This is a genomic window from Streptomyces sp. NPDC013187 (assembly GCF_042899705.1).
Classification (GTDB): Bacteria; Actinomycetota; Actinomycetes; order Streptomycetales; family Streptomycetaceae; genus Streptomyces; species Streptomyces hawaiiensis_A.
In genome coordinates, this window is record NZ_JBIBAF010000007.1 from 298,360 (window position 1) to 411,494 (window position 113,135).

Genomic DNA, 113,135 nt, shown 5'->3' on the forward strand with positions numbered 1-113,135 from the left:
CTGGGTGAAGGAGGTCAAGGAGGCCATGGAGCGCCTCAACATGGACCCCTCCTTCGCCGAGCGCAACGTCAACGAGGGCTTCTCCGGCGGTGAGAAGAAGCGCCACGAGATCCTCCAGCTGGAGCTCCTCAAGCCGAAGATGGCGATCCTCGACGAGACCGACTCCGGTCTGGACGTCGACGCCCTGCGCGTCGTGTCCGAGGGCGTGAACCGCGTCCGCGAGACGGGCGAGGTCGGCACCCTGCTGATCACGCACTACACGCGCATCCTGCGCTACATCAAGCCCGACTTCGTCCACGTGTTCTCCGCCGGCCGGATCGTCGAGTCCGGCGGCGCCGAGCTCGCCGACAAGCTGGAGAACGAGGGCTACGAGGCATACACGAAGGGTGGCGTATCCGCGTGACACTGCTGCCGGGCCTCCTCGACACCGAGGCGATCCGCAAGGACTTCCCCATCCTGGACCGCCAGGTCCACGAAGGCCGGAAGCTCGTGTACCTGGACAACGCGGCGACCAGCCAGAAGCCGCGCCAGGTGCTGGACGCCCTGAGCGAGTACTACGAGCGCTACAACGCCAACGTCCACCGCGGTGTGCATGTGCTCGCCGAGGAGGCCACGGCGCTGTACGAGGGCGCGCGCGACAAGGTCGCGGCGTTCATCAACGCGCCCTCGCGCGACGAGGTGATCTTCACCAAGAACGCCTCGGAGTCGCTCAACCTCGTGGCGAACATGCTGGGCTGGGCCGACGAGCCCTACCGCGTGGACTCCGAGACCGAGATCGTCATCACGGAGATGGAGCACCACTCCAACATCGTGCCGTGGCAGCTGCTCGCGCAGCGCACGGGCGCGAAGCTGAAGTGGTTCGGCCTGACCGACGACGGCCGCCTCGACCTGTCGAACATCGACCAGGTCATCACGGAGAAGACGAAGATCGTCTCCTTCGTGCTGGTCTCCAACATCCTCGGCACCCAGAACCCCGTCGAGGCGATCGTGCGCCGCGCCCAGGAGGTCGGTGCGCTGGTGTGCGTCGACGCCTCCCAGGCCGCGCCGCACATGCCGCTGGACGTGCAGGCGCTCCAGGCCGACTTCGTGGCCTTCACCGGCCACAAGATGTGCGGCCCGACCGGCATAGGCGTCCTCTGGGGCCGCCAGGAGCTGCTGGAGGACCTGCCTCCGTTCCTCGGCGGCGGCGAGATGATCGAGACGGTGTCGATGCACTCCTCGACGTACGCCCCGGCGCCGCACAAGTTCGAGGCGGGCACGCCCCCGATCGCCCAGGCGGTCGGTCTCGGCGCGGCGATCGACTACCTCGACTCGATCGGCATGGACAAGATCCTCGCCCACGAGCACGCGCTCACCGAGTACGCGGTCAAGCGGCTGCTGGAGGTCCCCGACCTGCGGATCATCGGCCCGACCACGGCCGAGGAGCGCGGCGCGGCGATCAGCTTCACCCTCGGCGACATCCACCCGCACGACGTGGGCCAGGTCCTCGACGAGCAGGGCATCGCGGTCCGGGTCGGCCACCACTGCGCGCGGCCGGTCTGCCTGCGCTACGGAATTCCTGCGACCACGCGAGCGTCGTTCTATCTGTACTCCACGCCGGCCGAGATCGACGCACTGGTCGACGGCCTGGAGCACGTACGGAACTTCTTCGGCTGAGGGGCGTGCTAGACGGTGAAACTGGACTCCATGTACCAGGAAGTCATCCTGGACCACTACAAGAACCCGCACGGGCGGGGCTTGCGGGATGGCGACGCCGAGGTGCACCACGTCAACCCGACGTGCGGTGACGAGATCACGCTGCGCGTGAAGTACGACGGCACCACGATCGAGGACGTCTCGTACGAGGGCCAGGGCTGTTCGATCAGCCAGGCGAGCGCGTCCGTACTGAACGACCTCCTCGTCGGCAAGGACCTCTCCGACGCGCGGAAGATCCAGGAGACCTTCCTGGAGCTGATGCAGTCCAAGGGGAAGCTCGAACCCGACGACGCGATGGAGGACATCCTGGAGGACGCGGTCGCGTTCGCCGGGGTGTCCAAGTACCCGGCCCGGGTGAAGTGCGCCCTGCTGAGCTGGATGGCCTGGAAGGACGCGACGGCCCAGGTGCTGGGCGGAGCCGACGCCGAGAAGGAGACGACGGCATGAGCGAGACCGTTGAGATGAAGCCGGCCTCGGAGGAAGAGGTCCGTGAGGCGCTGTACGACGTCGTCGACCCCGAACTGGGCATCGACGTCGTCAACCTCGGCCTGATCTACGGCATCCACATCGACGACGCGAACATCGCGACGCTCGACATGACCCTGACCTCGGCGGCCTGCCCGCTGACGGATGTCATCGAGGACCAGGCGAAGTCCGCCACGGACGGCCTCGTGAGCGAGCTGCGCATCAACTGGGTCTGGATGCCCCCGTGGGGCCCCGACAAGATCACGGACGACGGGCGCGAGCAGCTGCGGGCTCTCGGCTTCAACGTCTGAGATCCGCTGACGCGACTGAGGGCGGCACCCGGTGCGGGTGCCGCCCTCACGCATGCTCAGCGCAGCCCGGACACGATCTGGAACGAGGCGTCCGAGTAGTACTGGTGACTGTTCTCGAGGGGGTCCAGGCGGAGCTGGAAGTTGCGGTGGCGCAGGAAGCGGCCCGGGTAGTTGACCGACTCCAGCGTGAGCGTTCCGGACCGGGACCAGACGCGCGGGCAGAACGTGGCGTCCTGACGGAACAGGGACGAGCCGTCGTTGCGGTCGGCGACCAGGACGAAGCTGCGGTGGCGGAGGTAGCGGCCGTCCGCGGTGGTGAAGGAGTAGCAGGAGGAGTCGGAGAGGCCGGCGACGCGCTGGAAGGTGGCGTCCTCGCGCTGCTCGGAGCCCGAGCCGATCTGGTCGAGGCGCACATAGCCGTCGCGCACCCGCCAGTAGCGGTCGGGGAAGTTGACCGCGCGTATGGATATGCCGGTGACGGCCGGGGGCTTCGGGCGCTTCGACGGGGCCGTGGAGCCCTTCGGCGGCTTCGGGGCCTTCGGCTGGGGCTTCTTCGGGCTCGGTGAGGCCGTGGGAGCGCTGGTGCTGGGTGTGGGGGACGGCTCGGCGCGGTCCGCGCCGGGCTTCGCCGCGCCACTCTTGGAGGGAGTCGCGAAGGAGATCAGGCCGCCCGGGGCCGAACTGCTCAGTGTGTTCGGCTCGGCCGCCCGGTGACCCGGCTCCTTGGACTCGCTGTTCATCACGGTGACGGCTGTGACACACGCGGTGATCGTCGCCAGGGCCAGCGCACCCGCCAGCCAGAGCCGTCGTGTCCCCGGTGCCCGGGTGGTGTCCAGGGCCCAGCCGCTCTCCCAGGGGCGGTCCTGCGGCGGCCGGGACTTGTCTGCTGCCATGCGCTGTTCCTCCGGCGGGGCACCCTTGACGGCGGCGCAGTTGTGGTGACCCGGTGTTTGATCGGTGACACCGTAGTGGACGTCCGAGGCGCCTGTGACTCGTTTGTTGAGAGCGGTTTCTCTCCGTTGCGAGAGCGGTTTCCGCTCGTGATCAAGCTGCGTTGTGTACGGCCGTACAGATGGTTGTGTACGCTCGTACATATGGGATATCTGCTGCTGGCCGGGGCCATAGCCGCCGAAGTCGGTGCGACCACCGCCATGAAGTACAGCGACGGCTTCACCAGGCTCGGGCCGTCGCTGGTCACGGTCCTCGGGTACGTCGTCTCCTTCGCGCTGCTCGCGCAGACCCTCAAGACCGTCTCGGTCGGCACGGCCTACGCGATCTGGGCCGGGGTCGGCACCGCCGCCATCGCCACGATCGGGTTCGCGTTCCTGGGAGAGGGGATGACCGTCGCCAAGGCCGCCGGGATCGCGCTGATCATCGCCGGGGTCGTGGTGCTGAACCTGGGCGGAGCCCACTGATGGCCCGGCGCCACGACCCCGAGCGGCGGCAGCGGATCATCGACGCGGCGATCCGGGTCGTCGGGGCGAAAGGGATCGCCGGGCTGACCCACCGCAGTGCGGCCGCCGAGGCCGATGTGCCGCTCGGTTCGACGACGTACCACTTCAAGACCCTCGACGAGCTGCTGGTCGCCGCGTTGCGGCAGGCCAACGAGGGCTTCGCCAAGGTGATCGCCTCGCGCGGCGGCCTGGAGGGCCCCCGCATCGATCTGGCCGCCGCACTCGCCGCCTGGATGGGGGAGTGGCTCGCGGGCGACCGTGCCGGGGTGGAGCTGGAGTACGAGCTGTATCTGGCCGCCCTGCGCCGGCCAGCCCTGCGGCCCGTCGCCGCCGAGTGGGCCGCGGACGTCGCCGAGCTGCTGTCCCGGCGTACCGACCCCGTGACCGCCCGGGCGCTGGTGGCGGTCGTCGACGGCATCTGCCTCCAGGTCCTGCTGACGGGGGTGCCCTACGACGAGGAATACGCCCGGGAGATGCTGGGCCGGGTGCTGGCCGGGGGTCGGGGGTGACGCCGACGGGCCTTGGGGGAGGGTGTCCGTAAGGGCTGTCCGTGCTGCTGAAGGACGCTTTCGCCGAGCGGATACCGCCCGTCCCGTGAGACGCCCGCGCACGGGTTCGCATCGATCGGCGTCCGCCGGTTAGGTTGCCCTCATGACCGACACGACTGCTCCTCGCACCACCGGCGCCGTGGCCGCCGGCCTCGCCACGATCGCCGCCGACGGCACCGTTCTCGACACCTGGTTCCCCGCGCCCGAGCTGGCCGACCAGCCCGGCCCGTCCGGCACGGAGCGGCTGTCCGCGGAGCGTACCGCGGAGCTGCTCGGCGGTGGCGCGACCGCGGCGATCGGCCCGGACGCCCGCCGGGGCGTCGAGGTGGTCGCGGTCCGCACGGTCATCGCCTCGCTCGACGAGAAGCCGATCGACGCGCACGACGCCTACCTGCGCCTGCACCTGCTGTCCCACCGCCTGGTCAAGCCGCACGGCCAGAGCCTGGAGGGCATCTTCGGATTCCTCGCCAACGTCGCCTGGACCTCGCTCGGCCCGGTCGCCGTCGACGACCTCGAGAAGGTCCGGCTGAACGCCCGCGCCGAGGGCCTGCACCTGCAGGTGACCTCCGTCGACAAGTTCCCGCGCATGACGGACTACGTAGCGCCCAAGGGCGTCCGGATCGCCGACGCCGACCGGGTCCGCCTCGGCGCGCACCTCGCCGAGGGCACCACCGTCATGCACGAGGGCTTCGTCAACTTCAACGCCGGCACGCTCGGCACGTCGATGGTCGAGGGCCGCATCTCCGCCGGCGTCGTGATCGGCGACGGCTCGGACATCGGCGGCGGTGCCTCCACCATGGGCACCCTCTCCGGCGGCGGCAACGTCATCATCTCCATCGGCGAGCGCTGCCTGATCGGCGCCGAGGCGGGCGTGGGCATCGCGCTCGGCGACGAGTGCGTCGTCGAGGCCGGCCTCTACGTCACCGCAGGCACCCGCGTCACCATGCCCGACGGCCAGATCATCAAGGCCCGCGAGCTGTCCGGCGCCTCCAACATCCTCTTCCGCCGCAACTCGGTCACCGGCACCGTCGAGGCCCGGCCGAACAACGCGGTGTGGGGCGGACTGAACGAGATCCTGCACAGCCACAACTGACGGTCCCGGCACGATCCCGTAAGGATGACCCCGCGTGACCTCGCGGTGGTTTCGGCAGATGAACGGGTGGACGCAGTGTCCGATCAGACGCCGAACCGACGAAACGAGGACCGGGGCATGAGGAATGAGCGGGGGCGGGCCGTGGTGCGCGGGCTGGCCGGGGTGGTCGCGGCGCTGGCGGTGTGCTGGCTGCCGGCGGGGGCCGCGCACGCCGACGAGACCAACACCGGCTCGCACAACGGCCACCGGGTCGGTCTGATCAATGTCAACACCGGTCAGATCGACGACCCGGCGGAGGACGTGCTGGAGCACACGCTGCTGTTCGGTGACGGGTACGCCTGGAACTGACCGCGCAGAGCAGACGGGACGGCCCGTACCGCAGGTGACACCGCGGTACGGGCCGTGCCGTTCTCGTTTCCTGGTGAGCGGCGGCGAGAAGACCACCCGGCTCAGTGACTTCCGGTCGCCCGAGGACAACACCGAGGGGCGGTGCGAGCCGGTGCTCGCCGAGCGGTGATCATGTGCTGGTCAGGACGGCGTGGAGTGAGAGCAGTCCGTCGGCCGTCCGGCGGTCGGCCGGCTGAAGGGGGCTGCGGACCGGGCCTGCCGGGAGTGCCAGGGCGTTGAGAAGTGCCTTCGCCGTGACGGTGCCCGGCAGGCCCGCCGACATGATCGCCTCGATGAGGGGGGTGGCCTGCTGCTGGAGGCGGGCCGCCCGGGCCGTGTCGCCCGCGTCGAACGCGTCCAGGACCGCCCTCAGGTGGTCAGGGATCACGTTCGCGACCGTGCTGACGTAACCGGTGCCGCCCACGGCGTACAGCGCGAGATCGTGTTCGTCGCAGCCCGCGTAATACGCCAGGTCGGTCCTGGCCAGTACCTTCTGGGCGCCGAGGAAGTCGTGGGAGCAGTCCTTGACCGCGACGATCCTGGGGTGCTCGGCGAGGCGGAGGATCGTCTCCGGTTCGATGCGGGTGCCGGTGCGGACGGGGATGTCGTAGACCATGAGCGGGAGTGCGCAGGCGTCCGCGATCTCACGGAAATGGGCCTCGATCGCGTCCTGCGGGGGTCTGCTGTAGTACGGCGACACCACGAGCAGACCGTCCGCGCCCGCCTTCTCGGCCTCCCGGGCCAGTTCGGTCGTGTGCCGGGTGTCGGGGGTGCCGATGCCGGTGATGACCTTCGCGCGGTCGCCGACCGCCTCGCGGACGGCGGTGACGAGGGCCGACTTCTCGGCATCCGTGGTGGTGGGCGACTCGCCCGTCGTGCCGGAGAGGACCAGGCCGTCGCAGCCGTTCGCCACCAGGTGGGTGGCGAGGCGCTGGGCGCCGTCGAGGTCCAGGGCGCCCGACGGGGTGAAGGGGGTGATCATGGCGCAGAGGGTGCGGCCGAGGAGGGGTGCGGGAGGTGCGGGGGCTGCGGCGGGCGGTGTGGTCATGGGGGTAGTCTCGGCTGGGACTTCGTGTAGCTCCACTTAATTTCGCTACCAGCTATTTCTAAGCAATGCTTCAGAGTGGGGGGGATGGCGGGGGTGCTGAGCCGCCGACGGGCGGCCCGGAGTCGGCGGGGTAGCGGCGGGGTCGCCCGGGTACCCGGGTGTTCCTGACGTCGAGAGGAGGCACCGTGACCGGGACCATGGATCATCGGGCCGTGCACGACGAGCGCCGTTCCGTGGGTGAACTCGTCGGGCAGGCCACGGAGCAGCTCTCCACGCTCATGCGGCAGGAAGTGGCACTCGCCAAGGAGGAGCTCGCCGAGAAAGGGCGGCGTGCGGGGCGCGGCGGCGGGTTGCTCGGGGCGGCGGGTGCCGTCGCCTACGCCGGGCTGCTCGTGCTGTCCGGTGCGGGTGTCGCCGCGCTCTCCCTGGTGCTGCCCGTGTGGGCCGCGGCCCTGATCGTGACCGGGGTGCTGTTCGTGATCGCGGCCGTGCTGGCGGCGACCGGGCGGGCGCAGCTGCGGAAGGCCGCTCCGCCCACGCCCGAGCAGGCACTCGGCAGTGTCAGGGCGGACGTGGAGGAGATCAAGGAGAGGGCACATCGATGACGGACGCGACGGGTGGGGCGAAGGGCCCCGATGAGCTGCGGCGGCAGATCGAGCGGACCCGTACTGAACTCGGCAACACGGTGGAGGAGTTGGCCGGGAAGGCGGATGTGAAGGGGCGTGCGCGGGCGCGGGCCGCTGATCTGCGGGACAAGGCCGGGGCGATGACGGTGCAGTTGCGCAGCAGTGCCGCGCAGGCGGGGCACACCGTGCAGGATCGGGCGACTCATGCGGGGCCTCGTCCGGTGCGGACCGTCGTGCAGGCCGGGATGCGACATCCGAAGCCGGTACTGGTGGCCGGGGCGGCGGGGGCCGTGGTGGCCGTCGGGGTGCTGCGGTGGAGGCATGCGCACGGGCATCGCTGAGCCGTGTCCCGGGTCGGCGGGGGCGCGTGCGGTGCCTGAAGGTGAGGTGGGTGCGTGGGCGCTGCGGTGCCCCGTTTCCCCGGGGTTGCGGATCCAGTCGGCCCCGGCAGCGACGCCGCGTCGCCCCGTACCCGCTTGACCTCAAGCTTGGTCGAGGCTGAAAGGTGGGGTGTGTTCGCGACCGGCGCTACGACTGGAGTGTTCATGAGCCGTCGAACCGAGCAGCACCCCGACCCCACCGACCCTCGGATCGGTGCTCCCTTCTTCAGTACCTGGCGGGTCGGCACCCCCGAGCGGCAGCGGCAGACCGTGGAGGCCATCGGGCGGACCTGGGAGCGACGGCCCTGGCCGACCAGGGATCTGCTGGGCTATCACGTGTACGCGGGGCAGGACGGGTCCACGCTGATGCACTACTCGCAGTGGACCGGGGAGCAGGCGTACGAGTCCTTCGTCAAGGCTCACCGGCAGGAGCGCGTCGACGAGATCGACACCGCCGTGCCGGGGATCGAGCGGGTCGAACTCGGGCGGTACCAGCACTACCGGAGCCGTGAGCGCGCTGTGGGAGACAGGCGGGTGCCAGGCCTGATCGTGACCGTGCGAGTCGACTTCGAGGGCCGGGCGGAGGCACGTCGGGAGGAGTGGGTCGACCTTGTGCTGAAGGCCGTGGACGGCGATCCGCAGGGGCATGCCGGGCTGATGTCCGCGCACTTCCACCTCAGTACGGATGGTGGGCACGTGCTGAACTACGCGGAGTGGGAAAGCGCCGAGGCTTACGAGGGGGTCCTGGCGGCGCCCTCGACGGACTCCTGGGAGCGGGTGCGGACGTATCCGGGGTTGCAGGGCGTCACCGGCAGCCGGTACGAGCACGCTCTGGGGCTGGTGCCGGACTGATCGGTGCGCGTGGGGCCGGCCGGGCGGGATGCCCGGCCGGCCCCACGGGGTGTCACGGGCGGAAACGCAGGACCTGTGGGTCGTGGTCGCTGATCTGGTCGTTGAACTCCGCGTTGACGTGCACGCTGTCGTACTCGACGTCGCAGTCGCGGCGGATCGACGGGCTGATCAGGATCTGGTCGAGGACCTGGCTGTTGCCCTGATAGACGTACGAGTAACGCTCGCTGCGGGGAAGCGACTTGATCGCCGACCAGAGTTCGCCACGGCCCTCGAGGAGCTGCGCGGTCTTCGAGAACTCGAAGTCGTTGATGTCGCCCAGGGCGATGACGTCCGCGTTCTTCTGGGTGTCGAGGATGTCCTTGACGAAGGCGTTCACCAGGGTGGCCTGCCGGTGGCGCTGCGTCTCGGAGCTGCGGGACGGAGGCTGGTACTGGGCGGTCAGGCCCTGGTCGCCGCCCTTGGAGTTAAAGTGGTTGGCGATCACGAAGACCGAGCGGCCGCGGAAGACGAACTCGCCGGCCAGCGGCTTGCGGCTGTTCTTCCAGGCCTCGTCGGCAGGGGCGATACGGCCCGGGCTCAGCGTCAGGTGCGCCTTGCCGCGGATCTTCGTCACGCCGGTGGCCGTCGTGGCGTCGCCGCCCGCGCGGTCCGCGAAGGAGACCCGCTCCGGGTTGAACAGGAACGCCTGGCGGATGTTGCCGCCCGGCTCGCCGCCGTCGGTGTTGTCCACCGGGTCGATCGAGCGCCAGTCGTACTTCGGGCCGCCGGCCGCGACGATCGCGTCGATCAGCTTGGTCAGCGTCTGGTCGGCGGCGACCGTGCCGTCGTTCTTCGCGCCGTTGTTGTCCTGGATCTCCTCCAGGGACACGATGTCGGGCGACTTCAGGTTGTCCACGATCGCGGCGGCGTGGGCGGCGAACGTGTCGTCGGTCGGGTCGAGGTTCTCGACGTTGTAGGTGGCGACCGCGAGTTCGGAGGAGCGCTGCTTGCGGGTCGTCTCGCGCTCCAGGCCCGCGCTCTTCAGCGTGCCCAGCTCGCTCGCGACGAGCGTGTAACCGCCGAACTGGTTGTAGTCCAGGGGGCCCGCGGTGGTGCCCGTGAGGGTGTCGCCCACGTTCGCCTTGGGGAAGTCCGCCGTCGCACCGAGGGACTGGATCTGGAGGCGGCCGGTGTTCTGGTCGTCGTAGGAGCCGTAGACCGTGCCGCCGTGGCGGTTGCGGTTCTCGTGCGGCTTCACCGTCACCCAGAGCTCGGTGTACGGGTCGGTGGCACCGACGACGCGGGTGTCGGCGACCCGGACGGACATGCCCTCCAGCGCCTCGTAGTGGTCCAGGGCGTACTTCGCGGGCTGGAGCGGGAGCGCGTTGACCGAGCCGTTGGCGGCGGTGTCACCGGCGGGCGCGTAGGCGGCGGGGACCGAGCGCGAGGTGATGGCCGTTGCGGCGGGCAGCGCGTTGCCGCTGGAGACGACCGTGGTCGTCGGCTTGGTGATCTCCGTCACCGACTGGTTGCCGGAGGTCGCTCCGCCGGGGACGTACTCCGTGACCGTGCCGCTGACCGTGACGGAGTCACCGACGGCAACGCCCTTCGGGGCGGAGCTGGTGAAGACGAACACGCCCTCGCTGGTCGCCGAGTCGGCGTCCGGTGTCGGGTCCTGGATCCAGAAGCCGCGGGACGAGCCGTAGGTCCGGATGCCGGTGACGATTCCGGCCACGTCCGTGACCTGCTTCCCGGCGTACGGGGACATCCGGGTGCTGCCCTGGATGTCGTGAATGCGGACCGACTCCGCATGCGCGGGGCTGGTGAGGACGATCGTGGATGCCGCGGAACACGCGGCGGCGACGGTGAGCGCGGCGAGACGCGCGGACGACTTGCTCGGCAACGGGATTCCCTCCGGGGACGTGACAGGGCGCCGGGACGAGGGCGGAGACGTGGAATGGCTGACTGCCGCTACCTGTGGGGCGGATGCGGTGACGCGCGTAGAGCGCGGTGGACGGGTGGGCCTGGTGGGGCCGGCCCGGTGAACAAGTGTCCGCCGACTTCTACGCGCGTCAATCTCCAGCCTGTTCATGTCACTTGTCAAGGTTTCGGCCATGTACGGCGGCTGACGGGGAGATGAAGTGGGCGGCATGGGTGGAAATCCGTCTAGGCTGAGCGGTTGAGTCACCTGAGGCGCGCTAGGAGAAACAGCCGATGTCAGACCGCTCCCCCCTGCCGCCGGTGCGGCTGCACCCCGAGGCGGAGCTGGCGCGCGACGCGCTGTCCACGCCGTTGCTTTCCCGGGCCGCCCGGCTCGCCCGCTGGGCCGGGCCGGACACCCGCGTCGACGCCGGGGGAGGGCTCGTCGACGAGCAGCTGCCCGCGGCCGCGGAGGCGCTCGGGCTGAGCGGGGAGGACGCCGCCGCCGATGCCGGCGAGGCGTGGCGGGTCGCCGTCGACGCGGGGCTCGTCGAGGTCGTCGACGAGGAGCAGGGCACCGTGACGGCCGGCGCGGACCTGGCCCTGCTCACCGGCGGCTCGCCGCAGGACGTGCTCTCCGTGTGGCTCGCCGCGCTGGAGACCGTGCTCGCCGACGCGAGCGTGCCCGACCTGGACGGGCTCGTGGACGAGGAGGGCGAGGTCGACCTCTCCGCCCTCGACTGGGACCCCGAGGGCGAGGCCGAGTTCCTCGACGGCGTGCTCGGCAACCTCTATCTGCTGACCGCCGGCGAGGACGCGCCCGACGGCGCCCCGGTGCCGCTGCCGGCGCTGGCCGCCTCGGTGATCGTGCCCAGCGACATGGGCGAGCCCACCAACGACGTCCTGGAGCAGGTGTCCGACGCGATGATGCGGCTGGACGACCAGTTCCGGATGCTGGAGCCGGTGGGATTCGTCGCCTACCGGCCCCTGGACGAGGCGCTCATGGCCGACGCCGACGAGGAGCCCGCAGCGCCCGTCGACGACACCGACGTCTCCCGGTACGGCATGGTCCGGCTCACCCCGCTCGGGGTGTACGGCATGCGTGCGCGGCTGCTGGAGGCCGGGTTCGAGGCACCGGCCGTCGGGGACCTCGCGGACAAGGGGGCCGACGCGCTGCTCGACGGCACGGCGGAGTTCCCGCCCGGTGCCGCGCAGGCCGAGACCGAGCAGTGGCTCCAGCGGCGGGAATCGCCGGCCGCGGCACGGGAGTTGCTGGCGGCGGCCCGGGGCTCCGATGCCGGGGCGCCGTTGCGGCGGTTGCGGTGCCAGCAGGCCCTCTCGCTCGTCGGCGTCTCGGCCGAGCCCGCCTTGCGCGAGGTGCTCGACGATGCCGAGCTGGGCGGGCTCGCCCGGGTGTGGCTGACCGAGCACGGTGCGGTGGATGTGCCCGCGCCGTCCGAGGCGATGGTGTACTGGCTGACCATCGACACGGTGGCCGCGCAGCTGGCCGCGGAGGGGAACTCCGAGGAGCTGCGGGCGCTGGTGGAGGGGCTCGCGCGGCAGCACGGCGGGTTCTTCGACGCCGTGTGGCGGGTTGATCATCCGGCCACGGCCGATGTGCTGGAGGCCATGGGGCGGTTGCATCCCGACAAGAAGGTGGCGAAGGAAGCACGGAAGGCGGCGTTCAAGGCGCGATCGCAACAGGGGGGCTGATCCCGGTTCGCGGGTGCGGCGTCGTCTCGGCTTGTCGCGCAGTTCCCCGCGCCCCTGGGGTGTTGTTCAACCGGTGTTCACGGATGAGCGGGACGGTTTCGCCGAACGAGGTCCGCCACCTCCCACGGCATTCTCACCGTCACAGGAGACACCATGTCGCTCACCCGTAGGGACTTCGCCAGAAACTCCGCGATCACCGGTGCCGGTGTCGCGCTGGCGGGCAGTGTCGGCGCCCTCGCCACCGCGCCGAACGCCCTCGCGTCCGACGACACCGGCAGCGCGGGGGCCGAGGCGGCGGACGCCCGGCACGGAGTCGGCTACGGGCCGCTCGTCCCGGACCCCAGGGGCCTCCTCGCCCTGCCCGCCGGCTTCACGTACAAGATCATCACGTACAGCGGCAAGACCCGGCTGGAATCCGGCGAGTTCACGCCCTCCAACCACGACGGCACCGCCACCTTCGACGGCCCCCGCGGCACCACCCTGCTCGTCAACAACCACGAGCTGAAGGGGCCGCGCGCCAACTGGGAGCACCCGGTGCCGCTCACCGAGGGCCTCGTCTACGACCCGGCCGCGGCCGGCGGCTGCACGGTCGTCGAAGTACGCCCCGACGGACGCGTCGCCGAGTGGGTGGGCATCTCCGGCACCTCCACCAACTGCGCCGGCGGCCGCACCCCCTGGGGCACCTGGCTCACCTGCGAGGAGAACTCCGACAAGGCCGGCGTCAACGGCATGACCAAGGACCACGGCTACGTCTTCGAGGTCGACCCCTGCGACCGGCGCGCCAACCGTGCCCCCAAGCCGCTGAAGTTCTTCGGCCGCTACGACCACGAGGCCGTCGTCATCGACCCCAGGCGCGGCCACGCCTACCTCACCGAGGACGCCGCAGGACCCAACGGCCTCTTCTTCCGCTGGACCCCGCCCAAGGGCTTCGAGTACGGCCCCGGGAAGTTCCGGGGACTCGCCGACGACGCCGGTGTCCTCCAGGCGCCCAAGTGCTTCGACTCCGGCGGCACGTTCGTCGACGACCTGTCCCGCGCCACCAGGACCGGCACGGTCTACGGAGTCGACTGGGTCGACGTCCCCGACCGCGACGCCCGCACCACCCCGGTGCGCAAGCAGTTCACAGACGGCCAGGTCACCCGCGCCCGCAAACTGGAGGGCATGTGGTGGGGCGACGGCGGCGCCTACATCGTCTCCTCCTACGCCCGTGAGGAGAGCCCCGTCCAGCACGACGGCCAGGTCTGGTTCTACGACCCCAAGCGCCGCACCCTGACGCTCAAGGTCCTGCTCGGCGTGAACCCCGACCCGTCCAAGGACGGCGCCTTCGACGGCCCCGACAACATCACGGTCTCCCCGTACGGCGGCCTCGTCATCGCCGAGGACGGGGAAGGCGTGCAGCACCTGTTCGGCGCCACCGACAGTGGACGCACCTACCCGATCGCCCGCAACGAGCTGAACATCGGTACCGAAGAGGAGCCGGAGTACAGCGAGTTCACCGGAGTCACCTTCTCGCCCGACGGACGGACCCTCTACGCCAACATCCAGACCCCCGGCATCATGCTCGCCATCACCGGGCCCTGGAAGCGCCAGAAGCGGTCATAAATTCGCTCGCGATTCCCCAGTTGCGCCTCCTACAGTGAGATCACAACGTCACGCACCTCCCGGTGCGATGGCAGCGGCTACTTCTCTTCCAAAGAATCCGACGCCGCCGCCGACTTGATCTCGGGAGGCGCAGCATGTGGTGGGTGCCCGGTGCGAAGGCAACGGTTACTTCCTGGGATCAGAGGGTTGCGGGTTCGAGTCCCGTCAGCGACTTCGGGTCGCTGTAGCTCAAATGGGTAGAGCATCTGGATTAGTCCGTCGCCGACTTCTGTCCTCGGGCACCCACCTCTTTTCCTGCATGCAGCGCCTCCCTCGAAATGCGAATGAATTCGGGGGAATTCACCATGGCGCGATTCAATTCCAAGGCGGCCCGCGCACGTCCCGTCTCGCGCGTGACGTCCACCGGGCGTGTGCTGCGCACCTACGAGGGCGGCCGGGGCCATGAGCGGGACGCCCGCTCCGAGCTCTTCCTGCTTGCCCTGTCCCACTTCGTCTCCCAGCAGACCTTCTACGAGACCGGCACCGACCGAGACGACCGGTTCCAGCGACTCGTGCGCGAACTGGCCGTCACCGACCCGGAGTGGACGGCCGGCCTGCTCGGCTGGCTGCGTGGCGCGGGCAACCTGCGCACGGCCTCGGTCGTCGGAGCCGCCGAGTACGTCAAGGCCCGCCTGGACGCTGGCGCCACCGACGGCCCGTCCAACCGGCAGGTCGTCGCCTCCGTCCTGCAGCGGCCCGACGAGCCCGGCGAACTGCTCGCGTACTGGACCGCGATGTACGGCCGGAACGTGCCGAAGCCGGTCAAGCGTGGTGTCGCGGATGCCGTGCGCCGCCTGTACCACGGCAAGGCGCTGCTGAAGTACGACACCGCCTCCAAGGGCTACCGTTTCGGCGACATCCTCAACCTCGTGCACGCGGCCCCGGACCCGGACAAGCCGTGGCAGGGCGAGCTGTTCCGCTACGCCCTGGACCGCCGGCACCACCCGGACACCGCCGTGCCGCCCGCGTCGGACCACGTCCTCACCGCGCACCGCGAGCTGATGGCACTGCCCGTCGGGGAACGGCGGGCAGTCGTGACCGCCGAAGGCGGTGCCGAGCGGCTGGCCGGGGCCGGAATGACCTGGGAGGCGCTGGCGGGCTGGCTGCAGGGACCGATGGACAAGACGGCCTGGGAGGCCGTGATCCCGTCCATGGGCACCATGGCGCTCGTGCGGAACCTGCGGAACTTCGACGAGGCCGGTGTCTCGGACGAGGTGGCCGAGCGGGTCGCCGCGCGGATCAGCGATCCGGCGGAGGTCGCGCGCTCGCGGCAGTTCCCCTTCCGGTACCTCGCCGCGTACCAGAACGCGCCGTCGCTGCGCTGGTCGTACGCGCTGGAGCGGGCACTCGGCCACTCGCTGGCCAACGTGCCGGCGCTGCCCGGCCGGACGCTGGTGCTCGTCGACCGCTCCGGCTCGATGTTCTGGTCGAGGCTGTCCGACCGCTCGGAGCTCACCCGCGCCGACGCGGCGGCGATCTTCGGTACGGCCCTGGCCCTGCGAGCCGAGAGCGCCGACCTGGTCGAGTTCGGTTCGACGAGCGCCCGTGTGAAGTTCCGCCGGGGCGAGTCGGTGCTGAAGGTCCTCGACCGCTTCGGCGACCTGGGCGGCACCGACACCACGGAGGCGGTGCGCCGGCACTACAAGAAGCACGACCGGGTGCTGATCGTCACCGACGAGCAGTACACACACCACCACCGGGGCGACCCGACCGAGCAGATCCCGGCCGACGTGCCGGTCTACACCTGGAACCTCGGCGGGTACCGGGCGGGTCACGGACCGTCGGGCACCGGGAACAGGCACACCTTCGGAGGCCTCTCCGACGCGGCCTTCCGGATGGTTCCGCTGATCGAGGCCTCCCGGGACGCCGACTGGCCCTGGGTGGCCTGAGGGGCTGTGGCCCGCACCGCGTGGGGAGTGCTGGCCATTGCCCTGTGCGGGCCATCGTCCTGTGCGGGCCGTGGTCCACGGCGGGCCGCGGTCCACGGCGGGCCGCGGTCCAGCGGCGCTGAACGCGTACAGCGCGCTGTTCTGACCAACGGTCCGGCCATCGGTCCGGCAGCGTACGGGAATCTTCCGGCTCGCGGTCGGGTTGTCGCGCTCAACCGACACCCGTTGAGGAGCAGTCATGTCCGACGCGCCAGCCGTTCGCGAACTCCGCCTCGTGGTCACCGCCGAGGACTACGACGCCGCGCTGCACTTCTACCGGGACGTGCTGGGTCTGCCCGAGCGGGCGGCCTTCGCTTCGGAGGACGGGCGGGTCACGATCCTGGAGGACGGGCGGGCCACGCTGGAGCTGACCGATCCGAACCATGCCGCGTTCATCGACGAGGTCGAGGTGGGGCGGCGGGTCGCCGGGCACGTCCGGGTCGCCTTCCAGGTGGACGACTCCGTCGCCACGACGGCGAAGCTGGCCGCCGCCGGAGCGGAGGTCGTCGCCGAGCCGACGCGCACCCCCTGGAACTCCCTGAACTCCCGGCTCGAAGCGCCGGGCGCTCTCCAGCTGACGCTGTTCACCGAGCTCGGCGACTGACGGGGGTGGTGGATGGCGGGCCGGGGTGTTCGACCCGGCTGCGGCGGTGTTCTGGGGCGCCGTCGCCAGGTGGTGGGTCGGGGCCGTGCCGGGGGGCGTCCGGGCGGCCCTGCCGGGTCGGCCGGGGTGCCGGATACAGTGCTGAGCGTGCGGACGGACAATCAGCGTGCGGAGCCGAGTGCGGAGCGGCCCGACGGTGCCCGGCGCCGGGCCACGATCCATGACGTCGCCCGCCTGGCCGGGGTGTCACGCCAGACGGTCTCCCGGGCGGTCAACGACAAGGGTGAGATCGACCCCGGCACCAAGGAGCGGGTCCTGGAGGCGGCGCGGCTCCTGGACTACCGGCCGAGCCGGTTCGCGCGCGGACTCGTCCAGAAGGGCGCGGTGACGGCGGGCCTGGTCATCCCGGACCTGCGCAACCCCTTCTTCCCCGAGGTGGCCGCCGGGGTGCTGGAGGCGGCCGAACAGCGCGGCTGGCAGGTCGTCGTGTGGGACTCCCGGATCGACCAGGCCCGGGAGCGGGAGGCGCTCGACGTGCTCTCCCACCAAGCGGACGCCGTCGTCGGCTACTTCAAGGACCCGGACGACGTACTCACCCGGCACCTCGGGGGCGTACCGCTGGTGCTGCTGGAGCGCGGCCCGCAGCAGACCCGGTTCGCGGCCGTGGGCATCGACGCCGCAGCCGGTGTCCAGCAGGGCATGGATCATCTGTTCCACGCGGGACACCGGAGGATCGGCATGCTGGACGGGGGGCACGGCCCGAGCCCCCGCAGACAGGCCTTCCTCGAGCAGACCCGGCGGCTCGGCCTGCCCGTCGACGAGGGCTGGGTCGTGGTGTGCCCCGAGCACAGCGTGGCGGGCGGCGAGTCGGGCATGGAGCGGCTGCTGACCGCGCGGCCCGAGGTCACCGCGGTGTTCGGCTTCAACGACCTGATCGCGATCGGGGCGATGCGCACCGCCCGCCGCCGCGGCCGGAGCGTGCCGGACGACCTGGCCGTGCTGGGCTTCGACGGCCTCTCCCTGGGAGAGCTGGTGGACCCCGCCCTGACCACCCTGCACATCGACAAGCGGCGACTCGGGCGGCTTGCCGTGGAACAGGTGGCCCGGCTGCGCGCGGGCGAGGAGCCGCTGCGGGGCGCGGACGCGTGGGTGACACCCGAACTCGTGGTGCGCGACTCCGCCTGACCTCCTGCCCCCTGCCCGTCGGCGGTTCGGGGTCTTCGGCCGGCAGGGGAACCGGGCCGTTCTCGGTAAGGTGCGCGGAGAGTCCCCGGTGGTGAGGAGTGGTCGCGTGGCGCGGGTCAGGCCCATGCGGGCGGATGCCCGGCGCAACTACGAGCGGTTGCTGACGGTCGCCGTGGAGGCGTTCGCCGAGCACGGGGAGGGTGCCTCCCTCGACGACATCGCCAAGCGGGCCGGGGTCGGCTCCGGCACGCTGTATCGGCACTTCCCGACCCGGCAGGCGCTGCTGGAGGCCGCCTATCTGGACCGTATCGAGGCGATCGCGGCCCGGGCCGGTGTGCTCGCGGCGGAACTGCCGCCGGGCGAGGCGCTGACGGAGTGGCTGTACGAACTGGGTGCCGGGATGATCCGGATGCGGGGGCTGAAGGCGCTGCTGGGACCGGCCGTCACGGACTCCGGCAACCTCGTGACCACGGGGTGCGGCGACGCGGTCAAGGTCGCGGCCGGGCGGCTGGTCCGGGCGGCGCAGGAGGAGGGCACACTCCGGGCGGACGTCGAGCCGATCGATGTGCTGCGGCTGGCGCACGGCATGGCGACGGCGTCGGAACTGGCGGACGGGGAGGGCCGGCACCTCCGGCGCTACCTGACACTGCTGACGGAGGGGCTGGGGGCGGGGCGCCGCTGACGCGGTGCGCCGGACGCCCCCTGGTGAGGGGGCGTCCCCGGAGGCCGGTGCGGTGGGTCACAGGGCCTGTGCCGCCGGCTTCACCATGCCCCTCACCGTGCGGGACTTCACGAACTCGCCCATGGCCGTCATGTCCCACTCGCCGGAGAACTGGCGGATCAGCTTGGCCATCAGCACGCCCGTCTGCGGCTCGGCACTGGTGAGGTCGAAGCGGACCAGTTCCTCACCGGTCGTGCCGTCCAGGAGGCGGCAGTAGGCCTTGGCGACCTCGGTGAACTTCTGGCCGGAGAAGGAGTTGACCGTGAAGACCAGGCCGGTGACCTCCTGGGGCAGGCGGCCGAGGTCGACCATGATGGTCTCGTCGTCCCCGCCGCCCTCGCCCGTGAGGTTGTCGCCGGAGTGGCGGATCGCGCCGCCCACGATCTGCAGCTTGCCGAAGTAGCAGCTGTCGATGTGGTTGCGCTGCGGCCCGTAGGCGATGACCGAGGCGTCCAGGTCGATGTCCTTGCCGCGGTACGCGGGCTCCCAGCCGAGGCCCATCCTGACCTGGGAGAGCAGCGGGCGGCCGCCCTTGATCAGGGAGACCGTCTGGTTCTTCTGGAGGCTGACGCGGCCCTTGTCGAGGTTGATCTTCCCGGCGCCGGGCGCGGGCGGGGGAGGTGTGGCCGGGGTCGGGGGAGCGGCGGGCGCGGCGACCGGCGGGGCCACGGGCGGCTGCACCGGGGCGGGCGGCGGGGTCACCGTCTGGGGCGGGGTGGCGGCCGGCTCCTCCACCGTGACCCCGAAGTCCGTGGCGATGCCCGCGAGGCCGTTTGCGTATCCCTGGCCGACGGCGCGGGCCTTCCACTGGCCGTTGCGCTGGTAGACCTCCACGATCACCAGGGCCGTTTCGCTGCCGAGCTGCGGCGGGGTGAACGTGGCCAGGACGGTGCTGTCGTCCGCGTTGCGGATGGTGGCCGTCGGCTCGATGCCCTGGAAGGTCTGGCCCGCGGCGTCCGGGCTGGCCGTGACGACGATCTTCTCGATGCCGGGCGGGAGGGCCGCCGTGTCCACCACGATCGCGTCGGGCGCACTGCCGCCGCCCGAGCGGTACGTCACGCCGGGACCAGACGGCTGGTTGTAGAAGATGAAGTCGTCGTCGGAGCGCACCTTGCCGTCGGCGGTGAGCAGCAGGCCCGATACGTCGAGCCGCACCGGGGCGGCGACGTCCACCGTCACGCGGGCGGCGGACAGGGGGATGTTCGAGCCGGGGGTCATAGCTGTCATGCCGGGTGAACGAGCGAGGCGACTTTGCCGTTCCCTTACCCTGCGGCCAATCGGGTCAGCGGAGGTTGCGTGGGTGGTCGCGGGCGGTGCGTTCGTTGCCGCGCTTGTAGTTGCCGGTCCAGCGGGCCATGACGAGCTGAGGGTCGGAGGTCTCGACCTCGGCGAGGAACTGTGCGGCCCGGGGGCCGTTCAGGGTGGTGGCGGGGCGGCCGTGGTGGCTGATGCGGATCGTTCCGCCCGTGTGCTGCTCGTAGGTGAATCCATGAGGTCTCGGCATGCCGTGAGGGTACGAGGCGGGAGGCAGACGCCCCAGCGAATTTCGCCCGCCCCCGCCCACGGTGGTCCCTTCCCTACGGCACGACGACGATCTTCCGGCCCACTCCCGCAGCGAACTGCTCCAGCGCCTGCGGGTACCGCTCCAGCGGGATGCGGTCGCTGATGAAGACGTCCGGGTCGAGAACACCGCCCGCGAAGAGTTCCGCCGCCCGCTCGAAGCTGTGCAGCACCGCCATCGAACCCGTGATGGTGATCTCCTGGTTGTAGATGCGGTACGGGTCGATCGTCACGCGGGTCGCGTAGTCGGCCACGCCGAACTGCAGGAACGTGCCCGCCTTCGCCACCCGGTCCAGTCCGTCCTGGATCGCCGCCGCGTTGCCCGTGGCGTCGACGACCAGGTCCCAGCCCTGCGGACGGTCCAGTTCGTCGGCGGTCGCCGCCGACGCCGAGACGCCGAGGCGGCGGGCCGTCTCCAGCCGGGCCGGGTTCACGTCGACGACGTCCACGCTCGCCGCGCCCGTGCGCTTGGCCAGCTCCAGCATCATCAGGCCCATGGTGCCGGAGCCGTAGACCAGGACATGCGCGCCGAGGCGCGACCGGAGCACGTCGTAGCCGCGGACCGCGCACGAGAGCGGCTCCACGAGCGCCGCGTCGGCGGTGCGGACGTGCTCGGGGAGCTTCACGCAGTTCGCCACCGGGGCGACCGCGTACCGGGCCGCCCCTCCGGCCGTCGTCACGCCGATCGCCGCCCAGCGTTCGCAGAGGTTGTTGTGGCCGGTGCGGCAGTAGCGGCACTCGTAGCAGTAGAGGGACGGGTCGACGGCGACCCGGTCGCCCACCGCCACCTCCGTGACCTGCGTGCCGACCCCGACGACCTCGCCGGCGAACTCGTGCCCGGGCACGATCGGGAGCTGCGGGGCGAACTCGCCCTGGAGGATGTGCAGGTCCGTGCCGCACAGCCCGCAGGCGGCGACCTCGACGACGACCTCGCGCGGCCCTGGCGTCGGGTCCGGGACCTCGGCGACGACGGCCTTGCCCACGGACTCGATGACGGCGGCCTTCATTTCACGGCTCCCAACGACAGGCCCTGGACCAGCTTGTCCTGGGCGGCGAACCCCGCGGCGAGCACCGGCAGGGAGATGACGAGCGACGCGGCGCACACCTTCGCCAGGAACAGGCCCTGGCTGGTGATGAAGCCGGTCAGGAAGACGGGGGCGGTCTCGGCGACCACACCCGTGAGCACCCGGGCGAACAGCAGCTCGTTCCAGCTGAAGATGAAGCAGATCAGCGCCGTCGCGGCGATACCGGGGAGGGAGATCGGGGCGACCACGCGCGCGAGGATCGTGGGCAGCCGGGCCCCGTCCACCTTCGCCGCCTCGATCACCGCGACCGGGATCTCGGCGAGGAAGGACTGCATCATCCACACCGCGATCGGCAGGTTCATGGAGGTGTAGAGGACGACCAGCAGCCAGATGTTGTCGAGCATCCCGGCGTTCTTGGCGAACAGGTAGATCGGCAGCAGGCCCGCCACGGCCGGCAGCATCTTGGTGGAGAGGAAGAAGAACAGCACGTCCGTCCACTTGCGGACGCGGTTGATCGACAGCGCGTACGCCGCCGGGAAGGCCAGCAGCAGGACCAGCAGCGTCGAGGCCACGGACGCGACCGTGGAGTTGATCAGGGCCGGCCAGGGGCTCGCGCCGCCGCCCGCGCCGAAGAACTCGCGGTAGCCGTCCAGCGTGAGGGTGGCGGCGAAGGACGGCGGGTTGGTCGCCGCGTCGGACTCCGAGTGGAACGACGTCAGCGCCATCCAGGCGATGGGCAGGAAGAACACGATCCCGGCCAGCCAGGCCAGCAGGCCCATGCTGTTGCGGCGTACGACGCTCATGCGCGGGACACCTCCTCGCGGAACAGGGACGACACCACGCGCAGGGCGAAGGTCGCGATGACGATCGAGCCGATGACCACCAGCACGCCCGCGGCCGAGGCGAGGCCGTTCTCGTGAGCCTGGTAGAAGCTCTGGTAGACGGTGTAGGGGAGGTTGGCGGTGCCGAGGCCGCCGGACGTGATCGTGAAGACCGCGTCGAAGTTCTGGACGATGTAGATCGAGCCCAGCAGGGCGCCCAGTTCGAGGTAGCGGCGCAGGTGGGGGAGGGTCAGGTGGACGAAGACCTGCCAGTCGCTCGCGCCGTCCACCCGGGCCGCCTCGATCTGCTCGTGGTCGCGGCTCTGCAGGCCGGCGAGCAGGATCAGCATCATGAACGGCGTCCACTGCCAGACGAGCGACGCCTCGACCGCGAGCAGCGGGGTGCTGGAGATCCAGTCCGGCTGGGGCCCGCCCACATAGTGCAACAACCCATTGAACAGGCCGTATTCAGGGTTGTAGAGCACATGCTTCCAGAGCAGGGCCGCCGCGACCGGCACCACCAGGAACGGGGCGATCAGCAGCGTCCGCACGATGCCACGGCCGCGGAACCTCCGGTCCAGCAGCAGCGCCAGGGCGAGCCCCAGGACCAGGCTTGCCAGCACCACCGCCACCGTCAGCAGCACCGTCGTCCACACCGAGTGGCGCAGGTCGGGGTCGGTGAGGACCTCCTGGTAGTTGTCGACGCCGGTGAAGTGCCGGGCGTCGGGATAGAGGGAGTTCCAGTCGAAGAAGGAGATCACCAGTGTGGCCACGAAGGGCAGCTGGGTGACGACGATCATGAAGATCAGGGCGGGCAGCAGCGGGGCCCTGGTCGCCCAGGCGCGCAGCCGGGCGGAGGGGCGGCGGGCCGGGGCGGGTGTCCCGGGAGCGGCCACGGGGGCCGTTGTCGTGGCGGTCATCGTCCCTCGTACTCCTCGGAGATCTTCTCGGCGAGCGCCTGTGACTTCTTCAGGGCCGACTCGACGGACTGGCGTCCGGCGATGGCCGCGCTGATCTCCTGGGAGACCTTGGTGCCGAGGTCGGTGAACTCGGGGATGCCGACGAACTGGATGCCGGGGGCGGGCCGCGGCTGTACGCCGGGGTCGTTCGGCCGGGCCTTCTCGATGGCCTCCTTGGTCATCTCCTGGAAGGCGGCGGCCTCCTTGCGGTAGTCGGGGTTGGCGTACGTGGAGGCCCGCTTGCCGGCCGGGACGTTCGACCAGCCCACCTGGTCCCCGACCAGTTCCTCGTAGCCCTTGCCGGACGCCCAGGAGACGAACTTCCAGGCTTTGTCCGGGTTGCGGGAGGCCTTCTGGATGCCCCAGGCCCAGGTGTAGAGCCAGCCGGAGGACTCGGTCTTCTCGACGGGGGCGGGGGTGTAGCCGACCTTGCCCTTGACCGGGGAGCCGGCGGCCTCCAGGGAGCCGGCCGCGGAGGTGGCGTCGTACCACATGGCGACCTTGCCCTGGGTCATGTTGTTCAGGCACTCGGCGAACCCGGACTGGGCGGCTCCGGACTCGCCGTGCTCGCGCACCAGGTCGACGTAGAACCTCGTGGCCTTCTCGAAGGCGGGGGAGTCGAGTTGCGCCTTCCAGTCCTTGTCGAACCAGGTGCCGCCGAAGGTGTTGACGACCGTGGTGAGGGGGGCCATCACCTCGCCCCAGCCGGGCAGGCCGCGCAGGCAGATGCCCTTCATGCCGGGCTGGGCGCCGTCGGCCCGGGCCGCGAGGTCCGCCACCTGCTGCCAGGTGGGGTGCGCGGGCATCGTCAGGCCCTTCTTCTCGAACACGTCCTTGCGGTACATCAGGAACGACGACTCGCCGTAGAAGGGCTGGCCGTAGAGCTTGCCGTCGTCCGCGGTGAGGGACTGGCGCATCGGCTTCAGGACGTCCTGCTCGTCGTAGGCGGGGTCCTTGGCGAGATAGCCGTTCATCTCCCGCAGCCAGCCGTTGCGGGCGTAGATCGGTATCTCGTAGTTGGACAGCGTGGCGACGTCGTACTGGCCGGCCTGGTTGGCGAAGTCCTGGCTGATCTTGTCGCGGACGTCGTTCTCGGGCAGGACGGTGAAGTTGACCTTGATGCCCGTCTTCTCGGTGAAGTGGGCGCGGGTCAGCTTCTGCAGCTCGACCATCTGAGGGTTGTTGACCATCAGGACGTTGATGGCGTCGCCGCCGGATCCGGCCCCGCCCGCGCCGACCCAGCAGCCGGACAGCAGCGGGGCGAGCAGCGTCCCTGCGGCGGCCAGGGCGAGCGAGGCTCGCGGTGGCCGTCGTCGGCTCTGGGTTCGCATGGATCGCTCCTGGATGTATGGGGAGACAAGGGGCATCGCAGGGCGTGCGGGCGCCCTGGGGGAGGTGGGTGGACGTGCGATCAGACGCGGATGACCTGCGGTCCGAGCAGCGAGTAGCGGTGGGCCTCGGCGGCCGGCAGCAGGGTGCTCGTCACGATCGTCTCCAGCGTGCCGACCTCGGCGAACCGGCAGAAGCTGACCGCTCCGAACTTGGTGTGCACGCCCGCGAAGACCACGCGCCGGGCGGCCCGGATCGCCTGTGCCTTGACCTCGCTGACGGCCGGGTCGGGGGTGGTGAGGCCGTGTTCGCGGGAGATGCCGTTGGCGCCGATGAACGCCAGGTCGACGACGAAGCCGGACAGCATCTTGGTCGTCCAGTGGTCGACGGTGGCGAGGGTGCCGCGCCGCACTCGGCCGCCGAGCAGCAGTACGGAGACGTGCTCGGCCTCGGCGAGGGCGCCGGCGACCGGCAGGGACGCGGTGACCACGGTCAGCGGCCGGGTCCGGGGGAGCGCCTCGGCGATGAGCTGCGGGGTGTAGCCCTCGTCGACGAAGACGGTCTCGGCGTCGCCGAGCAGCTCGGCGGCGGCGGCCGCGACCCGGCGTTTCTCCGGGACGTGGCTCGTGGCGCGGAAGGCGAGCGTCGTCTCGAAGCCGGCGCTCTCCACGGGGTAGGCGCCGCCGTGGGTGCGGCGGAGCAGGCCGTGGTCCTCCAGGACGCGCAGGTCCCGCCGTACGGTCTCCTTGGCCACGCCCAGTTCGGTGGCGAGGGCGGTGACGTCGACCGAGCCGTCACGCCGTGCGGCCAGCACGATGTCGCGCTGCCGTTCTTCCGCGGTCCTGCTCATGGCCGTCACCCGCCTCCTGTCGTGCTGCCCGTTCGGGCCCTCGGTGGGCCTTGGGGGAAGTTCTACAGGGGGTGTTACGCGGTGGCCAGGTCTGTTGCGGGCGGGATCCTGCCCGGCTGTGCCCGTTCGGTCGGGCGGGTGTGCTCAGTGGCGGGGGGAGGCTGTGGGCGTCTGCGGGTGCGTTGTGGCTGGTCGCGCAGTTCCCCGCGCCCCTGAGGGCGCTTCCCCGCCGTCTCCGGGTCGTGCCCGGATGCCCGAGCGGGCGGGCCCGTTTGCTGCCCGCCCGCCCTGTTCGGCCTGTTCGGCCTCCGTCCGGTCAGTACGGCCAGACCGGCGGGTCCGTCACGAACTGGCCGCCCAGGTAGGCGTGGGCCTCGTTTCCGTCCTGCAGTTCGCCCTGTTCGGCGATGAGCTTCTCGGCGTACGGCTCGGAGTCGTCCTGCGGCTCGTAGCCGAGCGCCCGGGCGCTGGTGAGGTCCCACCACAGCCGGGTGTTGGCGGAGGAGCCGTGGACGACGGTGTGGCCGACGTGCTCGGCGGTCAGGGCCGCGTGGAAGAGGCGGGCGCCGTCGGCGGGGCTCATCCACACCGAGAGCATGCGCACGCTGGTCGGCTCGGGGAAGCAGGAGCCGATCCGCACCGAGACCGTCTCCAGGCCGTGCCTGTCCCAGTAGAGCTGCGCGAGGTCCTCGCCGAAGCACTTGGACAGGCCGTAGAAGGTGTCCGGGCGGCGCGGGGTGTCGATCGGGATGAGGGGGTCGTCGCCCTGGGGGCGCGGGGTGTAGCCGACGGCGTGGTTGGAGGAGGCGAAGACGATCCGGCCGACGCCCTCTTCGCGGGCGGCCTCGTACAGGTGGTAGGTGCCCTCGATGTTCGCCTTGAGGATCTTCTCGAAGGGGGCTTCCAGGGAGATGCCCGCGAGGTGGAGGATCGCGTCGACGCCCCGGACCGCCTCGCGCACGGCGTCCCGGTCGGCGAGGTCGGCGGTGATCGCGTCGGGCTCGCCCTCGATCGGGCGCAGGTCCAGCAGGCGCAGGTCGTAGCCGTAGGCCGGGAGCAGGTCCCGCATCAGGGTGCCGAGGCCGCCGGCGGCGCCGGTGAGCAGGACGGTGCGGGGAGCGGGCATCCTCGGATCTCCTTGATCGCCAACCGTGCTGATCGACAAACGTGCTGATCGCCCAGCGTGCACATGAGCGCACGGCATTCATATGCGTGGACACGCTAAGGAGGTGGGGCGGAGCCCGTCAAGTATGTCGCGGAGGGGGCGGATCCGCAGGTGCGTCACGGGTGTGCGCGCTTGACCGGCGGCGAGGCGGCGCCTTAGCGTGGAGTTGTTCAGAAATATAGACGTCAATCATGAATATGGAACCGGGAGAGCTTGTGACGCCAGCCCCTCTCGCCACACGACTCGACATCCCCAGCGGGCCGCTGTTCTTCCCGGTCACCGCCTACGGACCCGACGGCTCCGTGGACCTCGACACCTACCGCACGCACGTCCGGCGCGGGGTGGAGGCCGGAGCCGCCGCCGTGTTCGCCTGCTGCGGCACCGGCGAGTTCCACGCGCTGACGCCCGAGGAGTTCGAGGCCTGCGTCCGGGTCGCCGTCGAGGCCGCCGACGGGCGCGTGCCGGTCGTCGCGGGCGCCGGGTACGGCACCGCGCTCGCCGTGCGCTACGCCCGCCTCGCCGAGGCCGCCGGGGCCGACGGGCTGCTCGCCATGCCGCCCTACCTCGTCGTCGCCGGACAGGAGGGGCTGCTGCGGCACTACCGCGAAGTCGCCGCAGCGACCGCCCTGCCGGTCATCGTCTACCAGCGCGACAACGCCGTGTTCACCCCCGAGACGGTGGTCCGGCTCGCCCGCACGGACGGGATCATCGGCCTCAAGGACGGGCTCGGGGACCTCGACCTCATGCAGCGCGTCGTCAGCGCCGTCCGCTCCGAGGCCCCGGGCGACTTCCTCTACTTCAACGGCCTGCCGACCGCCGAGCAGACCCAGCTCGCCTACCGCGCCCTCGGCGTCACGCTCTACTCGTCCGCCGTGTTCTGCTTCGCGCCGGAGATCGCCCTCGCCTTCCACCAGGCCCTCAGGATCGGCGACGACGCCACCGTGGCGAAGCTGCTGGACGGCTTCTACCGCCCCTTCGTCGAACTGCGCGACCGCGGCCGCGGCTACGCGGTCGCGCTGGTCAAAGCAGGTGTACGGCTGCGCGGCCTCGACGTGGGGGAGGTGCGGCCACCACTGCACGAGCCGAGCGAGGATCATGTGAAGCAGCTCGCCGAAGTGATCGAGCGCGGCTACGCGTTGCTGGAGGAGACCAAGTGAAGGCGTCGACATTCGTCTACCCCTGGGATGTCAACGGGGACCCGGAGGCACCCGCCCGGATCGCCGCGCTCGGCGTGGAGCAGGTGACGCTCGCCGCGGCCTACCACTCCACGCGCGCCCTCACCCCCCGCCACCCCCGCCACCGCATCGTCACCGCCGAGCACGCCGCCGTGCTGTACCCGGCGGACGACCGCTGGGCCGGACGCGAGCTGCGCCCCTACGCGGCCGGCGCCTGGGCCCCCGGGGACGCCTTCGGTGAGGCCGCCACCGCCCTCGCCGGGGCGGGCCTCGAGGTGCACACCTGGGTCGTCCTCGCTCACAACTCCCGCCTGGGCGCCGAGCACCCGGACACCTCGGTCGTCAACGCCTACGGCGACCGCTATCCCTGGGCGCCGTGCATCGCGCAGCCCGCCACGCGCACCTACCTGACCGACCTGGCGGCCGAGGCGGCCGTCCGGCCCGGGGCGAGCGGCACCGAGCTGGAGTCCCTCGGCTGGTACGGGCTGGAGCATCTGCACGCCCACGACAAGACCGGCGGCGTCGGCCTCGGGGAGGCCGGGCAGTATCTGATGGCGCTGTGCTTCTGCCCGTCCTGCCGTGAGGGCTACGGCCGGCACGGCCTGGACGCCGACGAGCTGGCGGCCGCCGTACGGACCGCGCTGGAGCCGGTCTGGCAGGGGGCGCCCTCCGATGGGGGCTGGGCGGGCATCGAGAAGCTCCTCGGCGAGACGCTCGCCACCACCACGCGCGCGTACCGCGACGAGACCGCCCGCACCCTCCAGGAGCAGGCCGTCGCGGCGGTCAGGGCGGCGGCGCACGACGGCTTCCAGGTGCTCCTGCACGCGGATCCCGTGTCGTACCACGTCGGCGCCAACCCCGGGGTCGACCCGGCGCACATCCTGTCCGTGGCGGACGGTGTGGTCGTGCCGTGCGCGGGCGGCACCGGCACGCTGACGCCCTTCGCGCGCCAGGACCGCGAGGGGGCCGTCGTCGCCGCCAACTTCCCCGTCGTCTCGGGGATGGGCGGCAGCCCCGGCACCCTCGCCGCCGACGCCGCCGAGGCACGCCGGCTGGGCGCCACCGAATTGCGGCTGTACCACGCCGGGCTGGCGTCCGACGACGACCTGGCGGCCGTTGCGCGGGCACTGCGCACCCTGGAGGGATGAGGCGCCGGACTCGGAAAACGGCCGGGACGGCGGCGGCCCGCTCAGCGCGCCCTGGAGGGATGAGGCGCCGGACTCGGAAACGGCCGGGACGGCGGCCCGCTCAGCGCGCCCTGGAGGGATGAGGCGCCGGGCTCGGAAACGGCCGGGACGGCGGCCCGCTCAGCGCGCCCTGGAGGGATGAGGCGCCGGGCTCGGAAACGGCCGGGACGGCGGCGGCCCGCTCAGCGCGCCCGCTCGACGCGCCGCTCGTCCCACACCGGCTCGGAGGTTTCGCGCACCCGGCCGTCGGAACCGAACACCAGGTAACGGTCGAAGGACCGGGCGAACCAGCGGTCGTGCGTGACCGCCAGGACCGTCCCCTCGTAAGCCTCCAGCGCCGTCTGGAGGGCCTCGGCGCTCTCCAGATCGAGGTTGTCCGTCGGCTCGTCCAGCAGCAGCGCGGTGGACCCGGCGAGTTCGAGAAGCAGGATCTGCAAGCGCGCCTGCTGGCCTCCCGACAGGCGCTCGAAGCGCTGTTCGGCCTGCTGGGCCAGCCCGTACCGGCGCAGCACCGGCATGGCCCGCCGCGGTCCTGGGAGTGCTCACGCCACAGGATGTCCAGCAGTGTCTGTCCCAGCAGCTCGGGATGGGCGTGGGTCTGTGCGAAGTGGCCCGGGACGACCCGCGCGCCCAGTTTCCATTGCCCGGAGTGTGCCACCTCCTCACCCGCCAGCAGCCTCAGGAAGTGCGACTTCCCGGAGCCGTTGGAACCGAGGACCGCGACGCGCTCGCCGAAGAAGATCTCCAGGCCGAAGGGTTTCATCAGCCCGCTCAGCCCGAGGTCCGTGCAGGTGATCGCGCGCACCCCGGTGCGTCCGCCGCGCAGTCGCATCCGGATGTCCTGTTCCCGGGGCGGCTCGGGCGGCGGCCCGGCCTCCTCGAACTTGCGCAGCCGGGTCTGCGCGGCGGCGTACCGGGAGGCCATGTCATGACTCACCGACGCGGCCTGCTGAAGGGTGACCACCAGCTTCTTCAGCTGGGCGTGTTTCTCCGACCAGCGCCTGCGGAGCTCCTCGAAGCGGGCGAACCGCTCCCGGCGTGCCTCGTGGTAGGTGGCGAAGCCGCTGCCGTGCACCCACACGTCGGCGCCGCCCGCGGCCGGCTCCACGCTGACGATCTTCTCCGCGGCACGGGCGAGCAGTTCGCGGTCGTGGGAGATGAACAGCACGGTCTTGCGGGTCTGCCGGATCTGCTCCTCGAGCCACTGCTTGCCGGGCACGTCGAGGTAGTTGTCCGGCTCGTCGAGGAGCAGCACCTCGTCGTGCCCGCGGAAGAGGGCTTCCAGCACGAGCCGCTTCTGCTCCCCTCCCGAGAGGGTGCGTACCCGGCGCCACTGGGCCTTCTCGTACGGGACGCCGAGCGCGGCGGTGGTGCACATGTCCCACACCGTCTCCGCCTCGTAGCCCTGGACCTCGGCCCAGTCGGAGAGCGCCTGCGCGTACCGCATCTGCGCCGCCTCGTCGTCCGTCGTCATGATCGCGTGCTCGGCCTCGTCGACCGACTTCGCGGCCGCACGGATCCGCGGCGGCGCCACGGAGACCAGGAGGTCGCGCACGGTCGTCTCGTCCCGCACGCTTCCGACGAACTGCGGCATGACACCTAGCCCACCGCTGACCGTCAACGTGCCGCCGTGCGGGGCGAGTTCACCGGCGATCAGACGCAACAGCGTTGTTTTTCCGGCTCCGTTGGGGCCGACCAGCGCCATGGCCGAGCCCTCAGCGACCCGAAAGGACACGTCGCCGAGCAGAGCCCGTCCGTCCGGCAGGTAGTACTCGATATGTGAAACTTCCAGGTGCCCCATGGGCAGGCATTCTCACTGTCATTCCCCACTCATGGCAACTTCAACCGGGCCACTGCCCGTGCCGTCCGTTTCTGGTCACGGCCGGTGGGAGAATCGGCCATTCCGCTGCGACGATATTCACTGTCACAGACAGCGAATCCGGTCCTCGTCTAAGTTTCTTCGCACCGGGGTCTAGTTCTGACCCGGCGTCCAGTGACATTCGTGCCACGAGAAATGGGGAACCCATGGAGAAGACGCGGAAGGTCGAAAGCGCCAAGAATGCCGAACTGACCCCGAAGCCGGTGCAGGAGCAGGACCGGGTGAGCGCGCGGGAGAGCATCGAGCTGCGCATCACCGACCTGAGCAGCCCGGCGATGGTGGCGGGTCTCGCCCGCCGCTGCTGATCTCACCACCGGCCATCCGCCGCGGGGGGTTCCACTTCCCCGCGGCGGGTGCGCGGAGGTTGTCCGGTACTCGGTTCGGCTACTCGAGGAGCGTCGCGCATGGCACCCCTTTCGCCCACACCCCTGCGTGTGCTGGACGGTTCTGCCGTCACCACGCTGGAGGACCTCGACGGGCCGGTGGTCATCCGCGGCCTCCAGGACGAATGGCCGGCGCGAGAACTCTGGACCGTGCAACATTTTCGCGACCAGTACGGCGGACTCCGGGTCCCGGTGCGTGAATACCCGGCGGGCTCCGAATACGACTATACGATTGCCGACGGTGGGCTCGCCGAATTCCTGGAATACTGGGAGAAAAGCCCGGCGGACGGCTCCCTCGCCCGGGACCGGCGGTATCTCGCCGAATGGAATTTCGTTCGAGACTGCCCCGAACTCCTCGACGACTTCAGCGTTCCCGCCCTCTTCTCCGAGGACTGGATCGACCGGCTCCCGGAACAGGTTCGCTTCGGAAGAATGTGGATCTTCTTCGGTGAGCCCGGCTGCTCGACCGGACTGCACTGCGACACGTTCTCCACCAGTGCCTGGCTGGCCGTCCTCGACGGCAGCAAGGAACTGCGACTGGTGACCCCTGAGACGGGCAGGGCACTGCGGGCCGACGACAGCCTGTGGTCCGAGCGCACCCACGACGAGGTGCTGCGGAAATCCGCCGACCCCTTGTACGAGGTGACCCTGCGGGCCGGCGACACCCTCTACATTCCCGGCGACTGGTACCACGAGGTCCGCAACCCCGAACGCAACCTCATGCTCACCGCCAACTTCGTCGAGGAGCGCAAACTCCTGTCGTTCCTCGCGCAGTTCGAGACCCGTCTCGCCGAGCCGCTCTCCATCCTCCGGCAGGCGCGCAACGCCCGCATCCGCGGGTGGGCCGGCGGCGCCGGGCGGCACGACGAACTGGCGCGGCCGGAGTTCCGCGCCCGGCAGCTGGACTGGGTGCGCGGCATGACCAGCGAACTGCGCGAGTACGAGCGGGCCCTGCTGGACTGGGACGCCACGGACACCGGTGCGACGGAGGCGCCGAGCGGTGCCGGCTGAACTCGCCGCGTGCGTCACGGCGTTCGACTCCATGCCGGGCACGCTGGACCAGCCCGGCTGGTGCGACCACAGCGGGCTGCAACTCGCCGCCCTGACCACGCGTCCGCTCGTCGCCCCCGGGGCCCGCGGGCCCGAGCCGACGGGAGCCAGGTCGGTCGACAGTTCCGCCGACGGCCGCCGGCACGACTTCGCCCTCCGCCCCGGCGCCCGCTGGGCCGACGGGAGCCCGGTGACGGCCGACGACTACGCGCGGGCCCTGGACCAGGCGGCCGCCTCGGCCACCGTCACCGGCTACTGGCTGCGCCACGTCGAGCAGGTCAGCAGCCGGGGAGACCGTCTGCGCGTGCGGCTCGGGCAACCCGACCACGGCTTCCCCCTGCTGACCTCCCTCCCCGCACTCGCCCCCTACCGGACGCGTACCGACGGAGTCGGCCGGTACCGGATCGTGCGCACCGCGCCGCGCACGATCGTCCTCGACCGGACCCCGCACACCCCCGGCGGGCCTTCCCGCGTGGTGCTGCGCCGGGTCAAGAGTCCTGAACGCAACCTCGAGGGATTCGCGGCCGGGCGCCTCGACGTCACCTCCGACACCGCCTTCCCGCTGCACCGGGTCGCCGAGTTCGCCGGTCACCCGTCCCTGCGGGTGCGCCGGACCGGCATCGTCGTGGCGCTGTGTTTCGAGGGCGAACTGCTGCGACCGGAGGCCGAGCAGTACCGCCACACCATCCGCGACGCGCTCGCCGCCCCCGGTACCGCCGCCCTGCTGCCCGCCCCGCTGCTCCCCCAGCACGGTTTCCTGCCCGTACGGGACTTCGACCGAGCCTTCCGCGACGCCGCGCGGGGCACGGCCCCCACTCCCTTGCACTCGCCGAGGACCCCGGCCCGCGCCCACTACCGGCTCGCCTACGACACGTACTACCCGAACCGCGAACTCGCCCGCGCCGCCGCCCAGATGCTCGCGGCCGCAGGCATCCGGGCCGACCTCGTACCCGACCGTTACGAGAGCCGTTCCCGCACCGCCGACCTGCGGCTCAATCTCTTCCGGGGCCTGCGCTCCGACCCGCTCGGGGTGTACCGGGGTCTGGTCTTCCTGGAAGCGCTGCGAACCCATGACGCGCTCGAGTCCTACCTGAAGGTGCTGCAGGCCTACGACAGCGCCCCGCAGACGCCCGCCTCCCTGGACGCGACCGTGGCGGAACTGGACGGCATCCTCGCGCGCCACAGCCTCTGCGTCCCCCTGGCCGAAGTCCCGGGCATCTTCCTCGCCCGCCAGCCGAAGGCCCCCTGGGAGTGGTCATGACGAACCAGCCTGTGACCGGCGGACCGACGGCCGCCGGAGCCGAGGCCGGCCGAGCGGCGGCCCGCGCACCGCAGGACACCACGCAGCCGGCGCTGCGCCTGCGGTTTCCCGCCGGTGTCATGCTGCGCGCGGGCACGACCCTCGCCACCGGCGACACCGGGGAGCTCCTCGTGATCGGCGAGCGGGGCTTCAGCGTCGAAGGGGCCGACCGCGCGCTGCGCGAGTGGGCCGGACACCTCGCCGAAGGGCTGCGCTGGCCCGCCTCCGGCACGGTGCTCACCCCCGGGCAGGAAGCACTGCTGGCGGCGTTCGCCGCCCGCGACCTGCTCGTGCCGCTCCCGCGTACCGACACCACCGACGCGCACACCAAGCAGCGCCATTGGCTCGCGCACACCGGTACGGACCCCGACACGGCCCAGGAACGCATAGGCCGGCACCAGGCCGTCGTCGTGGGCTGCGGCGGCACCGGGGCGATCGTCGCCACCCACCTGTGCGCCATGGGAGTGCGCAGGCTGCTGCTGGTCGATCACGACGTGGTCGAAGTGACCAACTTCAACCGGCAGTTCACCTACCGGCAGGCCGACCTCGGCCGGCCCAAGACGGAGGCCCTGCGGGACTTCCTGCTGGAACGTCACCCGCAGGCGCGGATCGCCACCGCCGCGGTCTTCGCCGACGAGGACACGATCCCCGGCCTCGCCCCGTCCGGCCCCGGCGAGTGGACCCTGTTCTGCTGCGCGGACCGGCCGGTCGGCACCCTCGCCGCACTCCTGGCCGCGTTCGCCCGTGACCGGGGCGGATCGGTGCTCTTCGCGGCGGCGGGGCTCCACGAGGCCGCCGTGGGACCGCTGCTGAGGCCGGACGACACCACCGCCCACCGTGCCTTCGCCCAGGAGATGGAAGCCGTGGCCGCCGTGGCCCGGAGCGCGATCGCCGATCCGGTCATGAGCGCCTCGGTCGCCCCCGTGAACACCGTGACCGCGGCCTGGATGGCCGGTGAGTGGCTGAACGGCGTGATCCTGGAACGCCCCACGCGCTCCCTGAACGCCCGGTTCGTCGTGGACCTGGGGAACTCGTCGACGTATGAGGAGAGAACGTGGCGTTGAACAGCTCCCCGGCCGCGCGGGCCCTGACCTTGGAGGTCCGGCACCGGCGGGAGGACGGCCCGCTGTCGGAACGGGCGTGGCAGCTGCGTGAGGTCTTCGGAGTGGAGACCGCCGAGGAGACGGTGGCCCTCCAGCCGGTCACCGTCACGCCCCGCGGCATCACCCTGATCACCGGGTTCAGCGGCACCGGAAAGTCCAGCCTGCTGCGCGAACTGTGCCGCCGCACCGACGTGCGCACCGTCGCGGACCTGCCGCCGATCGGCCCCACGGACCGGGTCGTCGACCTCTTCGACAGCGACGTCGAGGACACCGTCTCCTGGCTCGGCAGGTTCGGCCTCGGCGAACCCCGGCTGATGATGTCCCGCCCGGAACACCTCTCCGACGGACAGCACCACCGGCTCACCCTGGCCCGCCTCGCCCACGGCGGACGCGGACTCATCGCGGTCGACGAGTTCTGCTCCAACCTCGACCGCACCACGGCCAAGGTCATCGCCCACAACTTCCAGCGGGCCTGCCGCTCCCTGGACATCGCCGCCGTCGTCGCCACCGCCCACGAGGATCTGCACGACTTCCTCTGCCCGGACGACCACATCCGCCTCGACTTCGACGGCACGATCGGCCGGACCACCGGCGCCCACCAGCCGGGCGAGCGCGTCGAGCGGTGGATCGAGGAGGAGTTCACCGAGAGCGCGGGGGACCGGGCCGACTACGAACGGCTGGCCGGCTACCACTACCGCGCCGAGGACGAGCGGTGGATCGACTGGGAGAACCTGGTCACCGAGGTGCGCACCGTCCGCGTCCGCGGACTGCTCGTCGCCGTCAAGGTGTTCTGCCGCCCCTTCCCCCGCGAGTTCGAGGCACTGCCCACGCTGCGCCGGATCAACGAGTCCGTCCTGTGTCAGGAGCGCGTCATCGTGCACCCCGCCTTCCGCGGGCTCTCCCTGAACGGGCGCATGTGGCCGGGCACGGAACCCGGCTCCGTACCGCGACAGCGCGTGCTCTTCGCGCAGTCGGCACTGGGCCGCCTCTTCCCCTTCCACCTCCGGGCCGGCTACCGACGGGTCGGGCACCCCTCGGAGACACCGGCCCAGGAGCAGCTCGACCTCGCCGAGGTGCTACGTCGTCACGATCCCGGCATCAACCCGAACTCCACGAAGGCCATCGCGGCCCTGCTGCGCGCCGCACCGGCCGACGCGCTGGCGGAGATCCGGGCCACGGCCGGAGCGGCCTTCGACCTCGCCACCCGGCGGCAGATCGTCTTCCTGGCGGGCCTGGCCGGCGCCGACGTACGGCAGGAGGACCTCGCGTTCGTGAGCCGGGCCTCCGCCGAAGCGGCGCGTGCAGCGGATCCGGACTCCCTGGCGGTGATGGTCGAAACGGCAACCCCTTACCGGATGGCGGGCTTCGTCCGCGAATGGGCCCCCGAGCACGGATGGCGCGTGGCAGCACATGGCAGCAGCGATGATCACACCGGCACCCTCGCGGTCGCACACCACTGACCCGGGCGGCGGTGCGCCCGGCGGCCACCCGGACCTGGTGGTCCTCGGCGAGCGACTGAGGGAGACGCAGGACAGGGCCGGGGTGCGGGTCGACTTCTTCGTCGAACGGGTGCGTGGCAGCGAGTGTTTCGTCCCCGACGGCGCGACCGCCACCGGGGAGCCCTACGAGCAGGCCGGCTTCGCCGTGCGGGTCCGGCATCGCGACGGCGAGGGGTACGTCGGCCTCAACAGCCTGTCCGGCGAAGCGTTCCGGCTCGGCCTGCGCGCCGCCGCCGACCGAGCCGGAGCCACGGGGTTCGGCACCGACGACCTGGCGGCCACGGTGCTGCGGGCCGCCCGCCATCTGGAGTCGCAGGGTTCCGGGACCGCCGGCGCGCCGTCGGCGGAGCTGCTGCGTGCCGCCCGCTCGGCGGCCGTGCGCGCCGCACCCGGCACCGACTCGGTGTCCGTCTCGTACTCCGGGGCCGACCGGGCGTTCCTCCGGCTCGGGCCCGGGCTCGCACACCTGGAGACGGCGCAGCGACGGCACCTGGTGTCCTGCCGTGCCGTCATCGACGGCGCGGGCGGCCCGGTGGTCGGATACCGCAAGGCCGGGGTCCGCGACCTCGGCGTCTGGGACTCCGGTCTGGACATCGTCCGGGTCGGGCGGGACGCGGGCCGTGCCGCCGCCGCCAAGACGACGGGCCGGCCGGTCGCCGAGCGGAACGTCACGCTCGTCATCGCCGCCGGAGCCAGCGGCGTACTCGTCCACGAACTCCTCGGGCACCCGCTGGAGGGCGATGTCGCCGCCCGCCGGCTGGCCGGGGTGGCCTGGCACGAGGGCGACCGGATCGGCCCGGCCGGGCTGCACCTGACCGACGACCCGGGGCTTGCCGGCGGCTGGGGCGGCTTCACCCACGACGACGAAGGCACCCCCGCCCGGCCGCAGCACCTGGTCCGGGAGGGCACGGTGACGGCCTTCCTCGACGCCGCCGGACGCCGGCGCAGGCAGTCCTTCCGGCACCCGCCTGCGACCCGCATGAGCAATGTGTACCTCGCACCGGGCCCGGACGACCCGGCCGCGCTGACGGCGTCCGTCGACCACGGCTTCCACGTCGCCCGGCTGGGCGGCGGACGCGTGCACGCGGACGGCACGTTCGCGTTCGGCGCGGTGGACGTCCGCCGTATCCGGCGCGGTGTGGTCGCCGAGCCGGTGTCCGACGCCGTCGTCACCGGACACGTGACGGCCGCTCTGGCCGCGATCCGCGGCCTCGGCGACGACTTCGCCATGGGGAGCCCGGCCGCCTGCGTCAAGTACGGCCAGGAGGTCCCCGTGGGAGACGGCGGACCCACGCTGCTCGTGACCGGCGTCGACATCGAGCCCGCCGGGCCCGAGTCCTGACGACCCCGCACGGCTGCGGCCGTCGAACGCCCACCCACCGCACCACCCAGTCGAGGAGACGACCAGGCACATGACCACGCCAGACATAGCCATCGTGGGCAACGGGGTCCTCGCCCTTTCCACCGCCCTCGAACTGACGCGCAGGGACGCCTCCCTCTCGGTCACCGTCATCGGGCCGCGGGACCGGGAGGGCGCGGCCACCCCGGCATCCGGCGCGATGCTCAACTGCTTCGCCGAGATCACCAAGTACACGCTGGCCTCCGATGCCTCGCGGGCCAAGTTCGAGATGTGCCGGGACTCCCTGGCACTATGGCCCGGCTGGCTCGACCTGGTCTGCGAGGTGTCGGGACACGACCGGCCGCACACCGTTTCCGGCACCGTCGTCATCGAGAACGCGGTCTCCGGTGACCTGGACTCCGAGAACTTCGACGCGATGCTGGACGCGGCCGCCAAGTACGGGGAGACGCACGAACTCATCAGCCCGCGCGGCATCGCGGGCCTGGACCCCACACCGACCGCCCGGCCCCTGAGGGCCCTGTTCCTCCCCGCGGAGAACGCGGTCGACAGCGGTGCGGTGTACGAGGCGCTCCGGGCGGCCCTGGTCGCGCGGGGGGTGCGCTTCGTCGACCAGCCCGTCGGCGCGCTCACCCGTGAGGGCGACCGGGTCACCGGTGCGACCCTCGCGGACGGTTCACACGTCTCGGCGGGCACGATCATGGTGGCCGCCGGAGCGTTCACGACCCCCCTGCTCGACACCGTGCTGGGCCCGCACGACGTCCAGCCCGTGTTCTCCGGCACCGGCATCGCGACCGTGACCCACCGGCTCGGCGCCGAACAGTTCGGCCATGTCGTGCGCACCGTCAACCGGGCCGGTTCCTGCGGACTGCACGCCGTTCCGTTCCCGGGCGGACGTGACTACGTCGGTGCGACCAACGTGGTCTTCGCGACCCCGCGCACCCGCCCCTCGGCCGGCCTCAGCCACTTCCTCCTGCAGTGCGCCATCGACCAGTTGAACAACGACTTCGCCTTCGCGCAGATCGACGAGTGGCGTGTGGGCAACCGCCCGGTCACCCTCGACACCTTCCCCCTGCTCGGCCCGGGCCCCTTGGACGGGCTGCACATCGCGACGGGAACCTACCGGGACGGATTCCACAACAGCCCGCTGATCGCCCGGATCATGGCCGACGGCATACTCGGCGGCACCTCGCGCTACGACCACCCCTTCCGCCCCGACCGCCGCCCCATCAGCGTGTTCTCGGCGGCCGAGAGCGCGGGGGAGACGGCGTACCAGGGGGCGTGCACCGGGTTCGAGGCGTCCCTCGTCCTCCCCCGGCTGTGGCGGCACGACGCGGTCCCCGCGCTGTTCGCCGCCGGCGGCGTCCGCATGTACGAGGATCTCGGCTCGTCTCACGGACTGTCCCCCGATATCGTTCCGTTCCTGGTCGCGGGCGCGTTCAGCGAGGACGGCCCGGACCGGGACGCGTATCTGCGGGTGAAGTCACTGCTCGCCGATCGGGGGGCCTCATCGGGACTGGAGACGGTGCGTTGACGACGGATTCGGCCGAGCTCGCGCAGGACCACCCCAGGGAGCCGGGCGACCCCCCGTCGTCCCTGCACGTGGCGAAGAGCGTGTCGCGCCCCTTCTACCTGTACGCGGTGCTCGCGAACTCCCTCTTCCAGCGAGGGGTGTTCGTCCTCTATCTGGTCCACCAGGGTTTCTCCGCCGCCCAGATCGCCGTGCTCCAGACCCTCCTGTACATCGTCAGCGCGCTGGCCGAGGTACCGACCGGGTTCATCGCGGACCGGGTGGGCCGCAGGGCGAGCATCGTCATCGGGCAGGCGCTGATCGGTGCCTGCCTCATCGGCCAGGTGACGCTCTCGGGGTACGCCGCGTTCGTCGTGCTCTTCGCGCTGCAGGGCATCGGGATGGCCTGTGTCTCCGGCGCGGAGACCGCCCTGCTCTACGACCTCCTCAGGCGCCGCGGGGCCGAGACGCACTACGTGAAGGTCAAGTCCCGTTACGCCACGTTCGCGGCCACCACCATGGCCCTGGCCATCGCGCTGGGAGGCAGCCTGCAGCAGATCTCCTGGGAGCTCGTGTACCTAGCCTCGGCGTGCGCCCTGCTGCTGGCGGCGGCGGTGCTGCTGACCCGGGTCCCCGAGATCCGCGGACAGGACGCCGCGGATCTCGATGAAGCCGCCGAGCCGGTGGACGACGAGGCGGAACAAGCCGCCCCGGACCCCGCCGCTTCGTCCGCACGGCCGGACGCCCGACTGGGCAAGGGGGCCGTGATCCGCCGGCTGACCCCCCGGCTGGCGTCGCTGGTCGTGGTGTCCGCTCTGATGCACGCCACCACGACCCCGTATTTCATCTTCACCCAGGAGACACTCAGCCATCAAGGCGTCGCCACGACACTGGTCAGTGTCGTGATGTCGGCCGGCTACCTGATCGGCGGCTTCGCCCCGCTGCTGGCGGACCGGGCGGACAAGCGGCTGGGCGTGCACCTGCTCGTGCCGCTGACCCTGCTGGTGCTCGTCGCCGCACTCGGATTCACCAGTCTCGGCCTGGCCTGGCTCACGGTCGGTGTGTTCCTGCTCGCCGTCGGCGCCCCGGACATCACCGCGGTGGTCGTGGACAACGTCTTCAACGAGGGGGTCCCCTCCCGGTACCGGGCGAGTCTGCTGTCCATCATCACGTTCGTGGAGTCCCTGATGATCGGCTGCGGGTACCTCGCCCTGGGATGGCTGGTCGACCGGGCGGGGCCGAACCACGGCCTCGCCTGGTACGCGCTCGTCCCCGCCCTGGCCCTCGCGCTGAGTGTCCCGGCCCTGCGGAAGGGGACGTGGGTCAAGGGCGAGAAGACGGGCTGACACCCGCCGCAGCCGATGACCCGCCGACGGACGGCGACCGCAGCACGGCCGCCGTCATCAGCAGGACGACGCCCAGGGCCACCAGCACCGGCCGGTGGCCCACCAGCGTGACCAGGGCCGCCCCGGCGGCCAGTCCGACCACGTGCGGCGCGTACACCAGTGTGTGCGCGGTGGCCGTGACACGGCCCAGCAGCGCACCCGGCGTCTCGCGCTGCACGGACGTCAGCGCGGCGATCAGCACCGCGGGCAGCCCCATGCCGATCGCCGCGCCGCACACCAGCGCCACCGCATCCGACGGCACCGCCCGCAGGGCCACCGCGACGGCCAGCAGGACGATGCCGGACGCCGCGAAGCGCCGTGCGCCCAGGCGTCGCAGGGCGGCGCCGGACAGCAGGCCGACCGCGACGGAACCGGCGCCCTGCACGGCGTACAGCACACCGGCGTACGCGGGGGAGTGCCCGATGTCTTCGACGACGGCGTACACCATCGCCCCGTTCAGACCGGCGCACAGCATGGTCGCGCCGCCCGCCAGGACCAGGGGGCGCAGCACGGGGTGCGCCCACAGGTGCCGGACGCCCTCGGCGGTCCGCCGGCGGCGGCTTCCGGCGGGCGGCACGGGCTTGTCCTCCCGCACCCGCAGCATCGCGTACAGAGCCGTGGCCAGCACGAACGTCGCCGCGTCCAGGAGGGCGACGCTCGCGCCCCCGTATGCCGCGAAGAGGCCCGCGCCCGCCGGCGGAGCCACGAGCTTCATGCCCTCGGTGGCGGTCATGCGCAGGCCGTTGAAGTCGCCCAGCAGGGACGGTTCCACGGTGTTCGCGACGAGCGCCGACTCGGCCGCGTCGTGGACGACACCTGCCGCGCCGTACACGAACAGGACCGCGTACAGCAGCCACAGGTCGCCCGGGTCGTCGACGCTCACGAGGGTGAGCAGCAGGGCGCCCAGGAGCAGGTTCAGGCCGATCAGCAGGGGCCTGCGGCGGCCCCGGTCGGCGAACGTGCCCAGCAGCGGGCCGGCCAGGGTCGGCAGCCACATGGCGAGCATGCACAGCGCGGCCAGGCCGTCGGAGCCGGTCAGGTCCTTGACCCACACGCCGGACGCCAGCCACAGGGCGGAGGTGCCGAAGCCGGATACCACCACACCGAAGAGGCAGAGCCTTGCGTCGCGGTCGCGCAGAACGCGCACGAGGGGCCAGGTCGTCTTGGTCGTCATGCCTGGCCATCGTGGCGCTAAGGCCCTGCGGAGCGGATCGGGCAGGTTCCTCAGAGAAATCTCCGTCGGTGGGTCTGCCTCTGTCCGGAGGCCCACCCATGTCGGCCGTTCTTCCACGCCCGGACCGGACCGAGAACCGTGACCGCCGGTATCGATGGTGTGTGCTCAAGTGGCCCTCGAGGCTGAGGAGAAGCACCGGTGCGTCATATGCAAAAGTTGGGTCGTGACAGATTTCGGGGGCGGCAAGGAGACGCCGGTACGGCGTTCCCGACTTGCCGAGTACGCAGAGATGACCCAACGGCCCGAGTCACCCCGTCGGCAGCGTGTCGTGGGCAAGTCCGGGGCGGAGCCCACCGAGGAGGAAGTGGCCGCCCGGAGCCGCGAGTTCGCCGTGCTGCTGGAGGCGTTCCGGGACACGGCAGTGCTGGTGCCGCTGCGCGACGGCGGCTGGCTCACCGCCGACTTCGGCGGGATCCGCTGGATCCTGGCCTTCTCCGACGAGTCGGCGCTGTCCCGGTACGCACTCGCCCGGGACGAGGCCGACCGGGAGTGGACGTATCAGACCGTACTCGGGGCGCGGCTGCTGGACGTGGCGGTACCCGAGGCCGGCGCGCCGTGCGGCGTGGCTCTGGACGCGGCCGACGGTGCCGACCACGCGCTGCTTCTCCCCCCGGTGACCGGGATCGTGCCCGACGCGTTCGCAGTGGACCGTGTACAGCAAGGAGGGACGCCTCGATGACGGGGGGCGGCGGCAACGGCAAGGATCTGACGGCGACCGGTCTCGACGAGATAGCCAAGGGACTGACCGCGGCGCTGGGCGAGTTGAAAGAGCTCGGCATGGTCGGTGAGGCCGGCGCGGGCCGTGGCTTCGGCGACATCGCGCTGTCCGGACTGGAGTTGGGCGCGGAGGGCCTCACCGGCACCTTCGGCTCCTTCTGCGAGCGGTGGGAGTGGGGCGTCCGTTCGCTGGTCCAGGAGGGCAACCTGTTCGCGCTGAAGACGGGGCTCGCGGCCGGGACGTACTACGAGACCGATCAGTACGTCGAAGGAGCGATGAAGGTCGGCGTCAACTCGGTGATCGGCAATCCGCACGCTTCGGAGGACGAGGTCACCGGCAAGGACTGGGGTGAGGTCTGGTCGAACAACCCGGTCACCCAGGTCAGGGACGCCGACTACAGCAAGGAGTCCTTCGACCGGGCCTGGGAGACCAGCGCCCAGGGGTGGCGGGACGCGGGCCGGGACGTCATGACGTCCGAGAACCTGGTCGGCATGGGGATGGCGCCCGAGAGCATTCGCGAGCGGGCGGGGGTCTCGGAGGCCACGTGGGAGCGGGTGCTGGACGAGCAGTTCGGCCCCTCGCCGGAGGAGCGCGCCCGGATGCAGGGCGGCGGGGGTGAGGGCTGATGGGCGTCCTCGACGACATCGGCGGCGGCCTGGGCAGGCTGAAGGACGGCGTCAACCACGGACTGAACGTTCTCGAGGACGGTGTCGACGCCGGTAAGAAGGTGGTCGGCGAGGGCGTCGACTGGGGCACAGACCGGCTCGGTGACGGCCTTGACCGGGTCGGTCTGGAGGGTGCCGCGGACGCGGTGGAGGACTGGGGCGACGAGGTCGCGTCCGACCTCGGCGCCACACCGGGGGAGCAGCAGCTCGGCCAGACCGAGGAGGCCAACGAGCTGGTCCACGGCAACCCCGAGAAGATCCGGAGCAGTGCCAAGCACCTGCGGGACTTCTCCGCCGCCTTCGACAAGGTCGGTTCCGGGATGAAGAAGGTCGACTCCTCGGCCTGGCGCGGTGAAGCCGGGGACACCTTCCGTGAGAAGTTCGGCGTCCACCCCTCGAAGTGGCTCCGGGCCGCCGACGCATGCGAAACCGCCGCTACCGCGCTGGACGCGTACGCGGGCACGGTGAAGTGGGCGCAGCAGCAGGCGCAGGAGGCCATCGAGCTGTACGCACGGGGCAAGAGCGCGTCCGAGAAGGCCATCGGGGAGTACAACCAGAAGGTCGACGCCTACAACGCCAAGGTGCGGGCGGACCAGGACCCCGGCCCCACGCCCGGGCCGTTCCACGACCCCGGCAGGGAGACCATCCGGCAGGCCCGGGAGAAGCTGGCCCGGGCCCGCGCTCAGCGGAACACCGCCGCCGGTGACGCCGAGGCGGACATCAAGAAAGCGCTCGCCCACGCCCCGGCGGAGCCGCCGCCGCTGGACCGCCTGACCGGCAACGTGGTGGACGGTCTCGTGGCGACCGGCGTCGAGCTCAACCACGTCGTGGGCGGTGTCGTCAAAGGCACGGCGGGCCTGGTCGGTTTCGCCCGCGGCCTGAACCCGGTGGACCCCTACAACCTGACCCACCCGGCGGAGTACCTCCAGAACATCTCCCTGACGCTTTCCGGCCTGGTCTCGACCGCGGCCCACCCAGAGCGCGCGCTGAACGCCGCCGTGGACGGCTTCAAGAAGGACCCGTCCGAGTTCATCGGCCGCCTGGTACCCGAGCTCATCGGCACGAAGGGCGCGGGGCTGGCGCGGGGCGGTCTGCGGGCTGCGGTGAGGGAGGGAATGGAGACGGGAGCCGGAGCCGCGAAGGCCGTACCCAACGGTGCGAAGGTCGCGGACGAGGCCGCCGACGCGGCGCCCAAAAGTTGGAGCGACCTCGCACGGTCCACGGACCACGTCAAGGAAAAAGCCATCCATTACGACTCCGTGGACCCGCAGAAGGCCCAGGAGTTTCTGGACAGCGAATACCCGTGGTTGAAGGACGTCAACAACACCGATACTCCTGGCTATCGAGACAACTGCAGCCATAACGTCGTCTCCGTGGACCGCAGGCTGGACGGGGTCGAAGTGAGTGCGGCGCCCAAGCTGCAGCCGGATCACATTCCCCCGGAGCAACTCGGCCTCAAGGACAGGGCCAAGGGCCACTACGACATGGTCAAGAGCTACGATGACATCATCCGAGACCTCCAGGCGCGCGGAGAGGGTTCGAGAAGCGCCGTGTACGTGAGCCGACCCGACGGCAGCGCCCACGTGTTCAATGCCGTGAACACCAAGCACGGGGTCGTTTTCCTCGACGGGCAGTCAGGAACCCTCGGAATACTGGAGAAAAATGTGTCATCGATCGGACACATCCCTTACCGCGATGGGAGCCCCTAAGTGCTGAGTCGTGAGGAAGCCGTGGCAGCGGCCGCCGAATACCTGAAAACCAAGGCTTTCCCTGAGAAGCCCGATTCTGTAGTAATGCTGCCGGAAACAGCGATCCGGTTCCCTTACGGCTGGACCGTGCGCTTCGATTTCAAGGAACACATCGACACGGGCGACCCCACGCAGGCTCCGTTCACGTCGCTCATCGTGGTACCGCACGACGGCACCGCTCCGCACTTCTCCCCGACCTACCTTCCGGCAGATAAGTACATGGAACTCCGCGCGACGGGTGAATGGCCCCATGGTTGGCCGCCGAAGAGGGGGCACTGAGGGATGTCGAGTCCCGATCAGCGGGCAACCGCCTGGCTGAACGCCACCTACGGTGGCCTCGTGCGGCTGGCCGTCGGGCGCCCCGTGCACGAAACGGCGGCCGCATGGCTGATGGCCTGCCGACCGCTGCCGCAGCCGGGGTTTCCGGAGACGCCGATGATGGCCGCGTCGGTCGTCGTGCCCAAGGACGGCGGGACCCCGTTCCACCCGGCGCCCAGTGCTCCACTCGCGGACCTGGAACCCGTGGCACCGGAAGATGCGGCTCGCCGGGTCGAGACGCAGCCCCGTCGGATCAACATCCGCGGATGTGTCGTGACTCTGCACTCCACGATCAACGGCGCCCCGTCCACGCCCCTGCCCTGGCAGCCGTCGGACGAGGCGCCCGGCTGGTGGGAACGGCTGACGCGCCGCTATTTCCCCGAGTTCACGCGCGTCGAGGCCGGCGGTTGGGACGACGTGATCCGGGCGGTCACCGAGACCGGCCCGGACACCCGTGGCCTGGTCTGGGTCCGCCGGGAGGTCGGTGGCCACGAGGCGACCGGCAACCTGCTCTACGCGCACAACCACAAGGGACAGGTGGTCCTCCTCGACGCACTGACCTCCTCCCTCGCCCGCCTCGACCCGTCCCTGGTCCGTGAGCTCGTGCTGCTCCGCGCACTGCCCGGCGCGTTCACGCCGCGCCTCACCCCGTGGGAGCACGCGGCACCCGACTTCGCCTCCGCGGTCGACAAGGCACGCCGCTGGCTTCAGGACGCCTACCACGGCGAAGTGGAACTGCACGCCCCGACGGCGCAGGACGAGACCACTCGCGGCTGGGTCTTCTCCTGCAACACGAGCCGTTTCCTGCGCGAAGGCCACTGGCAGGACTGCATGCTCGACGCGACGGTCGTGGTCCCGAAGGACGAGACCGCACCCTTCGGCCTGCCCAACACCGACCCGTGGAGCTGGCTCGCCCGCTGGGACGCGGGCGCCACCCCCGGAGGGGCGGACCTGCCGAAGCCACCGCCTCCCGCCCGCGCCGCGTGGTTCGAGTCGACGCTCGCCGACCTCGGCCCCGTGCTGTCCGTGTCCGAGCACCAGGACTGGGCGGCGGCGGTCGAGGCGGCTTCCGCACTGCCGGTCGCGGCCCGCGCCCTGATCTGGGCTCGCCGTACGGACGGCCGGGGCCGTGAGGCCGTCGGCCAGCTGGTGAACGCGCTCCGACTGGAGGACGGCGTCGTCCTGGTCGACGGTGCGTCGGGCGAGCCGGCCGTCCTGGACCCGGTGGGAGTCCACCGGTTGCACGTCGTCCGGTACCGCTGAGGGACGTCAGGGCAGGCAGCGCCGGTGAGCCCGACCCGATGGCCGGGGCGATGCACGTCTCGCTCAGGCCGTCGGGGCGTCATCCCGGCCGGTAGGCCGCCGCGGCACGCCCGTCACACCGGTCGGCCCGTGCGACGCGGGGCCGGAGGCGGAGAGCGGGAAGACGTCGGGTGGGCGATGAGTTCTGCGGCCGGTGCCGGTCTACCTTCCGGACGACACACGGAGGAGCAGCCCCATGACCGACAGCACCACCGGCACGACCAGCCCGACCCTCGACCTCGGACCCCAGACGGAGGCTCTTGCGCAGCTGGTGGCCGGTGTCGGCGACGAGCAGCTGGCCGAGGCGACTCCCTGCCCCGAGTACGCGGTGCGCCACCTGCTCGGCCACCTGGCGGGACTGTCCGCCGCCTTCCGGGACGCCGCCCGCAAGGACCTCGGCGCCACGACCGACACCAGCCCGGACTCCGCACGGCCCGACCTCGCGCCCGGCTGGCGCGAGGACCTGCCCGAGGTCCTCGCCGAACTGGCCGAGGCCTGGCGCGACCCGTCCGCCTGGACGGGCATGACCCGGGCCGGGGGCGTCGACCTGCCGGCAGAGATCGCGGGCCTGGTCGCCGTCGACGAACTGGTGATCCACGGCTGGGACCTGGCCCGCGCCACCGGACAGCCGTACCGCCCCGACCCGGCCGCGCTCCGGGCCTGCCACGAGTTCCTCGCCGCTTCGGCCGACGACCCCCAGCGCGGCGCCATCTTCGGGCCGATCGTCACCGTCGACGCGGCCGCGCCCCTGCTGGACCGTGCGGTGGGACTGAGCGGGCGGGACCCGGGGTGGACGCGCGCCGTCTAGGTGTATGAGGGCTCGACGTCGGTGACGCTCTCGCGGAGGCGTGCTGCCGGCGGCTTTCCGGCGGCAGCACGTGATCCGTTGCGCGGACCACCTCTCGTCGCGGCGCCAAACCTCGATCTGCTCGATGATCCATGCTGGAGTCGCGTTCGGACTCCGGTGCGGGCTCGACGGCCGGTCTCGCGACCCCGCATCACCGTGTAGCTCGCCGTCCTCTCGAAGTCAGCCAACGGCAGGCGCGCGGGACAGGTGTCGCGCCTGCCGCATTGCGGCCTTTCAGCCCCGCGGTGCGACACGGATACGGTTCCCGTCAGGATCGGCTGCGAGGAAGGTCAGCCCGAACCCCGCATCATGTGGCTCCTGCAGGATCGTGACGCCCTTGGACTGCCACTGCTTGAAGATCGCATTGATCTCGTCGGGCCCCTCGTTGCTGGCCAGACAAACCTCACTGGTGCGCGGGACGTCCGCTGACAGATCCTCGAACTGGCCAGACCACAGAGCGAGGTCAGCGCCTGGCCCGAGGTCGAAGGTGATGTATCCCGGAGTCTCGAACGAAGGGCTCATGCCGAGGAGGTCGCCGTAGAAGCGCGCTGCGGCGGGAGCGTCGTTCACATAGACGATGGACACGACGGATGTGGTCATGGTCGTTCCTTCTCACAGGTCGTAGGTACGCATCCACCAGCCTCACCGGGATATGCGCCGCCCCCTGTCGCAATTCCTGAAAAAATCGGTGTGTGACCCCAGACCGCTTCTTCTCCCTGATGCTGCTCCTCGCCTCGAGGGATGCCGTGACCACACAGGAGCTTGCCTCGGCGCTCGGGGTGTCCCTTCGAACCATCACCCGGGATCTGAACTGGCTCCGCGACGCCGGTCTGCCGGTGACCGCGCGACGGGGCCGCCTCGGAGGCGTGACCATGCTGCCCGGGTCCGGGCTGGACCTCACGCGACTCACACCGGACGAGCGTGATCATCTGTCGCTCACCGGGCTGGATGAGAAGCAGCGTGCGGAGCTCAACGCATCCGTCGAAAGCCATCGCGCGCTCTCCAAGATCGGCGCCACACAGTCACGTCGAGCTCATGAGCTCCTGCCCCTCACCGACGTCGTGCACGTGGACAGCCGTCCCTGGCTCCAGGCGCGAGATTCCGACACGACTCCGGCTTCACTGATCGGCCCAGTGCGGCGCGGTCGTCGGCTGCGGATCGAGTACGACAGTCCCCACGAGTCATGCTCACGCATCCTGGTCGTGGACCCCTACGGGCTGCTCGCCAAGGCCGGCACCTGGTACCTCGTCGCCGACTGCGCCCGAGTGCCACGGATGTACCGACTCGAACGGATCACGGCCTGGACAGCAGTCGACCAGCCACGACGGATCCGCGAGAACCAGACCCTGGCCACCGTCGCTGCAGCGCTCGTCGCCCAGTGGGAACACAACCATGGGATAGAGGTCAGCGCCACCATCGACCAGACCCAGATCGAGCGAGCGCAACGGATCTTTGGCCAACGACTCGTCCAGGACGGCCATGAAGAATCCGCCACCGGCCACAAGGTGACGATCCGCTTCCTGCATCTGGAGGACGTGCGAGCGCTACTGCCGTTCGGAAGTGCCATCACCGTGCACGGCCCCACCGAAGCCAGGGCTCACCTCAGCAACCTCGCCAGCAACCTCGCCCACCACTATGCGCCGTCGCCAACGTCCTGACCCGCAACATCCAGGACGCAACCCGTCAGAACGCACCACCCCGGACGGCACTTCGTAGAAAGCGATTGCACCTTCCTCTGTCGAAAGCATTGACGAACCCCACGCGCCCTCCTACCGTCATCGCGTCGTACTTCGTACGTCATATATGAGACGCGATACGCGAGATCCGATACGCGATCCATCGAGACGCGAGATCCGAGAGGCGCGCATGACCTCTGTGCCCACGCCGATCCCCTCCCGCACGCAGTACGTGCTGGAGGGGATCAAACACCGCATCCTCACCGGGCAGCTGACGCCCGGGCAGGCGCTGGTCGAGACCGAGCTCGCCGCGCAGTTCGGGGTGTCCAAGACCCCGGTGCGCGAGGCGCTCAAGACCCTCGCCGGCACCGGGCTGGTCGTGATGAGCCAGTACAAGGGCGTCACCGTGCGCCTGGTGGACGCGGACATGGCGCGCGAGGTCTACGACGTACGGCTGCTGCTGGAGCCCGAGGCGCTGCGGCGGGCCGTGCAGCGCGGGGCGTCCCTGGACGCCGCCCGTGACGCACTGACCCGCGCCGACGTCGCCACCGACACCGCCGAACGCTCCCTCGCCAACCGGGAGTTCCACCGCTCCCTGTACCTGCCGTGCGGCAACCCGCTGCTGGGCCGGATGCTCGACGAGGTCCGTGACCAGGCCGCCCTGGTCTCCGCCGTCGCCTGGGCCGCCTCGCCCTCCTGGGAGCGCGAGGCCGGCGAGCACCGGGAGATCCTGCGGCTCGCCCTCGACGGCGACGCCGACGGCGCGGCGCGTGCCCTGCACGCCCACATCGCGTCCTTCGTGCAGCGCGCTTTCCCCGAGGCAGGACTGGAACAGGAAGGTCAGGAATGAGCAGCGTGGCGTTCGAGACCCAGCGGGCGGCCCTGGCCGACGTGGTGGCGATCCCGGTGACCCCGTTCGCCGAGGACGGCTCCGTCGCGCGGGACACCCACCGGGCCCTGATGCGCCGCCTGCTCGACGGTGGCATCACGACCCTCACCCCGAACGGCAACACCGGCGAGTTCTACGCCCTCACCCCCGAAGAGCGCCGGCTCGTCACGGAACTGACGATCGACGAGGCCGGGGAACGGGCCGTCGTGCTGGTCGGCGTCGGACACGACGTCCCCACCGCCGTCGCCTCCGCCCGGCACGCCCGGGAGCTCGGCGCGCAGATGGTGATGGTCCACCAGCCGGTCCACCCGTACGTCTCACAGGCCGGCTGGGTCGACTACCACCGCGCCATCGCCGAGGCCGTGCCCGAGCTGGGCGTCGTGCCGTACATCCGCAACGCGCAGCTCACCGGTGCCCGGCTCGCCGAACTCGCCGACCTCTGCCCGAACGTCATCGGCGTGAAGTACGCCGTCCCCGACGCGGCCCGGTTCGCCGCGTTCGCCCGGGACGCGGGCCTCGAGCGGTTCGTCTGGGTGGCGGGGCTCGCCGAGCCGTACGCCCCCTCCTACTTCTCCGCCGGTGCCACCGGCTTCACCTCGGGGCTGGTGAACGTCGCCCCGGCCGTCTCCCTGAACATGATCGAGGCGCTGCGCTCCGGCGACTACCGGGCCGCCATGAAGGTCTGGGAGCAGATCCGGCGCTTCGAGGAACTGCGCGCGGCCAACGGCTCCGCAGACAACGTCACCGTCGTCAAGGAGGCCCTCGCCTCCCTAGGGCTGTGCCGCCGCGAGGTCCGCCCGCCGAGCAAGCCGCTGCCGGAGAGCGGGCGTGCCGAGGTCGCCGCGATCGCCGCGGGGTGGTCGATATGACCGGGCGGCTGCGTCCCGAGGAGCTCAGGAGCCACCAGTGGTACGGCGTCGAGGGGCAGCTGCGCACCTGGTCGCACAACGCCCGGATGCGCCAGCTCGGTTACGAGGCGGAGGAGTACCGGGGCCGCCCGGTGATCGCCGTCCTGAACACCTGGTCCGACATCAACCCCTGCCACGTCCACCTGCGCGAGCGGGCCGAGGCGGTCAAGCGGGGGGTCTGGCAGGCGGGCGGCTTCCCACTGGAGTTCCCGGTCGCCACGCTCTCCGAGACGTACCAGAAGCCGACCCCGATGCTCTACCGCAACCTGCTCTCCATGGAGACGGAGGAGCTGCTGCGGTCGTACCCCGTCGACGCGGCGGTGCTGCTCGGCGGCTGCGACAAGTCGACGCCCGCGCTGCTCATGGGCGCGGCCTCGGCCGACGTACCGTCCCTCTTCGTGCCCGCGGGACCGATGCTGCCGGGCCACTGGCGCGGCGAGACCCTCGGGTCCGGCACCGACATGTGGAAGTACTGGGACGAGCACCGCGCGGGCAACCTGACCGACTGCGAACTGCGGGAGCTGCAGGGCGGGTTGGCCCGGTCACCGGGCCACTGCATGACCATGGGGACCGCGTCGACCATGACCGCGGCGGCGGAAGCCCTCGGCATGACGCTGCCGGGCGCCTCATCGATCCCCGCCGTGGACTCCGGGCACGAGCGGATGGCCGCCGCCTCCGGGCGCCGTGCCGTGGAGCTCGCCTGGACCGCGCTCAAGCCGTCCCGGATCCTCACCCGTGAGGCCTTCGAGGACGCCGTCACCACGGTGCTCGGGCTCGGCGGCTCCACCAACGCCGTGATCCACCTCATCGCGATGGCGGGGCGCAGCCAGGTCGACCTCACCCTCGACGACTTCGACCGCATCGCCCGCACGGTGCCGGTGCTCGCCAACGTCCGGCCCGGCGGACAGACGTACCTCATGGAGGACTTCCACTTCGCCGGCGGTCTGCCCGCCTTCCTCTCGCGGATCACCGACCTGCTGCACCTGGACCGGCCCACCGTCAACGGAACCCTGGGAGAACAGATCGAGGGCGCCGTCGTCCACGACGACGACGTCATCCGCACCCGCGAGAACCCGGTCGCCGCCGAGGGCGGGGTCGCCGTACTACGCGGCAACCTCTGCCCCGACGGCGCGGTCATCAAGCACATCTCCGCCGAGCCGCACCTGCTCAAGCACACCGGTCCCGCGGTCGTCTTCGACGACTACAGGACCATGCAGCGCACGATCAACGACCCCGGGCTGGACATCACCGCCGACAGCGTGCTGGTACTGCGCAACTCGGGGCCCAAGGGCGGCCCCGGCATGCCCGAGTACGGCATGCTCCCGATCCCAGACCACCTGCTCAAGCAGGGCGTGCGCGACATGGTCCGTATCTCCGACGCCCGGATGAGCGGCACGAGCTACGGCGCCTGCGCCCTGCACATCGCGCCCGAGTCGTACGTCGGCGGGCCGCTCGCCCTGGTCCGCACCGGCGACTCGATCACCCTGGACGTCGAGGCCCGCGCCCTGCAACTCAACGTGAACGAGGAGGAGTTGGAGAGCCGCCGCAAGGGCTGGGTTCCCCCGCCCACCCGCTACGAGCGCGGCTACGGCGCGCTCTACAACGAGCAGATCACCCAGGCCGACACCGGCTGCGACTTCGAGTTCCTGGCAAGGCCGGGCAAGGCCCCGGATCCCTACGCCGGTTGACCCATCCCCTTCAGGGGCGTGGGGAACTGCGCGGCAGAGCACAACGAGTCCGCACTCGCCACACCACCGCAAGAGGCACCCCGTTCGCGCACTCCAGGCGGACCCCCGCACATCGAGAAAGCGCTTCCCGTACGACCGTACCGAGATCGGAGACCCTGTCATGGCCCAAGCCGCAGCCGTGGCGAAACCGCCCGCGCCACCCCGGCGGCGCCGGGCCTCCGCCACGCCGCGCAGGCTCCCGTACCTGCTGATCGCACCGGCCGCCCTGCTGATGCTGGGCTTCATCGCCTACCCGGTCATCAGCGTCTTCTACTACAGCCTGCAGAACTACAACCCCACCAAGCCGTGGCGCAACGGCTACGCGGGCTTCGACAACTTCGTCCACGCCTTCACCAAGGACCCCGTCTTCTGGGACACCCTGGTCTTCAGCGCCAAGTGGGTCGTCGTCGAGGTCGGCCTCCAGCTGCTGTTCGGCCTCGCGCTCGCCCTCATCGTCAACCAGACCTTCGTCGGCCGGGGCCTGGGACGAGCCCTGGTGTTCTCCCCCTGGGCCGTCTCCGGCGTGCTGACCTCCGCGATCTGGGTGCTGCTCTACAACTCCCAGACGGGCATCACCCGTTACCTCGCCGACATGGGCATCGGCTCCTACGGCACGAGTTGGCTTTCGGACACCTCGACCGTGTTCCCGGCGGCGGTCGTCGCCGACCTGTGGCGCGGCGTGCCCTTCTTCGCGATCCTCATCCTCGCCGACCTCCAGTCCGTCTCGAAGGACCTCTACGAGGCCGCCGAGGTCGACGGCGCCAGCCGCATCAAGCAGTTCTGGCACATCACGCTGCCGCACCTGAAGGACGCCATCATCCTGTCCACGCTGCTGCGCGCGGTGTGGGAGTTCAACAACGTCGACCTGCTCTACACCCTGACCGGCGGCGGCCCCGCGGGCGAGACGACCACGCTGCCGCTGTACATCGCCAACACATCCGTCGACGCCCACAACTTCGGCTACGCGTCGGCCCTGACCACGGTGGCGTTCGTGATCCTGCTCTTCTGCTCGATGGTCTACCTGCGGCTGAGCAAGTTCGGAGGCGAGAAGTGAGCGTCAAGGAAGCCACCAGGACGGCGCCCGCTCCCGTGCCCGCCACCCCCGGACCCCCGCACCCCGCCAAGGGCAAGCGCGCCTGGGACGAGGCACCCCGCTGGCAGATCTACCTGCCCCTGGGCATCTACCTGGTCTTCACCCTCATCCCCTTCTATTGGATCCTGCTCTTCTCGCTGCGCCCCGCCGGTTCGACCTCGCTCGTGCCCTGGCCGATCACCTTCGACCACTTCGAGAAGGTCTGGACGGACCGCAGCTTCGGCACCTACTTCACCAACAGCGTGCTCGTCGGCGTCGCCACCCTGCTCATGACGACCCTCGTCGCGCTGGCCGGCGGTTACGCCCTCGCCCGGTTCGACTTCAAGGTCAAGCGGGCGTTCATGCTGGCGCTGCTGTGCTCCCAGTTCGTGCCGGGCGCGCTGCTGCTGGTCCCGCTGTTCGAGATCTTCGCCGAACTCCAGATGATCAACTCGCTGGGCAGTGTCATCCTCGCCGAGACGGTCTTCCAGCTGCCGCTGTCGATGATCCTCATCAGCAACTTCATCAAGAACGTGCCGTACTCCCTGGAGGAGGCGGCCTGGGTCGACGGCTGCAACCGTATGACGGCCTTTCGTATCGTGGTGCTGCCGTTGCTGCGGCCCGGCCTGATCGCCGTCGGCTCCTTCGCCTTCGTCCACTCCTGGAACCACTTCCTGTTCGCCCTGATGTTCCTGAACAACCAGGACAAGCAGACGATCCCCGTCGGCCTCAACTCCCTGATGAGCGCCGACAGCGTCGACCTGGGCGCGCTCGCCGCGGGCGGCATCATCGCGGCCGTCCCGGTGGTGATCGTGTTCGCCTTCATCCAGAAATGGCTGATCACCGGGTTCAGTGCGGGGGCGGTGAAGGGATGAGGGGCAGGCACCTGGCCGTCGCGGCCGGGCTGCTCGGAGTACTCTGCGTGCCCGCACACGCCGAGGCCCGGGACATCGGCCGCGACACCCTCCCGGCGAACGACGGCTGGGCGGCCGAAGGAGCGGGCACCACCGGGGGAGCGGCCGCCGACGCCGACCACGTGTACACGGTGACCGACCGGGCCGGCCTCGTCCGCGCCCTCGACGGCGGCAGCGACACCCCGAAGATCATCAAGATCGCCGGGACGATCGACGCCAACACCGACGACGACGGCGACCGCCTGGACTGCGCCGACTACGCCACCGGCGGCTACGCCCTGAAGAAGTACCTGGCCGTCTACGACCCCCGCACCTGGGGCTCGGCCAAGCCCAGCGGCCCTCAGGAGGAGGCCCGTCAGGCGTCCGCCGCCCGGCAGGCCGAGCGGATCGTGCTGCCCGTCGGCTCCAACACCACCCTCGTCGGACTCGGCGACTCGGCCGTCCTGAAGGGCGCGAGCCTCCAGGTCAAGAACGCGGACAACGTCATCGTCCGCAACCTCGACCTGCGCGACGCCTACGACTGCTTCCCCGTCTGGCAGCCGAACACCGGCGGCCTCGGCGACTGGAAGACGGCCTACGACAACATCTGGCTGACCGGAGCCACCCATGTGTGGGTGGACCACGTGACCCTGAGCGACAAGGGCCACCCCGACGCGAAGGAACCCACCCACTTCGCCCGCAACTACCTGCGCCACGACGGCCTGCTGGACATCACAGGCGGCTCGGACCTCGTCACCGTCTCCTGGAGCCGTTTCGCAGGCCACGACAAGGCGATGCTGATCGGCAACAGCGACACCGCCACCGGCGACCGCGGCAAACTCCGGGTCACTCTGCACCACAACGCCTTCGACTCCGTCGTCCAGCGCGCCCCGCGCGTCCGCTTCGGCCAGGTCCACGTCTACAACAACCGCTACGACATCACCGGCGACGACCACCGCTACTCCCTCGGAGTCTCCACCGAGTCGAGGATGTACGCCGAGAACAACGCCTTCCACGCGCCGGGCCACGTGGAGGTCGCCGACCTGGTCAAGAGCTGGAACGGCAGCGCCCTGCACCAGAGCGGCACGCTCTTCAACGGCTTCCCGGTCGACCTGCTCGCGATCCACAACGCGTACAACTCGGGCAGCGAGCGCGATCTGACGGCCGACGTCGGCTGGACGCCCACCCTGCACGGGCGGATCGACAGCGCCGCGGCAGCCGACCGGGCGGTGGCCCGCGGCGCGGGTGCGGGGAGGATCCGGTGACCGGCCGCATGATCGACGCCATGAACACACCTCTGCCTGTCGTCCTCGCCGGTGCCAGGGGCCACGGCCGCTGGCACGTCGAGAACATCCGCCGGCTCCAGAAGCAGGGCCTCGTGCGGCTCGTCGGCGTCTGCGAACTGACGCCGCTCACCGAGGAGGAGCTCGGCGACCTCGGTACGCCCGAGCAGTCCGCCGACTTCGGCGCCCTGCTGGAGACCACCGGCGCGCGGATCGCCGTAATCTGCACCCCGATCCCGACCCACACCGACCTCGCCCTCACGGCGGCCGAACGCGGCGTGCACCTTCTCCTGGAGAAGCCTCCCGCCCCCTCCTACGCCGAGTTTCGCCGGATGGCCGACGGGGTCGCCGCTGCCGGGGTCGTCTGCCAGATCGGCTTCCAGTCGCTGGGCTCGCACGCCCTGACGGCCATCCGCGAGCTGATCGAGAAGGGCGCGATCGGCAAGCTCGTCGGGATCGGCGGCGCCGGTGCCTGGGTGCGCGACGAGGACTACTTCCGGCGGGCGCCCTGGGCGGGCAAGCGGCGGCTGAACGGTGTCGACGTGATCGACGGGGCGCTGACCAACCCCCTCGCGCACGCCGTAGCCACCGCCCTCGCCCTGGGCGGCAGCACCCGCGCCGAGGACGTCACCGGCATCGAGACCGAACTGCTGCGCGCCAACGCCATCGAGTCCGACGACACCTCCTGCGTCCGGATCACCACCGCGCAGGGCCACCCGGTGACGGTCGCCGCGACCCTGTGCGCCGAGGAGGCGGACGAGCCGTACGTGCTCGTGCACGGCAGCAGCGGACGGATCACCTTCTGGTACAAGCAGGACCGGCTTCTGCTCCAGCGCGCCGGACACGGCCCGCAGGAGTCCGAGCACGGCCGCACCGACCTGCTGGAGAACCTCGTCGACCACCTCACCACCGGCGCCGACCTGCTCGTCCCGCCGGACGAGACCGGCGCCTTCATGAAGGTCGTCGAGGCCATCCGCACCGCACCCGACCCGGCGCCCCTGCCGGACTCCGCCTGGCACCGCATCCCCGAAGAGAACCGCCGTGTGGTGCCCGGCATCGACGGGCTCGTCGCGGCCGCCGCCGACACCCTCTCCCTCTACTCCGAGCTCGGCGCCCCCTGGGCGCACCTGTCGAACGAGGTGAGCACCCGATGACCAGCAACGGCACAGCGGTCCTGCGCGTCGCGGGCCGGCCGGTCGGCCGGTACGTCACCCGGCCCGAACTGCCGGCCCGGCTCTCCCCGCGCCCCTACCTGCACCCCGTCACCACCCTGTCCGGCACGGCCGTGACCGAACTGACCCCGGCCGACCACGCACACCACCTCGGCGTCGGTGTCGCCGTTCCCGACGTCGAGGGGTTCAACTTCTGGGGCGGACGCACCTACGTCCGCGACCACGGCCCGACCGAGCTCGACAACCACGGCTCGCAGCGGCACGTCGCCTTCCAGCTGCGCGACCCGGACGGCTTCGTCGAGGAGCTGCGCTGGGTGGCCGCGGGCGGCGAACTGCTGCGCGAACGCCGGACCGTCGCGGCCACCGAACTCACCGACCGGGCCTGGGCGCTGGACCTCACGTTCTCCCTCACCAACGTCACCGCGAGCCCGCTGTCGATCGGCAGCCCGGCGACCAACGGACGCCCGGGCGCGGCCTACGGCGGCTTCTTCTGGCGCGCCCGCAAGGAGGCCTCCGCGCCGGAGGTCTTCACGGCCGGAGCCGAGGGGGAGGACAAGGTCCACGGCCGCCCCGCCGACTGGCTCGCCCTGCGGGGCGGTACCTGGACGCTGGTCTTCGCCGGCGCCACCGGACAGACCCGACGCGACCCGTGGTTCGTGCGCACCGAGGAGTACCCGGGCGTCGGCTCCTCCCTGGCTCACGACGAGCGGGTGCCGGTCCCGCCGGGTGAGACCGTGGTGCGCCGGGTGGTCACCGTCGTCGCCGACGGCCGTCTCGACCGGGACGGCGCGGCGGCCCTCGTCCGCAAGGCGGTGAGCCCGTGACCTCCGAGACCTACCGCAATCCGATCCTGAACGCCGACTGGTCCGATCCGGACGTCGTCCGTGTCGGTGACGACTTCTACCTGACCGCCTCCAGTTTCGGCCGCGCCCCCGGCCTGCCGCTGCTGCACTCCCGGGACCTCGTCAACTGGACCCTCGTCGGCCACGCCCTCGACCGCCTGGAACCGGCCGAGGAGTTCGCCACGCCCCGGCACGACTGCGGCGTCTGGGCCCCGTCCCTCCGGTATCACGACGAGCGCTTCTGGATCTTCTGGGGCGACCCCGACCAGGGTGTCTTCCAGGTCAACGCCCCGCAGATCAGGGGCCCGTGGACCCGGCCGCACCTGGTGATGGCGGGCAAGGGGCTGATCGACCCCTGCCCCCTGTGGGACGACGAGACCGGCGAGGCCTATCTGGTCCACGCCTGGGCCAAGTCCCGCTCGGGTGTCAAGAACCGCCTCACCGGCCACCGCATGCGCCCCGACGGCACCGGCCTCCTCGACGAGGGCAAGGTGATCGTCGACGGCGACCGCATACCCGGCTGGTTCACCCTCGAAGGCCCCAAGCTCTACCGGCACGACGGCTGGTTCTGGATCCTCGCCCCCGCCGGTGGCGTGGAGACCGGCTGGCAGGGCGCGTTCCGCTCACGCGGCTTCTTCGGGCCGTACGAGGAGAGGATCGTCCTGGAGCAGAAGGACACCGACGTCAACGGGCCCCACCAGGGCGGCTGGGTGCGCACCCCGTCCGGCGAGGACTGGTTCCTGCACTTCCAGGAGCGCGGCGCGTACGGCAGGGTCGTCCACCTTCAGCCGATGCGCTGGGGCGCGGACGGCTGGCCGGTGCTCGGGGACGACGGCGCCCCCGTCACCGAACACCGCCGCCCCGCCCTGCCGCCGCAGCCGCCCGCCGCGCCCGCCACCGACGACGACTTCCCCGGCGGGCGCTACGGCCGCCAGTGGCAGTGGACGGCCAACCTGCGGGACGGCTGGGCCACCCAGCACTCCGGGGACGGACTGCGGCTCACCTGCGTCCGCTCGCCGGACACCCACGACCTGCGGAAGCTTCCGAACGTCCTCACTCAGCGGCTGCCCGGCGTCCCGTCCGCCGTCGAGGTGGAGCTGCGCCTGCACAGTGAGGAGCCGGGAGCGCGCGCCGGACTCGCGGTCCTGGGGGACGCGTTCAGCTGGATCGGCCTCCAGCGCGGGGCCGACGGCACCGTCCACCTCGTGCACCGGTTCGCCGAGGGGGTTGCCGCGCGGGAGCGCGACGCGGCCCACCCCTGCCTCGCACCCGAAGGGCGCGTCAGGCTCCGCATCGAGATCGGAGCCGGAGCCCGCTGCCGCTTCTCCTACGACCTCGGCGAGGGCCCGATCCCCTCGGGTCCCGTTTTCGCAGCCACCCCGTGGCGCTGGGTCGGCGCCCTGCTCGGCCTCTTCGCCCTCGCGCCCGTCGGGCCGGGACACGCGGGCGCCGCCACGTTCACGCAGTTCCGGATCACCGACCTGTAACCACCGCATTCGTACGCCCCTCACGCCTGTTGGGAGCCGCAATGACGCACCTCCGTAGCAAGCGCTTGCCCAGACCGGGTGCCGCCCTGGCCGCCCTAGCCGGCCTGGTCGCCGCCCTGGGACTGGGCGCGACCGGTGAGGCGAGGGCCGCCGAACCCGCCTCGGCCGAGAAGTCCGCACCGGCCACCGCCCGCTGGACCGACCGGGCCCACGGCTTCGCCTCGTTGGCCGGAGGCACCACGGGCGGTGCCGGCGGCAAGGTCGTCACCGTCACCGACCAGGCCTCGCTGGCGAAGTACGCAGCCGCCGAGGAGCCCTACGTCATCCGGGTGGCCGGGGCGGTCGACGTCGAGCCCTTCGGCTCGAACATCGTCGTCGCCTCCGACAAGACGATCATCGGCGTCGGCGACACCGGTGAGATCGTCCACGGCGAACTGCACCTCAAACCCGGCACGCACAACGTCATCATCCGCAACCTGACGATCCGCGACTCCTACGTCGAGGGCGACTGGGACGGCAAGACCAACGACTTCGACGCCATCCAGATGGACACCGTCCACCACGTCTGGATCGACCACAACCGCTTCACCCACATGGGCGACGGCCTGCTCGACATCCGCAAGGACAGTCAGTACGTAACCGTCTCCTACAACCAGTTCAGCGACCACAACAAGGCCCTCGGGATCGGCTGGACGGACAACGTCCAGACTCAGATCACCATCGACCACAACTGGTTCACCGGCACGAAACAGCGCAATCCCTCGGCGGACAACTGCGCCTACGCGCACCTGTACAACAACTACGTCTCGGCACAGGTGGCCGACGACGACCCGGTGTGGACGTACGGGAACTGGTCCCGGGGCCGCACCAAGATGGTCATCGAGAACAGTTACTACGACCGGGTCCAGCACCCCTACCAGGCCGATACCACCGCGGCACTGGTCGAGCGCGGATCGATCCTGAGGAAGACGAGCGGGCGGACCGACGAGTGGGGTGCCGCATTCGACCCGCGGGACTTCTACGACTACCGGCTGGACTCCGCCCGCGCCGTCCCCGCCCTGGTGAAGAAGTTCTCCGGTCCGCAGAGCCGGATCGGCGTGACCCTCGACGTCCCGGGCGCCTACCCGACCGTGCAGGCCGCCGTGGACGCCGTGCCCGACGGCAACGGCGTGCCGGTGACGATCGCCGTCGCGCCGGGCACCTACCGGGAGAAGGTGTTCATCCCGGCGGCCAAGCCGAAGATCCTGCTGCAGGGGACTGGACACGACCGCTCCGACACCGTCATCGTCTTCGACACGCCCGCCGAGTACGGCGGTTCGACGGGCAGTGCCACCGTGCGGATCGCGGCGAACGACGTCACCGCCCGCAACCTCACCTTCAGTAACGACTTCGACGAGGCCGCGGTCGAGCTGAAGGGCGAGCAGGCCCTCGCCATGAAGACCACCGGCGACCGGATCGTCTTCGAGAACACCGCCTTCCTGGGAAACCAGGACACCCTGATGACGGACAGCCCCAAGCTGAACGTGATCAGCCGGGTGTATGTCCACGACTCCTACATCGAGGGTGACGTCGACTTCATCTACGGGCGGGCGACGACCGTGATCGAGCGGTCCGTGATCAAGGCGCTGAGCCGCGGGTCGACGACCAACAACGGGTGGGTCACCGCCGCGTCGACGTGGACGGGCAACCCGTACGGGTTCCTGATCACCCGCTCGAAGATCGTGAGTGACGCGCCGGCCGGGAGCTTCCACCTCGGCCGGCCCTGGCACCCGGGCGGCGAGCCGAACGCGGTGGGCCAGGTGCTGATCCGGGACACCCGGCTGCCCGCCGCGATCAAGTCCTCGCCGTGGACGGACATGAGCGGGTTCTCCTGGAAGGACGCTCGCTTCACGGAGTACGGGAACTACGGGCCGGGGGCCGCCGTCACCCAGGACCGGCCGCAGATGAGCGACGAGGACGCGAGGACGCACACCGTCACCGCCTACCTCAAGGGAAGCGACAACTGGGCACCCCACGCGGGCCGCTGACTCCCCCCACGCGGGCCGCTGCCCTCCCACCACTTCACATCTCCGTTTGATCCAGAAGAGAGAGCCGACCGATGAACAGCAGAATCCGCAGAAGCAGGCGCGCCGCCACGGCCGTCGCCCTGGGCTCCGTCCTCGCCCTGACCGCGACCGCCTGTGGCGACGACGGCAGTGGCGCCGGTGGGGACAAGGGAGCCGAGGGCAGCGGCAAGGGAAAGATCGTCTTCTGGGACAACAACGGCGGTGTCCGCACGGACATCTGGAAGCAGATCATCGCCGACTTCGAGAAGGCGAACCCGTCCGTCAAGGTCGAGTACGTCGGTATCTCCGCCACTGAGTACCAGTCCAAGGTCGACACCGCCATCCAGGGCGGCGGCCTGCCGGACGTCGGTGGTGTCGGCGCGGCGATGGCCGCCGGGTTCGCCGCCCAGAACGCGCTGGACCCCCTGGACGGCCGGCTCGGCAAGTCCTCGCTCCAGGGCAAGCTCAACGAGGGCATGGTCGAGTCGCTGAAGTCCGCCGGCGGCGGCGACGCGCTGTACTCGGTCCCGACCTCCGCGAACAACGGCACCCTCTACTACCGCACCGACCTGTTCCGGAAGGCCGGCCTGGACGCGCCCACCACCTGGGAGAAGTTCTACGCGGCCGCCGCGAAGCTCACCAACGCCAAGAAGAACGAGTTCGGCTACACCATCCGCGGTGGCGCCGGCTCCATCGCCCAGGCGCTGGACGCGATGTACGGGCAGTCCGGCATCACGTCCTTCTGGGACGCGAGCGGCAAGAAGACCACGGTCAACGACCCGAAGAACGTCGAGGCGCTGGAGAAGTACGCCGGCCTGTACAAGAAGTACACGCCGGCCGCCGACCTGAACAACGACTTCACCAAGATGGTCGCGCAGTGGGACTCCGGCACGATCGGGATGCTCAACCACAACCTGGGCTCCTACCAGGACCACGTGAAGGCGCTCGGCACCGGCAAGTTCCGCGGCATCCCGCAGCCCACCGGCCCCGGCGGCAAGCGTGTCCAGGTCTCCAACCCGGTCGACGGACTCGGCCTGTTCAAGAGTTCCAAGAACAAGGAGGCCGCCTGGAAGTTCATCGAGTTCGCCGCCTCGCACGCGTCCAACTCCAAGTGGAACGAGTCGGCCGGCGCCATCCCGTCGAACACGGACGCCGCCAAGGACGCCTGGATCTCCAAGGCCGAGCCGACCAAGCTCGCCGCCGAGGCCCTCAACGACGGCTCCACCACCATCGTCCAGCTGCCGTACTACCTGCCGGACTGGAACACCATCTCCAAGGCCGACAACGAGCCCGGCTTCCAGAAGGTCCTGCTCGGCGACATGAGCGCCAAGGACTTCCTGGACACGATGGCCGACCAGCTCAACGAGGCCCAGGCGGAGTGGGACCAGCAGAAGGGCTGACGCCGCCCCGCTTCGCCTCGCCCAGCCCCGGGGCGGCCTGTGGCGTGCAGGCCACAGGCCGCCCCGGGCCCGCTCGCACCGGCGGCGGAACCGCGTACCAAGACATCCCCCACACCCTGAGAGCTCGTAGAAAGAAGGGTTTGTCGTGTCACTGAGCCGTAGACAAGTCACCGCGGCCGCTGTCGCCGCCGTCCCCCTCACCTTCGCCGCGACCGGTAACGCACAGGCCACCGGCCGTCGCTCCCGGACCCTCTACATCGCCGGTGACTCCACCGCCGCCCAGAAGTACACCAGCAATGCCCCGGAGACCGGGTGGGGCATGGCGCTCCCGTTCTTCCTGAAGAACTGGACCGTCGCCAACCACGCCCAGAACGGGCGTAGTTCGAAGAGCTTCGTCGACGAAGGACGGCTCAAGGCCATCCTCTCCGCGATCCAGCCCGGCGACCTCCTCGTCATTCAGTTCGGGCACAACGACGAGAAGTCCGAAGACCCCGCCCGGTACACCCAGCCGTGGTCGACGTACCAGGACTACCTGCGGATGTACATCGACGGGGCTCGGGCGCGCGGAGCCCGGCCCGTCCTCGCCACGTCCGTCGAGCGCCGCAAGTTCGACACGGCCGGCAAGGCTCTGCCCTCGCACGGCGAGTACCCGGCGGCGATGAAGGCGCTCGCCCAGCAGGAGCGCGTGCCGCTGCTCGACATCCAGGCGCTGTCCATCGCCCTGTGGCAGCGGCTCGGTGTCGAGGAGACGAAGAAGTACTTCAACTGGACCTCGACCGAGCAGGACAACACGCACTTCAATCCCCCCGGTGCGATCGCCGTGGCGCGGCTCGTGGCGAGGGAGCTGCTTCGTACGCGGGTGCTCGCGCCGAGCGATCTGCACCGACTGGACGCCTCGATCCCCGCGTCCTGGATCACCTGGCCCCGGCCCGCCGCGTAACCCCCCTCCCCGGAAAAGGAGAACCGCACCATGCGCGCAGATAGATGGCATGGACATGCTGTAAAGAGGAGGGTCGCCGCTCTGGCCGGGTGCACCGCACTGGTCCTGACCCTCACCGGCACCGCCACAGCCCAGGCCCGCCCCGGTGATCCCACCCGGCAGACGCTCGGCACGAAGGACGGGTGGGGCTCGTACGGCAGCGGCACCACCGGTGGCGCCGCCGCCGACGCCGCGCACGTGTACACCGTGACCACCTGGGCCCAGTTCAAGGCCGCCCTCGCCGCGGGCGGGAGCGCGCCGAAGATCATCAAGGTGAAGGGGACCGTCGACGCGGTTTCCGAGGGGTGCGACGCCTTCGCCGTGCCCGGTTACGACTTCGACGCCTATCTGAAGAAGTACGCCCCCGAGACCTGGGGGCGGGACAAGGACCTGAGAGGCGAGCCGGCCGACAGCCCCGAGGGACTGCGACGCGCCTCCTCCGACAACCAGGACAAGGCCATCAAGGCCAACGTGCCGGCCAACACCACCATCATCGGGGTCGGCAAGAACGCGGGTTTCAAGGGCGCCAGCCTCCAGATCGCGGGCGTCGACAACGTCATCATCCGCAACCTCACGTTCGAGAGCCCCCTGGACTGCTTCCCGCAGTGGGATCCGACGGACACCGACACGGGCGCCTGGAACTCCGAGTACGACACCGCCGTCATCAACGGCTCCACCCATGTCTGGATGGACCACAACACCTTCACCGACGGCAGCCACCCCGACAGCAAGGCACCGACGTACTTCGGCACCGTCTACCAGCAGCACGACGGTCAGTTGGACATCATCAAAGGATCCAACTACGTCACCGCCTCCTGGAACGTCTTCGCCGACCACGACAAGACGCTCATGATCGGCAACAGCGACAGCGAGTCGACGGCCGTCCTCGACCGGGGCAAGCTCAAGGTGACGCTCCACCACAACCTGTTCCGGAACGTGATCGAGCGCGCGCCGCGCGTCCGCTTCGGGCAGGTCGACTCGTACAACAACCACTTCGTAGCCGGCCAGGAGTACGTCTACAGCTTCGGCATCGGCAAGGAGTCCCAGCTCGTCGCCGAGCACAACGCCTTCACCCTGGCGAAAGGGGTGAGCCCGGCGAAGATCCTCAAGAAGTGGATGGAGGCGCCGGTCACCGCTGCGAACAACTACGTCAACGGCAAGAAGACCGATCTGATCGCCGTGCACAACGCGGAGATCCCCGGCGAGACCCTGCAGTCGGGCGCCGGCTGGACACCGGCGCTGCGCGCCAGGGTCGACCCGGCGAAGGCCCTCCCCGGCATCGTCGGCCACCGTGCGGGAGCCGGCCGCATCTGCTGACGCCCCCGAGAACCGGCCGGGACGGGCGCACTCCACGAGGTCCGCCCGCCCCGGCCCCGGAACGTACCCGGCCCGGGCTCCCCTCACCTCGCACCAGCCGCACCGCGAAGGAGCAGCCGCATGCTCTCGCAGTCCCGTCGTCCCCACTCCCGCAGGGCGTTCCTCGTCGCGAGCGCCGCAGCGGGCGCCGCGCTCTCACTCGCCTCCGTCCCCGCGCAGGCCGCCGCCCGGCCACGCTGTCCCTTCGGCCGCTACGGTTCCCCGGCCGCCCGCCTGACCCCGCAGACCCTCTACGTCGACGCCTCCGGCAAGGGCGATCACACCTCCGTCCAGGCCGCCGTGACAGCCGCCACCGGCAGCGGCTGGACGCTGGTCATCGCCCCGGGGACCTATCGGGAGACGGTCGCCGTCGACCGCGTTCGTACGGAGATGACCTGGCTCGGCGCCGGCGACGACCCGCGCGATGTCGTGATCGTCTACGACAACGCCAACGGCACTCCCAGGCCCGACGGCTCCGGCACCCACGGCACGACCGGCTCGGCCACCACCACCGTCCGGGCGGACGGCTTCACCGCCCACCGGATCACCTTCGCCAACGACTTCCTGCGCGAGGAGCACCCCGAGATCAGCGGCACCCAAGCCGTGGCCATCAAGGTGCAGGGCGACCGCTCGGCCTTCCACGACTGCCGCTTCCTCGGCCACCAGGACACCCTGTACGCCGACTCCAACTCCGCCGACCTCTTCGCCCGCCAGTACTTTTCCCACTGCTATGTCGAGGGCGACGTCGACTTCGTCTTCGGCCGGGCCACGGCCGTCTACGAGCACTGCCACTTCCGCACGCTGAACCGCACCGACGCGTCCTCGGCCCCGTACGGCTTCGTCTTCGCCCCCTCCACGGAGCGAGCCAACCCGTACGGCTACCTGGTCCTGCGCGGCCGGGTGACCAGCGAGGCCCCCGACGCCTACTACAAGCTGGCCCGTCCCTGGGTGCCCACCTCCAGCACCACCGTGCGCCCGATGCTCACCGTCCGGGAGACCTGGCTGGGCCGCGGCATCGACGCGGTCACCCCCTACGCCACCATGCGCGACACCGACCCCTGGCAGGACCAGCGCTTCGCCGAGTACCGCAACACCGGGCCGGGCGCGGCCGTCACGGTCCCCGCCAACCGGCCCCAACTCACCCCACGGCAAGCCAGGTCCGCGACCCGCGCGGCCTGGCTCGGCGACTGGAAGCCGTGGAAGGAGGTGTGCTGAGTGCACCGGCGCACCCTGCTCACCAGGCCGGCCGACGTCCTGACCTCCCCGGCGGCCGTCGAGCGGTACGTACTGCGGCACGCCGGAGCGGGGAGGCCCCATGGACGCCCGTGAAGCCCTGGGACGCAGGACGTTCGTGGTCGGGGCGGGGACCGCGCTGCTGGGCGGGGGAGCGGTGAGCGGGGCGGAGGCGGCGGTCGTGGACGGGCCGCTGCCGGACTTCCACCCGGCGCTGAAAGAGGCACTGACCTTCCCGCTCGCCTGGGGCAGGTCCCCGATCCGCGACGTCCGCGCCTGGCGGCGTGCCGCCCGCGCCACCGTCGAGGAGCACCTCCTCGTCGAGCGGCAGGACGGGACGCCGTACGCGCCGGAGTTCACCGGCCGTACCCGGACCGGGGACTACACCCGCGAGCTGGTCACCGTCTCCCTCACCCGCTACGAACGGGTGCGCGGCGTCCTGCTCACCCCGCACGGCCGCGGGCCCTTCCCGGCGGTGCTGCTCCTGCACGACCACGGCGCCAGGTTCGACATCGGCAAGGAGAAACTCGTCCGGCCCTGGTACGACGACACCCGGCTCGCCTCCGCACAGGCGTGGGCCGACAAGTACTTCAGCGGACGGTTCGTCGGGGACGAACTGGCCCGGCGCGGCTATGCGGTGCTCTGCCTCGACGCGCTCGGCTGGGGCGACCGCGGCCCCCTCGCCTACGAGCAGCAGCAGGCCCTGGCCGCCAACTTCTACAACCTCGGCTCCTCACTCGCCGGGCTCATGGCCCGGGAGGACCAGCGGGCCGCCGCCTTCCTGGCCGGGCTCGGCCGGGTGGACGCCCGGCGGGTCGCGGCCGTCGGCTTCTCCATGGGCGCCTACCGCGCCTGGCAGACCGCCGCCCTCAGCGACCACGTAGCGGCCGCCGCGAGCGTGTGCTGGATGACCGGCCTGAAGGAGATGATGGTGCCCGGCAACAACACGCTGCGCGGGCAGTCCGCCTACTACATGCTCCACCCAGGCCTCGCCCGGCACCTCGACATCCCGGACGTGGCGAGCATCGCCGCACCCAAGCCGATGCTGTTCCTCGACGGCGGTCTCGACACGCTGTTCCCGGCCGAGGGGGTGCGGGTCGCTCACGACAAGCTGCGTGGGGTCTGGCGCTCGCACCATGCCGAGGAGCGGATACGGACGAAGACGTGGCCGGAGCTCGGCCACGTCTTCACCGCACCCATGCAGGACGAGGTCGTCAGCTGGCTCGACGACGTCCTGTGACGCTCACCGCCGTACCGGCTTGATGCCCTCCAGCGTCGGTACCACCGGCTTGATGCCGCCGTCCGCCGCGAACTCCATGCGGTCGATGGTCGTCTCGCGGTGCATGCCGTCGCCGCCGGGCAGACCGGGGCCGTTGAGCGCGAAGCGGTGGTAGACCATGTACCAGTCGTCGGTGCCCGGGGTGTTGACCACCGAGTGGTGGCCGGTGGCGAGGATGCCGTACTCGGGCCGCTTCTGGAGGATCGTCCCGCGCTTGGTCCACGGGCCGAGCGGGGACGGTCCCGTCGCGTACGCCACGTGGTAGTTCTCGCTGCGGGTGTCGTCCTCCGACCACATGAAGTAGTACGTGCCCTTCCGCTTGATTACGAAGGAGCCCTCGCGGAAGTTGTCCGGGGTGATGTCCTTCACCTTCGAGGCGTCGAAGGACACCATGTCGTCGTTCAGCGGCACGACGTACCCGTGGCCGTTGCCCCAGTACAGGTAGGCCTGGCCGTCGTCGTCCGTGAAGACCGCCGGGTCGATCATCTGGCCCTTGAGCGAACCGCCCTTGGCGACCAGCGGCTTGCCGAGCGCGTCCTTGAAGGGGCCCGCGGGGGAGTCCGCCACCGCCACGCCGATCTGCTGCTCGGCGCAGTAGTAGAAGTAGTACTTGCCGTTGCGCTCGGCGATCGCGGGTGCCCAGGCGTTCTTGTCGGCCCAGCTCACATCAGGACCGAGGTCGAGGATGACGCCGTGGTCCTTCCAGTTCACCAGGTCCTTCGACGAGTACGCCTTGAACCTGGTGCCGCTCCAGCCCTGGAAGCCGTCCGTCGTCGGGTAGATCCAGTACCGGCCGTTGAGGTAGTGGACGTCGGGGTCGGCGTTCAGGCCCGGCAGCACGGGACTGCGGGTGGGCACCGCCTCGACCGTCCAGGTGCGCCGGGTGCCGTCGGCGGCCGTCACCGTGTACTTCTGCGGCGTGCGGAAGTCGCGCCGGGTCCCGGACTTCGGGCTGAGCTTCGCGCCCTGACCGACCCACAGCTTCGGGGCGAGGTCCCGCAGATCGGCGTCCGGCTTCATCGGGAGGACGACCTTCGAGGCGCTGTCCGTGACGATCGCGTAGCCCTTCTGGTGCTTCGCCGTCGCGTCCACGACCGAGGCCGGGGTCGACGGGTAGGCCGCCAGCAGACGGTCGTACTCCTGCTGCGTCACCGGCAGGACCGTGCCGTGCCGGGGGCTCGCCGGGAGCTGGTAGTTCGTCGACGGGGTCCACTTGCCGGAGGCGAGGTCGGTGGTCTCGAACGGCACGTAACCGCGGCCGCCGTACTCGTCGATGAACAGGTACCACTTCTTCTCGGTGTTCGACTTGAACACCGTCGGGCCCTCACCGCGGTCCATCGCGCCCTTGCCGATGCAGTCGGCCACGAAGTCGTACGTCGTCGAGGTCAGCGAGGTCGACTTCTCGCCGGTGATGAACTTCGAGCAGGGGCTGGAGGAACTGGGGTCCCGCTCGTCCTTGGTGTAGCGGTAGTACTCGTCCTGGTACTTCACGACGGTGGAGTCGATCACCGAGTAGCCCGGGTCGTTCCAGATCTTCGGCTCGCTGAAGGTCCGGAAGTCCTTGGTGGTCGCGTACAGCATCTTGTTGTACGTGTCGCCCTTGTGGCCCGGGTCGTCGTCGGCGTAGAGCTTCGACGCCCAGAAGACGACGTACTGACCGAGCTCGTCGTCCCAGTAGGCCTCCGGGGCCCAGGTGTTGCCCGCGCTGTCCGGTGAGACCTTCACCAGGCGCTGGTCGGTCCAGTGGACGAGGTCCGTGGACTCCCAGACCATGATCGACTTGCTGCCGTGCCGCTGGACGTCGTCCCAGCTGCCGCTGGAGTTCTGGTACATCCGCAGGTCGGTGGCGATCAGGTAGAACTTGTCGCCCTCGGGGGAGCGGATCACGAACGGGTCGCGCAGGCCCTTCTCGCCGGTCGTGGACGTCAGCACCGGCTTGCCGGCGTTCAGCTCACGCCAGTGCAGCGGGTCGTTGCCGCGGCTGAGGGCGTAGCGGATCTGCTCGCCGTCGGCGGTGCCCTCACCGGTGAAGTAGGCGAAGAGGTAACCGGCGTACTTGCTGTGCTTCACGGGTGGGGCTCCGGGGTCTGCGGTGCTGGGCGGCGCGCTGAGGAGGGTCAGCAGGAGGCCGGTCAGGGCCAGGAAGGGGAGCAGGAGCGTGCGGGCGATGCGGGAGCGCATGACACTTCCTGTCGGAGTGTGGGGGATTCTGTTGGATAACAGCCTTCGGAGTTTCACCGGAGGGACGCAGGGCGTCAACGGGTGTGCGTGAGGCCGGCGTTTCCGAAAGTTTCGGGACACCGGGAACCCGGCGCACGTGATGGCGGCAACCCTTTCCCGGGCGGCGGCGACTGGTGGACGGAAACGGGCCGGAGCGGGCCCCTTCGAGCCGTTTCCGTCCCCGACCCTCACGAAAGGAACGCCCCGTGCTGCCGAGCGCCGGACGTCATCACAGGACCCGCACGCTCTCCATCGCCGCAGCCGTGGCCTGTGCCGCGGGGGCCGGCGGCGTCTACCTCGGGCTGTCGACCGGCGGCGCGCGGGCCGCCTCGACGACGGTCACCGTCGCCGACACGGCCCAGCTCGAAAGGGCCGTGCGGAACGCCACCGCCGGCACCGTGATCCAGGTCCGCGGCGGCACCTACCACCCGTCCGCCACGCTGGAGTCCGGCGCGAACGGCACCGCTTCCGCGCCCATCACCCTGCGGGCGTACGACGGTGAGAAGGTGCGGATCGACGGGTCCGAGCTGCCCGCGGGCTCCCGGCTGGCCGCGATCCACGGCGACCACTGGATCGTCCAGGACCTCGCCTTCGTCAACTCCCCGGCCCAGGGACTGGTCGTCACGTCGTCGGTGGGCGGGGTCTTCAGGAACCTGGTCACCGCCGGCAACGGTGACTCCGGCTTCACGCTCCGCGGCGACGGCACCACCGGCAACCTCGTGCAGAACCTCGACAGCCACGGCAACTACGACCCGGCCGGCCACGGCCGGAACGCCGACGGCATCGCGGTCAAGTTCGGCTCCGGAACCGGGAACAGGATCACCGGAGCCCGGCTGTACGACAACTCCGACGACGGCCTCGACCTGTGGCAGTTCTCCTCGCCGGTCACCATCGAGCACTCCTGGGCCTTCGGCAACGGCGCGAACCGCCGGAGCGACCCGGCCTTCGAGGGCAACGGCAACGGCAACGGCTTCGAGCTGGGCGGCGGGGGAGCGTCCGCCGCCCACGTCGTCGACGACAACGCGGCCTGGGACAACACGCTGCACGGCTTCACCGGTAACTCCAACACCGGCGCCGTCGCACTGCACCGCAACACCGCCTACTCCAACTCCGGGAGCGGTTTCTTCTTCGCGGCCGGCACGGCCCGCCTCGGCAAGAACCTCGCCGTCGGCGACAAGGGCGGAGCGGCGAAACTCGGTCCCTCGACGGCCTCCGCCGGCAACACCTGGGACGGCGGCATCACCACCCCGCCCTTCAGGTCGACGGACGCGGCAGGCGCGTACGGAGCCCGGCGGGCGGACGGCTCCCTGCCCGCGACTGCGTTCCTGACGACCGGCTCCTCGATCGTCGGCTCGACGATGGACTAGGCGGCCTTCGCCGTGGCGGACACGGCGACGCCCCCGTCGGTGCGAAGCGACGGGGGCGTCCTGCCGACCGGCCGAGGGGGGCTCGGCCGGTACCGACCGGCCGTCCGGAGGGGGGCTCCGGAGGGCCGAGGTGCCGGGACGTCCGGCTGGGGGGCCGGGCACCCGGCGTCCCGGTCGGCCCAAGGGGGGACGAGGGCCAACCGGAGTCACTGGGGTCAAGGACCTACTGGTAGCTGATGTCGGAGGCCTTGAACTTGCAGCTCTTGCCGTCCGGGCCGGGCGGCGTCAGCTCCTTGGGTTCCTTGCCGGTGTTGTTGCCCTCGAAGCGCACACACGTCTTGATCTTCTTCTTGGCGTCACCGTGGACACGGATCTTCGACAGCGTCGCCGTGTCGCCGTAGTTGGCGTTCACCCCGACGATGGAGTTCATCGGGGCGGTCACGTCGATGTCGCTGAGCACGATCGTGCGCTTGTACTGCGTCTTGCAGTTGCCGCAGGAGCGGACCAGCTTGCCGGCGTTCTGCACCTGGAAGCCCGACACGTTCAGCGTGCCGGCGCCGTTGAACTGCAGCACCTTGTCGTCGGCGTTCCTGGCGCCGCCGCCGATCACCTTGTACACCGCGGACGAGGACTTGCCCTTGAAGCTGGCCGCGTCCTCGCCGACGTCCGTCCACCACACGTTCTGCAGTGTGCAACTGCCCTTGCAGTGCACACCGTCCGCCGCCGGGGTGCCGATGATGACGTTCTTGAGGACCGCGCCGTCGGCCAGCTCGAAGAGCGGGTCCTGGCCCTCGTCCTGGCTTCCGGCGCCGAGCGCGCCGGTGCCGTAGAACATCTTCATCCCGCCGTCGCGCACACCGGAGACCGGGATGGTCTTCGACACGGGGGTCTTGCCCTTGTCCGTGGGCCAGGAGGACGCCGCGCCCGCCGTCGACAGCATCGACGTGGTGACGATCGCCGCACCCGTGATGCCGAAAGCGGACACCGCGGCGATCACGGCCCGCCGCTTGGTGGCGCTGCGGCGATGGCGGACGCGCTGTTCTGCTGGTGCAGTCATGTACCGATTCCTCAGATGGGGGGTGGTCTTGCGCGTAGTGGTCGCCACCGGTGAGGAAAGGGTTGCCGCCTCTTCACGAATCTTCACGAGTCGCCGTCACCGTCGTCCACGGCGGCGAAACCACCGCCCGCCGACAGCTGGCGCGAACCGGCCGTGGCCGTCACCGCGTAGTGGTCCCCGCCCGCGTCGCGACCACCGCGGGCGTGGTCGAACTGGCCGGCGAACACCCACTCGCCCGCCGGGACCGTACGGCCCTCCTTGAGCGTCCAGGTGTAGACGAGGAAGCCGTCCCGCTCGGCGACCGTGAGGCTGAAGTCGTCCTCCGGCAGGGAGCGCCAGGCGCCCGCGTCGGAGACCCCGCCGGTCTGGGCGACCCGCAACCGCACGGTCAGCGCGGTCAGTTGCTCGCGGGTCTTGAGCGTGATGTTGCTCTGCGCCCAGAAGTCGTTGCTGTGCGGGTCGACCGAGCCGTCCGACCACAGCGGGCCGTCCTCGGTCGCGGTGCCCGGCCGCTCGGGGGCCGGGGCGCTCGGCGTTCCCGACGGCGGGGGCCCGGACTCGCGGCGCTCGGGCGACCGGCTCGGTGCCGGCTTCGCCGTCACCGGGGGTTCGGGGGCCCGGCTCGTCGCCTCCGGGGACGGCGTGGGCGCCGGGGTCGGCGAGGTCGCCACTTCCCGCTTCCGCGGAGCGGTTTCCTCCTTCACCGCGGACGCCACCGCATAGCCGCCCACCGCCAGGACCCCGGCGACCGCGGCGGTCGCCCCCGCCACCCGTATCCAGCCGAACACCGGCGGACGCGTCGCCCGATGGCCGGAACCGGCCGGACCGGCCATGCCGCGTTCGACCCGGGCCAGCATGCGCTCCCGGTCGGGCTCGTGCGCCCCGGCCGCCTCGTGCAACCGGGCGCGCACCTCCTCGTGCACGTCCCGCCGCATGCTCATCGGTCCCTCCCTCCGCCCTCACCGGTGCGCACGCCCTCCACAGCCGGCGAGCAGCGGGGAGCGCCCAGCGTCGCGTGCATCCGCTGCGGCACGCCCTGCGTCCCCAGCAACCGCTGGAGTTCGGCCATTCCCTTCGAGGTCTGGCTCTTCACCGTACCCACCGACACGCCGAGCGCCAGGGCGGTGTCCTTCTCCGACAGGTCGAACGCGTGCCGCAGCACCACGCAGGCCCGCTTGCGGAACGGCAGCCGGCGCAACGCCTCCTGCACATCGACCACACCCGCGACGTCCGGATTCTCGGTGTTCTCCTCGCGCTGCGACCAGAACAGGGCGATGCGCCGCCGCTCGCGCACCGCGCTGCGGATGCGGGTACGGGCCAGGTTGGCGACCACACCGCGTGCGTACGCCGCCGGATGGTCGGCCGCGCGCACCCGGTCCCAGCGGTGCCACAGCGCCAGCAACGCGTCCGCCGCCAGGTCGTCGGCGGTGTCCGACTCGCCGGTCAGCAGGTGGGCGAGGCGGCTCAGTTCGGCGTAGTGACGCTCGAAGAAGGCGTGGAACTCCACGGAGGCGGCGTCGTCGACGACCGTGCCCACGGGCGACCTCTCCTCCCAGCGGCTACGGGCGCTCCCGGCGGGGCACCCTGTGGCTGTCATGTAGATGACATGTGATCATCCGGGGGAGGCCCGGACGAGATCGGGAAGCGTAGCAGCGATCGTCGAACAGTTCGTACGGGGCTTCGAACGACGTATGGCGGGCCGGACTTCGATTTCGTAACACGAAGAAAACCTGAACGTGGTTCAACGCGACGACAATCCAGCCAGCATCCGCACACCGATCACCCAGGCATCAAGGAGTACGCGCCATGTCCGAATCGCAGAAGGTGGCCGACCGGTCCGACGCCGCGCCACCAGCGGCGAACAGCGTCGACCGGTTTTTCAAGATCTCCGAGCGGGGCTCCACCTTCGGCCGGGAGATCCGCGGCGGCTTCGCCACCTTCTTCACGATGGCCTACATCCTTGTCCTGAATCCCATCATCCTGGGCAGCGCGAAGGACAAGTTCGGGCACCAGCTGGACGCCGTCCAACTCACCACCGCCACCGCCCTGGTGGCCGCCGTCATGACGATCGTCATGGGCGTCGGCGGCAACCTGCCCCTCGCGCTCGCCGCCGGACTCGGTCTGAACGCCGTGGTCGCCTTCCAGATCGCCCCGCTGATGAGCTGGGACGACGCGATGGGCCTGATCGTCCTCGAAGGCCTGCTGATCTGCGTGCTGGTGGTGACCGGTCTGCGCGAGGCCGTCATGCACGCGATACCCCAGCCGCTCAAGCAGGCGATCAGCGTCGGCATCGGCCTGTTCATCGCCTTCATCGGCTTCGTGGACGCCGGGTTCGTCAGCCGCATCCCGGACGCCGCGAACACCACCGTCCCCGTTCAGCTGGGCGGCACCGGCACCCTCGCCGGCTGGCCGATGCTGGTCTTCTGCCTCGGCGTGCTGCTGACGATCGGACTGCTCGCCCGCAAGGTCAAGGGCGCCATCCTCATCAGCATCGTCACCATGACCGCGCTGGCGATCGTGATCAACTCCATGGCCGACATCAAGTCCTGGGGCCTGACGACCCCCTCCTGGCCGGACCGGCTCGTCGACACCCCCGACTTCGGGCTCATCGGCGACTTCGACCTGTTCGGCGCGTTCAGCGCCCCCGGCGTCGGCGTCATCACCGTCGTCCTGCTGATCTTCACCCTCATCCTGTCCGACTTCTTCGACACCATGGGCACGGTGGTCGGCATCAGCGCCGAGGCCGGGCTGCTCGACGAGGAGGGCAAGGTCCCGAACCTCGGCCGGGTGCTGCTCATCGACGGTGCCGCCGCGGTCGCCGGCGGTGCGGCCTCCGCCTCCTCGGCGACCTCCTACATCGAGTCCGCCGCCGGTGTCGGCGAGGGCTCGCGCACCGGCTTCTCCAACCTCGTCACCGGCGGCCTGTTCGGCCTCGCGCTGTTCCTGACCCCGCTGCTCACCATCGTCCCGCTCCAGGCGGCCGCCCCCGCCCTGGTCGCCGTCGGCTTCCTGATGATGACCCAGGTCAAGCACATCGACTGGGACCGCTACGACATCGCCATCCCGGCGTTCCTCACCATCGCGGTGATGCCGTTCACCTACTCCATCACCAACGGCATCGGCGCCGGCTTCCTGGCCTACGTCGTCATCAAGACCGTCCTCGGCAAGGCCAAGGAGGTGCACTGGCTGCTGTGGGGAACCTCGGCGCTGTTCCTCGTGTACTTCGCGATCGACCCGATCGAGCAGCTCCTCGGAGCGAAGTGACGCCTGACGGCCGGTGACACGAGGACGGGCCGCCCCCGGGGGGAAGGGGGCGGCCCGTCTCGTCTGTACAGACGGCTTATCGGCGTCGGGGGTTCAGTTCTTGAGCGCCGCTTGCATCATCGCCTTGGCGACCGGCGCCGCGAGCCCGTTGCCGCTGACCTCCGAGCGGGCCGCGTTCGACTGCTCCACGACGACCGCCACGGCGACCTCCTTGCCCGAGGAGTCGGACTTGCCGTACGAGGTGAACCAGGCGTACGGCGTCTGGCTGTTGTTCTCGCCGTGCTGGGCCGTGCCCGTCTTGCCGCCCACCGTCGCGCCCGGGACCTTGGCGTTCGTGCCCGTGCCCTTGTTCACGACCGTCTCCATCGCCGACCGCAACTGCTCGGCGGTCGAGGAACTGACGATCTCCTTCGAGCCCGCGTCGTCGTCGTAGTCCTCCAGCACATCACCACCGCTGTCGGTGATCTGCGAGACCATGTGCGGCGACACCAGCTTGCCACCGTTGGCGATGGCCGCCGACACCATGGCCATCTGCAGCGGGGTGGCCGTGACGTCGAACTGGCCGATGCCCGTCAGGGCCGTCTGCGACGGGTCCATGTCCGACGGGTACACGCTCGTGTAGGCCCGGACCGGCACATCCAGCTTGTCGTCGTCGAAGCCGAACTTGTCGGCCATCGCCTTCACCTTGTCCTGGCCCAGCTTCACGGCCATCTTCGCGAAGACGTTGTTGCACGAGTACTCCAGCGCCGTGCGGATCGTGGCGTTCGTGCAGGGCGCGTTCGGGTTCTCGTTGGTCAGATCCCGGCTGGTGCCGGGCAGCGTGTACGGGTCCGGGCTGTCCGTCCGCTCGTCCACCGACGAGTACAGCCCGTCCTCCAGCGCGGCCGCCGCCACCACCAGCTTGAACGTCGAGCCGGGCGGCAGCGGCTGCCGCAGCGCACGGTTGACCAGCGGCTTCTCCGGGTCCGCCGTGAGCTTCTTCCAGGCCGTCCCCGCCGTGTTGGCGTCGGTCAGCGACGAAGGGTCGTACGAGGGCGTCGACACCACCGCGAGGATCTTCCCGGTCTTCGGGTCGATGGCGACGGCACCGCCCTTCTTGTCGCCGAGCGCGTCGTAGGCGGCCTTCTGCACGTCCGGGTCGATGGTCGTGACCACATTGCCCGGTTCGGCGCGCTGGTTGGTGAGTGTGTCCATCACGGACTTGAGCCGGCTGTCCGTGCCGTTGAGCAGGTCGGTGTAGATGCCCTCCAGCTGGGTCGGGGCGTACGCCTGCGACGCGTAACCCGTCACCGCCGCGTACAGCGGGCCGTCCGTGTACGTCCGCTTGTACTTCAGGTCGCCCGTCTTCGTCGGCGTCGAGCCGGTGACCGACCGGCCGCCCACGATGATGTTCCCGAGCGGCGCCGAGTACGTCTCGATCGCGTTCCGCCGGTTGTCCTTGTCGTCTGCCAGCGCCTGGCCTTCGTAGAACTGCACCCAGGTCGCCCTGACCAGCAGAGCCAACACCAGGAGCAGCGAGAAGACCGAAGCGCGCCTGATCGTCTTGTTCATTCCGAACGGGAGGACGAGCCACGCCGGGCGGATCGTTCCCGTCCGTCCCGGTTTCTCATCCGGAGGGCCGGTTTTCTCATCCGCCGTTCAGAATGCCGGCCTCGTACGCGGCGATCACCGCCTGCGTGCGGTCGCGGGTGCCGGTCTTGGCCAGGACTGCCGCGACGTGCGATTTCACCGTGGCCGGGCCGACCTCCATCCGGTGGGCGATCTCCGCGTTGGTCAGCCCCCGGGCCATGTGCCGCAGCACCTCCCCCTCGCGTCCCGTGAGCTTCGCCACCCAGGCGGGCGGCGCCGGGTGCGCACGGGCGTGCTCGGTCGCCAGGGTCCGCACGGCCGCCGGGAACAGCAGGCTGTCGCTGCGCGCCACCAGCCGGACCGCCTGTACCAGCGCGTCGGCGTCCGCCCGCTTCAGCAGGAACCCGGCCGCTCCGGCCCGCAGCGCGTCGTACACGTAGGAGTCGTTCTCGAAGGTCGTCACGACGACGATCCGGGGCGGCTCGTCCAGCGTGGCGAGGATCTGCTCGGTGGCGCGGATCCCGTCGGTCTGCGGCATCCGGACGTCCATGAGGACGACCTCCGGCCGCAGTTCCCGTACGACCGACACCGCCTCCGCGCCGGTGGCCGCCTCGCCCACCACGTCCAGATCGGGCTCGGCGGAGAGGATGGCGCGCAACGCGGTGCGCACCATGCGCTCGTCGTCGGCGAGGACGACACGGATCTGGGCCGGGCGGGTCATGCGGGTCCTCTCATCGGCAGTCGTGTCATCGGCAGTCGGGCGTGCAGCCGCCAGGTCCGTGCCGGGGTCGGTCCCGCCGTCGCGGTCCCGCCCAGCAGCCTGGCCCGGTCGGCGATGCCCCGCAGCCCGTGGCCACCGCCCGTGCGCGAGGGGGCGGGGCCGGTCACCGGATTCTCCACGGTGATCTCCAGGTCTGTGCCCGCCACCGCGATCCGCACCTCCACGGCGGCCCGCTCACCGGCGTGCTTGAGGGCGTTGCTCAGCCCTTCCTGCACGATCCGGTAGGCCTCACGGGACAGCAGCGGGGGCAGTGCCTCCGGGTCGGCGTCCACGGCGGCGCTCACCCGCTGTCCGGCCGCCCGGGTACGCCGCAGCAGCCCGTCGAGGTCGTCGGCGAGGGTGGGCGCCGGGGCCGTGCCGGGCGCGTCGCCCTCGCGCAACACGCCCAGCACCGCGTCGAGTTCACCGACCGTACGCCGGGTCGTGTCCTCGATCGCGGCGAGGGCCTCCCGAACGAACTCCGGGTCGGAGTCCAGGACCCGGCGGGCGGCACTCGCCTGCAGGGTGACCGCGCTCAGGGCATGACCGACGGAGTCGTGCAGCTCCCGCGCCAGCCGGTTGCGCACGGCGAGGTCGGCCGCCCGTGCCTCGGCGGCGGCGAGCCGCTCCCGGGGCGTGGGACCGAGCAGCAGGGGCGCCCAGCGGGCCAGCAGGGCTCCGGAGCCGGCCGCGCAGCCGGCGAGGGCGACGAGCGATACCGCGCCCGCGACCGGGGCGAGCGCCAGGGCCCAGGTGTGGTCGAGGACTTCGGGCAGCCCGAGCCGGTCGCCGCGCACCGCCGCGAGGACCGGCAGCGCGATCAGCGTGACGGCGAACGGCGGCAGCGCCAGCGACATCCCCGCGATGATCCCGCCGAACCCGAGATGCAGGGTGAACCAGGCAGCCGTACGGCCCTTCTCGCCCCGCGTGCGCGCGGGCCCGAGGGCGAGCCGGTCCGTGTCCACACCGCAGAGCCAGCGCACGGCGGCCGACTCCAAGGGGCGGGTCAGCGGGAACAGCGAGGTGACGGCCGCGAGCGGCAGACCCAGGCCGAACGAGGCGAGTTGGAGGGGTAAGGAGCCGAAGACGTCGTCGGCACCGATGGCCGGGCCGACGACCACCGAGCCGACCAGGACGTAGGGCATGGCCAGCGCACCGCCGAGGATCAGGTGGATCCAGCGCAGCCGCGCCCGCCGGCCGAACAGCAGCCGGGCGACACCGCTCACACCGAACGCCGCGCGGCCCCGGCCGAGCGCTCCGCGAAGTGGCAGGCGCCGATGGCGGCGACGAGGAGGCCCACGAGCATCTGGCCAGCGTAGGCGAGATGCATCAGCGGCGTGGGGCGGTCGGCGAGGTCCGCCACGCCGCCGAGAGAGGCCAGCGACAGCCATCCGCCCCAGCAGGCGACGGCACCCGAGCCGACCCAGGCGAGAGCGAGCGGCACCGACACGGGCAGGGCCCGGCCGCGCCGGAACGCCAGCAGCACGGCACCGGCGACCGCCGCGAGGAGGAATCCGACGTACAGGGCCTCCAGGACGTAGAACTCCCCGCCCCGCTCCGCCGCCCGGCCCTCGCGCAGGCCCGCGGAGACGCCGCAGGCCCACAGGGCGTGGAGCGTGAGCGGCGGCAGGGCGAGTACGGCGGCGGCCACGGCGAGGACCCGGTGGGCCGGGCCGACGGCATCGGCGGGCAGCTCCGGCACCCGCCCGCGCCACAGATGACACCAGCGGTCCCGGGCGTAGAGCGCGAAGAGGCCGCCGAGGGAGAGCCCCTGCGCGATGAACCCCGTGTACACGACGGCGAACACCCACTCGTCCAGAAACGCCTCCCGGCCGGCGGACGGGGCACCGCCGCCGAACGCCTTGACCACCAGCTGTGCCGGGAACCCGGCCATGATCGGCGCGAGCAGCCCGGTCGCGACCCACACGGGGAACACGAGCAGCCACGCGGGCACCCGCAGTCCCCACGGCCGGGTCAGCACCAGCGCCAGCACGATCACCCCGCTGTCCACCAGGACCGAGAGACCGTTGATCACGGCCATGGCGAGGCGGTCGTCGAGCAGCGCGCTGCCCGCGGGTATTCCGATGTGACTCCCGGCGATCCAGGCCGCTTTGAGGGCGAGGTACGGCACGCAGGAGACGATGGCGACGGCACGCAGGACGCGCCGGGTGCGGCCGGGACCGGCGGGGCGTGGAGCGGCGAGGGGAGCGATCGACTGCGTCATGCGGTCAGGCTCCCGCGCGAGGGGCCGCGGGCACCTCCTGCCCGGCGACGAACCGCCTCCGCCGGGCGGGGGAGAGGCGGACGGCCCGCTCAGCCCTCCAGGATGAGCACCGTCTCGTCGATCTCGGCGCCCCGGGCCGGGGCGTACCCCTGGGCCGCCGCGACCACCCGGAACCCGCACTTCTCCAGCACGCGCAGCGACCCGGTGTTGTCCGACGCCGCCCGCGCGTACAGCGGGCGCTCGGGCACCTCGGCGAGCAGCGCCCGCAGTGCCTGCGTCGCGATGCCCTTGCCCCAGTAGGCGCGGTCGATCCAGTAGGTCACCTCGCGCTCGCCCGGCACCCCGTACACCGCCGCGCTGCCGACCACGTCACCGTCGGCCAGGACCGTACGGGCGACGACGTCGGGCGAGGAGCGCTGCCGGGACCATCGGGTGTCGAAGGCGGCCCGGTCCGCCGGATCCTCCGGGGTGAAGGCCGCCATGCTCAGCGACTCGGGGTCGTTCATCTGCCGGAAGAAGACCGGCAGATCGCTGTCGTGGACCGCGCGCAGCTCGACGTTCATGTCTCAGAGCCTACGGGTGGCCAGTGTCAGCCGGTCCCTCGCGTCGAAGAGCGCGTCCTTCACCAGCTGCTCGTGCGCCGGGGTCAGCCGCGCCACCGGCACCGAGCAGCTGATCGCGTCCCGCGCCGGGGTGCGGTACGGGATCGCCACACCGAAGCAGCGCAGCCCCAGCGTGTTCTCCTCGCGGTCCACGGCGAAGCCCTGCTCCCGCACCTGGCGCAGCTCCTCGATGAGCTTCTCCCGGTCGGTGATCGTGTGCTCGGTCAGGGCGGGCAGCGTCTCCGGGAGCATCTTGCGGACCTGCTCGTCGGAGTACGTGCTCAGCAGCGCCTTGCCGAGGGACGTGGAGTGCGCGGGCAGCCGGCGGCCGACCCGGGTGAAGGGGCGCAGGTAGTGCTGTGACTGGCGGGTGGCCAGGTAGACGACGTTCGTGCCGTCGAGACGGGCGAGGTGGATCGTCTCGGTCGTGTCGTCCGAGAGCCGGTCCAGCGTCGGGCGGGCCGCCGCGACGACCTCGTCACCGTCGATGTACGACGTGCCGACCAGCAGGGCCCGCACTCCGATGCCGTACCGGGTGCCCGTCGCGTCGGTCTCCACCCAGCCCAGCTCGACCAGGGTGCGCAGCAGCATGTAGAGGCTGGACTTGGGATATCCGACGGCCTCCTGGACCGCGGCGAGGGAGTGCATGCCGGGGCGTCCGGCGAAGTATTCGAGCAGTTCAACCGTTCGTACCGCGGACTTGACCTGCGCCCCGCCGCCCGTCTCGCCAGCCGACATCGCCCTTGACCCCTTCGTTGGACGGGAAATAGTCTCCACAGCATATTCATCATCAGAGACAGCGTTCAGTATATCGAACGTCCCTGGTGGATGACCCAGTACTGCGGCAATACATGTGTGGAGGGACCCGCGGTGGCAGCAGCACCAGTCTGGAGTGTCGACCCCCGAACCGGGAAGCAGCGTGAACAGGTTGCGGTGGAGGCCACAGCCCAGGAGGTGGACGCCGCCGTCCGTGCCGCGCACGAAGCGCGCGGCGCCCTCGCCGACCGCGCCGTCCGTGCGGCCTTCCTGCGCACCGCCGCCGACGAGCTCCAGGCGGCCAAGGACTCTCTCGTCGAGACCGCCGACGCCGAGACCGCGCTCGGCCCGGTCCGGCTGACCGGCGAGCTCGCCCGCACCTGCTACCAGCTGCGTGCCTTCGCCGACATCGTCGACGAGGGCGCCTTCCTCGACGTCGTCATCAACCACCCCGACGACACCGCGACCCCGCCGATCCCGGACCTGCGCCGCTACAAGGTGGCGCTGGGTGTCGTCGCCGTCTACTCGGCGTCGAACTTCCCCTTCGCCTTCTCGGTCGCGGGCGGCGACACCGCGAGCGCCCTCGCGGCCGGCTGCCCGGTCGTCGTCAAGTCGCACCCCGACCACCCGGCCCTGTCCGAGTACGTCGCCAAGGTGCTGCGCCGCGCCGCCGCCCGGCACGACATCCCCGAGGGCGTCGTGGGGCTGGTCCACGGCTTCGAGGCGGGCGTCGAGCTGATCAAGCACCCGCTGGTCGCGGCGGCCGGCTTCACCGGCTCCGTGCGCGGTGGCCGGGCGCTGTTCGACGCGGCGGCGGCCCGTCCGGTCCCCATCCCCTTCCACGGCGAGCTGGGCTCCCTGAACCCGGTCGTCGTCACCGAGGCCGCGGCCGCCGAGCGGGCCGAGGCGATCGGCGCCGGTCTCGCCGGCTCCATGACGCTGGGCGTCGGCCAGTTCTGTGTGAAGCCGGGCCTCGTCCTGGCGCCTGCCGGAGCCGCGGGCGACGCCCTGCTGAAGTCCCTGACGGACGCCGTGAGCGACACCGACGCCGGTGTCCTGCTCGACCACCGCATGCGCGACAACTTCGTGGCCGGCGTCGCCGAGCGGGCCGAACTGCCCGACGTCGACTCCCCGGTCACCCCCGGGGCGGGCGGCGAGCACACCGTCAGCGCGGGCTTCCTCACGGTGCCGGCGAGCCGGCTGGCCGCGGAGGGCGAGCACGACCTGCTGCTGGAGGAGTGCTTCGGGCCGGTCACCGTGGTGGCCCGCTACGAGGACGAGGCCGAGGTGAAGGCGGTGCTGTCGCGGCTGCCGGGCAACCTGACGGCGACGGTGCAGCTGTCCGAGGAGGAGGCGGCGGGCCAGGGCCGCGGCGCGGAGATCCTCGCGGAGCTGACGCCGCTGGCGGGGCGCGTGCTGGTGAACGGCTGGCCGACGGGGGTCGCCGTCGCGGCGGCCCAGCATCACGGTGGGCCGTACCCGGCCACGACGTCGACGTCCACGTCGGTGGGCGGGACGGCGATCGAGCGGTGGATGCGGCCTGTTGCTTATCAGAACGCGCCGTCTGCGCTGCTTCCCGCCGAGTTGCGGGATGAGAACCCCTTGGGGCTGCCTCGTAGGTTCAACGGGCGTCTGGAGCGTTGACACCGTAGGGGTGCGGTGGATTGCGGGCTGCCGGCTTCGTTGTGGTTGATCGCGCAGTTCCCCGCGCCCCTGAGGGGCGGAGCTGAAAGACTTGGTCGAATGGATCTGATACTTCCCGAACTCCCTTTCGGCCTGCGCAGCTACGGGCCCGAAGCCCATTGGTCCCATGAGGACGGTGTGCTCACCGGATGGGCCGGGGCGCGGCAGGACCGGTTCGTGCCGCCCACCGGGGAGGGGCTGGACCCCGCTTCCGACGCGCCCCGGCTGCTCGGGGCGCCGGAGGGCGACTTCCAGCTGATCGCCAAGGTCACCGTCGGGTTCGGCGCGGCCTTCGACGCCGGGGTGCTCTACGTCCACGTGGGCGAGCGCGCCTGGGCCAAGCTCTGCCTGGAGTACTCCCCGGACGTGCCCACCGTCTGCACGGTGGTCACCCGGGGGCACTCCGACGACGCCAACTCCTTCACCGTTGACGGCAGTTCCGTCTGGCTCCGGGTGAGCCGCACGGGCCGCGCCTTCGCCTTCCACGCCTCACGCGACGGTGAACGCTGGATCTTCGTCCGCCTGTTCACCCTCGGCGACGAGAAGGAGACGGAGGCGGCCCTGGTCGGTTTCATGACCCAGTCGCCGATGGGGGAGGGCTGCGTGGTGACGTACGACCACATCGAGTTCCGGCCCACCTGGCCGGACGATCTGCGCGACGGCAGCTGAGGCCGGGCCGGGAACCGCGGCCCGGCCGGTCCCGTCCTCCGTTGCATGATCAACGACAGAGTGACGCCCGACCGTGTGATCCGCACCGTCCTGCCCGCCGAGGTGGCGGACGTCGTCGCCCTGCACGCCCGGGCCCGGGCCACGTACTACCCCGACGGGCTGCCGCAGGACGGCACCGACTGGTCCGCTTCCTGGCGCAGCGCCCTCACCCGGCCGGACGGCCGGGTGCTGTGCGTCGCGGAGGCGGGCCGCATCATCGGCCTGGCCTCCTTCCGCGTCCCCGAGGACACCCCGGCGGACACGGTGAAACTGTTCCAGTTCCACGTCGACCCCGACCACTGGCGCCATGGAGTCGGCAGCGCCCTGCACGCGGCCTGTGTGGAGGAGTGGCAGGCCGACGGCAGGCGTACGGCCGTGCTCGACGTGCACGTCGACAACGTACGGGCGCAGGCGTTCTACCGGCGGCAGGGCTGGGTCCCGGAACCGGCCGGGCCGGGAGATCACCACTTGTGCATGCGGTTCGGCCTGCCCGGGGAATGAAGCGGCCTGCTTGAACGTTCATGCACCTGGCGGAGGGAGTCTCCGTGCCCGTACGACCTGGAGAGAGCCGAGACATGCGCGTCGAGATCTGGAGCGACATCGCCTGCCCCTGGTGCTACGTGGGCAAGGCCCGCTTCGACAAGGCGCTGCGGGACTTTCCGCACCGCGACGACGTCGAGGTGGTGCACCGCTCCTTCGAGCTGGATCCGGGCCGCGCCAAGGGCGACATCCAGCCCGTGATCACGATGCTCACCAAGAAGTACGGGATGAGTGCCGCGCAGGCCGAGGCCGGCGAGGACAACCTCGGGGCCCAGGCCGCCGCCGAAGGCCTCGACTACCGCACCCGCGGACGCGACCACGGCAGCACCTTCGACATGCACCGCCTGCTGCACCTCGCCAAGGAGCAGGGCCGCCAGGAGCAGCTGCTCGACCTGCTCTACCGGGCCAACTTCGCCGAGGAGCGCTCCGTCTTCGACGACGACGAGCGGCTGGTGGAGCTCGCCGCAGCCGCGGGCTTGGAAGCGGAGGCCGTGCGCGCGGTGCTCGCCGACCCGGACGCGTTCGCCGACGAGGTCCGCGCCGACGAGCGCGAGGCCGCGCAGCTCGGGGCGAACGGCGTGCCCTTCTTCGTGCTCGACCGGAAGTACGGCGTCTCCGGCGCCCAGCCCGCCGAGGTCTTCGCCCAGGCCCTGACCCAGGCGTACGGCGAGCACGCGCCCTTGAAGATCGTCGACGGCGGCGAGGACGCGGACGCCTGCGGCCCGGACGGCTGTGCCGTGCCCCAGCGCTGAAACGCCCAGCTCGGAGCGCATCCATAAGCGCTCCTTGGCGGCATCACGCAGAAATCGGCAATGGACGGGGAGATCCCGGGGACGCAGAGTGGTCCCATGGAGACCTTCGAGAACCTCGTCCGTGCCGAGTTCACCCCGAAGCACACCTACCTCAACACCGCGAGCAACGGGCTCCTGCCCGCCCGTACCGTCACCGCCGTGCAGCAGGCGGTGCGGATGCGTGCCGAGGGCACGCCCCTGGGTCCCTTGTACGAGGACGTGGAAGCCGCCCGCGCGTCCTTCGCCCGGCTGGCCGGAGTTCCCGCCGAGCGGGTCGCGACGGGTGCCTCGGTCGCCGAGTACGGCGGGCTGATCGCCGCCTCGCTGCCCGCCGGTGCCGAGGTCCTCACGGCGGAGGCCGACTTCTCCTCGCTGGTGAACCCGTTCCACGCGCGCGGCGACCTCAAGGTGCGGTCCGTGCCCCTGGAGCGGCTCGCCGAGTCCGTCCGTCCCGGCACCGCGCTCGTCGCGGTCAGCGCCGCCCAGTCCGCCGACGGCCGTCTCGCCGACCTGCCCGCGGTGCGCGAGGCGGCCCGGGCGCACGGCGCCCGCACCTACGTCGACGCCTCCCAGTCGGCCGGCTGGCTGCCGATGGCGGCCGACGCGGACGACTTCCTCGCCGCCGTCGGATTCAAGTGGCTCATGGGCCCGCACGGGGCCGCCTTCTTCGTCACCCCGCCGGACTTCGGCGGACTCACACCGCTGCTCGCCGGCTGGGTGGCCGGCGAGGTCCCCTGGGCCAGCTGCTACGGCCCCGTCGAGGAACTCGCCCACTCCGCGCGGCGGTTCGACGTCAGCCCCGCCCTCTTCACCTATGCGGGACTGCGCGCGTCCCTGGAACTGCTGGAGGAAATCGGCGTCGACGTCGTGCACGCCCACGACGTCGGCCTCGCGGACCGCTTCCGTGCCGGGCTCGCGGAGCTGGGCCACGAGCCGGTCGCCGCGCCCGGCTCGGCGATCGTGTCGGTGCCGGGACTCGGCCACCGGCAGGGCGAACTGAGCCGGCAGGGCATCGAGGTGTCCGACCGGTCCGGCAACCTGCGGGCGGCGTTCCACCTCTACAACACGCCCGCGGACGTGGACCGGCTTCTGAAGGTCCTGGCGGCATGACAGAACCGGGTGGGGCCTCCCGTCCCACACGAGGAGGCCCCACCCGGCAGCTCTGTCACGCGGCCACAGCACCGCCGACGACGGTCACTTCACCGGTCACCGGTCACCGCTCACGACGGTCGGTTCACCGGTCACCGCTCACGACGGTCGGTTCACCGGTCACCGCTTACGGCGGTCACCGCACCGGCGTGAAGTCCCGCGCCCCGATGAACTCCGGGCGCCGGACCGGGGCCGCGAACGGTTCCACCGCCGTGTTCTCCACGCTGTTGAACACGATGAACACGTTGCTGCGCGGGAACGGCGTGATGTTGTCGCCGGAACCGTGCATGGCGTTGCAGTCGAACCAGGTCGCCGAACCGGCCTTGCCCGTGAACAGCTTGATGCCGTGCTGCGTGGCCATCCGGGTCAGCGCCTCGTCCGACGGCGTGCCCGCGTCCTGCATCTGCAGCGACTTCTTGTAGTTGTCCTTCGGCGTCTCACCCGCACATCCGAGGAACGTCTTGTGCGACCCCGGCATGATCATGAGTCCGCCGTTGGTGTCGTAGTTCTCGGTCAGCGCGATCGAGACCGACACCGTGCGCATCCGCGGCAGACCGTCCTCGGCGTGCCACGTCTCGAAGTCCGAGTGCCAGTAGAAGCCACTGGCGCCGAACCCCGGCTTGACGTTGATCCGCGACTGGTGGACGTACACGTCCGAGCCCAGGATCTGCCGCGCCCGTCCGACGACCCGCTCGTCACGGACCAGCCGGGCGAACACCTCGCTGATCTTGTGCACCTCGAAGACCGTGCGGATCTCCTTGGACTTCGGCTCGACGATCGACCGCTCGTCGGCACGCATGTCCGGGTCGTGCACCAGCCGGTTGAGCTCGTTCCGGTAGACCGCGACCTCGTCCTCGGTGATGAGCTCGTCGATCGCCAGGAAGCCGTCGCGCTCGAAGGACAGCAGGTCGGCCGGGTCGACCGGGCCCGGGGCGTCGGGCGCGCCCCAGACGACCGGGTCCTGACGCGGGGTCAGCGCCTCGACGGCACCGCGACTGGGATAGAGGTCCGGGATACCGGTGGTGGTGTCGGTGGTGGCGGTCATGGAAACGTCACACCTCCTCGGTGAGCAGCGGGTAGACGCCGTTCTCGTCGTGGTCCTCCCGTCCGGTCACGGGCGGGTTGAACACGCAGAGGCAGCGGAAGTCCTGCTTGACCCGCAGCGTGTGCCTCTCGTGCCCGTCCAGGAGGTACATCGTGCCGGGCGTGATCGTGTGGGTCAGCCCGGTCTCGTGGTCGGTCAGCTCGGCCTCGCCCTCCACGCAGACGACGGCCTCGATGTGGTTCGCGTACCACATCGACGTCTCCGTACCCGCGTAGAGGACCGTCTCGTGCAGGGAGAAGCCGACCTTCTCCTTGGCGAGGACGATGCGTTTGCTCTCCCACGTACCGGACGCCGCCTTCACGTGCCGGTCGGTACCTTCGATCTCCTTGAACGAACGGACAATCACGGTGCTGCGATGCCTCCTAGATGGGTGGTGCTCTCGGTGCTGTGTCAGGCGGTCTCTCGGACGGCGCGGGCCAGTGTGCTCAGGCCCTCGTCCAGTTCCTCGGGCGTGATGGTGAGCGCGGGGAGCAGCTTCACGACCTCGCTCTCCGGGCCGGACGTCTCGATGAGCAGTCCGAGCTCGAAGGCGCGTTTGGCGATCTTGCCCGCGCGGGCCTTGTCGTGGAACTCCATGCCCCACACCAGGCCGCGGCCCCGGTACTCCTTCACGTCGGCCAGGTTCTCCTCGGTGATGGAGATCAGCGCCTGCTCGACCTGCTCGCCGCGCTTGCGGGTCTGCTTCTCCATCGCGGAACCGTCGGCCCAGTAGGTCTCCAGGGTCGCGGTGGCCGTGACGAACGCGGGGTTGTTGCCACGGAAGGTGCCGTTGTGCTCGCCGGGCTCCCAGACGTCCAGCTCGGGCTTGAACAGGCACAGCGACATGGGCAGGCCGTAGCCGCTGATCGACTTGGAGACGGTGACGATGTCCGGCACGATGCCCGCCTCCTCGAAGGAGAAGAACGCGCCGGTACGGCCGCAGCCCATCTGGATGTCGTCGACGATCAGCAGCATGTCCTGCCGCTCGCACAGCTCGGACAGGGCGCGCAGCCACTCGGGCCGGGCCACGTTGATGCCGCCCTCGCCCTGCACGGTCTCGACGATCACGGCGGCGGGCTTGTTGAGGCCGGAGCCCTGGTCCTCCAGCAGCCGCTCGAACCACAGGAAGTCCTCGACCGTGCCGTCGAAGTAGTTGTCGAACGGCATCGGGGTGCCGTGCACCAGCGGGATACCGGCGCCGGCGCGCTTGAAGGCGTTGCCGGTGACGGCCAGCGAGCCCAGCGACATGCCGTGGAAGGCGTTGGTGAACGACACGATCGACTCGCGCCCCTTCACCTTGCGCGCCAGCTTCAGCGCGGCCTCCACGGCGTTGGTGCCGGTCGGGCCGGGGAACATGACCTTGTACGGCAGGTCGCGCGGGCGCAGCAGCAGGTTCTGGAAGGCCTCCAGGAACGTGCGCTTGGCCGTGGTCGACATGTCGAGCCCGTGCGTGACGCCGTCCCGCTCCAGGTAGTCGATCAGCGCGCGTTTCAGCACCGGGTTGTTGTGCCCGTAGTTCAGTGACCCGGCTCCGGCGAAGAAGTCGAGGTACTCATGGCCGTCCTCGTCGTACATGCGGCTGCCCACCGCACGGTCGAAGACGGTGGGCCAGCCGCGGCAGTAGCTGCGCACCTCGGACTCGACGGTCTCGAAGACGCTCAGGTCGGGCTGGGTGATGGTCACGACGAATCGCTCCTCGGTACGTGGGGGAAGTCTGCGGGAGTGGGGTGGGGAGGGAAGTCTCAGTGGGGCAGCGGGCCGATGCGGTACAGGACCTCGGGGTCGTGCGGCCCGTCCGGGAACACGGCCGTGTCGAACAGCACCTCGCGCTCCAGCCGCGCGCCGTGACGCTCGGCGAACGACGTGAACAGGCGCTCCGAGGCGGTGTTGCCCGGGGTGATGGTGGTCTCCACCGTCGTCACCCCGAGGTCGGCGACGGTCCGCGCGACCAGGCCGTCGAGCAGCGCGGCGGCCAGTCCGCGCCCGCGGTGGGCCTCGTCCACCGCCACCTGCCAGACCAGCAGGGTGCGCGGGCTGTCCGGCCGCACGTACCCGGTGATGAAACCCATCGGCTCGCCCTGCTCGTCGCGGGCGACGGCCGAGGTGGCGGCGAAGTCCCGGCACCACAGCAGATAGCTGTAGGACGAGTTCAGGTCGAGAACCTTCGAGTCCTTCGCCATCCGCCAGAGTGCGGCTCCGTCAGCCACGGTGGGGCGGTCGATTTGCGGATCTGCTTGTACGGCAGTCATGCAAATTGAACTTACCCAGCGAAATTCGAAATTGCATCGCCGATCGGGGTTACATATGGACCTCGTCTGTGTTATCACGCGAGCGCGAGGGATCACACAGAAGGGCGGCGAGATGCCCGGTATTGTCCGGGTAATACCGGGCAAAGTGGTCACGATGTGTAACGCGTCACAACCGTGTAAGCCTCGCGAGGGCTGTCAGAATTTCCCCGCCGAGTGTCCTCAAAATCTGCGCGTTTAGGACCGGGAAAAGCGGGCAGAAGAATACGGGAAGCTTTTCTTGAGGAAATTCTTAATTGTGTGCCAGCTTACATGTGGGGTTGCGGAAAGCACGTGGAATTCAGGCCCCGGTCACTCCGTCGATGCGTTCCCGCAGGAGATCGGCGTGACCATTGTGCCGTGCGTACTCCTCGATCATGTGGATGAACACCCAGCGCAGACTGACCTCCATCCCCGGCACCGGCCCCTCGGCGACCCGCCCGATGTGGTCCAGCGGCAGCCCGGCGCACAGCTCCCGCCCCCGCGCGATCTCCCGCCGCCAGTTCCCGAGCGCCTCGTCGAGCCCACGCGCCGGATCCAGCGCGTAGCCCATCGCGTCCTCGTACACGGGCGGTACGGCGAGCCCGCCGGCCACCCGCTGGAACCAGTTCCGCTCGACCTCGGCGAGGTGCTGCACCAGCCCGAGCAGGGTCAGCGACGACGGCTCGGCCGCCGCGATCCGCACCTGCGCGTCGTCCAGCCCGGCGCACTTCAGCTCCAGCGTGGCCCGGTGGAAGTCCAGCCAGCTCTCGAGCATGGCCCGCTCATCGCCCGTGAGGCGAGGGACGGGGCGGCCGTCGGGGAGAACAGGAGGGGCGTCGGCAGGTGTGTTGGCGGTCATACGGGGAGCATGGCACGGGGCACCGACAACAGTGCCCCGGCGCGTCCCTGCCGAGGACTACCGCCACGCCTCCTCGGCGGCCCGCAGCGCGCCCTCCACGTCCACCGGCAGACCCTGCTCGGACAGTGCCGCACCCAGGGCCGCCAGACTCGCCCGCACGGCACCCTGCGTCGCGTCCCCGCCGTAGTGGTTGACCCGGATCATCTCCTTGGCCAGCGCACCCCCGCCGGCGGCGAGCGGCACCGCCGGATCCGCCTCCAGCGCCCGCCGGACCAGCTCCGACGCCACCACCTGGGACGGCGCCCGCAACGTCGTGGCGACGGGCGCCGCGTCCCGGGCCTCGTACACGTACGGCTCCAGGCCGCCGCCGAGCGCGACCGCCCCGGCCCGGGTCGCCGCCGCGGCGGACGCGTGCCGGGCCATCACGGCGTCCAGGCCGGCCGCCTCGATCCGCTCCACGCACGCCTCCAGCGCCAGCATCTCCAACTGGGCGGGCGCGTGCAGCAGCGCCTTGCGGCCGCCGTCGATCCACCGCTCCTTCCAGTCGAGGAGCGACAGGTACGACCGGCGCGGAGCCTGCGGGTTGGCGGCCATCCGCGCCCAGGCCCGCTCGCTCACGGACACCGCCGACACCCCGGCCGGGCCGCCCATCGCCTTCTGCGCCCCGATCACGCACAGGTCCACGCCCCACGCGTCCGGCAGCACCGGCTCGGCCCCGATGGACGCCACGGCGTCCAGGTAGAACAACGCCCCGTGCGCCCGTACGACCGCGCCGATCTCCGCGACCGGGTTGGTGTTGCCGGTCGCCGCCTCCGCGTGCACCAGCGACACGAAGTCGATCTCCGGGTGCTCGGCGAAGGCCTGCCGGATCTGCTCGGCCGTGACCGCCGTGTGGAAGGGCACCGCCAGGTCGATCACCGTGGCGCCGCAGTCCCGGAGCCAGTCGCCGAAGGTCTGGCCGTACGGTCCCGTGATGACGTTCAGCGCCGTCGTTCCCGGACCGGCCGTGGCACGGATCGCGCCCTCCAGCGGCAGCAGCGCCTCGCCCTGCATGATCACGACGTCCTGCCCGGTGCTCAGCAGCCGCGCCACACGGTCCTCGATCGCGGCGAAGCGGTCCGCGCCGAGCGGGGCCAGGTCCAGAAACGGATGCGTCACGGCAATGCTCTCTTCACTCACGGCAGGTTCGGCCGCATCGAGGGTAACCGGCGGCCCTCGGCCCCCTGCGCGGCGAGTCCCGCGACCACCGGCCCCCGTCGATGGACCGCGCCCGCCTCACTAAGGTGCGGTGCATGAGCGATCAGGTGGTGCTGCACGTGAAGGGGCGGGTGCTCGTCGGACCGGAGGACGTCCGGGACGAGTTGTGGGTGGTCGACGGCCGCGTCTCCTACGACCGTCCCGCCGGCGCCCGCGACATCCGCACGGTCGTCGGCTGGGCCCTGCCCGGCCTCGTCGACGCACACTGCCACGTCGGGCTCGACCGGCACGGTCCGGTCCCCGAGGACGTCGCGGAGAAGCAGGCCCTGACGGACCGGGACGCGGGCACCCTGCTCATCCGAGACGCCGGCTCGCCCTCCGACACCCGCTGGATCGACGACCGCGAGGACCTGCCGAAGATCATCCGCGCCGGGCGGCACATCGCCCGCACCCGCCGCTACATCCGCAACTACGCCTGGGAGATCGAGCCGGAGGACCTGGTCGCCTATGTCGCCCAGGAGGCCCGCCGCGGCGACGGCTGGGTCAAGCTGGTCGGCGACTGGATCGACCGCGACCTCGGCGACCTCTCGGCCTGCTGGCCACGCGACGCCGTCGAGGCGGCCATCGCCGAAGCCCACCGCCTGGGCGCGCGTGTGACCGCGCACTGCTTCTCGGAGGACTCCCTGCAGGACCTCGTCGAGGCGGGCATCGACTGCATCGAACACGCGACGGGCCTGACCGAGGACCTCATCCCGCTGTTCGCGCGGCGCGGTGTCGCCATCGTCCCGACCCTGGTCAACATCGCGACCTTCCCGCAGCTCGCCGACGGCGGCGAGAGCAAGTTCCCCCGCTGGTCGGCCCATATGCGCCGGCTCCACGAACGCCGCTACGACACCGTGCGGAACGCCTACGACGCCGGCATCCCCGTCTTCGTCGGCACCGACGCCGGCGGCGGTCTCGCCCACGGGCTGGCCGCGGCCGAGGTGGGTGAGCTCGTCACGGCCGGCATCCCGCCCGTCGAGGCCCTCGCCGCGGGCACCTGGACCGCACGCCGCTGGCTCGGCCGCCCCGGCCTGGAAGAGGGCGCCCCGGCCGACCTCGTCGTCTACGACGAGGACCCGCGGGCCGACGTACGGGTGCTGGCGTCGCCGCGCCGGGTGGTGCTGAACGGGCGCGTGGTCGGGTAGGGCCCCGGGAGCCGATCGCGCGACCGGCCCTGAGGGGGAGCGGTGGGGAACGCCGTGTGCCGTGGCAACCGGCATGGACGCAGGGTCTCGCCACGTCGGGGGAGCGGTGGCCCTGGCCCGCCGCCGCGGCCGACCCGGCGGCCCGGGGCGCGACGGCAGGTGTCCTCAGAGCTGCAGCGCCTGCTCCAGCGCCCGCAGAAACCCGTCGGTCGTCCCGCGGTCCCGCACCGCCAGCCGGAGCCACTGCCCGTCCAGCCCGGGGAAGGTGTCCCCGCGGCGCACGGCGTAGCCGAGGTCGCGCAGGCGCCGGCGGACGGCGGACGCCCCCGGCAGGCGGAGCAGGACGAACGGGCCCTGCGCGGGCCCGGCCACCCGCAGTCCGGCCGGGGCGAAGCGGGCGAGGCCCGCCAGCAGGTGCTCGCGGTCCGCCGCGACGCGGTGCGCCGCGTGGGCCGCCTCCGCCAGCGCCCGGGGCCCCACGCACGCCTCGGCCGCGGCCAGCGCCGGGGTCGACACCGGCCACAGCGGCTGGGCCCGCTGAAGGTCCTCGACGGTCTCGGGCGCCGCCAGCACGTACCCGATCCGCAGCCCGGCCAGCCCCCACGTCTTGGTCAGGCTGCGCAGCACCACCAGGCCGGGCACGTCGACGCGCCCGGCCAGGGCCTCGCGCTCGCCCGGCACGGCGTCCATGAACGCCTCGTCCACCACCAGCACCCGCCCGGGCCGGGCGAGTGCGGCGATCGCGTCCGCCGGGTGCAGCACCGACGTCGGGTTCGTGGGGTTGCCGATGACCACCAGGTCCGCGTCCTCGGGGACGGCCGCCGGGTCCAGCCGGAAACCGTCCTCCTCCCGCAGCAGCACCCGGCCGACCGTGTGCCCCGCGTCCCGCAGTGCCGCCTCCGGCTCCGTGAACTGGGGGTGGACGACGACCGGCCGGCGCACCTTCAGCGCCCGCGCCAGCAGCACGAACGCCTCCGCCGCACCCGCCGTCAGCAGCACCCGCTCCACCGGCAGCCCGTGCCGCGCGGCCACCGCCGCCCGCGCGGCCCGCCCGTCCGGGTAGGCGGCGAGCCCGCCGAGGGACGCGGCGATGTGCTCCCGCAACCAGACCGGCGGCGTGTCCGCACGGACGTTCACGGCCAGGTCGACGAGCGCACGGCCGTCGTCACGGACCTCCGCGTCCCCGTGGTGACGCAGATCGTGCCCGCTCTCAGTGCGCATGCGAGTGAGCGCCGTGGTGGTGGTGCCCGTGACCGTGCCCGTGGTGGTGGTCGTCGTCGTCCGGGTGGAAGTGCGGCTGCTGCGGCATGCCCACCTTGTCCTCGAAGCCCGGCAGCGCGATGCGGTACACGCACGAGTCGCAGTTCATCCGCAGATCGCCCTTGACGGCCTCCTCGTACCGCTCCCACACCAGGTCGAGCAGCTCCGGCTCCGGCCCGATGACGTCGGCCGACAGCACCTCGGCCTCCGGGTGGGCGGCCGCCCAGCCCTCCGTCTGGTGCCGCACCCGGTCCGGCAGGATGCCCGTGAACAGGAAGTAGGGCAGGACCACGATCCGCCGCGCGCCCAGCCGCACACAGCGGTCGAGACCGCTCGGCACGTCCGGCGCCGCCAGCGACACGAACGCCGTCTCGACGCCCGCGTACCCGCGCCCTTCCCACAGCAGCCGGGCCGCCTTGTGCACCTCGGCGTTGGCGTCCGGGTCCGTGGAGCCGCGCCCCACCAGCAGCACCGTCACGTCGGACCGGTCACCCGGCGTGCGGCCCGCCGACCCCAGGGCCTCGTCCAGCCGCCGCTCCAGCACGTTCAGCAGCGCCGGGTGCGGGCCGAGCGGACGCCCGTAGGTGTACGAGATGCCCGGGTGCCGCTCCTTCTCGCGGGCCAGGGCCGCCGGGATGTCGCCCTTGGCGTGCCCGGCGGACACCAGCATCAGCGGGACGGCGGCGAAGCGCCGCACGCCCTGCTCGACCAGTTCGGTGACGGCCTCGCCCAGCGGCGGCGGGGACAGCTCGATGAAGCCGCCCGCGACGGGCAGTTCGGGGTGCCGGGCCCCCAGCTGCCGTACGAAGTCGCGGAACGCCTCGGCTCCGGCGTCGTCCCGGGTGCCGTGGCCGGCGATGAGCAGGGCGGGCGGGGTGGTCACAGTTTCTCCTCGGCGGAAGTGGGGTGGTACAGCAGGGCGTTGAGCGCGGCGGCGGCGACCGCCGACCCGCCCTTCTCGGACACGTTGCTCACGGCGGGCAGGCCGCTCTCGCGCAGCGCGGCCTTCGATTCGACGGCTCCGACGAAACCGACGGGCAGTCCGATGACGAGCGCGGGGTCGGCGTCGAGCGTCAGCAGCTCCTCCAGCGCGGTCGGCGCGTTGCCGATCACCCAGAGGGCGCCGGGGCCGACCTGCTCGTACGCGAGCCGGATGGCGTGCGCGGACCGGGTCAGCCCGGGACCGGCCTGGGCGTCCCCGAGGCGGCAGACGGTCTCGCGCCGCGTGATGCCGGCGCCGACCATCGCCACGTCCACGACCACGGGCGCCCCGGCGTGCAGCGCCGCGTGCGCCTTCTCCAGGTCGGCCTCGTCCATGACGAGGTCGCCGGCGTAGTCGAGGTCGGCGGCGGAGTGGACGACCCGCTCCACGACCGCCCGGGTCAGGGGCGGGAAGTGCGAGGTGTCCAGCCGGGCGCGCATGCGCCGGTAGGACTCCACCTCGATGGGATGGACGACACGGTTCACTCGGAGCCCTCCTGCGCCGACTGCCAGCGGTAGCCGCGCGGGGTCACCATGCGCCCCGCGATGTCCCGGGTCGCCGTGTTGCCCACGGTCACGACCGTCATCATGTCGACCGTCGCCGGGTCGAGGGAGCCCAGGGTGGTGAGCCGGCTGGACTCGTCCGGACGCGAGGCGTTGCGCACCACACCAACCGGCGTCTGCGGTGTCCGGTGCTCGGCGAGGATGCCCAGCGCCTTGGGAAGCTGCCAGTCACGGCCGCGCGAACGGGGGTTGTAGAAGGTGACCACGATGTCCGCCTCGGCCGCCGCCCGCACCCGCCGCTCGATGACCTCCCACGGCGTGTGCAGGTCGGACAGGCTGATCGACACGTGGTCGTGGCCCAGCGGGGCGCCCAGGATCGCACCGGCCGCGAGCGCCGCCGTCACGCCGGGCACGCCGACCACGTCGATGTCGTCCGAGGCCTTGGCCAGCGCCGGGGAGGCCATGGCGTAGACGCCCGCGTCCCCGCTGCCGATCAGCGCGACGGCCTGCCCCTTGCGGGCCTCCTCGACGGCCGTGCGCGCCCGCTCCTCCTCGGCCCCGAGCCCCGACTCCAGGATCCGGGTGCCGGGCCGCAGCAGATCGCGGATCTGGTCGACGTACTGGTCGAGCCCGACGAGCACGGAAGCGCGCCGCAGTTCGGCCTTCGCGCGGGGCGTGAGCAGGTCCCGGGCGCCCGGCCCGAGCCCGACCACTGCGAGCCGCCCGCGCCCCGGACGCCGTACGACGGCACAGGTCGCCATGGCCGGGCTCGCGGCCGACTTCCGCTTCGGGACGAGGAGTTCGCCACCGCCGACGAGCGCGGCGGCCTCCGCCACGGACGGCGTCCCGACGGCGGCGAGCGGCGCGTCGGACGGGTTGGGCACGTCGACCCCGGCCAGCTCCTCGGCGGAGTACGTCACCAGGGGCACCCCGAGCCGCCGCGCGGCCCCGACGATGCCGGGCTCCTCGGCCTTGGCGTCGACGGTGGCCAGCTCCGCGACGGACGCCACGGACAGCCCGGCCTCCCGCAGGGCGTCCTCGACCAGTCCGAGGACCTCCTCCACGGGCGCGCCCTTGGACGCCCCGACCCCGACGACCAGCGTCGGCGGACGCAGCACGACCTCGCGCTCGGCCGCCTCGACGAGCCGGTCGGTCACCCGGATCGTGTACGACCCCTGGTCCGCGACCGGCAGCGGCGGCAGCGGCCAGGCCACCTCGGCCCGCAGCGCCACCGCCTCGCCGTCCAGCAGCGCCCGCGAGACCCCGGCGACATCGCCTTCCACGGGCAGGCCGAGGGTGTCCAGGCCCGCCAGGTCCACGGCGTCCGTGGCCGTCGTCACCACCGGCTCGGCGCCCAGCAAGTCACCCACTTCGCGGGCCAGTTCGTTGGCGCCGCCCGCGTGCCCGCCCAGCAGGGACACGGCGAACCGCCCGCCCTCGTCGACGCACACCACGCCCGGGTCCTCGGTCTTGCCGGACAGCAGCGGTGCCACCAGCCGCACCACCGCGCCCGTCGCCAGGAAGCACACGAGTTGCTCGCACTGCGCGAACGCGGTCCGTACGGCGTCCCCGACGGGACCCTCGTACACCCGGGTGCGGTCCGGCCACGCGGCGGCCAGCCGGTCCCGGGCAGCCGCTCCCGCCGCGGTGGCGGAAATGAGGCCGATCACTGGGCGACTCCTTCTTCGACAGCTGCCGGGGGCCGGACGCCCCACAGCAGGAAAACGGGGTTGGTCGCCGCGAGCCGGGTCACGTCCCCGGGCAGCGGCGCGAGCCGCGACGACTGCAGGAGCACGCCGTCGCAGGTGAAACCGGCGCTCGTCAGGGCCTCGCGCGCGGCCGGTACGCGGTCGAGCGCGGCCATGGCGACGACCACGGTGCGCCGGGCGCGGCGCGCGCACGCGGCGACGATCGCGGGCAGTTCGCGCCCGCCGCCCCCCACGAACACGGCGTCCGGGGTCTCGGCGAGCTCCACCAGCGCCTCCGGCGCCGCGCCCCGCACCACCCGCACGTCCACACCGTGCGCTGCGGCGTTGGCACGGACCCGCTCGACCCCGTCCGCGGTCTTCTCCACGGCGGTCACGGCCGCACCGAGCCGCGCGCACTCCACGGCGACGGACCCCGAGCCCGCGCCCACGTCCCACACCAGGTCGCCCGGGCGCGGCCCCAGCCGGGCCAGGGCCAGCGCCCGCACCTCGAACTTGGTGATCATCGAGTCGCGGTGGGCGAACTCCGCCTCCTCCAGGGCCCAGCCAGCGGGCTGCTCCCCGGGCCCCGCGACCGTCCGAACCGGCCCGAGCGCCCGCGCCTCGTCCAGGCACAGCACCACGTTCACCCCGGTACCCCAGTCCCGTGCCGCGGCCTCGGCGGGCGTCACCCGCTCCACGCGCTCCGCGTCCGAGCCGAGCCCGGAGGCGACGACCAGCACCCGCGCCGCCTCCCGCAACGCGGCACCCAGCTCCGCGGGACCCGCGCCCGGACCGGTCAGCACGGCCGTCTTCGCCTGCGCCCGGCACACGTTGACGGCCGTCCGCAGCTCCCGCCCGTGGGCGCTCACCACCACGGCGTCGTCCCACGGCAGCCCGATCCGGGCGAACGCGGCGGCGACCGACGACACTCCGGGCCGCACGTCCAGCCGCTCCGTCCCGAATCGCTCGGCCAGCACCCGCACGATCCCGAAGAACCCGGGGTCGCCGGAGGCCAGCACCAGAACGGGACGGTCCTTCGCGATGTACTCGCCGATGGTGTCCAGGGCCGGCGCGAGGGGTCCCAGCACGACCCGCTCCGCCGTCTCCGGCAGCCGTACGGCGTCGAGATGCCGCCGCCCGCCCACCACCAGCTCGGCACCGGCGAGGACGTCGTCGGAAGGCGCCGCCCCCGTCCCCGTGCCGACCACCGTGATCACGTACTCGCCCCCCGCTCCCGCAGCGCCCGCCGGGCCTCCGGGTCCGCCTTGCGGTACCCGTGGAAGTGACCCGGGTGGTACAGGTGCGAGCGCGTGCCGTGCGCGTCGAGCGCCGGGCCGACCAGGAACAGGGTGTGCTTCCAGAGCTTGTGCTCCTTGACCGTCTCCTCCAGCGTGCCGATCGTGCACTTCACGACCAGCTCCTCCGGCCAGGTCGCCTGGTACGCCACCAGGACCGGCGTCGTCGTCGGGTAGCCGCCCTCCAGCAGCTCCCGCACGAGCTGTCCGCTGCGGGCGGCGGAGAGGAACACCGCCATGGTGGTGCCGTGCTTGGCGAACTCCCGGACCTCCTCGCCGGGCGGCATCGGCGTCTTGCCGCCGCCGAGCCGGGTCAGCACGACCGACTGCGCGACCTCCGGGATGGTCAGCTCGCGCTGGGCGAGCGCCGCGACGGCCGAGAAGGAGGACACCCCGGGCACGATCTCGGTCGCGATGCCCATCTCGGCGCACCGGTCGACCTGCTCCTGCGTACCGCCCCACAGGGCCGGGTCACCGGAGTGGATACGGGCGACCTTGAGCCCCTCGCCGCGGGCCCGCTCGTACACGGCGACGACGTCCTCCAGGGACATGGTCGCCGAGTCGAGGATCTCCGCGTCCTCACGGGCGTGTTCGAGGACCTCCTCCTGGACCAGGCTGGCCGCCCAGATCACGACGTCGGCCTCGGCGATGGCGCGCGCGGCACGGAACGTCAGCAGGTCGGCGGCGCCGGGGCCGGCACCGACGAAGGTCACTTTGCCGGCGGGGGCGTCGGCCATGGGATGGGTCCTCTCGTACAGGGGGTGAAGGGGGGTGATGCCGGACGGGCGGGTCAGAGCTTGCCGCCCCGGCCGCCCTCGCGCCGGGCGGGTGCGATGAGCGTCGACAGGTAGGGCAGGGGCGTCTCGTCGAGCTCGGCGGCCGGGCGCACGGACTCCTCCGGGAGGCCCAGCGCCGATCCCCACACGGCGTCGGCGAGCCGTCCGGTCTCCCGCAGCGCCTCGGCGACCTCGTGCGCCTGCCGCCCGAACTTGTAGGCGACCACCGTCCCGGGCCCGGCCAGGGCGTCCTTCAGCACGGCCGACCCGGCGGTGACGGGCACGAGCGTGAGCGGCTCGGTCCCCTCGGTCAGCACGGCACCCGACCGGGCGGCGAGGTCCTGCATGGCGGTGATACCGGGCACGGTCTCGACGACGGTTCCCGGCAAGAGTTCGGCGATGGTCTGCGCGAGGTAGGTGAACGTCGAGTACACGTTGGGGTCCCCGATGGTCGCGAAGGCCACCGACGGGTGCCGCCGCAGCAGCTCGGCGACCCGCTCGCCGGCCGCGTCCCAGGCGGCCTCGCGCCGCCCCCGGTCGCTGCGCTCGTTCAGCGCGAACACGACCCGGACGACCTTCTCCTCGGGCACGTAGTGCAACACGGTCGCCTCGGCCCGGCCGCGCTCCATGGTGTCCATCACGGGCACGACGACGACGTCCGCCTCCCGCAGGGCGTTCACGCCCTTGACGGTCACCAGTTCCGGATCCCCGGGGCCCACCCCGACTCCGACCAGCCTGCTGCTCATGACGTCCGGCACCTCTCCACGAACCGACGGGCGACACCGGGCTCGGACGCCCAGTGCGTGTGCAGATAGCTCGCGTGCACACCGCGCTGTACAAAACCTTCGACCCGCGGCCGGGGCCCGCGGACCCCCCAGGCGGGCTCCGCCCCCGAGCCGGGCTCCACGACGGTCCGGTGGAACTCGTGCCCCCGCAACCGCGTCCCGGCCGCCGCGAGCACACTGTCGCCCACGGCCACGGCGTCCCGGTAGCCCAGCGTGAGCCGCTCGGTCATCCGCGCCCCGGCGTCCAGCACGCCGCACATCGGCAGCCCGTCCAGCTCCCGGCACAGGTACAGCAGCCCGGCGCACTCGGCGGCGACGGGAGCACCACTCTCCGCGAGCGCGGCCACGGCCTTCCGCAGAGGTTCGTTGGCGGACAGCTCGGAGGCGTACACCTCGGGGAACCCGCCCCCGATCACCAACCCGGCGGTCCCTTCGGGCAGTTCCTCGTCCCGCAACGGATCGAAGGGGACGACGTGGGCACCGGCGGCGGTGAGGAGTTCGGTGGTCTCGGCGTAGGAGAAGCTGAACGCCTCCCCGCCGGCAACAGCGACCACCAGCCCGTCCGGCGCTTGAGGACGAGGCCGTTCAGGCCGACCGGGGGTCCAGGGGGCTCCGCCCCCCGGCGGGGTCGAAGGGGCGGAGCCCCTGGAGGACGGGAAGGGTAGGGGCGGCGGGGGCGAGGAAACGGCCTCGGCCGCATCCCAGGCCGTCCCCGACAGCGCGCCCGCACTCCGCGCCAGCCCGGCCAACGCGTCCAGATCACACCCCTCGGAGACCTGCGCCCCCATCGCCGCCACGGCCTCCACCGCGGCGGCGTGCCGCTCGGCGACCGGCACCAGCCCCAGATGCCGCGACGGCGTGTCCACCTGCGCAGCCCGCCGCAACACCCCCAGCACCGGCACCCCGGCCTGCTCCAACGCCTCCCGCAACAGCTCCTCGTGCCGGTCCGAGGCGACCTTGTTCAGGATCACGCCCCCGACCCGCACCTCAGGGTCCCAGGAGGCGAACCCGTGCACCAGCGCCGCCACCGACCGGGACTGCGACGACGCGTCCACGACCAGCACCACCGGCGCCCCGAGCAGCTTCGCGACATGAGCGGTGGACGCGAGCTCACCCTCGCCCGCGGCCCCGTCGTACAGCCCCATCACACCCTCGATGACGGCGATGTCACACCCCTGAGCCCCGTGCAGGAACAGCGGCCCGACCAGCTCGGGCCCGCACAGGTACGCGTCGAGGTTCCGTCCCACCCGCCCGGTCGCGAGCGCGTGGTACCCGGGGTCGATGTAGTCCGGCCCGACCTTGTGCGGGGACACGGCGAGCCCCCGCGCGGCGAACGCGGCCATCAACCCCGTGGCGACGGTGGTCTTGCCGCTGCCCGACGAGGGCGCGGCGATGACCAGCCGTGGGACGGAAGCACTCACCACTCGATGCCCCTCTGGCCCTTCTGGCCCGCGTCCATGGGGTGCTTGACCTTGGACATGTCGGTCACGAGGTCGGCGAAGTCCACGAGCTTCCCGGGCGCGTTCCGCCCGGTGATGACGACGTGCTGGGTCCCGGGCCGGTCCCGCAGCACGGAGATCACCTCGTCCGTGTCCACCCACCCCCAGTGCATCGGGTAGGCGAACTCGTCGAGCACGTACAGCTTGTACGTCTCAGCCGCCAGGTCCCGCTTGACCTGCTCCCAGCCCTCCCGGGCCTTCTCCTCGTTGTCCATCTGGGCGTCGCGCTGCACCCAGGACCAGCCCTCGCCCATCTTGTGCCAGTCGACGGACCCGCCCTCGCCGGAGGCGCCCAGCACGCGCAGCGCGTTCTCCTCGCCGACCTTCCACTTCGCCGACTTGACGAACTGGAACACCCCGATCGGCCACCCCTGGTTCCAGGCCCGCAGCGCGAGCCCGAAGGCGGCGGTGGACTTGCCCTTGCCGACGCCCGTGTGCACGACGACCAGCGGCCGGTTCCGGCGCTGCCGGGTCGTCAGTCCGTCGTCCGGCACCACACTCGGCTGTCCCTGCGGCATTACGCGGCCCTCCTCTGCACGTCCTTCACGAGCCCGGCGATGCTGTCCGCGCGCAGCTCGTCCAATGTCACCGCCGTACCGCCCAGTTCACCGGCGAGCTGTCCGGCGAGCCCGAGCCGCACCGGCCCCGACTCGCAGTCCACGACGACCGAGGCGACCCCGTCGGCCGCGAACAGCCGCGCCGCACGCCCGGCCAGGGCGACCGGCTCGGGGCCACCGGTGGCGCGCCCGTCCGTCACCAGCACGACCAGCGGCCGCCGCGCGGGATCGCGCAGCCGCTCCACGCGCAGCACGTCATGGGCGCGCAGCAGTCCCGCCGCGAGCGGCGTACGCCCGCCCGTCGGCAGCGTCTCCAGGCGGGCCGCCGCCGCGTCCACCGACGAGGTCGGCGGCAGCGCGACGTCCGCGCCCGTGCCGCGGAAGGTCACCAGGCCCACCTTGTCGCGCCGCTGGTAGGCGTCCAGCAGCAGTGACAGCACGGCGCCCTTCACGGCGCTCATCCGCTGCCGGGCCGCCATCGACCCGGAGGCGTCCACGACGAACAGGACGAGATTGCCCTCGCGCCCCTCACGGGTGGCCTGCCGCAGATCGTCCCGGCGCACCACCAGGCCCGGCCCGGACCGCCCGCGCGCCCGCTGGTGCGGCGCCGCCGCCTGCACGGTCGCCGCCAGGTGCAGCTTGGTGAGGGCGCCCCGGGGCCGCCGGGCCCCGGTCGTCCGCCCGTGCTCGGTCCGCGCCCGCGAACGCCGCCCGGCGGCACCCTCGCCGATCCCGGGCACGCTCAGCACCTTGGTGCGAAACGGCTCGGATGCGCGTGCGGGCGACTGCTCGCCGGCGCCCGAGGGCTGCGGCTGCCCGTCCTCGCCGGCCTCGGGCCGGGCGGCGGCGTCGTCGCCGCCCTGGGGCGCGTCGTCGGGCTCCGGCTGTCCGCCGCCGCCCCCGCCGGGCCCGTCCGGGCCGGGGTCCGGATCCGGGTCGTCGTCGTCCGAGCCGCCGAACTCCTCCAGCGTCTCGTCGAGCTTGTCCTCGTCGAGACCCGGCGCGTCGAAGGGGTTGCGCCGCCGCCGGTGCGGCAGCGTGAGCAGCGCCGCCTGCCGGACGTCCTCCGCGAGCACGTCCGTGCGCCCGGCCCAGGCCGCCAGCGCGGTGGCGGTCCGCGCCATCACGATGTCGGCGCGCATGCCGTCGACCTCGAAGGCCGCACAGGTCGCCGCGATCTGCCGCAGCGCCCCGTCGCCCAGTCGCACGGACGGCAGCAGCTCCCGCGCGGCGACGATCCGGGCCCGTACGGCGGTTTCCTCCTCGGCCCAGCGCGCGGCGAAGGCGGCCGGGTCGTCGTCGTAGGCCAGCCGCCGCTTGACGACCTCCACCCGCTGGTCCGGCTCCCGGGAGGCCGCGACCTCCACGGTCAGCCCGAACCGGTCGAGCAACTGCGGCCGCAGTTCGCCCTCCTCGGGGTTCATGGTGCCGACGAGCAGGAAACGGGCGGCGTGCCGCACCGAGACGCCCTCGCGCTCGACGTACGAGGCGCCCATCGCGGCCGCGTCCAGCAGCAGGTCGACCAGGTGGTCGTGGAGGAGGTTGACCTCGTCGACGTAGAGGATCCCGCGGTGCGCGTCGGCCAGCAGGCCCGGCTCGAAGGCCTTCACGCCCTCCGAGAGGGCCCGCTCGATGTCCAGCGCGCCGACCAGCCGGTCCTCGGAGGCGCCGACGGGCAGTTCGACCATGCGCGCGGGCCGGGTCTCGAACGCCCCCGGCTCGTGCGGCCCGTCCGGGCAGCCGGGGTCGGGGGAGCCGGGGTCGCAGGAGAAGCGGCAGCCGGAGACGACGTCCAGCGTCGGCATGAGCGCCGAGAGCGCCCGCACGGCCGTCGACTTGGCCGTGCCCTTCTCGCCGCGCACCAGCACACCGCCGACCGCCGGTGACACGGCGTTCAGCAGCAGCGCGAGCCGCAGGTCGTCCTGGCCGACGACGGCCGTGAACGGAAAGGGGGTGGTCACTTCTCGTCGCCCTCCAGGTCGCCTTCGAGTTCCAGATAGGTGGCGCGCAGCCGCTCCAGCGTCTCCGCGTCCGGCTCGGCCCACAGTCCGCGCTCCGCGGCCTCCAGCAGCCGTTCGGTGATGCCGCGCAGCGCCCAGGGGTTGGACTTCTTCATGAAGTCCCGGTTCTCGGGGTCGAAGACGTACTCGGCGCTGAGCTTCTCGTACATCCAGTCGTCCACGACCCCGGCCGTGGCGTCGTACCCGAACAGGTAGTCCACGGTCGCCGCCATCTCGAAGGCGCCCTTGTAGCCGTGGCGCCGCATGGCCGCCATCCAGCGCGGGTTGACCACCCGGGCGCGGAAGACGCGGTGCGTCTCCTCGCCGAGCGTGCGGGTCTTCACCTGGTCGGGGGTGGCCGAGTCGCCGACGTACGCCTCGGGGCTCGCGCCCGTGAGGTGCCGGACCATGGCGACCATGCCGCCGTGGTACTGGAAGTAGTCGTCGGCGTCGACCAGGTCGTGCTCACGGGTGTCGACGTTCTTCGCGGCGACGGCGATCCGCTTGAACGCCGTCTCCATGTCCCCGCGCGCGGCCCGCCCGTCGAGCCCGCGGCCGTAGGCGTAGCCGCCCCACACCGCGTACACCTCGGCGAGGTCGGCGTCGGAGCGCCAGTTGCGGGCGTCGATCAGCGGCAGCAGACCGGCCCCGTAGGCCCCCGGCTTGGAGCCGAAGATGCGGGCCGTGGCCCGGCGGCGGTCGCCGTGCTCGGCGGTGTCCTGGTCGGCGTGGGCCCGGACGTAGTTGGACTCGGCCGGCTCGTCCAGCTCGGCCACCTTGCGCACGGCGTCGTCGATCAGGCCCACCACGTGCGGGAACGCGTCCCGGAAGAAGCCCGAGATGCGGACCGTCACGTCGATGCGCGGCCGGCCGAGCTCCGCCAGGGGGACCACCTCGAACCCGGTCACGCGCCGCGAGGCGTCGTCCCACACCGGCCGGCAGCCCAGCAGCGCCAGAATCTCGGCGATGTCGTCCCCCTGGGTGCGCATCGCCGAGGTGCCCCACACCGTCAGGCCGACGGACTTCGGATAGTCGCCGGTGTCCTGCAGATACCGCTGCACCAGCGAGTCCGCGAGCGACTGCCCGACCTCCCAGCTCAGCCGGGACGGAATGGCCTTGGGGTCGACGGAGTAGAAGTTGCGGCCCGTCGGCAGGACGTTGACCAGCCCACGAGTCGGCGAACCGGAGGGGCCCGCCGGGACGTAACCGCCGTTCAGCGCCCGCAGGATGTGCCCGATCTCGTCGGTGGTCTTCTCCAGTCGGGGCACGACCTCGGTACAGGCGAATTCGAGCACGGCGACGGCGTCGGGCAGTTCGGTGCGGAGGACCTCCCGGACCAGGGGCGCGCTCTCGGCGACCGCCCAGCCGCGCTCCTCCATGCCCTCCGCGATCCGCCGGCACAGCTGCTCCAGCAGGTCGATCGCGTCGGCGGCGCTGCGGGCCGGACCGTCCACCAGGTCCGTCAGCTCGACGGGCACCTTTACCGGGGCGCCCGGCTCGGCGAGCAGCTCCTTCTCCACCAGCCCGAAGTGCTGCGCCAGCGACGCCCGCAGGCCCGGCAGCGCGTTGGCCTGCCCGCCCCACACCTGCGAGGCGCGCAGCACGGCCAGCACGAGGTTCACGCGCGGCTCACCGACCGGCCCGCCGCCCAGGATGTGCAGTCCGTCGCGGATCTGCACGTCCTTGATCTCGCACAGATAGCCGTCGATGTGCATGACGAACTCGTCGAACTCCGTGTCGTCCGGCTGCTCGTCGACGTGCAGGTCGTGGTGGAGCTCGGCGGCCTTGACCAGCGTCCAGATCTGGGCGCGCACGGTCGGGGCCTTCGCCGGGTCCAGGTCGGAGACGAGCGCGTACTCGTCGAGGAGCTGCTCCAGCTTGGCCAGGTCGCCGTAGGTGTCGGCGCGGGCCATCGGCGGCACGAGGTGGTCGACGACCGTGGCATGCCCGCGCCGCTTGGCCTGGGTGCCCTCGCCCGGGTCGTTGACGATGAACGGGTAGACCAGCGGCAGGTCGCCGAGGACCGCGTCCGGGGCGCAGCCGCCGCTGAGGCCGAGGCCCTTGCCGGGCAGCCACTCCATGGTGCCGTGCTTGCCCATGTGGACGATCGCGTCGGCGCCGAAACTGTTCTCCAGCCACCGGTAGGCCGCCATGTAGTGGTGGGACGGCGGCATGTCCGGGTCGTGGTAGATCGCGATCGGGTTCTCGCCGAAGCCGCGCGGCGGCTGGATCATCACGACGACGTTCCCGAACTGCAGGGACGCCAGCACGATGTCGTCGCCGTCGACGTAGAGGCTGCCCGGCGGCTCGCCCCACGCCTCGGTCATGGCGTCCTTCAGCTCCGGGTCGAGCTTCTCGAACCAGGCCCGGTAGTCGGCCAGCGGCACCCGCGCGGGCGCGGCGGCCAGCTGCTCCTCCGTCAGCCACTCCACGTCGTGCCCACCGGCGTTGATGAGCCGGTGGATCAGCTCGTCACCCTCGTCCGGGTGCCCCTCGACGACGTACCCGGCGTCCCGCAGCGCGTCCAGCACTCGCACCGCCGAGGCCGGGGTGTCCAGCCCCACCGCGTTGCCGACCCGCGAGTGCTTGGTCGGGTACGCGGTGAAGACCAGCGCCAGCTTCTTCTCGGCGTTCTCCTTGTGCTTCAGCCGCGCGTGCCGTACGGCGATGCCGGCGACGCGCCCCGCACGCTCCGGGTCGGCGACGTACACGGGCACGTCGTCCGGACCCTGCTCCTTGAAGGAGAACGGCACGGTGATCAGCCGTCCGTCGAACTCCGGGATGGCCACCTGCATCGCGGCGTCCATGGGGGAGAGGGCGGCGTCCGAGTCCGCCCAGGCCTGCCGCGAGGACGTCAGGCACAGGCCCTGCAGCACGGGGATGTCCAGTTCGGCGAGGGCGCCGATGTCCCAGGCCTCCTCGTCACCGCCCGCCGAGGCCTGTGAGGCGTGGGTGCCGCCGGCCGCGAGGACCGTGGCGACCACGGCGTCGGCCTGCCCGAGGATCTCGTACAGCCCCGCGTCCGCCCCGCGCAGCGAACCGCAGTACACCGGCAGCGCGTTGGCACCGTGCGCCTCGATCGCGTCGCACAGGGTGTCGACGAAGGCGGTGTTCCCGCTCAGTTCGTGGGCCCGGTAGAAGAGCACGCCGACGGTCGGACGGCCCTCCACGCGGGTGCGCTCGCCGTGGACGCCGTACTCGGGCATCTTCCGCGGCTCGACGAATCCTTCGCCCGTCAGCAGCACGGTGTCGGAGAGGAACCGGGCGAGTTCGGTCAGGTTCTCCGGCCCGCCCTCCACGAGGTACTTCAGCGCCTCCGCGACGACACCGGCCGGGACGGACGACTCGGCCATCAGCTCCGCGTCCGGCACGGCCTCGCCGCCCAGCAGCACGGTCGGGATGCCGGAGGCCTTCAGCGCGGCGAGCCCGTCCTCCCAGGCCCGTTTGCCGCCGAGCAGCCGGACGACGGCGATGGACGCCCCGTCCAGCAGGGCCGGCAGCTCCTCCCGGACGTCCACGCGGGTCGGGTTGCCGATCCGGTAGTCGGCCCCGGCGGCGGCCCGGGCCGCCAGCAGGTCCGTGTCGGCGGTCGACAACAACAACACAGTGCTCATGCGGGTGCTCCCGGTGGAATGAAGGGCAGTCCTTGCGGCGCGCCGGACTCGATGAGCCGCCACAGCGCGTCCGTGTCCGCGTGCTGTTCGATCAGGTCGCCGAGCCGGTCGAGCTGCTCCTCGCGCAGCGCGGCGAACGACGTGTCCGGCGCGGGTACGAAGCGGCGGCCCGCGGCGGCCGCCACCTCGCGCAGGAAGGCCCGGCGGAAGCCGTCCGACTCCAGTGAGCCGTGCCAGTGCGTGCCCCAGGTCTGGCCGACCCGGCAGCCGTCCAGGAAGGGAGCGCCGCCGGTGACGTCGGCGACCCCGTGGTGGATCTCGTAGCCCTCGACGTGTTCCCCGAGGGCCTCCCCGGACGGCCGGGTGAGGGTCTTCTCGCGGGCGAACCGCACCCGCACGGGCAGGATCCCGAGCCCGTCGACGCGGCCCCGGCGGCTCTCCACGTCGTCCTCGATGTGCTCGCCGAGGATCTGGAAGCCGCCGCAGATGCCGAGCACGGGCCGCTGCTCGGCGGCCCTGCGGACCAGGGCCTCGGCGAGCCCGCGTTCCCGCAGCCACTCCAGCGCCCGTACCGTCCCGCGGGTGCCGGGCACGATGACGAGGTCGGCGTCGGACAGCTCCTCCGGCCGGTCCACGAACCGCACCACGACGCCCGGTTCGGCGGCCAGCGCGTCCACGTCCGTGAAGTTGGACATGAGCGGCACGGCACAGACCGCGACGCGCAGCACGTCCTCACCGACCGGCGGGGCGACGACGGACTCCCGCACGGCCCCCCGCAGGGAGACCCTGAGTCCGTCCTCTTCATCGATCCCGAGCCCGTGCCGGAACGGCAGCACACCGTAGGTATGACGCCCCGTGAGGCCCTGGAGCATCTCCAGCCCGGGCTCCAGCAGGGAGACGTCCCCGCGGAACTTGTTGACGAGGAAACCGGCGACACACGCCTGGTCCTCGGGCGACAGCAGCGCCACCGTCCCGAAGAACGAGGCGAACACCCCGCCCCGGTCGATGTCGCCGACGACGAGCACGGGCAGCCCGGCGTTCCGGGCGATCCCCATGTTCACGATGTCCGTCCGCCGCAGGTTGATCTCGGCGGGAGAACCGGCCCCCTCACAGATCACCGCGTCATACGTGCCCCGCAACTGCTCCAGGCAGTCCAGCACCGTCCCGAGCAGCCGCTGTTGCCGGCCGCCGTGGTAGCCGCGCGCGCTCATCTCCCCGACCGGCTTGCCCAGCAGCACGACCTGACTGCTCTGCTCGCCACCGGGCTTGAGGAGCACCGGGTTCATCAGCGCGGTCGGCTCGATGCGACAGGCCTGCGCCTGCATGGCCTGCGCCCGCCCGATCTCGGCCCCCTCCGTCGTCACGAAGGAGTTCAGGGACATGTTCTGCGCCTTGAAGGGCGCCACCTTGACGCCCTGCCGCACCAGCCACCGGCAGATCCCGGCGGTCACGACGCTCTTGCCGGCGTCGGAGGTCGTACCGGCGACGAGAAGCCCACCACTCATGTCATTTCCCCCTTCTCGATGACCGCGCGCTCATCAGCAACCGCGCACCGGCGCACACCCCGAGCGCGAGCCAGGTGACGCGCTTCGACAGCCGCACGGCCCGCTCGACGTCGTGCGTGCCGACGGCCCGCCCCCGCGTGTTCAGCACGGGCCGGTGCTCCACCCGCCCGCCGTACGAGAGGGTCCCGCCGAGCCGCACCCCGAGCGCCCCGGCGAACGAGGCCTCCACGGGCCCGGCGTTGGGACTCGGATGCCGGACCGCGTCGGCCCGCCAGGCGCGCACGGCCCCCCGCGGATCCGGCCCGGCCAGCACGGCGAGGACGGCGGTCAGCCGCGCTCCCGGCCACCCCGCGAGGTCGTCCAGCCGCGCGGAGGCCCAGCCGTAGCGCCGGTACCGGGCCGACTTGTGCCCGACCATGGCGTCCAGGGTGTTGACGGCCCGGAAGCCCAGCAGCCCCGGCACCCCGCCGACGGCCCCCCACACCAGGGCCCCCACCACCGCGTCGGAGGTGTTCTCGGCGACGGACTCGACCACGGCCCGGGCCATGCCGTCGGCGTCGAGGGCCTGCGGATCCCGCCCGCACAGATGCGGCAGCCGGGCCCGGGCCGCCTCGACGTCCCCGTCCTCCAGGGCCTGCCCGATGGTCCGTGCCTCCCGGGCGAGTGAAGTCCCCCCGACCACGGCCCAGGTGGCGGCGCCGGTCAGTGCGACGGAGGCGACGGCGGACGTCCGCACGGCCCGCGCGGCGGCGGACCCGAGGGCGACGGCCCCTCCGGCACACACGGCGGTGTGCAGCGCGCCCCACCCGCGATGGTCCCGCCACAGCACCCGTTCCACGGCGCCCGCGGCCCGTCCGAACGCGGCGACCGGATGCCCCCGGCGAGGATCACCGAGCAGCAGGTCACCGATCAGACCGGCGGCGGCGCCGTACGCGAAGACGCGACCGGCACCCATGGGCTCAGCCGGCCAGAAGGGCGGGCAGGGGTGGGGTGTTGAACCTCGGTCGGCAGCCGCGCATGGCGATATGTGTCCTCACTCAGGGTGTCCACGCCCTGGTTCGACGAGACCGGCGGTGAGAGTTCCTGGCTCCCGGGGATCACTACCCCGGTGACAGTGGCGGGACCGCGCCGGACTCGCACCGGCTTCCTCTCCTGCCGCCGTACTGGCCCCGGCAGTCCACCACGGCCGCGAACCGCCGTCAACTTGCCGTTGACCTGCGCGGGGAGAGTGTGGAGAACCCCACATCGCCCCCGCCCCCCACACGACGACCGGGCGGCACAGGACCGAAGTCCCGTGCCGCCCGGCGGACACGACGTGCGGTCGGTCGGGCCCTCAGGCCACGATCAGATAGATCCCGTACCCCACGGCCGCCGCACACGCCGCGAAGCAGGCGTACGCGCCGGTGACCGCGAGCCCCGCGGACCCGCCCTCCGCCACCGCCCGCTCGCGGCGCGACAGGCCGGTGATGCCGAGGGTGAACAGGCCGACGAGGGCCACGGTGACCACGAGGCTGACGCCGAAGACGGAGCCGAGGGCCGCCCAGTCGATCTTCATATCGGAGACTCTTCCTTGTAACCGGTGGCGGGTCAGACCGTGGTGGTCGTGGTCGGCGTGCGCTCGGCGGTGGCCTGCGACGGGAACGAGGGGACCGGGTCCTCCGACGCCGTGGCCGTGCCACCCGCCGGCGGCGGTGTCACCGCGGCGATCGCCGCGGTGACCACACCGGCCGGCTCCGCGGCCGCGGCGTCCTCGGTGTCGTTGACGTTGGTGTGGTCGACGACCTCACGCCGCGAGAGCTTCCAGATCGCCGCGCTGGAGGCGACGAGGAAGACGGCCACCACGGCGGTGCCCCAGCTGCCGAAGCCGGTGACGTACTCGGCGAGAGCACCCACCAGGGCCGCCGCCGGCAGCGTCAGACCCCAGGCGACGAACATCCGCGTCGCGGTGGACCAGCGGACCACGCCGCCCTTGCGGCCGAGCCCGGCACCCATCACCGAACCGGACACGGAGTGCGTCGTGGAGAGGGAGAAACCGAGGTGCGAGGAGGCCAGGATGACCGTGGCCGCGGAGGTCTGGGCGGCGAAGCCCTGCTGCGGCTGGAGGTCGGTCAGTCCCTTGCCCATGGTGCGGATGATGCGCCAGCCGCCCAGGTAGGTGCCGAGCGCGATGGCGAGACCCGCCGAGAGGATGACCCACATGGGCGGGTCCGAGTCGGGCGCGACGGCGCCGCCGGCGACCAGGGCGAGGGTGATGACACCCATGGTCTTCTGCGCGTCGTTGGTGCCGTGGGCCAGGGAGACCAGGCCCGCGGAGGCGATCTGGCCGGCCCGGTAGCCCTTCTTGGACGCCTGGCTGTCGGCCTTGCTGCCGAGGGAGTAGGTCAGCCGCGTGGCGAGCATCGCCGCGATGCCCGCGACCAGCGGGGCGGCGATCGCCGGGATCAGCACCTTGGTGACCAGCACGTCCCCGTGCACCGCGCCGACGCCCGCCGAGGCGATCGTGGCGCCGATCAGACCGCCCATGAGGGCATGGGAGGAGCTGGAGGGCAGACCGACCAGCCACGTCAGCAGGTTCCAGAGGATCGCGCCGACCAGGGCGGCGAAGATGACCTCGGGCCGGATGCCGGCCTCGTCGACGAGGCCTTTGGAGATCGTGTTGGCGACTTCGACGGACAGGAAGGCGCCGACCAGGTTGAGGACCGCGGACATGGCCACCGCAACCTTGGGCTTCATGGCGCCCGTGGAAATGGTTGTGGCCATCGCGTTCGCGGTGTCGTGGAAACCGTTCGTGAAATCGAACGCGAGTGCGGTTACCACCACAATCGCGAGGATCAGCGAGAAGCTTTCCATTTACCCAGGCAATCGTTCGAGGTCGTTGGCTGGACGACCGTAAGCAACCTGAGTGAACGGAAGATGAACTGGGAGGGGCGCAGGGGTGACCGCAACGGAGGGTCGGAGTTCCGCCCAGGAACGGCGGCCCGGCGCCCCGGCGCCCGGCCGCCGGGGACGAACCACTTCACCCGGTCGAGTGACCCGCCGAGGGGGTTCCGGTCACCCGGCGGGGTGCCGCCGCCGTTGTGTACGAAGTACCCCACTTCTCCGGCGCTGCGAAGCGCCGCCTGGCAGGATCGCGGCATGGCTGAGCAGCGAGGCGACGAGCGGCGCACGGCGGACGTACGGGGGAGCGCGGACGTAGAGGGAAGCGCGGCGGATGCGGGGGAGCCGCCCCGCAGGGCCGCGCGCCCCGAGGAGGCCCGCGCCTGGGACGATCTCGTCACGACGGCCCGCCGGACGGTCTCGGACGGACTCGTCGTCGGCACGTCCGGCAACGTCTCGGTGCGCGTCGGGGACACCGTCCTGGTCACGCCGTCCGGCGTCCCCTACGACCGGCTGACGCCGGACGACGTGACCGGCGTCGACCTCCACGGCCGGCAGGTCCTCGGCACCCTCGTCCCGACCAGCGAGCTGCCCATGCACCTCGCCGTCTACCGCACGACCGGCGCCCTGGCCGTCGTCCACACCCACGCCGTGCACGCGACGGCCGTCTCGACGCTCGTGACCGAGCTCCCGCTGATCCACTACATGGCCGCCGCGCTCGGCGGCCCCGTCCGGGTCGCCCCGTACGCCCCCTACGGCAGCGACGAGTTGGCCGAGAACATGCTCCAGGCCCTCGCCGGCCGCTCCGGGTGCCTCCTCCAAAACCACGGCACCCTCACCCACGGCAGCACCCTCGCCCAGGCCTACGACCGCACCGCCCAGCTGGAGTGGATGTGCCGCCTGTGGCTCACCGCCTCCTCGGTGCCCGGCCTGACCCCGAGCCTGCTGTCCCGGGAGCAGCTGACGGAGGTGGAGGAGCGCCTGCGCGGCTACGGCCAGCGCGGCTGAGCCTCCGCACGCCCGCCGCGGAGATCACTCCCGGCTCCCTCCCACTGGTCGCCCGCGCCGTCCGCCGGGACACTGGAGCCGTGCGCACTGTCAGAGCGACGGCCGCTGCCGTCACCGCCGTGATCGGGGCCGGGGCCGCCGCGGTGGCCGCCGGCCGGCTCGCCAGCGACGCCGCACTCAAGGCGCCCCCCGGCAGGCCCCTGCCCACCGAACCCCGGCTCACCGTGCACGGCACCGCCGCCGGGCAGATCAGCCTCACCCGGGACCTCGCCGCCCTGCGCCCCGGCCGCTACGGCCTCTCCGGCGACGGCTCCCACGCCGTCGTCGGCCCCGTCCTGACCG

General features: G+C 71.5%; 103 protein-coding genes, 1 pseudogene and 1 riboswitch (2 of these 105 only partly in view). Of the genes and pseudogenes, 59 read left to right on the forward strand and 45 right to left on the reverse strand.

Annotated elements, in window-relative coordinates; translation table 11 throughout:
* The 4 genes in view from sufC to ACFY5B_RS16985 are tightly spaced (at most 15 nt apart) and all read left to right on the forward strand, a layout consistent with a single transcriptional unit that may run on beyond the window.
* Positions 1-403, forward strand: the 3' portion of a protein-coding gene (gene sufC, locus ACFY5B_RS16970; RefSeq protein ID WP_389969656.1) for a Fe-S cluster assembly ATPase SufC. Its footprint begins 362 nt before the window's first position; 403 of the gene's 765 nt are visible here — the last part of the coding sequence; its start codon lies beyond the left edge, outside the window; it ends in the stop codon at positions 401-403.
* Positions 400-1,656: a cysteine desulfurase gene (locus tag ACFY5B_RS16975; RefSeq protein ID WP_389969658.1), complete on the forward strand. Its 1,257-nt coding sequence runs from the start codon at positions 400-402 to the stop codon at positions 1,654-1,656. The genes sufC and ACFY5B_RS16975 overlap by 4 nt, the downstream gene beginning before the upstream one ends.
* A gap of 15 nt (positions 1,657-1,671) precedes the next feature.
* Positions 1,672-2,142, forward strand: a complete 471-nt coding sequence (gene sufU, locus ACFY5B_RS16980) for a Fe-S cluster assembly sulfur transfer protein SufU (RefSeq protein ID WP_033310795.1) — start codon at positions 1,672-1,674, stop codon at positions 2,140-2,142.
* The gene (locus tag ACFY5B_RS16985; RefSeq protein ID WP_028809645.1) at positions 2,139-2,471 is read left to right on the forward strand and encodes a metal-sulfur cluster assembly factor; all 333 of its coding nucleotides are present in this window, start codon (positions 2,139-2,141) and stop codon (positions 2,469-2,471) included. Before sufU ends, ACFY5B_RS16985 begins: the two co-directional genes overlap by 4 nt.
* A 56-nt stretch (positions 2,472-2,527) precedes the next feature.
* Here ACFY5B_RS16985 and ACFY5B_RS16990 read toward each other — a convergent pair whose 3' ends face one another.
* On the reverse strand, positions 2,528-3,364 hold the full coding sequence (locus ACFY5B_RS16990; RefSeq protein WP_389969661.1) for an AbfB domain-containing protein: 837 nt from the start codon (positions 3,362-3,364) through the stop codon (positions 2,528-2,530).
* Between the two features lie 201 nt (positions 3,365-3,565).
* Between ACFY5B_RS16990 and ACFY5B_RS16995 the strand changes: the two genes are divergently transcribed.
* From ACFY5B_RS16995 to ACFY5B_RS17010, 4 genes are all read left to right on the forward strand, one after another.
* The gene (locus ACFY5B_RS16995; protein ID WP_389969663.1) at positions 3,566-3,886 is read left to right on the forward strand and encodes a DMT family transporter; all 321 of its coding nucleotides are present in this window, start codon (positions 3,566-3,568) and stop codon (positions 3,884-3,886) included.
* Complete coding sequence (locus ACFY5B_RS17000) at positions 3,886-4,434, forward strand: TetR/AcrR family transcriptional regulator (protein WP_389969665.1); 549 nt, start codon at positions 3,886-3,888, stop codon at positions 4,432-4,434. The genes ACFY5B_RS16995 and ACFY5B_RS17000 overlap by 1 nt, the downstream gene beginning before the upstream one ends.
* 142 nt (positions 4,435-4,576) lie before the next feature.
* Positions 4,577-5,566 carry a 2,3,4,5-tetrahydropyridine-2,6-dicarboxylate N-succinyltransferase gene (gene dapD / locus ACFY5B_RS17005; RefSeq protein ID WP_389969667.1) on the forward strand — a complete coding sequence of 330 codons (990 nt, stop codon included), beginning with the start codon at positions 4,577-4,579 and terminating at the stop codon, positions 5,564-5,566.
* A 117-nt stretch (positions 5,567-5,683) separates the two neighbouring features.
* Positions 5,684-5,914 (forward strand): hypothetical protein, encoded by a 231-nt coding sequence (locus ACFY5B_RS17010; protein WP_389969669.1) that lies wholly within the window; start codon positions 5,684-5,686, stop codon positions 5,912-5,914.
* Positions 5,915-6,083: 169 nt separating this feature from the next.
* On the opposite strand, the gene dapA is transcribed toward ACFY5B_RS17010, so the two are convergent.
* Entirely contained in the window at positions 6,084-7,001 is a 918-nt protein-coding gene (gene dapA, locus ACFY5B_RS17015; protein WP_389969671.1) for a 4-hydroxy-tetrahydrodipicolinate synthase, read from the reverse strand.
* A gap of 185 nt (positions 7,002-7,186) precedes the next feature.
* On the opposite strand from dapA, the gene ACFY5B_RS17020 reads away from it, so the two are divergent.
* The 3 genes from ACFY5B_RS17020 to ACFY5B_RS17030 all read left to right on the forward strand — a co-directional run bounded on the left by ACFY5B_RS17020 (position 7,187) and on the right by ACFY5B_RS17030 (position 8,859).
* Positions 7,187-7,606, forward strand: a complete 420-nt coding sequence (locus ACFY5B_RS17020) for a phage holin family protein (RefSeq protein ID WP_389969673.1) — start codon at positions 7,187-7,189, stop codon at positions 7,604-7,606.
* Positions 7,603-7,968, forward strand: coding sequence for a DUF3618 domain-containing protein (locus ACFY5B_RS17025; RefSeq protein ID WP_389969675.1), 366 nt, complete (start codon positions 7,603-7,605; stop codon positions 7,966-7,968). Before ACFY5B_RS17020 ends, ACFY5B_RS17025 begins: the two co-directional genes overlap by 4 nt.
* Before the next feature lie 204 nt (positions 7,969-8,172).
* Complete coding sequence (locus tag ACFY5B_RS17030; protein WP_389969677.1) at positions 8,173-8,859, forward strand: hypothetical protein; 687 nt, start codon at positions 8,173-8,175, stop codon at positions 8,857-8,859.
* 52 nt (positions 8,860-8,911) lie between these two features.
* On the opposite strand, the gene ACFY5B_RS17035 is transcribed toward ACFY5B_RS17030, so the two are convergent.
* Positions 8,912-10,741 (reverse strand): endonuclease/exonuclease/phosphatase family protein, encoded by a 1,830-nt coding sequence (locus ACFY5B_RS17035; RefSeq protein WP_389969678.1) that lies wholly within the window; start codon positions 10,739-10,741, stop codon positions 8,912-8,914.
* 311 nt (positions 10,742-11,052) lie between these two features.
* On the opposite strand from ACFY5B_RS17035, the gene ACFY5B_RS17040 reads away from it, so the two are divergent.
* The 6 genes from ACFY5B_RS17040 (at position 11,053) to ACFY5B_RS17065 (ending at position 18,511) form a co-directional block, all read left to right on the forward strand.
* On the forward strand, positions 11,053-12,471 hold the full coding sequence (locus tag ACFY5B_RS17040; RefSeq protein ID WP_389969680.1) for a hypothetical protein: 1,419 nt from the start codon (positions 11,053-11,055) through the stop codon (positions 12,469-12,471).
* A 153-nt stretch (positions 12,472-12,624) separates the two neighbouring features.
* Positions 12,625-14,073, forward strand: coding sequence for an alkaline phosphatase PhoX (locus ACFY5B_RS17045; RefSeq protein WP_389969682.1), 1,449 nt, complete (start codon positions 12,625-12,627; stop codon positions 14,071-14,073).
* Between the two features lie 344 nt (positions 14,074-14,417).
* Entirely contained in the window at positions 14,418-16,001 is a 1,584-nt protein-coding gene (locus ACFY5B_RS17050; RefSeq protein ID WP_389969684.1) for a TROVE domain-containing protein, read from the forward strand.
* A 238-nt stretch (positions 16,002-16,239) separates the two neighbouring features.
* Positions 16,240-16,644, forward strand: coding sequence for a VOC family protein (locus tag ACFY5B_RS17055; protein ID WP_389969686.1), 405 nt, complete (start codon positions 16,240-16,242; stop codon positions 16,642-16,644).
* Between the two features lie 147 nt (positions 16,645-16,791).
* Positions 16,792-17,829 carry a LacI family DNA-binding transcriptional regulator gene (locus ACFY5B_RS17060; protein ID WP_389969688.1) on the forward strand — a complete coding sequence of 346 codons (1,038 nt, stop codon included), beginning with the start codon at positions 16,792-16,794 and terminating at the stop codon, positions 17,827-17,829.
* A 106-nt stretch (positions 17,830-17,935) separates the two neighbouring features.
* A complete protein-coding gene (locus ACFY5B_RS17065) occupies positions 17,936-18,511 on the forward strand; it encodes a TetR/AcrR family transcriptional regulator (RefSeq protein WP_389969690.1) in 576 nt (191 codons plus the stop codon).
* Between the two features lie 57 nt (positions 18,512-18,568).
* On the opposite strand, the gene ACFY5B_RS17070 is transcribed toward ACFY5B_RS17065, so the two are convergent.
* The 8 genes from ACFY5B_RS17070 to ACFY5B_RS17105 form a co-directional block, all read right to left on the reverse strand.
* Positions 18,569-19,768 (reverse strand): TerD family protein, encoded by a 1,200-nt coding sequence (locus tag ACFY5B_RS17070; RefSeq protein ID WP_389969936.1) that lies wholly within the window; start codon positions 19,766-19,768, stop codon positions 18,569-18,571.
* Between the two features lie 64 nt (positions 19,769-19,832).
* On the reverse strand, positions 19,833-20,054 hold the full coding sequence (locus ACFY5B_RS17075) for a hypothetical protein (protein WP_389969692.1): 222 nt from the start codon (positions 20,052-20,054) through the stop codon (positions 19,833-19,835).
* 73 nt (positions 20,055-20,127) lie between these two features.
* Entirely contained in the window at positions 20,128-21,117 is a 990-nt protein-coding gene (locus ACFY5B_RS17080) for a zinc-dependent alcohol dehydrogenase family protein (RefSeq protein WP_389969694.1), read from the reverse strand.
* Positions 21,114-21,938, reverse strand: coding sequence for a carbohydrate ABC transporter permease (locus ACFY5B_RS17085; RefSeq protein ID WP_389969696.1), 825 nt, complete (start codon positions 21,936-21,938; stop codon positions 21,114-21,116). Before ACFY5B_RS17085 ends, ACFY5B_RS17080 begins: the two co-directional genes overlap by 4 nt.
* Positions 21,935-22,876: a carbohydrate ABC transporter permease gene (locus ACFY5B_RS17090; protein WP_389969698.1), complete on the reverse strand. Its 942-nt coding sequence runs from the start codon at positions 22,874-22,876 to the stop codon at positions 21,935-21,937. Before ACFY5B_RS17090 ends, ACFY5B_RS17085 begins: the two co-directional genes overlap by 4 nt.
* Entirely contained in the window at positions 22,873-24,246 is a 1,374-nt protein-coding gene (locus ACFY5B_RS17095) for an ABC transporter substrate-binding protein (RefSeq protein WP_389969700.1), read from the reverse strand. The genes ACFY5B_RS17090 and ACFY5B_RS17095 overlap by 4 nt, the downstream gene beginning before the upstream one ends.
* Before the next feature lie 80 nt (positions 24,247-24,326).
* A complete protein-coding gene (locus ACFY5B_RS17100) occupies positions 24,327-25,094 on the reverse strand; it encodes a DeoR/GlpR family DNA-binding transcription regulator (RefSeq protein ID WP_389969702.1) in 768 nt (255 codons plus the stop codon).
* A 316-nt stretch (positions 25,095-25,410) separates the two neighbouring features.
* Positions 25,411-26,220 (reverse strand): NAD-dependent epimerase/dehydratase family protein, encoded by an 810-nt coding sequence (locus tag ACFY5B_RS17105; protein WP_389969704.1) that lies wholly within the window; start codon positions 26,218-26,220, stop codon positions 25,411-25,413.
* A 254-nt stretch (positions 26,221-26,474) separates the two neighbouring features.
* Here ACFY5B_RS17105 and ACFY5B_RS17110 point away from each other — a divergent pair, with 254 nt between their 5' ends.
* Positions 26,475-27,416, forward strand: a complete 942-nt coding sequence (locus tag ACFY5B_RS17110; RefSeq protein WP_389969706.1) for a 5-dehydro-4-deoxyglucarate dehydratase — start codon at positions 26,475-26,477, stop codon at positions 27,414-27,416.
* Positions 27,413-28,582 (forward strand): hypothetical protein, encoded by a 1,170-nt coding sequence (locus ACFY5B_RS17115; RefSeq protein ID WP_389969708.1) that lies wholly within the window; start codon positions 27,413-27,415, stop codon positions 28,580-28,582. The genes ACFY5B_RS17110 and ACFY5B_RS17115 overlap by 4 nt, the downstream gene beginning before the upstream one ends.
* A 221-nt stretch (positions 28,583-28,803) precedes the next feature.
* Here ACFY5B_RS17115 and ACFY5B_RS17120 read toward each other — a convergent pair.
* Positions 28,804-30,422: pseudogene (locus tag ACFY5B_RS17120) on the reverse strand (ABC-F family ATP-binding cassette domain-containing protein).
* A 224-nt stretch (positions 30,423-30,646) separates the two neighbouring features.
* Here ACFY5B_RS17120 and ACFY5B_RS17125 point away from each other — a divergent pair.
* From ACFY5B_RS17125 to ACFY5B_RS17160, 8 genes are all read left to right on the forward strand, one after another.
* Positions 30,647-30,805, forward strand: a complete 159-nt coding sequence (locus ACFY5B_RS17125) for a hypothetical protein (protein WP_351627773.1) — start codon at positions 30,647-30,649, stop codon at positions 30,803-30,805.
* 99 nt (positions 30,806-30,904) lie between these two features.
* Positions 30,905-31,894, forward strand: a complete 990-nt coding sequence (locus ACFY5B_RS17130) for a cupin-like domain-containing protein (RefSeq protein WP_389969710.1) — start codon at positions 30,905-30,907, stop codon at positions 31,892-31,894.
* Positions 31,884-33,194: an ABC transporter substrate-binding protein gene (locus ACFY5B_RS17135; protein ID WP_389969712.1), complete on the forward strand. Its 1,311-nt coding sequence runs from the start codon at positions 31,884-31,886 to the stop codon at positions 33,192-33,194. Before ACFY5B_RS17130 ends, ACFY5B_RS17135 begins: the two co-directional genes overlap by 11 nt.
* Complete coding sequence (locus tag ACFY5B_RS17140; RefSeq protein WP_389969714.1) at positions 33,191-34,297, forward strand: HesA/MoeB/ThiF family protein; 1,107 nt, start codon at positions 33,191-33,193, stop codon at positions 34,295-34,297. Before ACFY5B_RS17135 ends, ACFY5B_RS17140 begins: the two co-directional genes overlap by 4 nt.
* Positions 34,288-35,796, forward strand: a complete 1,509-nt coding sequence (locus tag ACFY5B_RS17145; RefSeq protein ID WP_389969716.1) for a hypothetical protein — start codon at positions 34,288-34,290, stop codon at positions 35,794-35,796. The genes ACFY5B_RS17140 and ACFY5B_RS17145 overlap by 10 nt, the downstream gene beginning before the upstream one ends.
* Positions 35,747-37,177 (forward strand): TldD/PmbA family protein, encoded by a 1,431-nt coding sequence (locus tag ACFY5B_RS17150; protein ID WP_389969718.1) that lies wholly within the window; start codon positions 35,747-35,749, stop codon positions 37,175-37,177. The genes ACFY5B_RS17145 and ACFY5B_RS17150 overlap by 50 nt, the downstream gene beginning before the upstream one ends.
* A 70-nt stretch (positions 37,178-37,247) precedes the next feature.
* Positions 37,248-38,726, forward strand: a complete 1,479-nt coding sequence (locus ACFY5B_RS17155) for an NAD(P)/FAD-dependent oxidoreductase (RefSeq protein WP_389969720.1) — start codon at positions 37,248-37,250, stop codon at positions 38,724-38,726.
* Complete coding sequence (locus ACFY5B_RS17160) at positions 38,723-40,048, forward strand: MFS transporter (protein WP_389969722.1); 1,326 nt, start codon at positions 38,723-38,725, stop codon at positions 40,046-40,048. Before ACFY5B_RS17155 ends, ACFY5B_RS17160 begins: the two co-directional genes overlap by 4 nt.
* Here ACFY5B_RS17160 and ACFY5B_RS17165 read toward each other — a convergent pair.
* A complete protein-coding gene (locus ACFY5B_RS17165; protein ID WP_389969724.1) occupies positions 40,026-41,261 on the reverse strand; it encodes an MFS transporter in 1,236 nt (411 codons plus the stop codon). The two genes, ACFY5B_RS17160 and ACFY5B_RS17165, sit on opposite strands and share 23 nt — an antisense overlap.
* Before the next feature lie 223 nt (positions 41,262-41,484).
* Here ACFY5B_RS17165 and ACFY5B_RS17170 point away from each other — a divergent pair, with 223 nt between their 5' ends.
* The 6 genes from ACFY5B_RS17170 to ACFY5B_RS17195 all read left to right on the forward strand — a co-directional run bounded on the left by ACFY5B_RS17170 (position 41,485) and on the right by ACFY5B_RS17195 (position 46,880).
* A complete protein-coding gene (locus ACFY5B_RS17170) occupies positions 41,485-42,000 on the forward strand; it encodes a hypothetical protein (protein WP_389969726.1) in 516 nt (171 codons plus the stop codon).
* Entirely contained in the window at positions 41,997-42,665 is a 669-nt protein-coding gene (locus ACFY5B_RS17175; protein WP_389969728.1) for a hypothetical protein, read from the forward strand. Before ACFY5B_RS17170 ends, ACFY5B_RS17175 begins: the two co-directional genes overlap by 4 nt.
* The gene (locus ACFY5B_RS17180; protein ID WP_389969730.1) at positions 42,665-44,413 is read left to right on the forward strand and encodes a putative T7SS-secreted protein; all 1,749 of its coding nucleotides are present in this window, start codon (positions 42,665-42,667) and stop codon (positions 44,411-44,413) included. Before ACFY5B_RS17175 ends, ACFY5B_RS17180 begins: the two co-directional genes overlap by 1 nt.
* Positions 44,414-44,731, forward strand: a complete 318-nt coding sequence (locus tag ACFY5B_RS17185) for a YrhB domain-containing protein (protein WP_388245302.1) — start codon at positions 44,414-44,416, stop codon at positions 44,729-44,731.
* Between the two features lie 3 nt (positions 44,732-44,734).
* The gene (locus ACFY5B_RS17190; protein WP_389969732.1) at positions 44,735-46,033 is read left to right on the forward strand and encodes a YrhB domain-containing protein; all 1,299 of its coding nucleotides are present in this window, start codon (positions 44,735-44,737) and stop codon (positions 46,031-46,033) included.
* 235 nt (positions 46,034-46,268) lie between these two features.
* A complete protein-coding gene (locus tag ACFY5B_RS17195) occupies positions 46,269-46,880 on the forward strand; it encodes a TIGR03086 family metal-binding protein (protein ID WP_389969734.1) in 612 nt (203 codons plus the stop codon).
* A gap of 273 nt (positions 46,881-47,153) precedes the next feature.
* Here the strand turns inward: ACFY5B_RS17195 and ACFY5B_RS17200 are convergent, their stop codons facing one another.
* Complete coding sequence (locus tag ACFY5B_RS17200) at positions 47,154-47,519, reverse strand: VOC family protein (RefSeq protein WP_389969736.1); 366 nt, start codon at positions 47,517-47,519, stop codon at positions 47,154-47,156.
* A 92-nt stretch (positions 47,520-47,611) separates the two neighbouring features.
* On the opposite strand from ACFY5B_RS17200, the gene ACFY5B_RS17205 reads away from it, so the two are divergent.
* From ACFY5B_RS17205 to ACFY5B_RS17280, 16 genes are all read left to right on the forward strand, one after another.
* Positions 47,612-48,577, forward strand: a complete 966-nt coding sequence (locus ACFY5B_RS17205) for a helix-turn-helix transcriptional regulator (RefSeq protein WP_389969738.1) — start codon at positions 47,612-47,614, stop codon at positions 48,575-48,577.
* Between the two features lie 208 nt (positions 48,578-48,785).
* Positions 48,786-49,445: a GntR family transcriptional regulator gene (locus ACFY5B_RS17210; protein ID WP_389969740.1), complete on the forward strand. Its 660-nt coding sequence runs from the start codon at positions 48,786-48,788 to the stop codon at positions 49,443-49,445.
* The gene (locus tag ACFY5B_RS17215; protein ID WP_389969742.1) at positions 49,442-50,353 is read left to right on the forward strand and encodes a dihydrodipicolinate synthase family protein; all 912 of its coding nucleotides are present in this window, start codon (positions 49,442-49,444) and stop codon (positions 50,351-50,353) included. The genes ACFY5B_RS17210 and ACFY5B_RS17215 overlap by 4 nt, the downstream gene beginning before the upstream one ends.
* Positions 50,350-52,080, forward strand: a complete 1,731-nt coding sequence (gene araD, locus ACFY5B_RS17220) for an L-arabinonate dehydratase (protein ID WP_389969744.1) — start codon at positions 50,350-50,352, stop codon at positions 52,078-52,080. The genes ACFY5B_RS17215 and araD overlap by 4 nt, the downstream gene beginning before the upstream one ends.
* Before the next feature lie 160 nt (positions 52,081-52,240).
* Positions 52,241-53,173: a sugar ABC transporter permease gene (locus ACFY5B_RS17225; RefSeq protein WP_358283629.1), complete on the forward strand. Its 933-nt coding sequence runs from the start codon at positions 52,241-52,243 to the stop codon at positions 53,171-53,173.
* Complete coding sequence (locus tag ACFY5B_RS17230) at positions 53,170-54,066, forward strand: carbohydrate ABC transporter permease (protein WP_389969746.1); 897 nt, start codon at positions 53,170-53,172, stop codon at positions 54,064-54,066. Before ACFY5B_RS17225 ends, ACFY5B_RS17230 begins: the two co-directional genes overlap by 4 nt.
* Positions 54,063-55,349, forward strand: coding sequence for a polysaccharide lyase family 1 protein (locus tag ACFY5B_RS17235; RefSeq protein WP_389969748.1), 1,287 nt, complete (start codon positions 54,063-54,065; stop codon positions 55,347-55,349). Before ACFY5B_RS17230 ends, ACFY5B_RS17235 begins: the two co-directional genes overlap by 4 nt.
* Before the next feature lie 20 nt (positions 55,350-55,369).
* Positions 55,370-56,521 carry a Gfo/Idh/MocA family protein gene (locus ACFY5B_RS17240; protein WP_389969750.1) on the forward strand — a complete coding sequence of 384 codons (1,152 nt, stop codon included), beginning with the start codon at positions 55,370-55,372 and terminating at the stop codon, positions 56,519-56,521.
* Positions 56,518-57,363: a PmoA family protein gene (locus tag ACFY5B_RS17245; protein WP_389969752.1), complete on the forward strand. Its 846-nt coding sequence runs from the start codon at positions 56,518-56,520 to the stop codon at positions 57,361-57,363. The genes ACFY5B_RS17240 and ACFY5B_RS17245 overlap by 4 nt, the downstream gene beginning before the upstream one ends.
* Positions 57,360-58,868: a family 43 glycosylhydrolase gene (locus tag ACFY5B_RS17250; protein ID WP_389969754.1), complete on the forward strand. Its 1,509-nt coding sequence runs from the start codon at positions 57,360-57,362 to the stop codon at positions 58,866-58,868. Before ACFY5B_RS17245 ends, ACFY5B_RS17250 begins: the two co-directional genes overlap by 4 nt.
* A 41-nt stretch (positions 58,869-58,909) precedes the next feature.
* Positions 58,910-60,895 (forward strand): pectinesterase family protein, encoded by a 1,986-nt coding sequence (locus ACFY5B_RS17255; protein WP_389969756.1) that lies wholly within the window; start codon positions 58,910-58,912, stop codon positions 60,893-60,895.
* A gap of 71 nt (positions 60,896-60,966) precedes the next feature.
* Complete coding sequence (locus ACFY5B_RS17260; RefSeq protein WP_389969757.1) at positions 60,967-62,313, forward strand: ABC transporter substrate-binding protein; 1,347 nt, start codon at positions 60,967-60,969, stop codon at positions 62,311-62,313.
* 145 nt (positions 62,314-62,458) lie between these two features.
* A complete protein-coding gene (locus ACFY5B_RS17265; protein ID WP_389969759.1) occupies positions 62,459-63,253 on the forward strand; it encodes a rhamnogalacturonan acetylesterase in 795 nt (264 codons plus the stop codon).
* 30 nt (positions 63,254-63,283) lie between these two features.
* Positions 63,284-64,609: a polysaccharide lyase family 1 protein gene (locus ACFY5B_RS17270; protein ID WP_389969761.1), complete on the forward strand. Its 1,326-nt coding sequence runs from the start codon at positions 63,284-63,286 to the stop codon at positions 64,607-64,609.
* A 120-nt stretch (positions 64,610-64,729) separates the two neighbouring features.
* Positions 64,730-65,863, forward strand: coding sequence for a pectinesterase family protein (locus ACFY5B_RS17275; protein WP_389969763.1), 1,134 nt, complete (start codon positions 64,730-64,732; stop codon positions 65,861-65,863).
* A 100-nt stretch (positions 65,864-65,963) separates the two neighbouring features.
* On the forward strand, positions 65,964-67,121 hold the full coding sequence (locus tag ACFY5B_RS17280; RefSeq protein ID WP_389969765.1) for a dienelactone hydrolase family protein: 1,158 nt from the start codon (positions 65,964-65,966) through the stop codon (positions 67,119-67,121).
* Between the two features lie 3 nt (positions 67,122-67,124).
* Here ACFY5B_RS17280 and ACFY5B_RS17285 read toward each other — a convergent pair whose 3' ends face one another.
* A complete protein-coding gene (locus ACFY5B_RS17285; RefSeq protein WP_389969767.1) occupies positions 67,125-69,341 on the reverse strand; it encodes a family 43 glycosylhydrolase in 2,217 nt (738 codons plus the stop codon).
* Between the two features lie 245 nt (positions 69,342-69,586).
* Here ACFY5B_RS17285 and ACFY5B_RS17290 point away from each other — a divergent pair, with 245 nt between their 5' ends.
* On the forward strand, positions 69,587-70,747 hold the full coding sequence (locus tag ACFY5B_RS17290) for a chondroitinase-B domain-containing protein (RefSeq protein WP_389969769.1): 1,161 nt from the start codon (positions 69,587-69,589) through the stop codon (positions 70,745-70,747).
* 223 nt (positions 70,748-70,970) lie between these two features.
* Here ACFY5B_RS17290 and ACFY5B_RS17295 read toward each other — a convergent pair whose 3' ends face one another.
* From ACFY5B_RS17295 to ACFY5B_RS17305, 3 genes are all read right to left on the reverse strand, one after another.
* Positions 70,971-71,804: a pectate lyase gene (locus ACFY5B_RS17295; protein WP_389969771.1), complete on the reverse strand. Its 834-nt coding sequence runs from the start codon at positions 71,802-71,804 to the stop codon at positions 70,971-70,973.
* Between the two features lie 83 nt (positions 71,805-71,887).
* Positions 71,888-72,745: a hypothetical protein gene (locus ACFY5B_RS17300; RefSeq protein ID WP_389969773.1), complete on the reverse strand. Its 858-nt coding sequence runs from the start codon at positions 72,743-72,745 to the stop codon at positions 71,888-71,890.
* Positions 72,742-73,341, reverse strand: a complete 600-nt coding sequence (locus ACFY5B_RS17305; protein ID WP_104779580.1) for a SigE family RNA polymerase sigma factor — start codon at positions 73,339-73,341, stop codon at positions 72,742-72,744. Before ACFY5B_RS17305 ends, ACFY5B_RS17300 begins: the two co-directional genes overlap by 4 nt.
* Positions 73,342-73,610: 269 nt before the next feature.
* On the opposite strand from ACFY5B_RS17305, the gene ACFY5B_RS17310 reads away from it, so the two are divergent.
* Positions 73,611-75,068: an NCS2 family permease gene (locus tag ACFY5B_RS17310; protein WP_389969775.1), complete on the forward strand. Its 1,458-nt coding sequence runs from the start codon at positions 73,611-73,613 to the stop codon at positions 75,066-75,068.
* A gap of 93 nt (positions 75,069-75,161) precedes the next feature.
* Here ACFY5B_RS17310 and ACFY5B_RS17315 read toward each other — a convergent pair whose 3' ends face one another.
* From ACFY5B_RS17315 to ACFY5B_RS17340, 6 genes are all read right to left on the reverse strand, one after another.
* The gene (locus ACFY5B_RS17315; protein ID WP_389969777.1) at positions 75,162-76,619 is read right to left on the reverse strand and encodes a peptidoglycan D,D-transpeptidase FtsI family protein; all 1,458 of its coding nucleotides are present in this window, start codon (positions 76,617-76,619) and stop codon (positions 75,162-75,164) included.
* A gap of 76 nt (positions 76,620-76,695) precedes the next feature.
* Entirely contained in the window at positions 76,696-77,358 is a 663-nt protein-coding gene (locus ACFY5B_RS17320; protein ID WP_389969779.1) for a response regulator, read from the reverse strand.
* Entirely contained in the window at positions 77,355-78,623 is a 1,269-nt protein-coding gene (locus ACFY5B_RS17325) for a sensor histidine kinase (RefSeq protein ID WP_389969781.1), read from the reverse strand. The genes ACFY5B_RS17320 and ACFY5B_RS17325 overlap by 4 nt, the downstream gene beginning before the upstream one ends.
* A complete protein-coding gene (locus ACFY5B_RS17330) occupies positions 78,620-79,621 on the reverse strand; it encodes a hypothetical protein (protein ID WP_389969783.1) in 1,002 nt (333 codons plus the stop codon). The genes ACFY5B_RS17325 and ACFY5B_RS17330 overlap by 4 nt, the downstream gene beginning before the upstream one ends.
* 89 nt (positions 79,622-79,710) lie before the next feature.
* Entirely contained in the window at positions 79,711-80,184 is a 474-nt protein-coding gene (locus ACFY5B_RS17335) for a GNAT family N-acetyltransferase (RefSeq protein WP_389969784.1), read from the reverse strand.
* 3 nt (positions 80,185-80,187) lie between these two features.
* On the reverse strand, positions 80,188-80,961 hold the full coding sequence (locus ACFY5B_RS17340) for an IclR family transcriptional regulator (protein ID WP_031109054.1): 774 nt from the start codon (positions 80,959-80,961) through the stop codon (positions 80,188-80,190).
* Positions 80,962-81,093: 132 nt separating this feature from the next.
* On the opposite strand from ACFY5B_RS17340, the gene ACFY5B_RS17345 reads away from it, so the two are divergent.
* The 5 genes from ACFY5B_RS17345 (at position 81,094) to ACFY5B_RS17365 (ending at position 85,811) form a co-directional block, all read left to right on the forward strand.
* On the forward strand, positions 81,094-82,623 hold the full coding sequence (locus ACFY5B_RS17345) for an aldehyde dehydrogenase (NADP(+)) (protein ID WP_389969787.1): 1,530 nt from the start codon (positions 81,094-81,096) through the stop codon (positions 82,621-82,623).
* Between the two features lie 99 nt (positions 82,624-82,722).
* On the forward strand, positions 82,723-83,331 hold the full coding sequence (locus tag ACFY5B_RS17350; RefSeq protein WP_389969789.1) for a DUF1349 domain-containing protein: 609 nt from the start codon (positions 82,723-82,725) through the stop codon (positions 83,329-83,331).
* A gap of 45 nt (positions 83,332-83,376) precedes the next feature.
* The gene (locus ACFY5B_RS17355) at positions 83,377-83,871 is read left to right on the forward strand and encodes a GNAT family N-acetyltransferase (protein WP_389969791.1); all 495 of its coding nucleotides are present in this window, start codon (positions 83,377-83,379) and stop codon (positions 83,869-83,871) included.
* 74 nt (positions 83,872-83,945) lie between these two features.
* Entirely contained in the window at positions 83,946-84,662 is a 717-nt protein-coding gene (locus ACFY5B_RS17360) for a DsbA family oxidoreductase (RefSeq protein WP_389969793.1), read from the forward strand.
* A 96-nt stretch (positions 84,663-84,758) separates the two neighbouring features.
* Positions 84,759-85,811, forward strand: a complete 1,053-nt coding sequence (locus tag ACFY5B_RS17365; protein WP_389969795.1) for an aminotransferase class V-fold PLP-dependent enzyme — start codon at positions 84,759-84,761, stop codon at positions 85,809-85,811.
* A gap of 175 nt (positions 85,812-85,986) precedes the next feature.
* On the opposite strand, the gene thpD is transcribed toward ACFY5B_RS17365, so the two are convergent.
* From thpD to ACFY5B_RS17395, 6 genes are all read right to left on the reverse strand, one after another.
* The gene (thpD, locus tag ACFY5B_RS17370) at positions 85,987-86,895 is read right to left on the reverse strand and encodes an ectoine hydroxylase (protein ID WP_389969797.1); all 909 of its coding nucleotides are present in this window, start codon (positions 86,893-86,895) and stop codon (positions 85,987-85,989) included.
* 7 nt (positions 86,896-86,902) lie between these two features.
* Positions 86,903-87,301, reverse strand: a complete 399-nt coding sequence (locus ACFY5B_RS17375; protein ID WP_053670739.1) for an ectoine synthase — start codon at positions 87,299-87,301, stop codon at positions 86,903-86,905.
* A 44-nt stretch (positions 87,302-87,345) separates the two neighbouring features.
* Positions 87,346-88,617 carry a diaminobutyrate--2-oxoglutarate transaminase gene (gene ectB, locus ACFY5B_RS17380; RefSeq protein ID WP_389969799.1) on the reverse strand — a complete coding sequence of 424 codons (1,272 nt, stop codon included), beginning with the start codon at positions 88,615-88,617 and terminating at the stop codon, positions 87,346-87,348.
* 59 nt (positions 88,618-88,676) lie between these two features.
* Positions 88,677-89,183, reverse strand: a complete 507-nt coding sequence (gene ectA, locus ACFY5B_RS17385; protein WP_104779592.1) for a diaminobutyrate acetyltransferase — start codon at positions 89,181-89,183, stop codon at positions 88,677-88,679.
* A 337-nt stretch (positions 89,184-89,520) separates the two neighbouring features.
* Positions 89,521-90,060 carry a DinB family protein gene (locus ACFY5B_RS17390; protein ID WP_389969801.1) on the reverse strand — a complete coding sequence of 180 codons (540 nt, stop codon included), beginning with the start codon at positions 90,058-90,060 and terminating at the stop codon, positions 89,521-89,523.
* A 57-nt stretch (positions 90,061-90,117) separates the two neighbouring features.
* On the reverse strand, positions 90,118-91,218 hold the full coding sequence (locus ACFY5B_RS17395; protein ID WP_389969803.1) for a pyridoxal-phosphate-dependent aminotransferase family protein: 1,101 nt from the start codon (positions 91,216-91,218) through the stop codon (positions 90,118-90,120).
* Between the two features lie 134 nt (positions 91,219-91,352).
* Here ACFY5B_RS17395 and ACFY5B_RS17400 point away from each other — a divergent pair, with 134 nt between their 5' ends.
* Positions 91,353-92,444, forward strand: coding sequence for an amidohydrolase family protein (locus tag ACFY5B_RS17400; RefSeq protein WP_389969805.1), 1,092 nt, complete (start codon positions 91,353-91,355; stop codon positions 92,442-92,444).
* 165 nt (positions 92,445-92,609) lie between these two features.
* Here the strand turns inward: ACFY5B_RS17400 and cobC are convergent, their stop codons facing one another.
* The 15 genes from cobC to ACFY5B_RS17475 all read right to left on the reverse strand — a co-directional run bounded on the left by cobC (position 92,610) and on the right by ACFY5B_RS17475 (position 111,758).
* Complete coding sequence (gene cobC, locus ACFY5B_RS17405) at positions 92,610-93,665, reverse strand: Rv2231c family pyridoxal phosphate-dependent protein CobC (RefSeq protein ID WP_389969807.1); 1,056 nt, start codon at positions 93,663-93,665, stop codon at positions 92,610-92,612.
* Entirely contained in the window at positions 93,655-94,587 is a 933-nt protein-coding gene (locus tag ACFY5B_RS17410) for a sirohydrochlorin chelatase (RefSeq protein WP_351626110.1), read from the reverse strand. Before ACFY5B_RS17410 ends, cobC begins: the two co-directional genes overlap by 11 nt.
* Complete coding sequence (locus ACFY5B_RS17415; RefSeq protein WP_389969809.1) at positions 94,584-95,171, reverse strand: precorrin-8X methylmutase; 588 nt, start codon at positions 95,169-95,171, stop codon at positions 94,584-94,586. Before ACFY5B_RS17415 ends, ACFY5B_RS17410 begins: the two co-directional genes overlap by 4 nt.
* Entirely contained in the window at positions 95,168-96,859 is a 1,692-nt protein-coding gene (cobJ, locus tag ACFY5B_RS17420; protein ID WP_389969811.1) for a precorrin-3B C(17)-methyltransferase, read from the reverse strand. The genes ACFY5B_RS17415 and cobJ overlap by 4 nt, the downstream gene beginning before the upstream one ends.
* Positions 96,856-98,094, reverse strand: a complete 1,239-nt coding sequence (gene cbiE / locus ACFY5B_RS17425) for a precorrin-6y C5,15-methyltransferase (decarboxylating) subunit CbiE (RefSeq protein ID WP_389969813.1) — start codon at positions 98,092-98,094, stop codon at positions 96,856-96,858. Before cbiE ends, cobJ begins: the two co-directional genes overlap by 4 nt.
* Complete coding sequence (gene cobM / locus ACFY5B_RS17430; protein WP_389969815.1) at positions 98,091-98,909, reverse strand: precorrin-4 C(11)-methyltransferase; 819 nt, start codon at positions 98,907-98,909, stop codon at positions 98,091-98,093. The genes cbiE and cobM overlap by 4 nt, the downstream gene beginning before the upstream one ends.
* A 53-nt stretch (positions 98,910-98,962) precedes the next feature.
* Positions 98,963-99,694 (reverse strand): precorrin-2 C(20)-methyltransferase, encoded by a 732-nt coding sequence (cobI, locus tag ACFY5B_RS17435; RefSeq protein WP_389969817.1) that lies wholly within the window; start codon positions 99,692-99,694, stop codon positions 98,963-98,965.
* Positions 99,691-101,154: a cobyrinate a,c-diamide synthase gene (locus ACFY5B_RS17440; RefSeq protein WP_389969818.1), complete on the reverse strand. Its 1,464-nt coding sequence runs from the start codon at positions 101,152-101,154 to the stop codon at positions 99,691-99,693. Before ACFY5B_RS17440 ends, cobI begins: the two co-directional genes overlap by 4 nt.
* Entirely contained in the window at positions 101,151-101,750 is a 600-nt protein-coding gene (gene cobO / locus ACFY5B_RS17445; RefSeq protein WP_161365784.1) for a cob(I)yrinic acid a,c-diamide adenosyltransferase, read from the reverse strand. Before cobO ends, ACFY5B_RS17440 begins: the two co-directional genes overlap by 4 nt.
* Entirely contained in the window at positions 101,750-103,750 is a 2,001-nt protein-coding gene (locus ACFY5B_RS17450; RefSeq protein ID WP_389969820.1) for a putative cobaltochelatase, read from the reverse strand. Before ACFY5B_RS17450 ends, cobO begins: the two co-directional genes overlap by 1 nt.
* On the reverse strand, positions 103,747-107,403 hold the full coding sequence (cobN, locus tag ACFY5B_RS17455) for a cobaltochelatase subunit CobN (RefSeq protein ID WP_389969822.1): 3,657 nt from the start codon (positions 107,401-107,403) through the stop codon (positions 103,747-103,749). Before cobN ends, ACFY5B_RS17450 begins: the two co-directional genes overlap by 4 nt.
* Positions 107,400-108,908 (reverse strand): cobyric acid synthase, encoded by a 1,509-nt coding sequence (locus ACFY5B_RS17460; protein WP_389969824.1) that lies wholly within the window; start codon positions 108,906-108,908, stop codon positions 107,400-107,402. The genes cobN and ACFY5B_RS17460 overlap by 4 nt, the downstream gene beginning before the upstream one ends.
* Before the next feature lies 1 nt (position 108,909).
* Positions 108,910-109,863 (reverse strand): cobalamin biosynthesis protein, encoded by a 954-nt coding sequence (locus tag ACFY5B_RS17465; protein WP_389969826.1) that lies wholly within the window; start codon positions 109,861-109,863, stop codon positions 108,910-108,912.
* Positions 109,864-109,985: 122 nt separating this feature from the next.
* A riboswitch (cobalamin riboswitch) is annotated at positions 109,986-110,059 on the reverse strand.
* A gap of 182 nt (positions 110,060-110,241) precedes the next feature.
* Complete coding sequence (locus tag ACFY5B_RS17470) at positions 110,242-110,463, reverse strand: hypothetical protein (protein WP_031108151.1); 222 nt, start codon at positions 110,461-110,463, stop codon at positions 110,242-110,244.
* A 32-nt stretch (positions 110,464-110,495) separates the two neighbouring features.
* A complete protein-coding gene (locus ACFY5B_RS17475) occupies positions 110,496-111,758 on the reverse strand; it encodes an anion permease (RefSeq protein ID WP_389969829.1) in 1,263 nt (420 codons plus the stop codon).
* A gap of 285 nt (positions 111,759-112,043) precedes the next feature.
* Here ACFY5B_RS17475 and ACFY5B_RS17480 point away from each other — a divergent pair, with 285 nt between their 5' ends.
* Both ACFY5B_RS17480 and ACFY5B_RS17485 read left to right on the forward strand, forming a co-directional pair.
* Positions 112,044-112,793, forward strand: coding sequence for a class II aldolase/adducin family protein (locus ACFY5B_RS17480; RefSeq protein ID WP_389969831.1), 750 nt, complete (start codon positions 112,044-112,046; stop codon positions 112,791-112,793).
* Positions 112,794-112,873: 80 nt separating this feature from the next.
* On the forward strand, positions 112,874-113,135 hold the beginning of the coding sequence (locus tag ACFY5B_RS17485) for an alpha/beta hydrolase family protein (RefSeq protein ID WP_389969833.1). Its footprint extends 866 nt past the window's final position; the window shows 262 of its 1,128 coding nt (coding positions 1-262); it begins with the start codon at positions 112,874-112,876; its stop codon lies beyond the right edge, outside the window.

What these genes read in the sequence shown, in the direction of transcription:
- ACFY5B_RS17360 (WP_389969793.1), top strand. Translation starts at nt 83,946, where the DNA reads ATGCGCGTCGAGATCTGGAGCGACATCGCCTGCCCCTGGTGCTACGTG.
- ACFY5B_RS17130 (WP_389969710.1), top strand. Translation starts at nt 30,905, where the DNA reads ATGGCACCCCTTTCGCCCACACCCCTGCGTGTGCTGGACGGTTCTGCC.
- ACFY5B_RS17255 (WP_389969756.1), top strand. Translation starts at nt 58,910, where the DNA reads ATGACGCACCTCCGTAGCAAGCGCTTGCCCAGACCGGGTGCCGCCCTG.
- ACFY5B_RS17350 (WP_389969789.1), top strand. Translation starts at nt 82,723, where the DNA reads ATGGATCTGATACTTCCCGAACTCCCTTTCGGCCTGCGCAGCTACGGG.
- ACFY5B_RS17475 (WP_389969829.1), bottom strand. Translation starts at nt 111,758, where the DNA reads ATGGAAAGCTTCTCGCTGATCCTCGCGATTGTGGTGGTAACCGCACTC.
- ACFY5B_RS17055 (WP_389969686.1), top strand. Translation starts at nt 16,240, where the DNA reads ATGTCCGACGCGCCAGCCGTTCGCGAACTCCGCCTCGTGGTCACCGCC.
- cobO (WP_161365784.1), bottom strand. Translation starts at nt 101,750, where the DNA reads ATGCCGCAGGGACAGCCGAGTGTGGTGCCGGACGACGGACTGACGACC.
- ACFY5B_RS17330 (WP_389969783.1), bottom strand. Translation starts at nt 79,621, where the DNA reads ATGACGCAGTCGATCGCTCCCCTCGCCGCTCCACGCCCCGCCGGTCCC.
- ACFY5B_RS17045 (WP_389969682.1), top strand. Translation starts at nt 12,625, where the DNA reads ATGTCGCTCACCCGTAGGGACTTCGCCAGAAACTCCGCGATCACCGGT.
- ACFY5B_RS17315 (WP_389969777.1), bottom strand. Translation starts at nt 76,619, where the DNA reads ATGAACAAGACGATCAGGCGCGCTTCGGTCTTCTCGCTGCTCCTGGTG.
- ACFY5B_RS17165 (WP_389969724.1), bottom strand. Translation starts at nt 41,261, where the DNA reads ATGACGACCAAGACGACCTGGCCCCTCGTGCGCGTTCTGCGCGACCGC.
- ACFY5B_RS17100 (WP_389969702.1), bottom strand. Translation starts at nt 25,094, where the DNA reads ATGAGCAGGACCGCGGAAGAACGGCAGCGCGACATCGTGCTGGCCGCA.
- ACFY5B_RS17460 (WP_389969824.1), bottom strand. Translation starts at nt 108,908, where the DNA reads ATGAGTGGTGGGCTTCTCGTCGCCGGTACGACCTCCGACGCCGGCAAG.
- ACFY5B_RS16990 (WP_389969661.1), bottom strand. Translation starts at nt 3,364, where the DNA reads ATGGCAGCAGACAAGTCCCGGCCGCCGCAGGACCGCCCCTGGGAGAGC.
- ACFY5B_RS17390 (WP_389969801.1), bottom strand. Translation starts at nt 90,060, where the DNA reads ATGACCGCCAACACACCTGCCGACGCCCCTCCTGTTCTCCCCGACGGC.
- ACFY5B_RS17140 (WP_389969714.1), top strand. Translation starts at nt 33,191, where the DNA reads ATGACGAACCAGCCTGTGACCGGCGGACCGACGGCCGCCGGAGCCGAG.
- dapA (WP_389969671.1), bottom strand. Translation starts at nt 7,001, where the DNA reads ATGACCACACCGCCCGCCGCAGCCCCCGCACCTCCCGCACCCCTCCTC.
- ACFY5B_RS17340 (WP_031109054.1), bottom strand. Translation starts at nt 80,961, where the DNA reads ATGTCGGCTGGCGAGACGGGCGGCGGGGCGCAGGTCAAGTCCGCGGTA.
- ACFY5B_RS17010 (WP_389969669.1), top strand. Translation starts at nt 5,684, where the DNA reads ATGAGGAATGAGCGGGGGCGGGCCGTGGTGCGCGGGCTGGCCGGGGTG.
- ectA (WP_104779592.1), bottom strand. Translation starts at nt 89,183, where the DNA reads ATGACTGCCGTACAAGCAGATCCGCAAATCGACCGCCCCACCGTGGCT.
- ACFY5B_RS17040 (WP_389969680.1), top strand. Translation starts at nt 11,053, where the DNA reads ATGTCAGACCGCTCCCCCCTGCCGCCGGTGCGGCTGCACCCCGAGGCG.
- ACFY5B_RS17270 (WP_389969761.1), top strand. Translation starts at nt 63,284, where the DNA reads ATGCGCGCAGATAGATGGCATGGACATGCTGTAAAGAGGAGGGTCGCC.
- ACFY5B_RS17080 (WP_389969694.1), bottom strand. Translation starts at nt 21,117, where the DNA reads ATGAAGGCCGCCGTCATCGAGTCCGTGGGCAAGGCCGTCGTCGCCGAG.
- ACFY5B_RS17295 (WP_389969771.1), bottom strand. Translation starts at nt 71,804, where the DNA reads ATGACTGCACCAGCAGAACAGCGCGTCCGCCATCGCCGCAGCGCCACC.
- ACFY5B_RS17155 (WP_389969720.1), top strand. Translation starts at nt 37,248, where the DNA reads ATGACCACGCCAGACATAGCCATCGTGGGCAACGGGGTCCTCGCCCTT.
- ACFY5B_RS17400 (WP_389969805.1), top strand. Translation starts at nt 91,353, where the DNA reads ATGAGCGATCAGGTGGTGCTGCACGTGAAGGGGCGGGTGCTCGTCGGA.
- ACFY5B_RS17050 (WP_389969684.1), top strand. Translation starts at nt 14,418, where the DNA reads ATGGCGCGATTCAATTCCAAGGCGGCCCGCGCACGTCCCGTCTCGCGC.
- ACFY5B_RS17030 (WP_389969677.1), top strand. Translation starts at nt 8,173, where the DNA reads ATGAGCCGTCGAACCGAGCAGCACCCCGACCCCACCGACCCTCGGATC.
- ACFY5B_RS17095 (WP_389969700.1), bottom strand. Translation starts at nt 24,246, where the DNA reads ATGCGAACCCAGAGCCGACGACGGCCACCGCGAGCCTCGCTCGCCCTG.
- ACFY5B_RS17075 (WP_389969692.1), bottom strand. Translation starts at nt 20,054, where the DNA reads ATGCCGAGACCTCATGGATTCACCTACGAGCAGCACACGGGCGGAACG.
- ACFY5B_RS17190 (WP_389969732.1), top strand. Translation starts at nt 44,735, where the DNA reads ATGTCGAGTCCCGATCAGCGGGCAACCGCCTGGCTGAACGCCACCTAC.
- ACFY5B_RS17225 (WP_358283629.1), top strand. Translation starts at nt 52,241, where the DNA reads ATGGCCCAAGCCGCAGCCGTGGCGAAACCGCCCGCGCCACCCCGGCGG.
- ACFY5B_RS17180 (WP_389969730.1), top strand. Translation starts at nt 42,665, where the DNA reads ATGGGCGTCCTCGACGACATCGGCGGCGGCCTGGGCAGGCTGAAGGAC.
- araD (WP_389969744.1), top strand. Translation starts at nt 50,350, where the DNA reads ATGACCGGGCGGCTGCGTCCCGAGGAGCTCAGGAGCCACCAGTGGTAC.
- ACFY5B_RS17150 (WP_389969718.1), top strand. Translation starts at nt 35,747, where the DNA reads ATGGCAGCAGCGATGATCACACCGGCACCCTCGCGGTCGCACACCACT.
- ACFY5B_RS17480 (WP_389969831.1), top strand. Translation starts at nt 112,044, where the DNA reads ATGGCTGAGCAGCGAGGCGACGAGCGGCGCACGGCGGACGTACGGGGG.
- ACFY5B_RS17175 (WP_389969728.1), top strand. Translation starts at nt 41,997, where the DNA reads ATGACGGGGGGCGGCGGCAACGGCAAGGATCTGACGGCGACCGGTCTC.
- ACFY5B_RS17025 (WP_389969675.1), top strand. Translation starts at nt 7,603, where the DNA reads ATGACGGACGCGACGGGTGGGGCGAAGGGCCCCGATGAGCTGCGGCGG.
- ACFY5B_RS17235 (WP_389969748.1), top strand. Translation starts at nt 54,063, where the DNA reads ATGAGGGGCAGGCACCTGGCCGTCGCGGCCGGGCTGCTCGGAGTACTC.
- ACFY5B_RS17245 (WP_389969752.1), top strand. Translation starts at nt 56,518, where the DNA reads ATGACCAGCAACGGCACAGCGGTCCTGCGCGTCGCGGGCCGGCCGGTC.
- ACFY5B_RS16985 (WP_028809645.1), top strand. Translation starts at nt 2,139, where the DNA reads ATGAGCGAGACCGTTGAGATGAAGCCGGCCTCGGAGGAAGAGGTCCGT.
- cobI (WP_389969817.1), bottom strand. Translation starts at nt 99,694, where the DNA reads ATGAGCAGCAGGCTGGTCGGAGTCGGGGTGGGCCCCGGGGATCCGGAA.
- ACFY5B_RS17000 (WP_389969665.1), top strand. Translation starts at nt 3,886, where the DNA reads ATGGCCCGGCGCCACGACCCCGAGCGGCGGCAGCGGATCATCGACGCG.
- ACFY5B_RS16995 (WP_389969663.1), top strand. Translation starts at nt 3,566, where the DNA reads ATGGGATATCTGCTGCTGGCCGGGGCCATAGCCGCCGAAGTCGGTGCG.
- ACFY5B_RS17240 (WP_389969750.1), top strand. Translation starts at nt 55,370, where the DNA reads ATGAACACACCTCTGCCTGTCGTCCTCGCCGGTGCCAGGGGCCACGGC.
- ACFY5B_RS17215 (WP_389969742.1), top strand. Translation starts at nt 49,442, where the DNA reads ATGAGCAGCGTGGCGTTCGAGACCCAGCGGGCGGCCCTGGCCGACGTG.
- ACFY5B_RS17090 (WP_389969698.1), bottom strand. Translation starts at nt 22,876, where the DNA reads ATGACCGCCACGACAACGGCCCCCGTGGCCGCTCCCGGGACACCCGCC.
- ACFY5B_RS17275 (WP_389969763.1), top strand. Translation starts at nt 64,730, where the DNA reads ATGCTCTCGCAGTCCCGTCGTCCCCACTCCCGCAGGGCGTTCCTCGTC.
- ACFY5B_RS17260 (WP_389969757.1), top strand. Translation starts at nt 60,967, where the DNA reads ATGAACAGCAGAATCCGCAGAAGCAGGCGCGCCGCCACGGCCGTCGCC.
- ACFY5B_RS17470 (WP_031108151.1), bottom strand. Translation starts at nt 110,463, where the DNA reads ATGAAGATCGACTGGGCGGCCCTCGGCTCCGTCTTCGGCGTCAGCCTC.
- ACFY5B_RS17285 (WP_389969767.1), bottom strand. Translation starts at nt 69,341, where the DNA reads ATGCGCTCCCGCATCGCCCGCACGCTCCTGCTCCCCTTCCTGGCCCTG.
- ACFY5B_RS17070 (WP_389969936.1), bottom strand. Translation starts at nt 19,768, where the DNA reads ATGACCCCCGGCTCGAACATCCCCCTGTCCGCCGCCCGCGTGACGGTG.
- ACFY5B_RS17085 (WP_389969696.1), bottom strand. Translation starts at nt 21,938, where the DNA reads ATGAGCGTCGTACGCCGCAACAGCATGGGCCTGCTGGCCTGGCTGGCC.
- ACFY5B_RS17465 (WP_389969826.1), bottom strand. Translation starts at nt 109,863, where the DNA reads ATGGGTGCCGGTCGCGTCTTCGCGTACGGCGCCGCCGCCGGTCTGATC.
- ACFY5B_RS17320 (WP_389969779.1), bottom strand. Translation starts at nt 77,358, where the DNA reads ATGACCCGCCCGGCCCAGATCCGTGTCGTCCTCGCCGACGACGAGCGC.
- thpD (WP_389969797.1), bottom strand. Translation starts at nt 86,895, where the DNA reads ATGACCGCCACCACCGACACCACCACCGGTATCCCGGACCTCTATCCC.
- cobM (WP_389969815.1), bottom strand. Translation starts at nt 98,909, where the DNA reads ATGGCCGACGCCCCCGCCGGCAAAGTGACCTTCGTCGGTGCCGGCCCC.
- dapD (WP_389969667.1), top strand. Translation starts at nt 4,577, where the DNA reads ATGACCGACACGACTGCTCCTCGCACCACCGGCGCCGTGGCCGCCGGC.
- ACFY5B_RS17310 (WP_389969775.1), top strand. Translation starts at nt 73,611, where the DNA reads ATGTCCGAATCGCAGAAGGTGGCCGACCGGTCCGACGCCGCGCCACCA.
- ACFY5B_RS17280 (WP_389969765.1), top strand. Translation starts at nt 65,964, where the DNA reads ATGGACGCCCGTGAAGCCCTGGGACGCAGGACGTTCGTGGTCGGGGCG.
- ACFY5B_RS17105 (WP_389969704.1), bottom strand. Translation starts at nt 26,220, where the DNA reads ATGCCCGCTCCCCGCACCGTCCTGCTCACCGGCGCCGCCGGCGGCCTC.
- ACFY5B_RS17335 (WP_389969784.1), bottom strand. Translation starts at nt 80,184, where the DNA reads ATGAACGTCGAGCTGCGCGCGGTCCACGACAGCGATCTGCCGGTCTTC.
- ACFY5B_RS17125 (WP_351627773.1), top strand. Translation starts at nt 30,647, where the DNA reads ATGGAGAAGACGCGGAAGGTCGAAAGCGCCAAGAATGCCGAACTGACC.
- ACFY5B_RS17200 (WP_389969736.1), bottom strand. Translation starts at nt 47,519, where the DNA reads ATGACCACATCCGTCGTGTCCATCGTCTATGTGAACGACGCTCCCGCC.
- cobC (WP_389969807.1), bottom strand. Translation starts at nt 93,665, where the DNA reads ATGCGCACTGAGAGCGGGCACGATCTGCGTCACCACGGGGACGCGGAG.
- ACFY5B_RS17195 (WP_389969734.1), top strand. Translation starts at nt 46,269, where the DNA reads ATGACCGACAGCACCACCGGCACGACCAGCCCGACCCTCGACCTCGGA.
- cobN (WP_389969822.1), bottom strand. Translation starts at nt 107,403, where the DNA reads ATGAGCACTGTGTTGTTGTTGTCGACCGCCGACACGGACCTGCTGGCG.
- ACFY5B_RS17355 (WP_389969791.1), top strand. Translation starts at nt 83,377, where the DNA reads ATGATCAACGACAGAGTGACGCCCGACCGTGTGATCCGCACCGTCCTG.
- ACFY5B_RS17210 (WP_389969740.1), top strand. Translation starts at nt 48,786, where the DNA reads ATGACCTCTGTGCCCACGCCGATCCCCTCCCGCACGCAGTACGTGCTG.
- ACFY5B_RS17365 (WP_389969795.1), top strand. Translation starts at nt 84,759, where the DNA reads ATGGAGACCTTCGAGAACCTCGTCCGTGCCGAGTTCACCCCGAAGCAC.
- ACFY5B_RS17300 (WP_389969773.1), bottom strand. Translation starts at nt 72,745, where the DNA reads ATGAGCATGCGGCGGGACGTGCACGAGGAGGTGCGCGCCCGGTTGCAC.